This is a genomic window from Neorhizobium sp. SHOUNA12A (genome assembly GCF_023006505.1).
GTDB lineage: Bacteria > Pseudomonadota > Alphaproteobacteria > Rhizobiales > Rhizobiaceae > Neorhizobium.
In genome coordinates this window covers 1-103,820 of the sequence record NZ_JALBGV010000013.1, presented here as the reverse complement: position 1 = coordinate 103,820, position 103,820 = coordinate 1, and the positions used below count along the sequence as shown (strand labels likewise).

The 103,820-nt window shown below is 61.3% G+C and carries 109 protein-coding genes and 5 tRNA genes; 30 read left to right on the top strand and 84 right to left on the bottom strand.

The window, feature by feature from the left end; genetic code table 11:
- The 7 genes from MOV63_RS08995 to MOV63_RS08965 form a co-directional block, all read right to left on the bottom strand.
- The coding region (locus MOV63_RS08995) for a biotin/lipoyl-containing protein (protein ID WP_247033351.1) at positions 1-285 on the bottom strand (285 nt) is incomplete at its 3' end.
- A gap of 15 nt (positions 286-300) precedes the next feature.
- Positions 301-1,695 carry a pyruvate dehydrogenase complex E1 component subunit beta gene (locus MOV63_RS08990; RefSeq protein ID WP_247033350.1) on the bottom strand — a complete coding sequence of 465 codons (1,395 nt, stop codon included), beginning with the start codon at positions 1,693-1,695 and terminating at the stop codon, positions 301-303.
- Positions 1,696-1,713: 18 nt separating this feature from the next.
- Positions 1,714-2,784, bottom strand: a complete 1,071-nt coding sequence (pdhA, locus tag MOV63_RS08985; protein WP_038542635.1) for a pyruvate dehydrogenase (acetyl-transferring) E1 component subunit alpha — start codon at positions 2,782-2,784, stop codon at positions 1,714-1,716.
- 194 nt (positions 2,785-2,978) lie between these two features.
- Positions 2,979-3,296, bottom strand: a complete 318-nt coding sequence (locus tag MOV63_RS08980) for a septum formation initiator family protein (RefSeq protein WP_038542632.1) — start codon at positions 3,294-3,296, stop codon at positions 2,979-2,981.
- Between the two features lie 163 nt (positions 3,297-3,459).
- The gene (eno, locus tag MOV63_RS08975; RefSeq protein WP_038542630.1) at positions 3,460-4,734 is read right to left on the bottom strand and encodes a phosphopyruvate hydratase; all 1,275 of its coding nucleotides are present in this window, start codon (positions 4,732-4,734) and stop codon (positions 3,460-3,462) included.
- A gap of 110 nt (positions 4,735-4,844) precedes the next feature.
- A complete protein-coding gene (gene kdsA, locus MOV63_RS08970; protein ID WP_247033349.1) occupies positions 4,845-5,693 on the bottom strand; it encodes a 3-deoxy-8-phosphooctulonate synthase in 849 nt (282 codons plus the stop codon).
- Positions 5,694-5,696: 3 nt separating this feature from the next.
- Positions 5,697-6,569, bottom strand: coding sequence for a VOC family protein (locus tag MOV63_RS08965; protein ID WP_247033348.1), 873 nt, complete (start codon positions 6,567-6,569; stop codon positions 5,697-5,699).
- A gap of 200 nt (positions 6,570-6,769) precedes the next feature.
- On the opposite strand from MOV63_RS08965, the gene lexA reads away from it, so the two are divergent.
- Entirely contained in the window at positions 6,770-7,489 is a 720-nt protein-coding gene (lexA, locus tag MOV63_RS08960) for a transcriptional repressor LexA (protein WP_038542624.1), read from the top strand.
- Here lexA and MOV63_RS08955 read toward each other — a convergent pair.
- A complete protein-coding gene (locus MOV63_RS08955; RefSeq protein ID WP_247033347.1) occupies positions 7,470-9,977 on the bottom strand; it encodes a ComEC/Rec2 family competence protein in 2,508 nt (835 codons plus the stop codon). The genes lexA and MOV63_RS08955 overlap by 20 nt on opposite strands.
- A 288-nt stretch (positions 9,978-10,265) precedes the next feature.
- Between MOV63_RS08955 and gltA the strand changes: the two genes are divergently transcribed.
- Positions 10,266-11,555, top strand: coding sequence for a citrate synthase (gene gltA, locus MOV63_RS08950; RefSeq protein ID WP_038542622.1), 1,290 nt, complete (start codon positions 10,266-10,268; stop codon positions 11,553-11,555).
- Positions 11,556-11,585: 30 nt separating this feature from the next.
- Here gltA and lpxB read toward each other — a convergent pair whose 3' ends face one another.
- From lpxB to MOV63_RS08880, 14 genes are all read right to left on the bottom strand, one after another.
- Positions 11,586-12,764, bottom strand: coding sequence for a lipid-A-disaccharide synthase (gene lpxB, locus MOV63_RS08945; protein ID WP_247033346.1), 1,179 nt, complete (start codon positions 12,762-12,764; stop codon positions 11,586-11,588).
- Positions 12,764-13,645: an LpxI family protein gene (locus MOV63_RS08940; RefSeq protein ID WP_247033344.1), complete on the bottom strand. Its 882-nt coding sequence runs from the start codon at positions 13,643-13,645 to the stop codon at positions 12,764-12,766. The genes lpxB and MOV63_RS08940 overlap by 1 nt, the downstream gene beginning before the upstream one ends.
- Before the next feature lie 6 nt (positions 13,646-13,651).
- Complete coding sequence (gene lpxA / locus MOV63_RS08935; RefSeq protein ID WP_038542615.1) at positions 13,652-14,467, bottom strand: acyl-ACP--UDP-N-acetylglucosamine O-acyltransferase; 816 nt, start codon at positions 14,465-14,467, stop codon at positions 13,652-13,654.
- Positions 14,464-14,931, bottom strand: a complete 468-nt coding sequence (fabZ, locus tag MOV63_RS08930) for a 3-hydroxyacyl-ACP dehydratase FabZ (RefSeq protein ID WP_038542613.1) — start codon at positions 14,929-14,931, stop codon at positions 14,464-14,466. Before fabZ ends, lpxA begins: the two co-directional genes overlap by 4 nt.
- The gene (gene lpxD, locus MOV63_RS08925) at positions 14,924-15,991 is read right to left on the bottom strand and encodes a UDP-3-O-(3-hydroxymyristoyl)glucosamine N-acyltransferase (protein ID WP_247033343.1); all 1,068 of its coding nucleotides are present in this window, start codon (positions 15,989-15,991) and stop codon (positions 14,924-14,926) included. The genes fabZ and lpxD overlap by 8 nt, the downstream gene beginning before the upstream one ends.
- A 51-nt stretch (positions 15,992-16,042) precedes the next feature.
- The gene (gene bamA / locus MOV63_RS08920) at positions 16,043-18,406 is read right to left on the bottom strand and encodes an outer membrane protein assembly factor BamA (RefSeq protein WP_247033342.1); all 2,364 of its coding nucleotides are present in this window, start codon (positions 18,404-18,406) and stop codon (positions 16,043-16,045) included.
- Positions 18,407-18,603: 197 nt separating this feature from the next.
- Positions 18,604-19,725, bottom strand: a complete 1,122-nt coding sequence (rseP, locus tag MOV63_RS08915; RefSeq protein ID WP_038542608.1) for an RIP metalloprotease RseP — start codon at positions 19,723-19,725, stop codon at positions 18,604-18,606.
- Positions 19,726-19,764: 39 nt separating this feature from the next.
- Positions 19,765-20,598: a phosphatidate cytidylyltransferase gene (locus MOV63_RS08910; RefSeq protein WP_247033341.1), complete on the bottom strand. Its 834-nt coding sequence runs from the start codon at positions 20,596-20,598 to the stop codon at positions 19,765-19,767.
- Positions 20,598-21,341 (bottom strand): isoprenyl transferase, encoded by a 744-nt coding sequence (locus MOV63_RS08905; protein WP_038542604.1) that lies wholly within the window; start codon positions 21,339-21,341, stop codon positions 20,598-20,600. The genes MOV63_RS08910 and MOV63_RS08905 overlap by 1 nt, the downstream gene beginning before the upstream one ends.
- A gap of 53 nt (positions 21,342-21,394) precedes the next feature.
- Positions 21,395-21,952: a ribosome recycling factor gene (frr, locus tag MOV63_RS08900; protein ID WP_038542602.1), complete on the bottom strand. Its 558-nt coding sequence runs from the start codon at positions 21,950-21,952 to the stop codon at positions 21,395-21,397.
- A 45-nt stretch (positions 21,953-21,997) separates the two neighbouring features.
- Positions 21,998-22,720 carry a UMP kinase gene (pyrH, locus tag MOV63_RS08895; protein WP_038542600.1) on the bottom strand — a complete coding sequence of 241 codons (723 nt, stop codon included), beginning with the start codon at positions 22,718-22,720 and terminating at the stop codon, positions 21,998-22,000.
- Between the two features lie 116 nt (positions 22,721-22,836).
- Complete coding sequence (gene tsf, locus MOV63_RS08890) at positions 22,837-23,763, bottom strand: translation elongation factor Ts (protein ID WP_247033340.1); 927 nt, start codon at positions 23,761-23,763, stop codon at positions 22,837-22,839.
- A gap of 235 nt (positions 23,764-23,998) precedes the next feature.
- Positions 23,999-24,772 carry a 30S ribosomal protein S2 gene (gene rpsB, locus MOV63_RS08885; protein WP_007758342.1) on the bottom strand — a complete coding sequence of 258 codons (774 nt, stop codon included), beginning with the start codon at positions 24,770-24,772 and terminating at the stop codon, positions 23,999-24,001.
- 213 nt (positions 24,773-24,985) lie between these two features.
- Positions 24,986-25,831 (bottom strand): cell envelope integrity EipB family protein, encoded by an 846-nt coding sequence (locus MOV63_RS08880; protein WP_247033339.1) that lies wholly within the window; start codon positions 25,829-25,831, stop codon positions 24,986-24,988.
- A gap of 110 nt (positions 25,832-25,941) precedes the next feature.
- On the opposite strand from MOV63_RS08880, the gene MOV63_RS08875 reads away from it, so the two are divergent.
- The 4 genes from MOV63_RS08875 to MOV63_RS08860 are packed head-to-tail and all read left to right on the top strand — an operon-like array spanning position 25,942 to position 28,827.
- Positions 25,942-26,412, top strand: a complete 471-nt coding sequence (locus tag MOV63_RS08875; RefSeq protein WP_038542594.1) for a RidA family protein — start codon at positions 25,942-25,944, stop codon at positions 26,410-26,412.
- The gene (locus tag MOV63_RS08870; RefSeq protein ID WP_247033338.1) at positions 26,409-27,146 is read left to right on the top strand and encodes a glycerophosphodiester phosphodiesterase; all 738 of its coding nucleotides are present in this window, start codon (positions 26,409-26,411) and stop codon (positions 27,144-27,146) included. The genes MOV63_RS08875 and MOV63_RS08870 overlap by 4 nt, the downstream gene beginning before the upstream one ends.
- Positions 27,147-27,154: 8 nt before the next feature.
- Positions 27,155-28,351 carry a GNAT family N-acetyltransferase gene (locus tag MOV63_RS08865; RefSeq protein ID WP_247033337.1) on the top strand — a complete coding sequence of 399 codons (1,197 nt, stop codon included), beginning with the start codon at positions 27,155-27,157 and terminating at the stop codon, positions 28,349-28,351.
- A gap of 44 nt (positions 28,352-28,395) precedes the next feature.
- A complete protein-coding gene (locus tag MOV63_RS08860; protein WP_038586332.1) occupies positions 28,396-28,827 on the top strand; it encodes an HIT family protein in 432 nt (143 codons plus the stop codon).
- Positions 28,828-28,830: 3 nt separating this feature from the next.
- On the opposite strand, the gene MOV63_RS08855 is transcribed toward MOV63_RS08860, so the two are convergent.
- The 8 genes from MOV63_RS08855 to MOV63_RS08820 form a co-directional block, all read right to left on the bottom strand.
- A complete protein-coding gene (locus tag MOV63_RS08855) occupies positions 28,831-29,169 on the bottom strand; it encodes an AzlD domain-containing protein (protein ID WP_247033335.1) in 339 nt (112 codons plus the stop codon).
- A complete protein-coding gene (locus MOV63_RS08850; protein ID WP_247033334.1) occupies positions 29,166-29,915 on the bottom strand; it encodes an AzlC family ABC transporter permease in 750 nt (249 codons plus the stop codon). The genes MOV63_RS08855 and MOV63_RS08850 overlap by 4 nt, the downstream gene beginning before the upstream one ends.
- Positions 29,916-30,004: 89 nt before the next feature.
- Positions 30,005-32,536 (bottom strand): ATP-dependent Clp protease ATP-binding subunit ClpA, encoded by a 2,532-nt coding sequence (gene clpA / locus MOV63_RS08845; RefSeq protein ID WP_038542581.1) that lies wholly within the window; start codon positions 32,534-32,536, stop codon positions 30,005-30,007.
- A 10-nt stretch (positions 32,537-32,546) separates the two neighbouring features.
- Complete coding sequence (gene clpS, locus MOV63_RS08840) at positions 32,547-32,900, bottom strand: ATP-dependent Clp protease adapter ClpS (RefSeq protein WP_007758328.1); 354 nt, start codon at positions 32,898-32,900, stop codon at positions 32,547-32,549.
- Between the two features lie 256 nt (positions 32,901-33,156).
- Positions 33,157-33,507 carry a phasin family protein gene (locus MOV63_RS08835; RefSeq protein ID WP_247033332.1) on the bottom strand — a complete coding sequence of 117 codons (351 nt, stop codon included), beginning with the start codon at positions 33,505-33,507 and terminating at the stop codon, positions 33,157-33,159.
- A gap of 277 nt (positions 33,508-33,784) precedes the next feature.
- Positions 33,785-33,988, bottom strand: a complete 204-nt coding sequence (locus tag MOV63_RS08830) for a DUF3126 family protein (RefSeq protein WP_038542569.1) — start codon at positions 33,986-33,988, stop codon at positions 33,785-33,787.
- 166 nt (positions 33,989-34,154) lie between these two features.
- On the bottom strand, positions 34,155-34,976 hold the full coding sequence (gene cysE, locus MOV63_RS08825; protein WP_038542567.1) for a serine O-acetyltransferase: 822 nt from the start codon (positions 34,974-34,976) through the stop codon (positions 34,155-34,157).
- A gap of 116 nt (positions 34,977-35,092) precedes the next feature.
- Positions 35,093-35,881 carry an alpha/beta fold hydrolase gene (locus MOV63_RS08820; protein ID WP_247033331.1) on the bottom strand — a complete coding sequence of 263 codons (789 nt, stop codon included), beginning with the start codon at positions 35,879-35,881 and terminating at the stop codon, positions 35,093-35,095.
- 172 nt (positions 35,882-36,053) lie between these two features.
- Here MOV63_RS08820 and MOV63_RS08815 point away from each other — a divergent pair, with 172 nt between their 5' ends.
- Together MOV63_RS08815 and MOV63_RS08810 are read left to right on the top strand one after the other, a co-directional pair.
- On the top strand, positions 36,054-36,299 hold the full coding sequence (locus tag MOV63_RS08815; protein ID WP_007758304.1) for a zinc-finger domain-containing protein: 246 nt from the start codon (positions 36,054-36,056) through the stop codon (positions 36,297-36,299).
- A gap of 13 nt (positions 36,300-36,312) precedes the next feature.
- Positions 36,313-37,476 carry an FAD-dependent monooxygenase gene (locus MOV63_RS08810; RefSeq protein WP_247033330.1) on the top strand — a complete coding sequence of 388 codons (1,164 nt, stop codon included), beginning with the start codon at positions 36,313-36,315 and terminating at the stop codon, positions 37,474-37,476.
- Here the strand turns inward: MOV63_RS08810 and MOV63_RS08805 are convergent, their stop codons facing one another.
- The gene (locus tag MOV63_RS08805) at positions 37,477-38,667 is read right to left on the bottom strand and encodes a cystathionine beta-lyase (protein ID WP_247033329.1); all 1,191 of its coding nucleotides are present in this window, start codon (positions 38,665-38,667) and stop codon (positions 37,477-37,479) included.
- Between the two features lie 364 nt (positions 38,668-39,031).
- On the opposite strand from MOV63_RS08805, the gene MOV63_RS08800 reads away from it, so the two are divergent.
- The 4 genes from MOV63_RS08800 (at position 39,032) to MOV63_RS08785 (ending at position 43,367) form a co-directional block, all read left to right on the top strand.
- Positions 39,032-40,057 carry an amino acid ABC transporter substrate-binding protein gene (locus MOV63_RS08800; RefSeq protein ID WP_038542559.1) on the top strand — a complete coding sequence of 342 codons (1,026 nt, stop codon included), beginning with the start codon at positions 39,032-39,034 and terminating at the stop codon, positions 40,055-40,057.
- Between the two features lie 132 nt (positions 40,058-40,189).
- Positions 40,190-41,383, top strand: a complete 1,194-nt coding sequence (locus tag MOV63_RS08795) for an amino acid ABC transporter permease (RefSeq protein WP_247033328.1) — start codon at positions 40,190-40,192, stop codon at positions 41,381-41,383.
- Positions 41,384-41,423: 40 nt separating this feature from the next.
- On the top strand, positions 41,424-42,545 hold the full coding sequence (locus tag MOV63_RS08790; protein ID WP_405029310.1) for an amino acid ABC transporter permease: 1,122 nt from the start codon (positions 41,424-41,426) through the stop codon (positions 42,543-42,545).
- 48 nt (positions 42,546-42,593) lie between these two features.
- Positions 42,594-43,367, top strand: coding sequence for an amino acid ABC transporter ATP-binding protein (locus MOV63_RS08785; protein WP_038542553.1), 774 nt, complete (start codon positions 42,594-42,596; stop codon positions 43,365-43,367).
- Positions 43,368-43,416: 49 nt separating this feature from the next.
- Here MOV63_RS08785 and MOV63_RS08780 read toward each other — a convergent pair whose 3' ends face one another.
- A complete protein-coding gene (locus MOV63_RS08780) occupies positions 43,417-44,073 on the bottom strand; it encodes a hypothetical protein (protein WP_247033326.1) in 657 nt (218 codons plus the stop codon).
- A gap of 332 nt (positions 44,074-44,405) precedes the next feature.
- On the opposite strand from MOV63_RS08780, the gene MOV63_RS08775 reads away from it, so the two are divergent.
- Positions 44,406-44,708: a hypothetical protein gene (locus tag MOV63_RS08775; protein ID WP_247033325.1), complete on the top strand. Its 303-nt coding sequence runs from the start codon at positions 44,406-44,408 to the stop codon at positions 44,706-44,708.
- A 65-nt stretch (positions 44,709-44,773) separates the two neighbouring features.
- Here MOV63_RS08775 and MOV63_RS08770 read toward each other — a convergent pair.
- The 5 genes from MOV63_RS08770 to MOV63_RS08750 form a co-directional block, all read right to left on the bottom strand.
- Positions 44,774-44,850, bottom strand: a tRNA-Arg gene (locus tag MOV63_RS08770).
- A 42-nt stretch (positions 44,851-44,892) separates the two neighbouring features.
- Positions 44,893-45,198, bottom strand: coding sequence for an ETC complex I subunit (locus MOV63_RS08765; protein ID WP_038542496.1), 306 nt, complete (start codon positions 45,196-45,198; stop codon positions 44,893-44,895).
- Positions 45,199-45,249: 51 nt separating this feature from the next.
- Positions 45,250-45,326: transfer RNA gene (locus tag MOV63_RS08760), tRNA-Pro, on the bottom strand.
- 90 nt (positions 45,327-45,416) lie between these two features.
- Positions 45,417-45,893, bottom strand: a complete 477-nt coding sequence (locus MOV63_RS08755; RefSeq protein ID WP_247033324.1) for a DUF192 domain-containing protein — start codon at positions 45,891-45,893, stop codon at positions 45,417-45,419.
- The gene (locus MOV63_RS08750) at positions 45,893-46,471 is read right to left on the bottom strand and encodes a cold-shock protein (protein ID WP_037084473.1); all 579 of its coding nucleotides are present in this window, start codon (positions 46,469-46,471) and stop codon (positions 45,893-45,895) included. Before MOV63_RS08750 ends, MOV63_RS08755 begins: the two co-directional genes overlap by 1 nt.
- Before the next feature lie 224 nt (positions 46,472-46,695).
- On the opposite strand from MOV63_RS08750, the gene gloA reads away from it, so the two are divergent.
- The 4 genes from gloA to MOV63_RS08730 all read left to right on the top strand — a co-directional run bounded on the left by gloA (position 46,696) and on the right by MOV63_RS08730 (position 48,290).
- Complete coding sequence (gene gloA / locus MOV63_RS08745; protein ID WP_247033322.1) at positions 46,696-47,136, top strand: lactoylglutathione lyase; 441 nt, start codon at positions 46,696-46,698, stop codon at positions 47,134-47,136.
- Between the two features lie 219 nt (positions 47,137-47,355).
- A complete protein-coding gene (locus MOV63_RS08740; RefSeq protein ID WP_247033321.1) occupies positions 47,356-47,859 on the top strand; it encodes a hypothetical protein in 504 nt (167 codons plus the stop codon).
- A gap of 121 nt (positions 47,860-47,980) precedes the next feature.
- Positions 47,981-48,055 (top strand) — tRNA-Glu (locus tag MOV63_RS08735).
- 160 nt (positions 48,056-48,215) lie between these two features.
- A tRNA-Glu gene (locus tag MOV63_RS08730) sits at positions 48,216-48,290 on the top strand.
- A gap of 52 nt (positions 48,291-48,342) precedes the next feature.
- On the opposite strand, the gene recJ is transcribed toward MOV63_RS08730, so the two are convergent.
- The 5 genes from recJ to MOV63_RS08705 form a co-directional block, all read right to left on the bottom strand.
- Positions 48,343-50,175, bottom strand: coding sequence for a single-stranded-DNA-specific exonuclease RecJ (gene recJ / locus MOV63_RS08725; protein ID WP_247033320.1), 1,833 nt, complete (start codon positions 50,173-50,175; stop codon positions 48,343-48,345).
- A gap of 88 nt (positions 50,176-50,263) precedes the next feature.
- Positions 50,264-50,470, bottom strand: coding sequence for a hypothetical protein (locus MOV63_RS08720; RefSeq protein ID WP_157885115.1), 207 nt, complete (start codon positions 50,468-50,470; stop codon positions 50,264-50,266).
- A gap of 205 nt (positions 50,471-50,675) precedes the next feature.
- Positions 50,676-51,998 (bottom strand): homoserine dehydrogenase, encoded by a 1,323-nt coding sequence (locus tag MOV63_RS08715; protein WP_038542484.1) that lies wholly within the window; start codon positions 51,996-51,998, stop codon positions 50,676-50,678.
- A gap of 63 nt (positions 51,999-52,061) precedes the next feature.
- A complete protein-coding gene (locus MOV63_RS08710; RefSeq protein WP_038542482.1) occupies positions 52,062-53,279 on the bottom strand; it encodes an LL-diaminopimelate aminotransferase in 1,218 nt (405 codons plus the stop codon).
- A gap of 162 nt (positions 53,280-53,441) precedes the next feature.
- Entirely contained in the window at positions 53,442-53,843 is a 402-nt protein-coding gene (locus MOV63_RS08705) for a hypothetical protein (RefSeq protein ID WP_038542480.1), read from the bottom strand.
- Positions 53,844-53,966: 123 nt separating this feature from the next.
- Here MOV63_RS08705 and MOV63_RS08700 point away from each other — a divergent pair, with 123 nt between their 5' ends.
- Both MOV63_RS08700 and sfsA read left to right on the top strand, forming a co-directional pair.
- On the top strand, positions 53,967-55,826 hold the full coding sequence (locus MOV63_RS08700; RefSeq protein WP_247033319.1) for an alpha/beta hydrolase: 1,860 nt from the start codon (positions 53,967-53,969) through the stop codon (positions 55,824-55,826).
- Positions 55,827-55,837: 11 nt separating this feature from the next.
- Positions 55,838-56,566, top strand: a complete 729-nt coding sequence (sfsA, locus tag MOV63_RS08695; protein WP_247033318.1) for a DNA/RNA nuclease SfsA — start codon at positions 55,838-55,840, stop codon at positions 56,564-56,566.
- On the opposite strand, the gene MOV63_RS08690 is transcribed toward sfsA, so the two are convergent.
- Complete coding sequence (locus MOV63_RS08690) at positions 56,542-56,823, bottom strand: type II toxin-antitoxin system RelE/ParE family toxin (RefSeq protein ID WP_247033317.1); 282 nt, start codon at positions 56,821-56,823, stop codon at positions 56,542-56,544. The genes sfsA and MOV63_RS08690 overlap by 25 nt on opposite strands.
- On the bottom strand, positions 56,813-57,061 hold the full coding sequence (locus MOV63_RS08685; RefSeq protein ID WP_247033315.1) for a type II toxin-antitoxin system Phd/YefM family antitoxin: 249 nt from the start codon (positions 57,059-57,061) through the stop codon (positions 56,813-56,815). The genes MOV63_RS08690 and MOV63_RS08685 overlap by 11 nt, the downstream gene beginning before the upstream one ends.
- 175 nt (positions 57,062-57,236) lie before the next feature.
- Between MOV63_RS08685 and map the strand changes: the two genes are divergently transcribed.
- The gene (gene map / locus MOV63_RS08680) at positions 57,237-58,073 is read left to right on the top strand and encodes a type I methionyl aminopeptidase (protein ID WP_038542469.1); all 837 of its coding nucleotides are present in this window, start codon (positions 57,237-57,239) and stop codon (positions 58,071-58,073) included.
- 3 nt (positions 58,074-58,076) lie between these two features.
- Complete coding sequence (gene radC, locus MOV63_RS08675) at positions 58,077-58,880, top strand: DNA repair protein RadC (protein ID WP_038586259.1); 804 nt, start codon at positions 58,077-58,079, stop codon at positions 58,878-58,880.
- On the opposite strand, the gene MOV63_RS08670 is transcribed toward radC, so the two are convergent.
- From MOV63_RS08670 to MOV63_RS08635, 8 genes are all read right to left on the bottom strand, one after another.
- On the bottom strand, positions 58,873-59,325 hold the full coding sequence (locus MOV63_RS08670) for a hypothetical protein (RefSeq protein WP_051899695.1): 453 nt from the start codon (positions 59,323-59,325) through the stop codon (positions 58,873-58,875). The two genes, radC and MOV63_RS08670, sit on opposite strands and share 8 nt — an antisense overlap.
- Positions 59,326-59,461: 136 nt before the next feature.
- Entirely contained in the window at positions 59,462-61,273 is a 1,812-nt protein-coding gene (locus MOV63_RS08665; RefSeq protein WP_247033354.1) for an ABC transporter ATP-binding protein, read from the bottom strand.
- A 26-nt stretch (positions 61,274-61,299) separates the two neighbouring features.
- A complete protein-coding gene (locus MOV63_RS08660) occupies positions 61,300-62,064 on the bottom strand; it encodes a DUF1028 domain-containing protein (protein WP_247033314.1) in 765 nt (254 codons plus the stop codon).
- A gap of 3 nt (positions 62,065-62,067) precedes the next feature.
- Positions 62,068-63,852: a gamma-glutamyltransferase family protein gene (locus tag MOV63_RS08655; protein ID WP_247033313.1), complete on the bottom strand. Its 1,785-nt coding sequence runs from the start codon at positions 63,850-63,852 to the stop codon at positions 62,068-62,070.
- Between the two features lie 37 nt (positions 63,853-63,889).
- Entirely contained in the window at positions 63,890-64,765 is an 876-nt protein-coding gene (locus tag MOV63_RS08650) for an ABC transporter permease (protein WP_247033312.1), read from the bottom strand.
- Positions 64,762-65,709 carry an ABC transporter permease gene (locus tag MOV63_RS08645; protein WP_247033311.1) on the bottom strand — a complete coding sequence of 316 codons (948 nt, stop codon included), beginning with the start codon at positions 65,707-65,709 and terminating at the stop codon, positions 64,762-64,764. Before MOV63_RS08645 ends, MOV63_RS08650 begins: the two co-directional genes overlap by 4 nt.
- An 84-nt stretch (positions 65,710-65,793) precedes the next feature.
- Positions 65,794-67,299, bottom strand: coding sequence for an ABC transporter substrate-binding protein (locus MOV63_RS08640; protein WP_038549106.1), 1,506 nt, complete (start codon positions 67,297-67,299; stop codon positions 65,794-65,796).
- A gap of 89 nt (positions 67,300-67,388) precedes the next feature.
- Positions 67,389-68,129: a FadR/GntR family transcriptional regulator gene (locus MOV63_RS08635; RefSeq protein WP_247033310.1), complete on the bottom strand. Its 741-nt coding sequence runs from the start codon at positions 68,127-68,129 to the stop codon at positions 67,389-67,391.
- A gap of 217 nt (positions 68,130-68,346) precedes the next feature.
- Here MOV63_RS08635 and sthA point away from each other — a divergent pair, with 217 nt between their 5' ends.
- Positions 68,347-69,834: a Si-specific NAD(P)(+) transhydrogenase gene (gene sthA, locus MOV63_RS08630; RefSeq protein ID WP_038542454.1), complete on the top strand. Its 1,488-nt coding sequence runs from the start codon at positions 68,347-68,349 to the stop codon at positions 69,832-69,834.
- A gap of 100 nt (positions 69,835-69,934) precedes the next feature.
- Here the strand turns inward: sthA and rpsD are convergent, their stop codons facing one another.
- Positions 69,935-70,552: a 30S ribosomal protein S4 gene (gene rpsD, locus MOV63_RS08625; RefSeq protein ID WP_038542451.1), complete on the bottom strand. Its 618-nt coding sequence runs from the start codon at positions 70,550-70,552 to the stop codon at positions 69,935-69,937.
- A 298-nt stretch (positions 70,553-70,850) separates the two neighbouring features.
- Here rpsD and MOV63_RS08620 point away from each other — a divergent pair, with 298 nt between their 5' ends.
- The gene (locus MOV63_RS08620; RefSeq protein ID WP_038542449.1) at positions 70,851-71,096 is read left to right on the top strand and encodes a DUF982 domain-containing protein; all 246 of its coding nucleotides are present in this window, start codon (positions 70,851-70,853) and stop codon (positions 71,094-71,096) included.
- Between the two features lie 4 nt (positions 71,097-71,100).
- On the opposite strand, the gene MOV63_RS08615 is transcribed toward MOV63_RS08620, so the two are convergent.
- The 12 genes from MOV63_RS08615 to MOV63_RS08565 all read right to left on the bottom strand — a co-directional run bounded on the left by MOV63_RS08615 (position 71,101) and on the right by MOV63_RS08565 (position 80,393).
- Positions 71,101-72,615: an ATP-binding protein gene (locus MOV63_RS08615; protein ID WP_247033308.1), complete on the bottom strand. Its 1,515-nt coding sequence runs from the start codon at positions 72,613-72,615 to the stop codon at positions 71,101-71,103.
- Positions 72,616-72,735: 120 nt separating this feature from the next.
- Complete coding sequence (locus tag MOV63_RS08610; protein WP_247033307.1) at positions 72,736-73,143, bottom strand: VOC family protein; 408 nt, start codon at positions 73,141-73,143, stop codon at positions 72,736-72,738.
- A 12-nt stretch (positions 73,144-73,155) separates the two neighbouring features.
- Complete coding sequence (locus MOV63_RS08605) at positions 73,156-73,788, bottom strand: LysE family translocator (RefSeq protein WP_247033306.1); 633 nt, start codon at positions 73,786-73,788, stop codon at positions 73,156-73,158.
- Between the two features lie 10 nt (positions 73,789-73,798).
- Positions 73,799-74,170 (bottom strand): GFA family protein, encoded by a 372-nt coding sequence (locus MOV63_RS08600; RefSeq protein ID WP_247033305.1) that lies wholly within the window; start codon positions 74,168-74,170, stop codon positions 73,799-73,801.
- A 23-nt stretch (positions 74,171-74,193) separates the two neighbouring features.
- Positions 74,194-74,832: a LysE family translocator gene (locus tag MOV63_RS08595; RefSeq protein ID WP_247033304.1), complete on the bottom strand. Its 639-nt coding sequence runs from the start codon at positions 74,830-74,832 to the stop codon at positions 74,194-74,196.
- A 63-nt stretch (positions 74,833-74,895) separates the two neighbouring features.
- Positions 74,896-75,366, bottom strand: coding sequence for a GNAT family N-acetyltransferase (locus MOV63_RS08590; protein WP_247033303.1), 471 nt, complete (start codon positions 75,364-75,366; stop codon positions 74,896-74,898).
- 57 nt (positions 75,367-75,423) lie between these two features.
- Positions 75,424-75,660 carry a DUF1127 domain-containing protein gene (locus tag MOV63_RS08585; protein WP_247033301.1) on the bottom strand — a complete coding sequence of 79 codons (237 nt, stop codon included), beginning with the start codon at positions 75,658-75,660 and terminating at the stop codon, positions 75,424-75,426.
- Positions 75,661-76,044: 384 nt separating this feature from the next.
- Positions 76,045-76,842, bottom strand: a complete 798-nt coding sequence (gene murI, locus MOV63_RS08580) for a glutamate racemase (protein WP_247033300.1) — start codon at positions 76,840-76,842, stop codon at positions 76,045-76,047.
- Positions 76,826-77,677, bottom strand: a complete 852-nt coding sequence (locus tag MOV63_RS08575; RefSeq protein ID WP_247033299.1) for an RNA methyltransferase — start codon at positions 77,675-77,677, stop codon at positions 76,826-76,828. Before MOV63_RS08575 ends, murI begins: the two co-directional genes overlap by 17 nt.
- 60 nt (positions 77,678-77,737) lie before the next feature.
- Positions 77,738-79,729: an FUSC family protein gene (locus MOV63_RS08570; RefSeq protein ID WP_247033298.1), complete on the bottom strand. Its 1,992-nt coding sequence runs from the start codon at positions 79,727-79,729 to the stop codon at positions 77,738-77,740.
- Positions 79,729-79,860, bottom strand: a complete 132-nt coding sequence (locus MOV63_RS32575; protein ID WP_258719148.1) for a hypothetical protein — start codon at positions 79,858-79,860, stop codon at positions 79,729-79,731. The genes MOV63_RS08570 and MOV63_RS32575 overlap by 1 nt, the downstream gene beginning before the upstream one ends.
- Before the next feature lie 2 nt (positions 79,861-79,862).
- Positions 79,863-80,393, bottom strand: a complete 531-nt coding sequence (locus tag MOV63_RS08565; protein WP_247033297.1) for a hypothetical protein — start codon at positions 80,391-80,393, stop codon at positions 79,863-79,865.
- Between the two features lie 227 nt (positions 80,394-80,620).
- Here MOV63_RS08565 and MOV63_RS08560 point away from each other — a divergent pair, with 227 nt between their 5' ends.
- The 3 genes from MOV63_RS08560 (at position 80,621) to MOV63_RS08550 (ending at position 83,067) form a co-directional block, all read left to right on the top strand.
- Positions 80,621-81,835 (top strand): NADP-dependent isocitrate dehydrogenase, encoded by a 1,215-nt coding sequence (locus MOV63_RS08560; protein ID WP_038542422.1) that lies wholly within the window; start codon positions 80,621-80,623, stop codon positions 81,833-81,835.
- Positions 81,836-81,907: 72 nt separating this feature from the next.
- A complete protein-coding gene (locus MOV63_RS08555) occupies positions 81,908-82,369 on the top strand; it encodes a GNAT family N-acetyltransferase (RefSeq protein WP_038542420.1) in 462 nt (153 codons plus the stop codon).
- 68 nt (positions 82,370-82,437) lie between these two features.
- Complete coding sequence (locus MOV63_RS08550) at positions 82,438-83,067, top strand: glutathione S-transferase family protein (protein WP_247033296.1); 630 nt, start codon at positions 82,438-82,440, stop codon at positions 83,065-83,067.
- A 10-nt stretch (positions 83,068-83,077) separates the two neighbouring features.
- Here MOV63_RS08550 and MOV63_RS08545 read toward each other — a convergent pair whose 3' ends face one another.
- The 4 genes from MOV63_RS08545 to MOV63_RS08530 form a co-directional block, all read right to left on the bottom strand.
- On the bottom strand, positions 83,078-83,968 hold the full coding sequence (locus MOV63_RS08545; protein ID WP_247033295.1) for a cell wall hydrolase: 891 nt from the start codon (positions 83,966-83,968) through the stop codon (positions 83,078-83,080).
- A 338-nt stretch (positions 83,969-84,306) separates the two neighbouring features.
- Positions 84,307-85,929: an ABC-F family ATP-binding cassette domain-containing protein gene (locus MOV63_RS08540; protein ID WP_247033293.1), complete on the bottom strand. Its 1,623-nt coding sequence runs from the start codon at positions 85,927-85,929 to the stop codon at positions 84,307-84,309.
- A gap of 83 nt (positions 85,930-86,012) precedes the next feature.
- Positions 86,013-87,509 carry a trigger factor gene (tig, locus tag MOV63_RS08535; protein ID WP_247033292.1) on the bottom strand — a complete coding sequence of 499 codons (1,497 nt, stop codon included), beginning with the start codon at positions 87,507-87,509 and terminating at the stop codon, positions 86,013-86,015.
- 162 nt (positions 87,510-87,671) lie between these two features.
- A tRNA-Leu gene (locus MOV63_RS08530) sits at positions 87,672-87,756 on the bottom strand.
- Between the two features lie 730 nt (positions 87,757-88,486).
- On the opposite strand from MOV63_RS08530, the gene MOV63_RS08525 reads away from it, so the two are divergent.
- From MOV63_RS08525 to trmFO, 3 genes are all read left to right on the top strand, one after another.
- Complete coding sequence (locus tag MOV63_RS08525) at positions 88,487-88,633, top strand: DUF1127 domain-containing protein (RefSeq protein ID WP_065814416.1); 147 nt, start codon at positions 88,487-88,489, stop codon at positions 88,631-88,633.
- A gap of 251 nt (positions 88,634-88,884) precedes the next feature.
- A complete protein-coding gene (locus tag MOV63_RS08520; protein ID WP_007762204.1) occupies positions 88,885-89,028 on the top strand; it encodes a DUF1127 domain-containing protein in 144 nt (47 codons plus the stop codon).
- Between the two features lie 147 nt (positions 89,029-89,175).
- The gene (gene trmFO, locus MOV63_RS08515) at positions 89,176-90,600 is read left to right on the top strand and encodes a methylenetetrahydrofolate--tRNA-(uracil(54)-C(5))-methyltransferase (FADH(2)-oxidizing) TrmFO (RefSeq protein WP_247033291.1); all 1,425 of its coding nucleotides are present in this window, start codon (positions 89,176-89,178) and stop codon (positions 90,598-90,600) included.
- Here the strand turns inward: trmFO and MOV63_RS08510 are convergent.
- The 4 genes from MOV63_RS08510 to yajC form a co-directional block, all read right to left on the bottom strand.
- Positions 90,578-91,030, bottom strand: a complete 453-nt coding sequence (locus MOV63_RS08510; protein ID WP_051900094.1) for a hypothetical protein — start codon at positions 91,028-91,030, stop codon at positions 90,578-90,580. The two genes, trmFO and MOV63_RS08510, sit on opposite strands and share 23 nt — an antisense overlap.
- A 119-nt stretch (positions 91,031-91,149) precedes the next feature.
- Positions 91,150-92,004, bottom strand: coding sequence for a phytoene/squalene synthase family protein (locus MOV63_RS08505; RefSeq protein ID WP_247033290.1), 855 nt, complete (start codon positions 92,002-92,004; stop codon positions 91,150-91,152).
- Positions 92,005-92,007: 3 nt separating this feature from the next.
- Complete coding sequence (locus MOV63_RS08500) at positions 92,008-92,394, bottom strand: Mth938-like domain-containing protein (protein ID WP_038542407.1); 387 nt, start codon at positions 92,392-92,394, stop codon at positions 92,008-92,010.
- A 102-nt stretch (positions 92,395-92,496) separates the two neighbouring features.
- A complete protein-coding gene (gene yajC, locus MOV63_RS08495) occupies positions 92,497-92,865 on the bottom strand; it encodes a preprotein translocase subunit YajC (protein WP_038542405.1) in 369 nt (122 codons plus the stop codon).
- Positions 92,866-93,061: 196 nt separating this feature from the next.
- Between yajC and MOV63_RS08490 the strand changes: the two genes are divergently transcribed.
- Positions 93,062-93,934, top strand: a complete 873-nt coding sequence (locus MOV63_RS08490) for an ATP-binding protein (protein ID WP_247033289.1) — start codon at positions 93,062-93,064, stop codon at positions 93,932-93,934.
- Between the two features lie 73 nt (positions 93,935-94,007).
- On the opposite strand, the gene MOV63_RS08485 is transcribed toward MOV63_RS08490, so the two are convergent.
- The 11 genes from MOV63_RS08485 to MOV63_RS08435 form a co-directional block, all read right to left on the bottom strand.
- Positions 94,008-95,627, bottom strand: a complete 1,620-nt coding sequence (locus tag MOV63_RS08485) for a peptidoglycan DD-metalloendopeptidase family protein (RefSeq protein ID WP_247033288.1) — start codon at positions 95,625-95,627, stop codon at positions 94,008-94,010.
- 148 nt (positions 95,628-95,775) lie between these two features.
- Entirely contained in the window at positions 95,776-96,414 is a 639-nt protein-coding gene (locus MOV63_RS08480) for a protein-L-isoaspartate(D-aspartate) O-methyltransferase (protein WP_405029309.1), read from the bottom strand.
- Positions 96,415-96,422: 8 nt separating this feature from the next.
- The gene (gene surE / locus MOV63_RS08475) at positions 96,423-97,193 is read right to left on the bottom strand and encodes a 5'/3'-nucleotidase SurE (RefSeq protein WP_247033287.1); all 771 of its coding nucleotides are present in this window, start codon (positions 97,191-97,193) and stop codon (positions 96,423-96,425) included.
- Entirely contained in the window at positions 97,193-98,476 is a 1,284-nt protein-coding gene (serS, locus tag MOV63_RS08470; protein ID WP_247033285.1) for a serine--tRNA ligase, read from the bottom strand. The genes surE and serS overlap by 1 nt, the downstream gene beginning before the upstream one ends.
- Positions 98,477-98,531: 55 nt before the next feature.
- On the bottom strand, positions 98,532-99,356 hold the full coding sequence (tatC, locus tag MOV63_RS08465) for a twin-arginine translocase subunit TatC (RefSeq protein ID WP_038542392.1): 825 nt from the start codon (positions 99,354-99,356) through the stop codon (positions 98,532-98,534).
- Positions 99,353-100,057, bottom strand: a complete 705-nt coding sequence (gene tatB, locus MOV63_RS08460) for a Sec-independent protein translocase protein TatB (protein ID WP_247033284.1) — start codon at positions 100,055-100,057, stop codon at positions 99,353-99,355. The genes tatC and tatB overlap by 4 nt, the downstream gene beginning before the upstream one ends.
- Positions 100,058-100,090: 33 nt before the next feature.
- A complete protein-coding gene (locus MOV63_RS08455; protein WP_038542389.1) occupies positions 100,091-100,315 on the bottom strand; it encodes a twin-arginine translocase TatA/TatE family subunit in 225 nt (74 codons plus the stop codon).
- A gap of 359 nt (positions 100,316-100,674) precedes the next feature.
- Positions 100,675-101,319, bottom strand: coding sequence for an SMC-Scp complex subunit ScpB (gene scpB / locus MOV63_RS08450; protein ID WP_247033352.1), 645 nt, complete (start codon positions 101,317-101,319; stop codon positions 100,675-100,677).
- 55 nt (positions 101,320-101,374) lie between these two features.
- Positions 101,375-102,238 (bottom strand): ScpA family protein, encoded by an 864-nt coding sequence (locus MOV63_RS08445; protein ID WP_247033283.1) that lies wholly within the window; start codon positions 102,236-102,238, stop codon positions 101,375-101,377.
- Positions 102,239-102,265: 27 nt separating this feature from the next.
- Entirely contained in the window at positions 102,266-103,282 is a 1,017-nt protein-coding gene (gene nagZ / locus MOV63_RS08440) for a beta-N-acetylhexosaminidase (protein ID WP_247033282.1), read from the bottom strand.
- A gap of 78 nt (positions 103,283-103,360) precedes the next feature.
- Positions 103,361-103,820: SPOR domain-containing protein (locus tag MOV63_RS08435; protein WP_247033281.1), on the bottom strand; the 460-nt coding region annotated here is incomplete at its 5' end.

The window sequence follows — 103,820 nt, the reverse complement described above, 5'->3', positions numbered from 1 at the left end:
CGGGGCAGCGCCACCGCCGGCGGCGGCAGCCGAGACATCCTCGCCATCGGCGGCGAGGATGGCGATCAGCGCGTTGACCTTGACGCCCTCGGTGCCGGCCGCGACGACGAGCTTGGCAACGGTGCCCTCATCGACGGATTCGACTTCCATGGTCGCCTTGTCGGTCTCGATCTCGGCGAGCACGTCGCCGGACTTGACCTTGTCGCCTTCCTTGACGAGCCACTTGGAAAGATTGCCCTCTTCCATGGTCGGAGACAGGGCAGGCATGGTGATGTTGATTGGCATCGAAACATCCTCCCCTTATTTGTAGCAGACGGTTTTCACCGCCTGGACGACTTCGCCGACATTCGGCAGCGCCAGCTTTTCGAGATTGGCCGCATAAGGCATCGGAACGTCCTTGCCGGCGATCGTCAGGATCGGCGCATCGAGATAATCGAAGGCCTGCTGCATGACGCGGGTGGCGATTTCGGTGCCGACCGACGACTGCGGATAGCCTTCCTCGACGGTGACCAGGCGGCCGGTCTTCTTGACCGATTCGATGACAGTCGGCAGATCCATCGGACGGATGGTGCGAAGGTCGATCAGTTCGACATCGATGCCTTCCTTTTCCAGCTCGGCGATTGCCTTGAGGGAATAGGTCATGCCGATGCCGAAGGACACGATGGTAACGTCCTTGCCCTTTTTGTGGATGCGGGCCTTGCCGATCGGCAGGACGAAATCGTCGAGCTTCGGCACCTCGAACTGGTGGCCGTAGAGGATTTCGTTTTCGAGGAAGATAACCGGGTTCGGATCGCGGATGGCCGCTTTCAGGAGACCCTTGGCGTCGGCTGCGGTATACGGCATGACGACCTTGAGGCCCGGAATCTGGCTATACCATGCAGCATAATCTTGGCTGTGCTGGGCGCCGACGCGGGCGGCGGCACCGTTCGGGCCGCGGAACACGATCGGCGCACCCATTTGGCCGCCGGACATGTAGAGCGTCTTGGCGGCCGAGTTGATGATCTGGTCGATCGCCTGCATGGCGAAGTTGAAGGTCATGAACTCGACGATCGGCTTCAGGCCCGCCATCGCGGCACCCACGCCGACGCCGGCAAAGCCGTGTTCGGTGATGGGCGTATCGACCACGCGGCGAGCGCCGAATTCCTGCAGCAGGCCTTGGGTGATCTTATAGGCGCCCTGGTATTCGGCGACTTCCTCACCCATGACGAAGACGTTCTCGTCGCGGCGCATTTCCTCGGCCATCGCGTCGCGCAGTGCTTCGCGAACGGTGGTCATGACCATTTCGGTACCGGCCGGGATATCCGGATCGGCAGCGGCCTCGACCTTCGGCTGGGCCGGGACCGGGGCGGATGCCGAACCGGTCGCGGTCGGCTTTTCTTCCTGTTCGACCTGCGGAGCCGCCTTCGGCGCCTCCTTGGCAGGAGCCGCGGAGCCGATCGAATCAGCGCTCTCGCCGTCCTGCAGGAGCACGGCGATCTTGGTGTTGACCTTGACGTTTTCGGTGCCGGCCTCGACCAGCAGCTTGCCGATCACGCCTTCATCGACGGCTTCCACTTCCATGGTCGCCTTGTCGGTCTCGATTTCGGCAATCACGTCGCCGGAGGTGACCTTGTCACCCTCTTTTTTCAGCCACTTGCTGAGCGTGCCTTCCTCCATGGTCGGAGAAAGGGCGGGCATCAGGATATCGATTGGCATTGGGTTCCCTCCCCGCGATCAGAGCAGAATGTCGGTGTAGAGCTCGGACGGATCCGGCTCCGGATCGGCCTGGGCGAAATCGGCGCTATCCGAAACGACGTCGCGGATATCCTTGTCGATCGCCTTCAGCTCGTCTTCGGTCGCCCAGCCCTTTTCGATGAGGCGCAGGCGCACCTGCTCGATCGGGTCGTGCTCCGAGCGCATCTTCTGCACTTCGTCCTTGGAGCGATATTTCGCAGGGTCGGACATGGAGTGGCCGCGATAACGGTAGGTGAGCATTTCGAGAATGATCGGGCCCTTGCCGGAGCGGCAGTGCTCGAGCGCCTCGTCGCCGGCGGCCTTCACGGCACGAACGTCCATGCCGTCGACCTGGATGCCGGGGATGCCGAAGCCGGAACCACGCAGCGAGTAGTTCGACTGCGCCGTCGCACGGGCCGTCGAGGTGCCCATCGCATAACGGTTGTTCTCGACGATATAGACGATCGGCAGCTTCCAGAGGGCCGCCATGTTGAAGCTCTCGTAGACCTGGCCCTGGTTGGCCGCGCCATCGCCGAAATAGGCGACCGAGACGCTGTCGTTACCACGATACCTGTTGGCGAAGGCGAGACCGGTTCCGAGCGAAACCTGGGCGCCGACGATGCCGTGGCCGCCGTAGAAATGCTTTTCCTTGGAGAACATGTGCATCGAGCCGCCCTTCCCCCTGGAATAGCCGCCCTTGCGTCCGGTCAGCTCCGCCATGACGCCACGCGCGCTCATGCCGGTTGCCAGCATATGCCCATGGTCGCGATAGGCGGTGATAACCTGGTCACCCTCCTGCTGCGCCATCTGCATGCCGACGACGACAGCTTCCTGGCCGATATAGAGGTGACAGAAACCACCGATGAAGCCCATGCCGTAGAGCTGGCCGGCCTTTTCCTCGAAACGGCGGATCATCAGCATCTCACGATAGGCGTGAAGATCCTGATCCTTGCCGAAATCCGGGGTGTTCTTGCCCGTAAACTCCTTGGCGGAGGATTTCGAGGCTGATTTGATTGCAGACTTTGCCGCTGGTTTGCGGCCGGATACAGACGCGGTTTTTGTCGGCGCCATTCATCCCTCCCTTTGAGTTCTGCGTTGAGAGCGAGATTACGCTCTGACGTATATCGCCAGATTCCCACTCTGGTTTCGGGGCGTACCATAGGCAAGAAAAGCTGCCCCAGCAATGCCATAAACGCATGGCTCACATTCCGTGCAACACTATGAAAAGGTTACAGAAATATGAAATTAACTGGATTTCGGTTAATTTAGAAGTAGTTGTTGAAGATGACGATTTCGTCGCCGCGCGAGACGTTCAGCTGATAACGGGCGATCTCGTCAAGCATATCCTTGTCAAGCGAACCATCGCTCATCAGCTGAACCTGCCGCTCCAGCGTCTCGCGCCGAGCGGTCAACTTTGCGAGCTCGCCTGCACGCGCCTGCCGCTGACGTTCGAATTCCTCCGTGGCGATCAGGCCGAGATCGCCGTGGATGGAATGATAGCCGAAGTAGCAAAGAAACGCGACTGTGATGGCGGGAAGAACAAAACGGCCGAATTTTCTTTTCTTATGATGCTTTGTCCACATACCGCTCTAACGCCTTGCCACGCTTACGGGATCTCAAATCGATCCGAAACAGAGCTTCAAATTCGCAGAACTTGCTTAAGCAATCGTTGACCAGAATCGAGTCCGAAAAAAGCCCGCGTCTTTCGGCGCGGGCTTCCATGAAAATGTCGAACCTGGGAGGCTGTCAGGCCTTCAGGACGCTGCGACCGGCATAAACAGCCTGCGGACCAAGCATTTCCTCGATGCGGATAAGCTGGTTGTACTTGGCAAGCCGGTCGGAACGCGACAGCGAGCCGGTCTTGATCTGTCCGCAATTGGTGGCGACGGCGAGATCCGCGATCGTCGAATCTTCGGTTTCACCCGAGCGGTGCGACATGACGGCGGTGTAGGCCGCCTTGTGGGCCGTCTCGACGGCATCGAGCGTTTCCGACAGCGAGCCGATCTGATTGACCTTGACCAGGATCGAATTGGCGACGCCCTGCCTGATGCCGTCGCGCAGGCGCGACGAGTTGGTGACGAACAGGTCGTCGCCGACGAGCTGGCACTTGGCGCCGATCTTGTCGGTCAGGTACTTCCAGCCGGCCCAATCGTCTTCAGCCATGCCGTCTTCGATCGAAATGATCGGATATTTGGCAGCAAGCTCGGCGAGGTAATCGGCCATGGCTTCCGGCTCCAGCGTGCGGCCCTCGCCTTCCATCTCGTACTTGCCGTTCTTGAAGAATTCGGTCGAGGCGCAGTCGAGCGCCAGGCAGACGTCGTCGCCAGGGGTATAGCCGGCCTTCTCGACCGACTTCATGATGAAATCGAGGGCTTCCGGCGCGCTCTTCAGGCCCGGTGCGAAACCGCCTTCGTCGCCGACATTGGTGTTGTGGCCCTGGGCCGCCAGTTCCTTCCGGAGAACATGGAAGATTTCCGAGCCCATGCGCACGGCGTCCTTCAGCGTGTCGGCGCCGACCGGCATGATCATGAATTCCTGGAAGTCGATCGGGTTGTCGGCATGAGCGCCGCCGTTGATGATGTTCATCATCGGAACCGGCAGGACATGCGCGTTCGGACCGCCGACATAACGGTAGAGCGGCAGGCCGGATGTTTCGGCGGCAGCCTTTGCGACGGCGAGCGAGACGCCGAGGATGGCATTGGCGCCGAGGCGCGACTTGTTCGGCGTGCCGTCGAGCGCGATCATCGTCTTGTCGATATGGATCTGGCTCTCGGCATCAAAACCGCCGATCGCATCGAAGATCTCGGTATTGACGGCTTCGACCGCCTTTTCGACGCCCTTGCCGTGGTAGCGCTTGCCGCCGTCGCGCAGTTCGACGGCTTCATGAGCGCCGGTGGACGCGCCCGACGGAACGGCCGCACGGCCCATCGAACCGTCTTCCAGATAGACATCCACCTCAACGGTAGGATTGCCGCGGCTGTCGAGAATTTCGCGGGCGATGATATCGGTGATGGCGGTCAAGGGTCTCTCCCTGGGTTTGGACTTGACGTCACGAGGTCACTGAAAATGTCTCATAATCAATGACACGAAAATTACAATCGAAGCAGTTTGCGCGCTTTTTGTGGGCGTGCTCACGCCGCCTTGGCGACGGCGTCGAGGGCAAGCAGCTTTTCGAGGAGCTGCGGCATGTCCTTCAGATGCACCATGTTCGGGCCGTCCGAGGGAGCATTATCGGGGTCCTGATGGGTTTCCACGAAGACGCCGGCGACACCGACAGCCACGGCTGCGCGCGCCAGCACCGGCACCATGGTGCGGTCGCCGCCGGTCGAAGCGCCCTGCCCGCCCGGCTGCTGCACCGAATGCGTCGCATCAAAAATCACCGGCGCGCCCATTGACGCCATGATCGGCAGCGAGCGCATATCGGAGACCAACGTATTATAGCCGAAGGACGCGCCGCGCTCGCAAAGCAGCACATTCGGATTGCCGCTCTGGGTGAACTTCGCAAGCACGTTCTTCATGTCCCAAGGCGCCAGGAACTGGCCCTTCTTGACGTTGATGACGCGGCCGGTTTTGGCGGCTGCGACAAGCAGGTCGGTCTGGCGGCAGAGGAAGGCCGGGATCTGCAGGACGTCGACTGTCTCAGCCACGACGGCGCACTGCTCTTCCGTGTGAATGTCGGTCAGAACCGGGAAACCGAACTCCTTCTTGAGGTCGGCAAAGATTTCCATGGCTGTTTCGAGCCCGATGCCGCGCTTGCCGGAAATCGACGTACGGTTGGCCTTGTCGTAGGAGGACTTGTAGACGAGGCCGATGCCGAGCTTGCTGCAGAGTTCCCTCAACGCGCTTGCCATCATGAAGGCGTGGTCGCGGCTTTCCATCTGGCAGGGACCGGCGATCAGCGACAGTTTTGCGTTCTGCGCGAAAACCACCTTGCCGCCTCCTTCGCCGACGGAGACGCTGGAGTTTGCGGTAACTTCCATGATCTATTCCTCGAAGCCGAACAAAACACCCTGGCCGGGCGCCGCCGAGACGAGAACGCGGCCCTCCCGGCGGACGAATGCGACGTCATTAGCAGCAAGGGTGATCTCTGTCACGGCAAGATCGGCGGTTTTGAAGATGACCGCCCGGCCGCGCAGTCCTTCGACCCCCGGGGTTGGCTGAAGCGCAAATTCCGCCTCGAGCTCCCGATCCTGCAGGATCCGGATACGGGCATTGGCCGCGGCAAACTGGAGTGGCGCAGCCTCCGGAACGGCCTTGGTCAGCAGAACCTGTTCGACCAGCGGAGCGAAATCGGCAGGTGTCGGGGCCGACAGGATGATTTCGCTCAGGCCAGTGACGGTATTGGCATGCCGCTCCAACCCGCTGCGATCGGCGGGCAGAGGGTTGATGCGCTGGCAGGAAAACAGGAAGAATTCAGGCGCGCGGTCATCGCCGGCAAATGCCAGCCGGAAGCTCGCCTGCGTCTCGGAACCGTCAGCCAGGGTCATGCCGCGGGAAAATTCCAGCACGTCTCCTGCCGAGACGCCGCGCATCTTGAAACGCGCATGATCGGCCATCGCGTCCCGGGTCGCGACAACGAGAGCGGAAAAGCCCTGCCGGTTGGACGTCTTGCGGAAGGCGAGATCGCGGGCGGTGAAAACGTTGCCGCGCTTTGCCGCAACACCCGCATGGCGTCGGTTGGCAAGAGCCAGCGGCTCCAGGTAGGTCCCATCCGAGAAGAACACGCAAGCATTGGCGGTGCCGAAAGGATGAAAAGCATCCGGCGCAACTGTAAAACCGAGCTCCGTGAGCCGGGAACGCGCAGCGGTAAGTCCCGCCACCGGCAGCACGAGATGATCGATCGGTCTTGCGTTCACGCGAGGGCCCCCTGAATTGGAATCGCAAAGCTACTTTGGCAGCGGGCTGGCGCCGCGCAAGTGGTGTGACACCAGATATCTGGCACGCATCTATGAAGAAAAAATCATCATACTTCACAGAAATTTAGGGACTTGCGGAACACATATGGAACATATAGTGTCCGTTCTGGATTTGTTTCCGACTCTGAGGGTGCCAAAAGATGCTCACGCGCAAACAACAGGAATTGCTTCTGTTCATTCACGAACGCATGAAGGAATCCGGTATCCCGCCGTCATTCGACGAAATGAAGGACGCGCTCGACCTTGCTTCCAAGTCCGGAATCCATCGTCTGATCACGGCGCTCGAGGAGCGCGGCTTCATCCGCCGCCTGCCGAACCGGGCCCGCGCGCTGGAAGTCATCAAGCTCCCGGAAGCCTATTCGCCGAGCATTCAGCCGCGGCGCGGTTTTTCGCCCAGCGTCATTGAGGGCAGCCTCGGCAAACCGCAGCCGGCCGCAGCACCTCAGAAGCTCGCGGCCAATGACGGCTCGTCGAACGCCACGACCGTTCCCGTCATGGGCCGCATCGCCGCCGGCGTGCCGATCTCGGCGATCCAGAACAACACGCATGACATCTCCGTGCCGGCCGAGATGCTCGGCTCCGGCGAGCATTATGCGCTGGAGGTCAAGGGCGATTCGATGATCGAGGCCGGCATTCTCGACGGCGACACCGTGATCATCCGCAACGGCACGACAGCCAATCCCGGCGACATCATCGTGGCGCTGGTGGACGATGAAGAAGCGACGCTGAAGCGTTTTCGCCGCCGCGGCGCCTCGATCGCGCTCGAAGCCGCCAACCCCGCCTACGAGACCCGCATTTTCGGGCCTGACCGGGTGAAGATCCAGGGCAAGCTCGTCGGCCTCATCCGCCGTTATCACTGATCAGCTGCCGGAGCGGTTCCGGCAACGCGTTGTCGAAACTCTGGCTTCGCCAATCGTAGTGGCGGTGCCTAGTCCAGGGCCGGTCCTCGGCCGTCATTGCGGCACGGACCTCCCAGCGTCGCATGTCGCCCGTGCCGTTCAGCGAAATCTCCAGCGCGCCGGTCTTTCTAAGCGTCGCGCCATTGATCATCAGTCCGCCGGACCGGCATCGGTCGAAACGTGCCCGCGGGGCGATGACAAGATCGGCGGCGTCGCAGGCAGCGCCGGCATAACGGCCGTCTTCTACGGCCGCGATGATGGCATTGCCCGTGCTTGCGGCGCACCAGGCCTTAGGCTCGCAGGTGAAGCGGTCGGAAGTCACCTGGCTTATTCGCGACCTCACGGTTTCGAGTTCCACCGAGGTCAACTCACGGCGCTTATCGTTTTTTGCGCCTGCTGGTTTGCGGTCGGGCGGCTTGTCCCTGGCCGGCGACATGTCCGGTTTGGTCGGGTCGCCGAGCAGAAGCGCCCTCTTCCACTGGTCGTAGATGAAATCAGGCGGGCGGGCGCGGTTGGTGGAAACCTGTTCCCCGTTTACGAGCGCCACCATTGTCCCGTCTTCCGAGACCAATATATCCGCCAGAGGCGTCGATCGCTCATGCCAGGAAAGCAGCAGAGCGGTCACCATCAGCGGCGGACCGATCAGCCTTAGCTTCGTCCTGAGCAGGGTCAGCAGCAGGAAGCCTGCCGTTGAGACCGTCAGGAACCATGGATGCTGGCGGCCTATCCCGACATCGCCACCCCAGGCAGCCACGTGCCTAGCAATAACGATCACCGCTTCCAAGCCGAGGCCCATGAGCTTCATGAAGGGAGCATCAAGGCCGAAGGGCATCAGCAGCATGCCGACCAGACCGGCCGGCATCACCACGAAGGAGATGATCGGCATGGCTGCGAGGTTTGCGGCGAGGCCATAGGTGGCGATGCGATGGAAATGCTCGACCGAAAACATCGCGGTCGAAACGCCGCCGATCAGCGAGGTGACGAAGACGCCGGCTGCGAAATTCCACGATGCCAGGATCGGCATCACTACGCGGTGACGGAACGGCAGAGGCTGAGGATCGCGGCCCTCGGCCCTCTGTTTCCAGAGCGCGTAACCGGCGACCAGGGCAACGGTGGCAGCAAACGACATCTGGAAGCTCGGGCCGAGCATTTCCGAGGGCGACATGGCGATGATGACGAGCGCGGACAACGCCACATTGTGCAGGCTGATAGACGGTCGGTCGAAGAGGACGGCAACCAGCATGATTGCCATCATGATGTAGGCCCGCTCGGCCGAAACGCCGAAACCGGAGATCAGGTAATAGGCGGTGACCATTATCAGGGCGCCGAGTGCGGCGATCTTCTTCACCGGATAGGCGTGGCCGAAGCCCATAAAGACCGCGAGCACGGTCCGCACGCCGACGAAGAAGATACCGGCGGCGAGCGCCATGTTCAGTCCGGAAATGGCGACGATATGGGCTAATCCCGAAAGCCGTAAAGCTTCGGTCGTTCCCTTGGAGATCGCCCGGCGTTCGTCCGTCACGATTGCCGCGGCAAAGGCGCCGGAATCTCCCGGCACGGTCTCGCGGATACGGGTGGCGATTGCGCTGCGGAGATCGAAAAGCCGGCTTTCGATGTCGGCAATCCAGCTCCGGGTCGACGGACCGGCAGCCTGTTTTTTCGGCGCTCCATAGAAAAATCCGACCGCGCCGATGCCATCGAAATAGGAGGAGAAGGCAAAGTCGTTGAGGCCAGGCAGTGCAGGTCCGGAGGGTGGTGAAAGGCGCGCGCGGCCGCTGATCGTCTCGCCGATCTGGGCGGGCTCATGTCGAGACCTTGCAAGCAGCGATACACGCTCCGGCGGGCGCCTGACTTCCGGATTGGATGTCCGGTCGATAAGGACGACATAACGCCAACGGCCCTGGGCATCGATCTCCCTGCGCTCGACCACGCCGGCAAGCTCGGTTGTCACCGGCGTATCGAGAACGACGGTGGACCGCCGCCACGTCTCGAACTGTGCCAGCATCATGCCGCCCAGAAAGAGCGCGACACCGAGCGGCAAGAGATGGATCGTGCCGGAGCGGTGGCGCGAGACGATGACGAAGATCGTACATACGCAGAAAACGAGAAAAAACGGCCAGAAAGCGGGGTTCTGGGGCAGTGAGAACCAGCAGACGGCCCCTGCCCCGACGACGACCGGCAGGAAAAGGAAGCCATGGCCATAAACCGTCTCCTCCTCCAGCATAACCGGGAGACGGCGTCGCAGCCGATCGAGGCGCCGGCTCGCGGAGCGGAGAAAGCCACCGTCCAGCGTATGGACCGGCGGGCGGCGCTCGATCGCGGGGAAAAGCTCGGCCAGATTTCGGAGCTTGCCCGAGTCGGGAGCGCTTGTGTTTATGCGGGGGTCCGGTGGCCGGGATATCAGTTTCCCTGCCTCGGCATGCGTCGGAAATGCATTTTCCTCCGGCATGAAACGCTCTGTCCGCCCCACCGCCAGACATGCGGCAATACAACCTGCGCGTTTCTTCTTCGGTCGTCAACTGGCGGTTAAATATCGGGAATTCCGAGCCACCGAAAGGGCATGCAACAGGAAGTTGGACATCCAAGCAAAAGCTGTTGCTCAATAATTTTTCGCGCTGCACAAAATGCCGTCACGACAGCTTGGCATCAGCTTTAGGATCATATAGCTAAACTGGTGGACGCTTAATTCTTGTGGCGCTTTTAGGGCGCCATGCCGCCAAAAGGTTGGAGGATCAGCATGACGGAAACAAGCGCAAATCTGGTAATCGGTGACAGACAAGTCGATCTGCCGGTCAAGTCGGGGACGATCGGTCCCGATGTGGTCGATATCGGCGCTCTCTACAAGCACACCGGCACCTTCACCTACGACCCCGGCTTCACCTCGACGGCGTCTTGCGAATCCAAGATCACCTATATCGATGGCGACGCCGGCATCCTGCTGCATCGCGGTTATCCGATCGAACAGCTCGCCGAGCATGGCGACTTCCTGGAAACCTGCTACCTGCTGCTTTACGGGGAACTGCCGACCGCTGCCCAGAAGAAGGACTTCGACTATCGCGTGACCCATCACACGATGGTGCATGAGCAGATGAGCCGCTTCTTCACCGGCTTCCGCCGCGACGCCCATCCGATGGCCGTCATGTGCGGCTGTGTCGGGGCGCTGTCTGCCTTCTATCACGACTCCACCGACATCACCGATCCGCACCAGCGCATGGTCGCTTCACTGCGCATGATCGCCAAGATGCCGACGCTTGCCGCGATGGCCTACAAATACCATATCGGCCAGCCCTTCGTTTATCCGCAGAACAACCTGGACTATGCGTCGAACTTCCTGCGCATGTGCTTTGCGGTTCCGTGCGAAGAGTATGTGGTCAATCCGGTGCTGTCGCGCGCCATGGACCGCATCTTCATCCTGCATGCCGACCATGAGCAGAACGCTTCGACCTCGACGGTCCGCCTCGCCGGTTCCTCGGGCGCCAACCCGTTCGCCTGCATCGCGGCCGGCATTGCCTGCCTCTGGGGCCCGGCCCATGGCGGCGCCAACGAAGCTGCGCTCAACATGCTGACGGAAATCGGCACGGTCGACAAGATCCCGGAATATATCGCCCGCGCCAAGGACAAGAACGATCCGTTCCGCCTGATGGGCTTCGGTCACCGCGTCTACAAGAACTACGATCCGCGCGCCAAGATCATGCAGAAGACCACGCATGAAGTGCTCGGCGAACTCGGCCACAAGGACGATCCGCTGCTGCAGGTCGCGATGGAACTGGAACGCATCGCGCTCACCGACGAGTATTTCATCGAGAAGAAGCTCTACCCGAATATCGACTTCTATTCGGGCATCACGCTGAAGGCGATGGGCTTCCCCACCACCATGTTCACCGTGCTCTTCGCTCTCGCCCGCACCGTCGGCTGGATCGCCCAGTGGGCCGAAATGATCGAAGATCCGCAACAGCGCATCGGCCGCCCGCGTCAGCTCTATACCGGCGAAGCGCAGCGCGACTACATCCCGGTTTCCAAGCGTTAATCCGCAAGCGACACCCAACAAAAAACCCGGTCAGAAATGGCCGGGTTTTTTGGTGTCCAGAACCTGGAGAACGATGCCGGCGGCCGCTTCGCCCGGCGGCACGGGCACCTGCAGGCGCTCCCACGTAAGATCGAAACCTTCGATCATGGCGCGACGCTGCATCGTGTCGGAGGACAGGCGCTCGGCCCAGCGGCACAGGCTTGCCGGCCGCACCACCTCGTTGACGTATTCCGGCACGACGACATAGTCGGCGATCAGGTTCGGAAGGGCGCCGGACCAGGTCTTGATGCGTTTTGCCAGCATGGTGATCAGCCAGTCGGTCTTGTAGGCCGAGACCAGTGGAATCCCGGCAAGACCGAGTTCCAGGATAACCGTACCCGAGGCTGCAAGCGCTGCATCGGCTTCGGCGAATGCCGCCCATTTGCCGTCCGTATCAGCCGTGATCTCCGGCTTGACCTCGAAACCGGCAACGATCTCGCGCACCAGTTTTTCCTGGCGGGCAACCGTCGGCAGCAGGAAACGGGTCGGTCCGTTGCGGGCGACGAACTGGCGGGCCGCCTCGCCGAAGACCGGCAGAAGCGCCTTGATCTCCGCCGACCGGGAGCCCGGCAACAGCATGATCGTCCTCTGTTCGCCCTGCGCCTTTACGGGGCGTTCGGCACGGATACCGCGGACCTTGAGGAGCGACGGATCGGCGGTCAGGCGGTGACCGACGAATGTTGTTTCGGGTCCGCCGAGACGCTTCATGGCCTCGGGCTCGAACGGCAGCACAGCCAGGACATGATCGACATAGGCGAGCATCGCCTTGGCGCGGTATTCCTTCCATGCCCAGACGCTCGGGCAGACGTAGTCGACGATCGGCAGGTCCGGCAGAGCGGCCCGCACCTTCTTGGCGACGCGATGGGTGAAATCGGGACTGTCGATGATGATCAGCACATCCGGCTTTGCAGCCACAATGGCCGCCGCCGTCTGATTGATCCGCTTGATCAGGTTCGGCAGGCGGGCGATCACCTGGGTGATCCCCATGATCGACAGCTCCGAAAAATCGAAGAGCGGATTGAGGCCCTGCGCTTCGAGCGCCTCGCCGCCGACGCCGATGAGTTCGACCTCGCCGCCACAAGCTGCCTTCAAGGCCGCAATCAGATCGCCGCCGAGGAGATCGCCGGATACTTCGCCGGCGATGACGCCAACCTTCAAGGTCTTGACCATCACAATCCTCCTTGCGGCAGACCGGGATCGATACCGCAGACGAAGATACCGGCAGCATCAGCCGCGGCAATCGTCTTCGCTTCTTCCAGCACAAGTGCGCGTCCCGCCTCCACCGCGATGCCTGCCAGCCCGGCGCGGATGACATTCTCGACGGTCGACGGGCCGATCGTCGGCAGGTCGGCGCGCATATCCTGCTGCGGTTTGCAGAGCTTGACGAGGACGCCCTTGCGGCGGGCCGAAATACGGCCTTCGGCGCGCAATGCCGCCACCCGTTCGAGCATCCGGTCCGTGCCCTCGACGCCCTCAAGCGCCACGACACGTCCGCCGACGCTGACGGCGCCCTGGCCGATATCGAGTTCGCCGAGACGCTTGGCGGCTTCGGACGCACGATCGATGTCGCGGCGATCATCATCGGATGGCGTATGAGCACCGAGCGGTCCGGTCTTGGCGAGCAGGCCGGGGACGATGTCGTGGGCGCCCAGCACCTCGCAGCCCATCGCCTCGATGAGCTTGATGACCATCTGGAGCACTGAATCGTCACCGCCGGACAGCAGCGTGCGAACCACGGAGGGGACTTTCAGAATGGTGCGGAAGGTCGGGTGGATGTCACGCCAGTCAGGCCTTCGCGCCACGCCTCCCGACAGGATGACGCGGGTGACGCCCTTGTCGCGAAACAGGCGCTCGATTGCGGCAAGATCGCCGACGCCGACGGAAACCGCCTCGAAACCATCAAAGCTGTGATCGGATTCATTGGCGAGCGCGAGAATGAGCGGCGCTTCACCGGCCTGCTGCGCGGCTTTTGCTACATAGAGGGGTAAAAAGCCCTTCCCGGCGATGATCGCCAGCCGGCCCTTCGGCGCGAGGCTCGGGAGGCCGGCCATCGCGGGTCAGCCCTTGCCGCGGAACGTCGAGGAAATGGCGCGATCACTATCGGCCGCGATAAAATCAAGGATTTCCATCGCTTCCTTGCAATCGGCGTAGTCGTTACGGATCGCCGCTGCGTTGGCGCGGATATTGCTCTCGCCCTCGAAAATCTGCTTGAAGGCGCGGCGGACGACATGGATGGTCGCCCGTTCAATGCCGGCGCGGGTCATGCCGACCACGTTGAGACCACCGAGCACGCCGGGATTGCCGTTCAGCATGCCATACGGGATGACGTCGTAATTGACGGCCGTTAGCCCACCGATGAAAGCCTGGCGGCCGATGCGGGTGAACTGATGCACGGCGCAGCCGCCACCGAGGATCGCCCGATCAGCCACATGGACATGGCCCGCGAGCATGACATTGTTCGACATGATGATGTCGTTGCCGAGCTGACAGTCATGCGCCACGTGCGAATTGGCGAGGAACAGGCAGTTGTTGCCAACGACGGTCTTGCCACCGCCGCCGACCGTGCCGCAATTCATCGTCACGCCTTCGCGCATGGTACAATTATCGCCAACCGTCAGCGTCGAATCCTCGCCAGCCTCATGAAGACTCTGGGAGACGCCGCCGATGATCGCCATCGGGAAAATTCGGCAGTTGCGGCCGATCTCGGTACGGCCGCTTACCACAGCATGCGAAACCAGCTCGACGCCATCCTTCAGCACCACACGCGGACCGACATGCGAAAACGGGCCGACGACGACATTCTCGCCGATGACGGCACCGTCCTCGACCAAAGCTAACGGATGGATGCGTGCGCTAGCTGCAATGCTTTTCATTCTTCTTCCTTGCGCCGGATCATCGCGCCGATATCGGCTTCGGCAACAAGTACGCCGTCTACCTTCGCGTCACAATGGAATTTCCAGATATTGCCGCGCTGTTTCTGCTTGGTGACATGGAACTCGACCCGGTCGCCCGGCACGACCGGCTTGCGGAAGCGGGCATTGTCGATGGTCATGAAGTAGACGAGATTGCCACCCTCGCCTTCCTTCCTGGCGCAGATTGCGCCGGCGGTCTGCGCCATGCCTTCAATCAGCAGCACGCCCGGCATGATCGGCCGCTCCGGGAAATGCCCGGTGAAATGCGGCTCGTTGGCGGTGACGTTCTTGATGCCGATCGCGGAATTATCGCCATCGATCTCGACGATCTTATCGACCAGGAGAAAAGGATAGCGGTGCGGCAGCAGCTTCATGATTTCCTGAATATCGGCCGCGCCGAGCACCGGCTTGGTCTCATCAGTCATTCTTCTTCTCTCCTCTGCGTTTCGCCCGCTCGTCCGAACGCATCAAGACTTCCGCGGTATCGCGGAGGAAATCCGGCATCGGGCGGGCGGGAATGCCGCCATAACGCGCCCCGGCGGGAATATCCCCCACCACACCGCTCATCGCGGCGATCTGCACGCCGTCTCCAATCGAGATGTGTCCATTAATACCGGATGCGCCACCGATCAATACTCCGTCGCCGATCCGCGTCGAACCGGCAATACCTGCGCCGCTCGCAATGCCGCAATGGCGGCCGATGCGGACGTTGTGGGCGATCTGAACCTGATTGTCGATCTTGGTGCCTTCGCCGATGACCGTATCATCCATGGCGCCGCGATCGACGGTCGTGTTGGCGCCGATCTCGACATTGTCCTGGATGATGACGCGGCCGATCTGAACGATTTTCAGCATGCCTCTCGGACCCGGAGCAAAACCGAAGCCATCCTGGCCGATGCGAACGCCATTATGGATGATCACGCCATTGCCGATGAGAGCTGCAACGACGCTCGCAGCCGCGGCGATCGTGCAATCCCGGCCGATCTTGACGTCGGCGCCGATGACGCTGCCGGCGCCGATGCGGCTGCCGGTGCCGATTTCCGCCCGCGCGCCGATCACGGCCATGGGCTCGACTTCGACGCCGGGTTCAAGCCTGGCGGTTGGATCCACGAAAGCGGCCGGCGAAATGCCGGGCGGAAACGAGGTGATCGGGGATGGTCGCATCGCGATCGGATGCAGGATAGCACCCGCCTGCGCAAACGCCGTGTGCGGGGTCTTGGTCAGCACAACCGGGATATGGGCCGGGATGATGGAACGGATCGCCGTGTCACAAATAATCGCGGAAGCCTTGCAGCTTTCCAGTTCGCGACGGCTTTTCCGGGACAGGATATAACAGATCTCGCCTTCGCCGGCCCGCGCAACCGGCGCAACGGAACGGATCAGCCGATCTCCGGCGCTGCCATCAAGCAATTCGGCCCCAAGAAGGGCGGCCAACTCGCGCAGGCTCACGCCATCATGGGGCGGAAAGAATTCATTGTGGTCCATAAAGCTAAAGCTCCAGAACAGATTTCCGCCCGCAATCGCGAGCGGAGATGATCAGAACTGGTTCGCCATGCTGAACCGGAATTCCTGGGTTTCGTCGAAGTCTTCCTTCATGACGGGATGCGCGTAGTCGAAGCGGATGTTGCCGAACGGCGACGCCCACATGATACCCGCACCGACCGAAGCACGCCAGTTCATGCTGGTGCCCTGCGCGGTGCTGGTGCCGAGCGGAACATCGTTGCCGTAAAGTGTACCGGCATCGGCAAAGACAGCAGCACGCAGACCGAAGTCTTCCGGAACAGCCGGCATCGGCATCGTCATTTCGGCAGAGGCCGTAAAGTAGGTCGTGCCGCCGAGCGCGTCGCCGTGATCAGTCGTACGCGGACCGATACCGTCGTTCTCGAAGCCGCGGACCTGACGACCGCCGATCGTGAACTGGTCGAAGACATGCAGATTGTCGCCGGTGGAAACCACATGGCCGGCGCCGACTGCGATGGAGCCGATCAGGTCAGCTTCTGTCGACAGAAGCTGGAAGTAACGGGCACGACCTGAAATCTTGTAGAAGTCGGAGTCGCCACCGAGACCTGCATATTCATGCGTGATCGTCGCGTAGATGCCTTCGCGCGGCAGCGTCTGGCTGTCGAGCGTATTGTAGGTCAGCGTCTGCGAAATCGACGATTGAACGAACTTGCCGTTGTCGATCATCGAGATGTAAGGCGACGAAAGATTGTCGTCTACGGTGCCAGGAACGCCGTCAGCGCCGAAGGCACCGTCGTTGGAGTATTCGATTTCCTTGTAGGTGTAGCGGAACGTCGTCGCCAGATCTTCGGTGATCGGCGCCGTAACGCGCAGGGTGACGCCCTGCTCGTTGTAATCGTAATAGCTGTTCGACGAGGTCTTGCTCTTGAAGAGGTCGAAACCGGCCGCCAGACGATAACCGAGGAAGTAGGGCTCGGTGAACGAAAGATTGTAGCTGCGCGCTTCGTCAAGACCACCGCCGACTGCGACGCGGATGAACTGGCCACGGCCGAGGAAGTTCTTTTCTTCGATCGAAGCTTCGAGCAGGAAGCCGTCGCCGCCAGCGGAGTAACCGGCACCGATACCGAACGAACCGGTCGGCTGGTCTTCGACATCGACAACGATGACGACGCGATCGGGCGACGAGCCCTGCGAAGTCGAGATGTTGACTGAGGTGAAGTAACCGAGCGCTTCAAGGCGACGCTTGGCGCGCGAGATCATTTCCTGGTTGAAGGCGTCGCCTTCGCTGAAATCGAATTCGCGGCGGATAACATAGTCACGCGTGCGGGTGTTGCCACGGATCTCGATACGCTCGACATAGGCGCGCTCGCCCTGATCGACCAGGTAGGAAACACCGACCGTGTGGTTTTGCATATTACGGTCGCCGCGCGGCGTGACGCGGGCGAACGGATAACCGGCCGCGGCGACGCGCTTGGAGATCGCTTCCATGGTCTTCTGGATTTCGCGGGCGTCGTAGACGTTGCCGGCACGGGTCTTAACCAGACCTTCGAGGTCCTGGCTGCTGATCCCCTGGACGGTGGATTCGACCGAGACGTTGCCGTATTCGTAACGCTGGCCTTCCTCGACCGTGAAGCTGATATTGTATTTGTTGCCCGATGCGTCGAGCACAGCTTCCGACGAGATGACGCGGAAGTCCGGATAACCATGATTGTAATAGAACTGGCGCAGCGCCTCTTCGTCGGCGCGCAGTTTATCCTCGCTGTAGACGTCCTTGCGGGTCAGGAAGGACAGCGGACCGGATTCCTTGGTGATGATCACCGACTTCAGGCGACCATCGCCATAAGCCTGATTGCCGACGAAATTGATGTCGGCGATCTTGGTGCGGTCGCCTTCGTTGATGACGAAGGCGAGGTTTACGCGTCCCTGGCCGACGTCGGCGGTCTGGGTGGTGATCTGGACGTCGCTGCGGCCGATTGCACGATAGGCTTCGCGCAGACGCTGGATATCCGCATCGATCAGGGCCTGATTATACGGGCCGAGCGGCTGGGTCTGCACCACGGCCTGGAGCTTCTCGTCGGTGATCTTGCGGTTGCCGTTGAACACGACCTGATTGATGAGCTGATTTTCGCTCACCGACACGACGAGCGTGCTGCCGGAAACACTGATTTTGACATCCGAGAAATAGCCGGTCGAATAGAGCTTGCGGACCGATTCATCGATGTCGTTGTTGGAGAAGTTGACACCCGGACGGATGGTCAGGTTGGAACGAACGGCCTCCTCGCCAGCGCGCTGTGCGCCGCGGACCTGAACGTTCCGGATAACCGCCGCTTCGGCAGAAAGTGCGGAAGCAAGTACCAGTACACCTGCGCCCGATGCAACAACACTAGCAGACAGCGCAAACGCCGACACTGCGTTCAAAAACTTTGAACCAGCCTTCATTTCAATTCTTACCTTTTCCCGTTGTCCCTCGGCGGGTGGTGCCCGACTCCGGCCACGTGTGTCGTTTTACCTTCTTTTGACCTACAAGCAAGGCATCGCGTTAATTTCTGTTTACTTACTTCCCTTGCGTGACCCAATGGCCACGCAACTGTTGGAAACATGGTGAATAAACGGTTTCTTTTACGATTTGAAGGACATCAGCCGATCAGATTGCTGATGTCGTTGAAGGTCGCGAACACCATCAAGCTCAAAACCATCGCAAGCCCGATACGAAAGGCGATCTCCTGCGCTCCCGCGCCAAGCGGCCGGCCACGGATGGCCTCGATTGCGTAGAAGACGAGATGGCCGCCGTCCAGAACTGGCACAGGCATGAGGTTCAAAAGCCCGATCGAGACCGAAAGAACGGCTGCCAGCTGGACCACTGCTGCAAAGCCGAGCGACGCCATCTGCCCCGATGCCTGGGCGACCCTGACCGGCCCGCCGAGCTGGTCGGCCTTCATCCGGCCGGTCACCAGATTTCCGATATAGCGGAAGGTGCCGGTGACGATATGGCCGGTCTCGGTGACGCCTTCGGCAACGGCCTGCAGCGGCGTGAACGTCTCGATGCGGAAATTGCCGCGCTGTTCGTTGGTGACGATGCCGATCAGGCCGAGCTCGACCTTGTTGCCGAACTGGTCGGTGACCTCGGAGCGCTTCGGCACCATTGGCAGATCGAGATCCTGGCCGTTGCGCTCGACCGTCACGATGATCGGGGTCTCCGGCCTGATGCTGACATAACGCCGCACGTCGTCGAAAGTCCGGATGCGCGACCCGTCAAGAGCCACGAGCCGATCGCCGGGCTGCACGCCAGCGGCAAGGGCGGCGCTATTCGGCTGAACCTCGGCAACCACCGGATCGGCGACCACCTTGCCATAGACGCTGAAGAGGACGGCGAAAATCGCGATTGCCAGAATGAAATTGGCGATCGGGCCGGCCGCAACGGTAGCGGCCCTCTTCCAAAGCTTGGCGCCTGCGAGCGTCCTCGCCTTGTCTTCCTCGCTCATGCCCGCAAGGCCGCTCGCATCCGGCATGCTCGCGGCATCCTCGTCGCCAAAGAATTTGACGTAGCCGCCAAGCGGGATCGCCGAGATCTTCCAGCGGGTGCCGTGACTATCGGTGAAGCCTATGAGTTCCGGGCCGAAGCCGACCGAGAAGGCGGTTACCCGGATGCCGCACCAGCGCCCGACGAGATAGTGTCCCATCTCGTGCACAAAGACGAGCAGGGACAAGACCAGCACGAAGGGGATGATGTAGCCGGTGAAGAAGCTGAGGATGGCCATCAAAGTTTCCGTTTCAACATTGTAGCGGCCGCCCAGTCCTCAAAAGCCGAAGAGAAAGCCTGCAACCGATATATCAAGATGGCCCGTCGTGGCCGCATAAACAAGCGTCAGCAGGAACGCTCCGAAACAGGCGAAAACGAGGCCGTCGACGCGGTCCATGACGCCGCCATGCCCCGGGATGAGGTGGCTGGAATCCTTCACCCCAAACCGGCGCTTGATGAACGATTCGAACAGGTCGCCTATCTGGCTTGCGACCGAGAGCAGAAATGCGATCGCCACCGTCCAGATCGACAGCCGGGAAAACACGCCGAGCGTCAGGGCCGAGCTCGCAATCACGCCCGACACTGTGCCGCCGATCGCGCCCGACCAGGTCTTGCCGGGAGAAATCCGCGGCGCCAGTTTTGGCCCCTGCAGGGCACGACCGACAAAATAGGCGAGAATGTCGGTCGCCCAGACGACCGCGAAAATGAAAAGCGTCGCGACCAACCCCGCCTGGTCCTCGGCGCGGATCGCGGCGAGCGAGATACCGCTCAAGCCTGCGTAAAAGATGCCACCCGGCAGCCACCAGCTACCCTTGCGCAGCAGCACGAAAAGAATGGCGGTGATCATCGCGCCGCCGAGAATCGGCACAGAGAGTTCGCCTTCGTCAGCGACGAGATCAATGGCGATCAGAACAATGGAGAGCCAGCCAAAGGCGTTGGCACGAAAATCACGCTCGGCGGCCCGCGTGATCGTCGACCATTCGTAATAGATCAGCACCGCCATGACGGCCGCCACGACGCGGAATGTCAGGCCGCCATACCAGGTGGCCGTCAGCACCACGACCGCCAGAACCAATGCGGATGCAATGCGGCGCTTCAGTTCAGCGCTCATCAACCGCCCACCGCTATCGTCTTGTCCGATAGGCCACCGAAGCGGCGGTCGCGCGAGGCATAGATCTTCAGGGCGTCGAGGAAGAGCTTCCGATCGAAATCCGGCCAGTAGTCCGGCAGGAAGACAAGTTCGGAATAAGCCGCCTGCCACAGCAGAAAATTCGAAAGCCGTTCCTCGCCGCTGGTGCGGATGATGAGATCCGGGTCGGGAATGCCGGCGGTGTCCAGCTTTGCGCTGATCTTGTCCGGGTCGATCTCGGATGCCTTGAGGATGCCGGCCTCGACGTCGCGCGCGAGCATCGCGACGGCGCGGGCGATCTCATCGCGGGCACCGTAGTTGAAGGCGATGATCAGTGTCAGCGACGTATTGAACTTTGTGGTTTCCTCGGCTTCAAGAAGAAGCGGGAGGATGTCGCTGCGCAGTTTTTCGCGCTCGCCGATCACCCGGATGCGGATGTTCTCGCGGTGCAGTTCGGCCAGATCCTGGCGGATGAAGCGCCGGAGGAGACCGAGGAGATCCCTCACCTCGGTTTCAGGCCTGCTCCAGTTTTCCGAAGAAAACGCAAAGAGCGTCAGATATTTGACGCCCGCATCGCCGGCAGCCCGTACCGTTTCGCGAACCGCTTCGACGCCCTTGCTGTGTCCGACCGTACGAGGAAGCCCGCGCTTGTTGGCCCAGCGTCCATTACCATCCATGATGATGGCAACGTGTTGAGGGATGATTGCAAGCTCGGGGTTCACCATATTCTATGCGGCTCCTTTGGCCGCCGGGAATATGGCGGCAAACCAGGCCTAAATTAGACCTGCATGATTTCCTTTTCCTTGTCGCCAAGCAAGCGGTCGACTTCGGAAATCGTATCATCCGTCATCTTCTGCACTTTTTCCGACTGCGAGCGACTTTCGTCCTGGCCGATGTCGCCGTCCTTTTCGGCCTTTTTCAGGCCGTCCATGCCATCGCGGCGAACGTGACGTACAGCAACCTTCGCCTTTTCCGCATAATCATGCGCGACCTTGACCAGCGACTTGCGGCGCTCTTCATTAAGCTCGGGGAGCGGAATGCGCAGGCTCTGGCCATCGACGATCGGGTTGAGGCCGAGGTTTGATTCGCGGATCGCCCGGTCGACGGCGCCGACCATCGATTTGTCCCAGATGGACACGCCGAGCATGCGCGCTTCCGGCACGGTGATGTTGGCCACCTGGTTGAGCGGCACGCGCGAACCATAGGCTTCGACCATCACCGGATCGAGAATATTGGCCGAGGCGCGGCCGGTGCGCAGCGAGGCGATATCGCTTTTGAAGGCGTTGATCGCGCCTTCCATGCGGCGCTTGATGTCGTTGAGGTCGATTCCACTCATCCGTCTACTCCCGTATGTTGTCTGGGCGGCCAGCGATGCCGCGCCTCAATTGTCCGCTACGATGGTCTTGCGGCCGCCGCCGGTCAAGATTTGGGCGAAGCCGCCCTTCTCATGGATCGAAAAAACGATGATCGGGATGGAATTTTCGCGGGCGAGCGCCACCGCCGCCACGTCCATCACCGCCAGACCCTTTTCGAGCACTTCGCCGTGCGTCAGCGTCTCGAAGCGGGTCGCCGTCGGGTCCTTCTTGGGATCGGCCGAATAGATGCCGTCCACCTGGGTGCCCTTGAAGATCGCCTCCGCACCGATTTCGGCCGCGCGCAGGGCGGCCGCCGAATCGGTCGTGAAGAACGGATTGCCGGTGCCGCCGGCGAAGATCACCACCCTGCCCTGCGCCATGTGATGCAACGCCTGGCGCTGCGAAAAGCTCTCGCAGATCTCCGGCATCGAGATCGCCGACAGAACCACGGTGTCAACGTTCAGCTTGCGCAGCGAGGTGGCTAGCGCCAGCGCGTTGATCACGGTGCCGAGCATCCCCATGTGGTCGCCGGTCACCCGGTCGCCACCCTTGGACGCGACCGCGACGCCGCGAAAGATATTACCGCCGCCGACGACCACGCCGACATCGACGCCCATGGCGCGCGCTTCGGCGATATCGGAGGCGACCCGATCGGCAACTGCGACATCGATGCCGAAACCCTGGCTGCCCATCAGAGCTTCACCGGAGGCCTTGAGCAAGACACGCTTGTAGAGGGGCTGAGGCGACATGGGGGGCTCCTTGAAATCGAAATGCGGGCAGAGGGGGCAAACGGGTTGCGGATACACGAAGGGCACCGGCTTGTCACCGGTGCCCTTGCGCTTTCGACAGCTTTAGCTAACGAATATCAGCCTTTGGCGACTGCCGCGACTTCAGCGGCAAAATCCGTTTCTTCCTTTTCGACGCCTTCGCCGAGCAGAAGACGGGCCATGCCGACGACTTCGATCGAGGCGCCGGCGAGCTTTTCAGCGTCCTTGACGGCCTGGCCAACGGTCACTTCCGGGTTGACGACGAAGGCCTGCGACAGAAGGGCAACTTCTTCGAAGAACTTGCGCATGCGGCCGTCGACCATCTTTTCGATGATGGCTTCCGGCTTGCCGGAAGCGCGCGACTGCTCGATGAAGACGTTGCGCTCGCGCTCAGCCACAGCCGCATCGACCTCTTCGGCGCGGATGGCGAGCGGGTTGGTGGCAGCAATGTGCATGGCGACCTGACGGCCGATCGAGCTCAGGACTTCCTTGTCGCCGACCGACTTCAGGGCGACCAGAACGCCGAGCTTGCCGATGCCGTCGCCAGCAGCGTTATGGACATAGGTCGCAACGACGCCGTGCTCGACCTGCAAAAGGGCGGCGCGACGCAGCGTCATGTTCTCGCCGATCGTGGCGATCGCGTCCTTGATGGTGTCGGCAACCGGCTTGCCGGAAGCCGGATAGGTGGCAGCCGAGATTGCTTCGACGGAACCGTCGGTCGTCAGGGCGACGCTTGCAACGCCGCGGACGAGGTCCTGGAAGGCATCGTTGCGGGCAACGAAGTCGGTTTCCGAGTTGAGTTCGATGACGACAGCCCTGTGGCCGGCGCTGGCGATGCCGATCAGGCCTTCAGCCGCGGTGCGGCCGGACTTCTTGTCGGCCTTGGAAATGCCCTTGGCACGCAGCCAGTCGATCGCCGCTTCGATGTCGCCGTTCGTTTCGGTCAGCGCCTTCTTGCAGTCCATCATGCCTGCGCCAGATTTTTCGCGCAGTTCCTTTACCAGTGCAGCGGTGATTTCAGCCATTGTTTTGCCTCTTGTCGGTTCAAGTGCTTCTCGCCGGAAAAACGTCGGCGGACTCAAAAGTTTTGGGACGAATGTACCCGGAAGTGTGACAGCGTGATGAAGACATCACGAAAGCGATCGCCTCGACGACCAAGCGGTGGCGGCTCGCCTTGAAACGACCAAGGCCAGGGATCGGTATCTCTGGCCTCGATCGAATTTCAGAAAGGAGGAGCGGTCAAGCCGCTCCATCCGGGCTTTAAGCTTCTGCTTCTGCTTCGCCTTCGAGCGCCGGCTCGATCGGAGCTTCTGCAGAGGCACCGATGTCGCGGCCCGAAGCGCCCTGCTGGCGAGCGATGCCATCGATGGCAGCGCGGGCGATCAGGTCGGTGTAGAGAGCGATGGCGCGCGAGGCGTCGTCATTGCCCGGGATCGGGTAGTCGATGAGGTCCGGATCGCAGTTCGAATCGATGATAGCAACGACCGGGATGCCCAGGCGCTTGGCTTCGTCGATAGCGATCTTTTCCTTGTTGGTGTCGATGATGAACATCAGGTCCGGAGTGCCGCCCATGTCGCGGATACCGCCGAGAGCCTTGTCCAGCTTTTCGCGTTCGCGCTCGAGGTTCAGGCGTTCCTTCTTGGAATAGCCGGACTGTTCCGAATTCAGGATTTCGTCGAGCTTGCGCAGGCGCTGGATCGAGTTCGAAATGGTCTTCCAGTTGGTCATCATGCCGCCGAGCCAGCGGGAGTTGACGTAATACTGGGCCGAACGCTTGGCCGAGTCGGCAATCAGTTCAGACGCCTGGCGCTTGGTGCCGACGAACAGAACGCGGCCGCCGCGGGCGACGGTGTCGGACACGACCTGAAGGGCGCGCGACAGCATCGGGACGGTCTGGGCCAGGTCGATGATGTGGATGTTGTTACGGTCGCCGAAGATATACGGCTTCATCTTCGGGTTCCAGCGATGAGTCTGGTGGCCGAAGTGAACGCCTGCTTCGAGAAGCTGGCGCATAGAGAAATCGGGCAATGCCATGCCTTGTTATCCTTTTCCGGTTGAACCTCCGCAAGGCGAACAGCACCCTCTTCGAGAATGCCACCGGGCGGAACAGTCCGGATTTCTCCCGGACAATCCCATGCCTTACGTGTGGAATGCGGCTGGCCATACATTCGATTTGCCGCAAAAGCAAGTGCTTTGCTGGAAATTGCCTCAGCGGGCCAGCCAGGATCGGCAATTGACAGAGGACGGCTATTTCGCCGGCGCGGGGCACGGATCCTGCGGCTTCAGGAGCTCCAGCTTGACCAGGCTGCCGGACAGCACGAAGTCGCCGTAATCCATGGTGAGATCGCGGGTGATGCCGTTTTCGTAGAGCTTGAACGACATATTGTAGACGGGGGTGGGATCGCCGGCGGCATTTTCGTTGAAATAGGCGATCGTCACCGGCCAATAGGCCGTCTTTGCGAACTCGCCCGCCTTGTCGGCATCCACATCGTCCTTCTGCACCGTCTGCGACTTGCCGATCACCGTCGTCGTCAGGAGCGCCTGGTCGCCGTTTTCCGAACCGTCGAAGACCCGCGCCTCGAAGAAGTTCTTACCCTGCTTGGCATTCGCGATGACGTCCAGCATATGGCTGGTCGGGAAATCGCTCGCCGGCAGGTCGATCTCGCGGCCGTCGGGCTGGGTAATTGCCACCTTGACACCCTTGTCGGCGATCGACGCATCGCCGGTCAGCTGCTTGTCGAGCTGCTCGTCGGTGAAGGACTTGGTCTCGAAATGGAACTGGTTTGCGGCCATGTCCTCGAAGGTCGTGGTCTGCTGGTCGCTGAGGCGCGTCTCCTCGCCCGTGTCGATCTTGGTGACCAGCCGGAAATTGGTGGAAAAACCGGTGCAGGCCGAGCCGGTGAACTCATAGACCATGCGGCCGAACATGCCTTCGATGCCCGAACGTTCAGAGGCATTCTTGAGCTTCAGGTCGTAAATGGCGCGATGCGGGACGAGCAGCCGGGCGGCACCGTCGGTCGTCGCGTCCGCGGAGGTGGCAGCCGCAAGGCTCAGACCGCCGGCAAGGATCACCCCGAGGCTCATTCGCAACATTCACATTCTCCTGTTGGACTCAGTCGGGGATGTTATAAGAACGCCATCTGACCAAGCTAAGGCCTTGATGCAGGATTTTTGAAGAATTTACAACAAAACGGGAGTCGAAAATGACCGAAGCCATCGAAGGCCGCCTGAAGGAACTGGGGATCGAACTCCCCGTCGCGGCCGCACCCGCCGCCAATTACGTGCCCTACGTGATTACCGGCAACCTGCTGTTCATCTCCGGCCAGCTGCCGAATGAAAACGGCAAGGTGGCCGTCACCGGCCTTGTCGGCGCGGGTGTCGACGTGCCGGCAGCGAGCCGTGCGGCCGAACTCTGCGCCATCAATATCCTCGCCCAGGCGAAGGCGGCATTGGGCGGCGATCTCGGCCGGATCAAGCGGGTGGTCAAGCTTTCGAGCTTTGTCGCCTCGGCGCCCGGCTTCTTCGAACAGCATATCGTCACCAACGGCGCATCGAACCTGATCGCCAACGTTCTCGGCGACGCCGGCAAGCATGCGCGGGCGGCCGTCGGCATGGCGGCGCTGCCGTTCAACGCCTCCGTCGAAATCGAAGCCATTATCGAGATCGAAGCATGACCGACGCCACCTGGATCAAGGACCTTCCGGTCGCCCATCGCGGTTATCACGATATGAACCACCAAGTCTGGGAAAACACCCTGTCGGCGTTTTCCCGCGCTGTGGAGGCCGGCTTTGCGATCGAATGCGACGTACAGCTTGCCGCCGACAGCGTGCCGGTGATCTTCCACGATCACGATCTCGAACGGCTCTGCGGCATCAAGGGCGATATCCGCGAAAAGACCTCAGCCGAACTCGGCATGCTTTCGGTCGGGGCCACGAAGGACAAGGTGCCGACGCTGAAGCAGATGCTTGCCCTCGTCGCCGGCAAGGTGCCTCTGGTGATCGAGGTCAAGGGACGCGAAGGCGACGGCGACGACGACGGGTTCGCCGAGGCGGTGCTCGAGGTCCTCGAAGGTTATCAGGGCAAGGTGGCGCTGATGAGCTTCGACTACCACATCCTGCGCGACCTAAAAAATGCCGGTTCGCCCTACCCGCTCGGCCTCACCGCCATGGGCGACAAGCCGGAGGAATTCTTCGAGCACGACGAGGCCATGCAGCTCGGCCTCGACTTCATTTCCTACCACTACCCCCACCTGCCGAACACGTTCATCACAGCCCAGAGGGCGACCGGAATTCCGGTCATTACCTGGACCGTAAGGGATGCAAACGGCCGCGAACATACCTATAAATATGCTGACCAGATGACCTTCGAAGGTTTTGATCCGCGGGAGGTTTCCTCCCCCTCCGTGTAAAGCAGAGTATGACCGGCAATCTCACCATCCGCATCGAAAAATCCTTCTGCGCGATCAGCCCGGCAAGCTGGTCGCGCCTTTCGGGCACTTCCAAGTCCTCCTCTTCGGAAACGCCCTACAATCCGTTCCTGTCGCACGCCTTTCTCTCGGCGCTGGAGGAATCGGGCTCCGCTACCGCCAAGACCGGCTGGCTCGGCCATCATCTTCTCCTCGAAGACGACAAGGGCACGCTGATCGGCGCGGTTCCTGGTTATCTGAAAAGCCATAGCCAGGGCGAATACGTCTTCGACCACGGCTGGGCCGACGCGTTTGAGCGCGCCGGCGGGCGTTATTATCCGAAACTGCAGTGCACCGTGCCGTTCACGCCGGCGAGCGGGCCGCGCCTGCTCGTCTGCGAAGGTTACGACCGGGCTTCGACCGAACTGACGCTGGCGGCCGGTCTCCAGGAGGTGACACGCCAGCTCGGCATCTCTTCCGCACATGTGACCTTCGTCGCGGAAGACCAGGTCGCTGCTTTCGAAGAGGCCGACTACCTGCACCGCACCGACAAGCAGTTCCATTTCATCAACGAAGGTTACGAGAACCACGACGCCTTCCTCGAAACGCTCGCCTCGCGCAAACGCAAGGCGCTGAAGAAGGAACGGCGCTCGGCCCTGGAAAACGGTATTTCGATCGACTGGCTGACCGGCAAGGACCTCACCGAGGACATCTGGGACCAGTTCTTCGAATTCTACATGGACACCGGCGGTCGCAAATGGGGCCGGCCTTACCTGACGCGAAAATTCTATTCGCTGATCGGCGAGCGTATGCCCGAGGACGTCCTGCTGGTGATGGCCAAACGCGAGGGAAAATACGTCGCCGGCGCGATCAATTTCATCGGCGGGGACGCGCTTTACGGCCGCCACTGGGGTTGTGTCGAGGACCATCCCTTCCTGCATTTCGAGGTCTGTTACCACCAGGCGATCGATTTCGCGCTCGCTAAGGGCCTGAAGCGCGTCGAAGCGGGCGCGCAAGGGGAACACAAGCTGGCGCGCGGTTACCTGCCTGTCACCACGCATTCGATGCACTATATCGCCCATGCGGGGCTGAGGCGCGCGATCGCCGACTATCTGGAACACGAGCGCGAAGACGTGGAGCAGATGACGGAATATCTTGCCGAGCACAGCCCGTTCCGCAAGGGCGAACGCCAGCAGGAACAGGATTAGGGCCCGGAAAGATCGGGCCGGCAAAACTAGGAGAGGACATCGCGATGAGCGGACAGGCTTACGACAGCAACAACATCTTCGGAAAAATCCTGCGCGGCGAGATCCCGTGCCATAGGGTCTATGAGGATGCCGATACGCTCGCTTTCATGGATGTCATGCCGCAGTCGCCCGGTCACCTGCTGGTGCTCCCGAAAGCCCCGTCGCGCAATATTCTCGATGCCGATCCTGCCGTGCTTTCGAAGGTCATCCCGGTGGTGCAGAAGCTCGCCAGAGCTGCCAGGCAAGCCTTCGAGGCGGACGGCATCACGGTCATCCAGTTCAACGAACCGGCCGCCGGACAGACCGTCTACCACCTGCATTTCCACGTCGTCCCGCGCTACGAGGGACAGCCGTTGAAACCCCATTCGGGCCAGATGGAAAACAATGAAGTACTCGCGGCGAATGCCGAGAAGATCATCGGCGAATTGGGCAATTAAGCTTCAGAAACCGACCCACCAGAGACCAGCGACAAGCAGCGTCATCGGCACAGCAACGCCGATCCAGACCTTGCGACCGGTCGCCAGGAAGATGGCGAAACCGATGCCGGCCGCCGCCAGCCGCAGCCAGAGCGGCGAACCGGCGAGCGTGCCGTTCGGGAAAACGATCAGTTTTGCGGTGACGGCCATGACCAGCGCGGTCGCCACCGCCCTTACCCAATAAAGCGCTTCGGAGTCTTCGTTCAGCCGGTTGCCGGTAAAAACCCCGAGCCAGCGCCAGATATCGGTCGCCAGGAAACCGGCGATCGCAATGACGATAAAGGTCCAGTATTCGGCAATCATCGCCTGGTCTCCTGCCCGGCACGCTTTTTCTTGCGGCGCGCCCTGTCGATCAGATAGGCGGCCGTGCCGCCGCCAAGGCCAGCGCACAGCACATCGAATTGCGGGGTCACCAGCGCCAGCGTCGGGCCGAGGATCACCCCCATGACGAAAGCTATCTGCACCACCGGCTGGCGCGCGCTCGCCCAGATGGAGGCGTTGAAATAGACGGGCGTCAGGAAGAAGAGTATGCCCGCGACGGCCGGCGGAAAGGCCGAAACGATATCGTAGAAGACCGCAACGACCAGTGTGCCGGTCAACGTCAGCGTCACGCCGAAACCGGCGAAATAGATCGCCCGGTGCTCGCGCGGCACGTTGCGAAGCGTGGTGATCGCGAAGACCCAGGACGTGATGGCGATGAAATGCGACAGGATCAGCAGCAGCCAGATCGGCGTGCGCCTTGTTCGCATCTCCGGGACGACCGAGGCGACCATCGGCGTCATGCGGATCGAGGAGAGCGTCACCGCGAGAAAACAGGCGGCAATATTGGCGCCGCTCGCCATTGTCCCGATCAGGATGACCTGCGCCGGCAGCGCCCAGATCGCCAGCGACATGAACACCGCCTCGCCACGCGTCAGGCCCGATTCGAGCGCAAAGGCGCTGAAGCCGACGATCGAGGTTAGAAGAATGAGGGCCGGAAGCGAAAGCAGGCCCCGCATGCCGGTAAAAAACCAGGATAGGGCGCTGCGATCGTCACTGTCTGGAGACATAAGTATTCCGGCGGGTATGGGAAACGGTCAGTCATGAAAACAGCGATGCCGGGACAAGCCCGGCATCGCCAAAATTCCATCCGAAGGAGTTATTTGCTCTTCGGCACGCGCGGCACCGTGGTGCCCTTGCGGGGCGGCGTCTTGGGCGCGTCATCTGAAGCGATCACGTCCGCATCGACCATGGCGCGAGCCCTGGCCGGGCCGCCGTCCTTGTCCTTCTGCGCCGACTTCTTCGGCGCCTTGGCCTTGACGACCTTGGTTTCGGCTTCCTCGGCGGCCTCTTCCACCTCGGCCTCCGGCTTCGGCTTCACAGGGGTCGCCTCGGAGATCGAGTCGAGGATGAGCTTGTCCTTGCCATCCTCGCCCTTGCCCACAGTGACGCGGACCACACCACCCTTACGCAGCTTGCCGAACAGGATCTCGTTGGCGAGCGGCTTCTTGATGTATTCCTGGATGACGCGTGAGAGCGGGCGGGCACCCATCTTCTCGTCGTAACCCTTTTCCGCCAGCCAGGCGATTGCATCCTGATGCAGGTCGAAGGTGACGTTGCGTTCCGAGAGCTGCGTCTCGAGCTGCATGACGAACTTCTGAACGACCTGATGGATGACCTCGGTCGGCAGCGGTGCGAACTGGATGATCGCATCGAGGCGGTTGCGGAATTCCGGTGTGAACAGGCGGTTGATCGCCTCTTCGTCCTCGCCGGTGCGCTTGGACGAACCGAAGCCGATGGCGGCCTTGGCCATTTCCGACGCGCCCGCATTGGTCGTCATGATCAGGATGACGTTGCGGAAATCGATCTTCTTGCCGTTGTGGTCGGTCAATGAACCATGGTCCATGACCTGCAGCAGGATATTGTAGATATCCGGATGCGCCTTCTCGATTTCGTCGAGCAGGACCACCGAGTGCGGATGCTGATCGACCCCATCGGTCAAAAGACCGCCCTGGTCGAAACCGACATAACCGGGAGGTGCGCCGAGCAGCCGCGAGACCGTGTGGCGTTCCATATATTCCGACATGTCGAAGCGCAGCATCTCGACGCCGAGCGAGGCGGCAAGCTGTTTGGCGACCTCCGTCTTGCCGACGCCAGTCGGGCCGGAAAAGACGTAGGAGCCGATCGGCTTGTTCGGTTCGCGAAGGCCGGCGCGAGCCAGCTTGATCGCGGTCGACAGTGCCTCGATCGCCGCATCCTGGCCATAGACGACCGAACGCAGTTCCTTTTCCAGGTTTGCGAGAACCATCTCGTCATCCTTGGAGACGGTCTTGGCCGGGATCCGCGCCATCGTGGCGATTGTAACTTCGATCTCCTTCTCGGTGATCAGCTTGCGGCGCTTGGAAGCGGGCAAGAGCATCTGGGCCGCACCGGTCTCGTCGATCACGTCGATCGCCTTGTCCGGAAGCTTGCGGTCGGAAATGTAGCGGGCCGAAAGCTCGACAGCCGCCTTGATCGCGTCGTTGGTGTAACGCAGCTTGTGGTATTCCTCGAAATAGGGCTTCAGGCCCTTCATGATTTCGATCGCATCGTCGATCGACGGTTCATTGACGTCGATCTTCTGGAAGCGGCGAACCAGAGCCCGGTCCTTTTCGAAGAACTGGCGGTATTCCTTATAGGTGGTCGAACCGATGCAGCGGATCGCGCCCGAAGACAGCGCCGGCTTCAACAGGTTCGAGGCATCCATCGCGCCGCCGGAAGTGGCACCGGCGCCGATGACGGTGTGGATCTCGTCGATGAACAGGACCGCGCCCGGATACTCTTCAAGTTCCTTGACGACCTGCTTCAGGCGCTCTTCGAAGTCACCGCGATAACGGGTGCCGGCGAGCAGCGTACCCATGTCGAGCGAGAAGATGGTGGCGTCGGCGAGAGCCTCCGGCACCTTGCCTTCGATGATCCGCTTGGCGAGGCCTTCGGCAATCGCCGTCTTGCCGACGCCCGGATCACCCACGTAGAGCGGGTTGTTCTTGGAACGGCGGCACAGGACCTGGATCGTCCGGTTGACTTCGGCATGGCGACCGATCAGCGGATCGATGCGGCCGTCGCGGGCCTTTTCGTTCAGGTTGACGCAATAGGCCTTGAGGGCATCCTGCGGTTTCTTGGCCGAACCTTCCTCCTGATCGCGGGCGGAGGGCTTGGCTTCCGACTCGCTGTCCTCGGCGCCGCGCGGCGTGCGGGTCTGGGAGGTGCCAGCACGCTTGCCGATGCCGTGAGAAATATAGTTGACCGCGTCATAGCGGGTCATTTCCTGCTCCTGCAGGAAGAAGGCCGCATGGCTTTCCCGTTCCGCGAAGATCGCGACGAGAACGTTGGCGCCGGTCACTTCCTCGCGGCCCGAAGACTGGACGTGGATGACGGCGCGCTGGATGACGCGCTGGAAGCCGGAGGTCGGCTTGGAATCCTCGTCATAACCGGTGATCAGGTTGGCAAGTTCATTATCGACATAGTCGGCGACGGTCTTGCGCAGGGTTTCCAAATTGACGTTACAAGCGCCCATGACCGCGGCTGCATCGGCATCGTCGATCAACGCCAAAAGCAGGTGCTCGAGCGTGGCATATTCGTGATGCCGCTCGTTGGCAAAGGTCAGTGCCTGATGCAGCGCCTTTTCTAGACTAGGCGAAAATGTTGGCACGTCGGGTTCCTCACTTCTTTTCCATGACACATTGCAGCGGATGCTGGTGTTGCCGGGCGAAGTCCATGACCTGGGACACTTTGGTTTCCGCTACTTCGTATGTAAATATTCCGCATTCCCCCACGCCGTGATTGTGGACGTGGAGCATGATACGCGTCGCTGCCTCCCTGTCCTTCTGAAAGAAACGTTCCAGAATGTGGATGACGAACTCCATCGGCGTATAATCGTCATTCAGCAGCAGTACGCGGTAGAGATTTGGCTTCTTTGTTTTCGGCTTCGTACGCGTGATGACCGAGGTACCGCGATTTGCGTTGTCTCCGTCGCCACCCTTTTCAGCTTGCATCAAGATCGGCAGTGCGATCATCTTCATTCATTCCCCAGTCATCCGGCGGGTTCGTCCGAATGGCCGAACGGCCGGACTTTAGTCTTCCTAACTTAGTTCATTGAACGCGGATTTTAAGCCCCCTTTGCGGCCACGCAATCACTATTCCGCTAAAGAGATGATGGAACATGCCGAAAGTCGGATATTTCCGCATTGGCATGAATCAAAAAGGCCGGCAGCGCTGAACGCCGCCGGCCTTCTATGATGAAAGCGTCGCTTGGAGGGGCCGCTATGCGCGTTACGCGGCGTTTGCGGTGACCACGGCGGTCGACTTGGCGACCGGCGCTTCGTAGGGCTTGTAGGCTGTCTTTGCGAGACCGGCATACATGTCGGTAATCTTGGTCGACTCGGCAATGAAGCTTTCATAAGCCGATTTCACGTATTTGGTCTGGAGCTCGAAGGCCGCCTCGACGCTGCGGGTGGAGGCAAGCTCTTCCATGAAACCCGTCATATCCTGGAAGGACTTCTTGGAATAGTCGGTCGCTTCGGTAGCGATCGCCTGATAACCCTTGGCGATCTCGGAATAGCTCTTCAGCATTCCGTCCATCGCTTCCTTGCTCTTCTTGTTGGCCTCATCGAAATTGAACATCGCCTGTCCCTTTGTTCTATTCGTATTTGCTGATTGAAAGCGGCCTACGGATAAAAGTCAAGGCTGATTTGTGCGGCGCAAAATCACCTTTGGTTGCAATCGGCTCTATGCAAATGCATGGATCGATTCAGGCTTCTGATTTTGCGAAGATATATCAGCACATAGCACACCGCCGCGCAAAAACGCCGCAGCCATTTTCTTTCCACCCGGCGGTGCCCTCCGCACGAATCAAAAAGCGGGCCTGTGAGCCCGCCCTGAGGTGTCGCGGTCGGTTCGATTAGAGATCGACGTCGAGAATTGCCATGGAAAAATTGTAAGAGCGGTCGCCATCCTCGTCATCGATGTAGACGACGCCGAGAAACTCGTCACCGAGGTAAACTTCGGCCGAGTCGTCTTTGCGCGGACGCGCCTTGACGATCGCCTGCGGATTGATAACGCGCTTGAAATAGGCGTCGAGCTTCTTGATTTCGTCCGGTTTCACGTCTCTCTCCGTCAGCGGTTCTCGGTTGCGGCGCTTTTGGCATGGGACAAAGGCGAAAGTAAAGCCGCCAGAAATAGCCTTTGCCGCTCTTTCCCCGATGTTCAGTGGCTCACGATATTCCGTGAGCCGTCGATGTCGGGCGCGCGGCAAGGCGAACGCAGACGAATCAGTCGTCAGCCCCGAGAATCTGGTCCATCAGGCGCGACGGTTCCGAACACCCGGCACTCCCGACCACCTTTGCCGGCACGCCGGCGACGGTCGACTTCGGCGGAACGGCCTTCAGGACCACCGAGCCCGCGGCGACGCGGGAGCACGACCCGACCTCGATATTGCCGAGGATCTTGGCGCCGGCACCGATGAGGACGCCGTTGGCAATCTTCGGATGGCGGTCGGCGCCTTCCTTGCCGGTGCCGCCGAGCGTCACGCCGTGCAGGATCGAGACGTTATCGCCGATCACGGCCGTCTCCCCGACCACCAGGCCGGTGGCGTGATCGAGGAAAATGCCCTTGCCGATGCGGGCTGCCGGGTTGATGTCCGTCTGGAAGACGCTGGAGGAGCGGCTCTGCAGATAGAGCGCAAAATCGCGGCGGCCGCGGTTGAACAGCCAATGCGCCAGCCGGTGGGTCTGGATCGCGTGGAAACCCTTGAAATAGAGCACCGGCTCCATGAACCGCAGGCAGGCAGGATCGCGGTCGTAGACGGCCTGGATATCGACACGCAGGATCGCGCCCCATTCCGGCCAGTCGGCCAACATTTCCATGAAGGTCTGGCGCAGGAGGACGTCCGGAATATCCGCATGAGCGAGGCGCTCGCAGATGCGGTGCACGACGCATTCCTCAAGCGAGCGATGGTTGAGCACGGCAGAATACAGAAATGCGGCGAGCAGCGGGTCCTGCTCGGTCGCTGCGCGCGCCTCCTGGCGCAACGTATCCCAGATGGGATCCATCGTCGCGACCGGCTCCTGGCGGATTTCAGTTCTCGCGGCCATCGCCGTCTCCTCGTTTGCCGTACGGCAGAGCTTCGTACGGCCAGTATATAGAATAAGTTTACGCCGAGACCAATGGGCGCAAAATCGCATTCCGTTGATCGTAAGAATGAAGAAACCTACGGCCTTGCGGAGAGTTCCGCGTAAAAGTCCAGAACCGCCTTCTTGAACACCCGGTCGCCGACTGCGAGCATATGGTCGCGGCCGGGGATATCGAGGGAAATCGCATGCGGCATCAAAGCGGCGAGCTCCTGCGCGGAACCGGCGATGTCGTCCTTGGTTCCGACCCCGATCAGTGTCGGCGCGTCGATACGGCCCATGTCGGCGCGGGTCACCAGATCCCTCGAGCCGCGAATACAGGCGGCCAAAGCCTCCCTGTCGCTCTTCGTCTGATCGGCGAAGGCGCGGAACATGCGACCGCGGGCATGGCTGACATCATCGAGCGAAGGGGCGAGCAAGGCGTCTGCGATCGGGTCCCAATCCCCTACCCCGTCGGTCATGCCGATGCCGAGACCTCCGAGGACCAGGGAACGTATCCGATGCGGATGCGCAAGTGCCGAAAAGACCGAGATGCGGGCGCCCATCGAATAACCGAAGACATGCGCTTCCGGGATCCTCAAGTGGTCGAGGAGTGCCATCGAATCCTCGGCCATCACCCATGGCCGATAGGCTTCCGGATCGAGCGGCTTGTCGCTTGCCCCGTGCCCGCGATTGTCCATGGCGATTACCCGGTAACCCGCGTCGCCGAGCGTCTTCAGCCAGCCCGGATGTACCCAGTTGACCAGCGCGCTCGAGGCAAACCCATGGATGAGCAGCACCGGATCGCCCGACGGATCGCCTTCGTCGAAATAGGCAAGATCGAGACCCTCATGGGAAAACGTGGAGAAGGCAGGCGCGTTGAGATTCATCGGGGCAGTCCTCATTGACGCCGGGAACATAAGGGATGAACCGCGGCGTTTGAACCCGTGCCCGACACGAAATCGACGCGCCTGCGGCGGTTTTCCCACTACACAATCGCCAAGCGGACGGCTAATGTCCGGCGCAAATCAGACGCGCCGCATTCAAGTATCGGAGATCATCATGGCCGGGCACAGCATTCCCCATTTCCAGAACGACGGCGGGCATCGCCTGATCCAGATCGGCGTCAAGGAATTCATGTGCACCGGCGCTTCGGTTCCCTTCGACCATCCGCATATCTTCATCGACATGGGCGACGACAACGAGAAGGTCTGCTCCTACTGCTCGACCCTCTACCGCTACAATCCGTCGCTGAAGGCCGAACAGACCGACCCGCCGGGCTGCGTCTTCCACGTCAAGGCCGCCTGATCGGCATTCCGACATGCCCATTGAAAGAGTAGCGATCATCGGCGCCGGCATGGCCGGGCTGACGGCCGCGCTCGCCTTCGCCCGCCACAGGGTAGCCTGCGACATTTTCGAGGAAGCGCCCGCCCTGATCGAGGTCGGCGCCGGCCTGCAGATATCGCCGAACGCTTCGCGCGTGCTCTCCGAACTCGGCGTTTTGCCCGCACTCGAAGCCGTCTGGACCGAGCCGGAGCGGATTGGGCTCGTCTCGGGGACATCGCTCAGACCGCTTGCGCATGTGCCGGCCGGGCGTTTTGCCCGCGAGCGCTGGGGTGCGCCCTATGGGGTCCTGCATCGCGCCACGCTTCAACAGGCATTGCTTGCCGCGGTCGAACAGAACCCGCTCTGCAGCATCCATCTCGACACGCCGGTCCGCGAGGACCCGCACGCGACGCTGACGGCGATGACCGGCAGGACCTATCCCCTGATCGTCGGCGCCGACGGCGTCTGGTCCAATCTGCGCGCCGGCATACCAGACAGCCCGGAGCCCGATTTTTCGCGCGATATTGCCTGGCGCTTCACAATCCCCGCCAGCGCCAGACCCGATTGGCTGCACGCGGGCCAGGTCACCGCCTTTCTCGGGCCGTCGACCCATGTGGTTGCCTATCCGCTCAAGGAGATCGACGGGTTCAACATCGTCGCCATCGCCTCCGGCATCAGCCCCGGCAAGACGTGGGATGCGCAAGCCAGCGATGCACAGCGGCGCATGCTACTCGGCCAGTTCCATCGCTGGGACCGGCGTATCGTTCAACTGATCGAAAGGGCCGAACAGCCGACCTTCTGGCCACTCTACCAAGTCGGCGCCGGCCGCTGGCACAACGGTCGCGACATGGTGCTGATCGGCGATGCGGCGCATGCGATGATGCCGTTTGCGGCCCAGGGCGCGTCGATGGCGATCGAGGACGCGTTCGTGCTGGCAAATCGTGTGGCCGGTCCCCTGCCCCTTGCGCAGGCTTTGGCTGATTTCGAGAGCGAACGCGCGCGGCGGATCGCCAAGGTTCGCGCCCGCGGCCTGTTCAACCGTTTCGCCTATCACGCCCGCGGCCCGATCCGGCTCGGCCGCGATATCGTCCTGTCGCTGCGTCCGCCGCAATCGCTCGCGGCGGATTTCGACTGGCTTTACGGCTTCAAGGCGCGGTGATCAGATCTCGGCCGCGGCCGCGAAACCGATTTCCAGGTCCTTCTTCAGGTCCGCTACGTCTTCGAGGCCGATCTGCAGGCGAATGACCGGACCTTCCGGCGGCGCTTTGCGGATGGTGCGGTCCGACAGATTGACCGGCACGGCGAGGCTCTCGTAACCGCCCCAGGAATAACCGAGGCCAAAGAAGGACAGCGCGTCCAGGAAAGCGTGCGCCTTGGCTTTCGCCTTGTCGCCCTGCGCCTTCAGCACGAAAGAGAAGACACCGCTGGCGCCCTTGAAATCTCGCTTCCAGATCGCGTGGCCGGGGAAGCTCGGCAGCGCCGGGTGCAGGACGCGCGCGACGTCGTCGCGGCTCTCCAGCCATGTGGCGATATCGAGCGCGCTCTTCTGATGATGTTCGAGACGCACGCCCATGGTGCGCAGGCCGCGCAGGATCTGGTAGGAATCATCCGGTGCGCCGCAGATCCCGAGCGCAATGCGGGCTTCCTCGAGCTTGGGCCAGTGCCTGGCGTTGGCCGAAACCGAGCCCATGATGATGTCCGAATGGCCGGACGGATATTTCGTCGTCGCATGGATCGACACGTCGACGCCGAAATCGAGCGGCCGGAAATAAAGCGGCGTTGCCCAGGTATTGTCCATGGTGACGACGCAATCGTGCCGGTGAGCCACGTCGGCGATCGCCCTGATATCCTGCATCTCCATGGTGTTGGAGCCCGGAGCTTCGGTATGGATCAGCCTGGTGTTCGGCTTAATTAGGGCTTCGATGCCGGCGCCGATTTCCGGATCGTAATACTCGATTGTGACGCCGAGACGCTTCAGCATCGTATTGCAGAAATTACGGCACGGCGTGTAGACGGAATCGACGATCAGGGCGTGGTCGCCGGCCGAGAGATAGGCGAGAAACGGCACCGAAATCGCTGCCAGTCCCGAGGGAACAAGAATGGTGCCGGCCGAGCCCTCCAGCTCGTCGAAGGCCGCGCAGAGCGCATCCGTCGTCGGCGTGCTGCGAGTGCCGTAGGTGTATTTCTGGGCCCGCTTCTCCATCGTCGCAGCGTCGGGAAACAACACGGTCGAAGCGTGGACGACCGGCGGATTGACAAAACCGTGGTAGTCGGACGGATCGTTGCCCATATGGGCGAGACGCGTATTGGGGCCAGCGCCGGTGAACAGGGACTCGTTCGTCTTTTTCATGTCGGGGAGAGCTTTCTTTGGCAATGGAGGCACAAAGTTTTGCCGCCGCAACAGGGCTCGGTCAACCCCGCGACAGGCGCTTAAATCAGATACATCAGGCAACCTTCCATCTCACGGAAAACGCACCTCTTTTGATCATACGTTGCCTAAACTTTAGGTAACTGAGCGTTTTCTGAGCCGGGTTAACGAATTTACCTCATTTCAGACGCAATTCGAAATGGCGACACTTGACCCTGCGTTGTTTTGCGAATGAGATAGCAACGCCTGCACCGGGAGGGTTAGCGGGCGGCCGGCCGTATTCGAAAAGACAGGGGAGCGGTTGGTGCCATCAAGTCACAGAAAACCACAGATAAAGGTTGGGAAAATGAAAAAGACGCTTCTGTCAGCCGCGATTGGCGCAGCGGTCCTTGGCTTCGCATCGGCGGCATCGGCCGCCACGCTGGATACCGTCAAGTCCAAGGGTTTCGTTCAGTGCGTCGTCAACACCGGTCTCGCCGGCTTTGCCGCACCGGACGCATCGGGCAACTGGTCCGGTTTCGACGTTGACTACTGCAAAGCCGTTGCTGCTGCCATTTTTAATGACGCAACGAAGACCAAATACACCCCGACCACCTCGCAGACCCGCTTCACGGCACTGCAGTCGGGCGAAGGCGACGTCCTGTTCCGCAACACGACCTGGACGATCAACCGCGATACCGCGCTCGGCTTCAACTTCCGTACCGTCAACTATTACGACGGTCAGGGCTTCATGGTACCGAAGAGCCTCAACGTGAAGTCGGCTCTGGAACTCTCCGGCGCTGCCGTCTGCGTTCAGTCCGGCACCACCACCGAGCTTAACCTCGCCGACTTTTTCAAGGCCAACAAGCTCGAATACAAGCCGGTCGTTTACGAAAAGCTGCCGGAAGTGAACCAGGCCTATCAGGAAGGCCGTTGCGACGTTTACACGACCGACCAGTCCGGCCTCTATTCGCTGCGCCTGTCGCTTTCGAACCCGGATGAGCACATCATTCTGCCGGAAATCATTTCCAAGGAGCCGCTTGGCCCGGCCGTTCGCCAGGGCGACGACCAGTGGTTCGACATCATTTCGTGGACGCATTACGCACTGGTGCAGGCTGAAGAGTTCGGCATCACCAAGGCCAATGTCGATGACATCCGCAAGTCCTCCACCAACCCGGACGTCCGCCGCTTCCTCGGCGTCGAAAAGGATACCAAGATCGGTACCGACCTCGGCCTGACCAACGACTGGGCCTACAACATCATCAAGGCCGTCGGCAATTACGGCGAAGTGTTCGAGCGCAACATCGGCCAGAACACTCCCCTCAAGATCCAGCGCGGCCTGAACGCGCTCTGGACCAAGGGCGGCCTGCAATACGCTCCGCCGGTTCGTTAATCGGCCAAACCAAGACGGGATAAGGCGGCTCAGCCGCCTTATCCCCGGCATAAAAAGAAAAACGCATAAAAAGAAAAAGACCTCTAAAAAGAAAAAGACCTCAAAAACGAGGTCACAGGGGAAAAGGCCAGCATGACAGATCACGCTGCAATTGCGCCTTCCGAAGCGCGAACTCTCAGATCCTATATCTACGACCCAAAGATCCGGGCTATTTTTTTCCAGATCCTCACGCTCGTCATCGTCGTCGGCGTCGGCTGGTCGATTTTCGACAATACCGTCGCCAACCTTGCGCGCTCCGGTACCGCTTCCGGATATCAGTTCCTCAAAGGCCGCGCCGGTTTCGACATCGGCGCTTCGCTTATCGACTATTCGAGCGATTCGACCTACGGGCGGGCCATCCTCGTCGGTTTTCTCAATACGATCCTGGTGGCATTCTTCGGTATCATCACCGCCACGACCATCGGCTTCATCATCGGCATCGGCCGTCTTTCGAAGAACTGGCTGATCGCAAAGCTCTGCACCGTCTATGTGGAAGTTTTCCGCAACATTCCGGTGCTGCTGATCATCTTCTTCTGGTACAAGGGCGTGCTTTCGTCCCTGCCGCAGGTTCGGGACTCGGTCAAACTGCCGCTCGGCATGGTGCTCAACAACCGGGGGCTCGCCTTCCCGAGGCCCGTCTGGGGTGACGCCGCATGGGTGATCCCCATTGCGCTGCTGGTCGCTATCGTTGCGACTTTCTTCGTCGCGCGCTGGGCAAAACGGCGGCAGATGCGCACCGGCAAGCAGTTCCACACGATCTGGACGGCGATCGGGCTGATCGTCGGCCTGCCGGTCCTCGTCTTCCTTGCCGCCGGCGCTCCGCTGACCTTCGATTTCCCGATCGCAGGCCGCTTCAACCTCTCCGGTGGATCGGTGATCGCCCCGGAATTCGTGGCCCTCTATCTGGCCCTGTCCTTCTATACGGCCTCGTTCATCGCCGAGACGATCCGCGCCGGCATCCGGGCCGTGGCCAAAGGGCAGAGCGAAGCGGCCGCGGCACTCGGCCTGCAGCCTAGCACCACGACCCGCCTCGTTGTCGTACCGCAGGCAATGCGGGTGATCATCCCACCGCTGACCAGTCAATATCTCAACCTGACGAAAAACTCGTCGCTCGGCATTGCCGTGGGCTTTCCGGAACTGGTCGCAACCGGCGGCACGACGATGAACCAGACCGGACAGGCGATCGAAGTCGTGTCGATCTGGCTCGCCGTCTATCTCAGCATCAGTATCACGACCTCGCTGTTCATGAACTGGTTCAACTCCAAAATGGCCCTGGTGGAGAGGTAAGATCATGAACACGAAAAATCTTGCCTATGTCCGCCCGGAAATGATCGCCCCCGCACCCGCTCCGCTTAGCACCAGGAGTGCCTCTGGCTGGATCCGCATCAATCTCCTGGCCACGCCGAAAGACGCCGCGCTGACGATCCTTGCGGTTGCGCTTCTGGTCTGGCTCCTGCCGGGCATGATCAACTGGCTGTTCGTCCAGGCGGCCTGGTTCGGGACGGACCGTTCGTTCTGCACGACCGCCGTGCAGGGCGGCATCAAGCCGAACGGCTGGAGCGGCGCCTGCTGGGCGTTCGTCGGCGATCGTTTCCAGCAATTCATGTTCGGGCGTTATCCGCTGGACGAACGCTGGCGGCCGATGCTGGTGGCGATCCTGTTCATCGCCCTTCTCGTGCCGATCCTGATGCCGAAGCTGCCTCGCAAGGGCCTGAACGCGCTGCTGCTCTTCGTCGGCCTGCCGATCGTCGCATTCTTCCTGCTGCATGGCGGCGTGTTCGGGCTCCAGAAGGTCGAAACCCCGCTGTGGGGCGGCCTGATGGTGACGCTGATCCTGTCCTTCGTCGGCATTGCCGTCTCCCTCCCCGTCGGCATTCTGCTGGCGCTCGGACGACGCTCGACGATGCCGGTGATCCGGGTCATCTGCGTCACCTTCATCGAGGTCATCCGCGGCGTGCCGCTGATCACGGTGCTGTTCATGGCGAACGTGATGCTGCCGCTCTTCCTGCCGACCGGCTGGACGATCGACAATTTCCTGCGCGCACTGGTGGGCGTGGCGATCTTCGCCTCCGCCTACATGGCTGAAGTCGTTCGCGGCGGCCTGCAGGCAATTCCGAAAGGACAGTTCGAAGGCGCCGATTCGCTCGGCCTCAGCTACTGGCAGAAGATCCGGCTGATCATCATGCCGCAGGCGCTGAAACTGGTCATTCCGGGCATCGTCAACACCTTCATTGGCCTCTTCAAGGATACGTCGCTGGTATCGATCATCGGCATGTTCGATCTTCTCGGGATCGTGCAGTTGAACTTCACCGACACGACCTGGATCAGCCCGGTCACACCGATCACCGGCCTCATCTTCGCAGGCTTCATCTTCTGGCTGTTCTGCTTCGGCATGTCGCGCTACTCCGCCTTCATGGAGCGGCACCTCGACACCAACCTGAAGCGATAGCTGGCCTGAAGCTGTGCCTAGCCACAAACGATAACTAAGGGGATATAAATGGCAGACGCCCAACCCAAAAAAATGACCGTCTCGGCTACCGACGTTGCCGTCGAAATCATCGGCATGAACAAGTGGTACGGCGATTTCCACGTGCTGCGCGACATCAACCTGAAGGTGATGAAGGGCGAGCGCATCGTCATTGCCGGCCCGTCCGGCTCCGGCAAGTCGACGATGATCCGCTGCATCAATCGCCTTGAGGAACACCAGGCCGGCAACATCATCGTCGACGGCATCGAGCTCACCAACGACCTGAAGAAGATCGACGAAGTGCGCCGCGAAGTCGGCATGGTGTTCCAGCACTTCAACCTCTTCCCGCACCTGACGATCCTGGAAAACTGCACGCTGGCGCCGATCTGGGTCCGCAAGATGCCGAAGAAGCAGGCGGAAGAGATCGCCATGCATTATCTCGCCCGCGTCAAGATCCCGGAACAGGCCAACAAATATCCGGGCCAGCTCTCTGGTGGCCAGCAGCAGCGCGTGGCGATCGCCCGCTCGCTGTGCATGAAACCGAAGATCATGCTGTTCGACGAGCCGACCTCGGCACTCGATCCGGAAATGGTCAAGGAAGTGCTGGATACGATGGTGAGCCTTGCCGAAGAGGGCATGACCATGCTGTGCGTCACCCACGAAATGGGCTTTGCCCGTCAGGTCGCCCACCGGGTGATTTTTATGGACCAGGGCCAGATCGTCGAACAGAACTCACCGGCCGAATTCTTCGACAATCCGCAGCACGAGCGCACGAAACTCTTCCTCAGCCAGATCCTGCACTGACCCGGCTTGGAGATGCAATCATGGGGCGCTTCGGCGCCCCGTTTTCGTTTCACCAGCGGAAGGAATAACGGGCGTTGACGCTTGCAACCGGATCGGGCGCGTCCGACGTCCGGTCCAGCGCGCCGCTGAGGGTCATGTATCGGCCGAGCGTCTTTTCGACGGCGACACCTGCCCCGACCGTGCGAAAACCGTTACTGCCGCTTGCCCGCCCGACCAGCGCCGTGCGGCTTGGGCTGTGCAGCAGACTAACCGACTGGCTGGCATCGACGCCGCGCCATTCTCCCGACGCCCCGTCATAACGCATGCCGTAGCTGCTGCGCCTCTCGATATCGATCGTCGGGGTCGCGATCTCCTTTTCGTAATAATTCATGGTGATCCCGGCGCTGCCGGTATTGCCGTCGAGATCGACGCCGATGCCGCGGTTCAGCTGATAGGCGGGCGTCTGGATCTTTTGCGCCGTGAAATTGCTCCAGAACTTGATCGGCGTGTCGACCGGCGTACCACTCGTCGTCGTATCGACACCCATCGAGATGCCGGCCTCGGTTTCGAGCCGAGTCGGCAGCTTCAGGCCGAGCTTGACGGAATAGCTGGTGTCGGAGTTGCGGATCGGCTTCCAGATCAGCGGCTTATCCTCCGCAAACCCCGGACCGGCCGTCAAAAAACACGCAAGCGCAAGAACCGCGCCGGCAGACAATATCCTGTTCATATCAAATCCCCACTCGAAGGCTCAAAAACAATGCAAGGGGTCCGGGCAGTCGGAACTGCCCGAATGAAAACCATTTCAATGTGTTGAAGGCGTTTGCCGAGGCCTGTGGCCGCAAGATCGCCGGTCTGCCTTCCGCGCGCCTGACGCTACGGAACTGACATCACCCATAATACGAAACAATGCGGCCATTCCGAATCCGCAATGCGGCAAGAATAGGATTTCGTGAGCCCGGCCATTTTGGCGGCAGCTGCGGACTGCCTTTCAAGGAGCTTAGGAACAAATCGCCCGACATCGCGTTCCCCGCGGCATCGTATCAAGCGGAGAGCGAACAGATGAACCTCAAGCTCGCAATGGGCGTGGCGCTTAGCCTGATCTTCACGCCGATGGTGGCAGAAGCCCGGTCGAATTTGCAGCTCTACGGAGCAGTGCCCGTGGAAAGCAGCCCTCAACTTATGCAGGCGTACAACAGGGCGCTGGCGCGATGCCTTCCGGAAGCCGGTCTGGCAGAGGCAGGAGCAATAGCCGAGGTCAGTCTGCCCGCGGTGCGGTTGCGGGGTTGTCTGTATCGCAAAGGGTTCTTTTACCGAGGCGTCTATGCCTACCCGGTGGGTGTGTCTGTTTATTATGTCAGGTAGTCGCGCGGATCAGTCTCCGGCTGCGAAACATGACAGAAAATCCAACGATTTCAGCAATAAAGCGATGGCGACCCCTGCAGGACTCGAACCTGCGACCTGCTGCTTAGAAGGCAGCTGCTCTATCCAGTTGAGCTAAGGGGCCGATCTCGGCAGCAGCGCTCGAGAAAGCCCGAGCGGCTAAAAATCAATGCGTCCAGGGCTGGGTGCGGCTGAAGCGGAAATTGTCGGTGTAGGAAACGATCTGGCGATTCGGATCCTTCGGCTGGATGACGCGGTATTCGATGCCTTCGCGCTTGGCATAGGCTTCGGCCTGTTCCTGGCTTTCGAAGGTCAGGCGAAGCTGCTGTTTCATGTCGCCCGAAGAGGTGTAGCCAAGGATCGGATCGATGCGGCGCGGCTGTTCCTGGTCGAATTCCAGTACCCAGAGATGGGTCTTGGCCTTGCCGGACTGCATGGCGGTCTTTGCGGGACGATAGATCTTGGCGGCCATTCCTGTAACGCTCCATGGAATGGAACGGATAAGGAGCCTCACCCAAAAGCATGGTCGGAGTGGAGAGATTCGAACTCCCGACCCTCTGGTCCCAAACCAGATGCGCTACCAGGCTGCGCTACACTCCGTTCCTACGGTGGTTGCGAGATACACGGTTCCCCCTTGTGTCGCAACTGCAAAATGGACCCTTGGCCATTCTGAAGCCAAGAGTTTGAAAATTACCACTGATTGCCGATGCGTTTGCTGATCACCTTGTCGCCCACCTTTATCCCGAGCGCCTTCGAGCGGCCGGCATTGAGCTCCAGCACGAATTTCACCGGCCCGTGCGAATCGATGATGTCGCGCGCATAGGGCACGGCGTTCTCGCGGATATGCGAGATCGTGCCGTCGCCCTGGATGAACAGCATGTCGAGGGGAAGGATGGTGTTCTCCATCCACATGGAGACCGGTCGCGGCGTGCCGAAATCGAACAGCATTCCGGCATCCGGCGCCATCACCTTGCGGTACATCAGTCCGCGCTCGCGCTGCGCATCGGTGAAAGCGAGTTCGATCGTGAACTTGTAGGTCTGGCCGGCGGCGGTCTTGATCGACAGCTCGTCGCGCGGGAAGGTCACGTCCTGCGCAACCGCACCGCCTGCCAAGATAAGAAAAAGCGCCGCAAGGGCGCTTTTGAATGCTGGAAACGAGATACGCATCAGTGCGACCGGCTCACGGGATTTGGATTGTCGGGATGGATTTCCGCCGCCATCAGACCCTTGTCACCGGGCCCGAAACGCACCAGCACGACCTGACCCGGACGCAGCTCGGTGAGGCCGAAGCGGCGCAGCGTTTCCATATGCACGAAGATGTCTTCCGTCCCCTCGCCGCGCGTCAGGAAGCCGAAACCCTTGGTGCGGTTGAACCACTTCACCAGAGCCCGTTCAAGGCCGCTGGTCGCGGTCACCTGCACGTGGGTGCGCACCGGTGGAAGATCCGAGGGGTGGACCGCGGTGGACTGATCCATCGAGAGGATGCGGAACGCCTGATAGCCACGATCCCGCTTCTGGATCATCGCGACGATGCGCGTACCTTCCAGAATGGTCTGATATCCGTCTCGACGAAGGCAGGTGACGTGCAGAAGCACATCCTGCATGCCATTGTCGGGAACGATGAAGCCGAACCCCTTCGCCACATCGAACCATTTGACGACGCCGGTGATTTCGATCAGCTCGACCGGCTCGCCCGGAAGCTCTTCGAAACTGCCAACGTCTTTCGATGACATTCTGTCTGCCATATCCTGTCGGCCCCTCGATTACGCGTTACGACGTGACGATCAACTGATTCTCAGAGGATAGATTAACATCTTGCTAACCATTTAGCGCAAGTCCCTGCCTTGGCTTTATCCACCTTCATCTCTATCTAGAGTGGCTTGCTCGAGGCTGGCGTCTGCGCCATATCCAACGCGCACCCACATAAGGGGTTCATCGGCGATTGGCCTTGTCGGAGGGAGACACCATAATGCGTTATCTTCATACCATGGTCCGGGTGAAAGACCTGGACGCCTCGCTTCATTTCTATACGACGGTCTTCGGCCTCAAGGAAGTTCGTCGCAGCGACAACGAGAAGGGCCGCTTCACGCTGGTCTTTCTTGCGGCCCCCGACGATCTCAGCGACGCCAAGGACGTTCTCGCTCCCTGCGTCGAGCTGACCTACAATTGGGACACCGAGAATTATACCGGCGGTCGCAACTTCGGTCACCTCGCCTATGAGGTCGATAACATCTACGATTTCTGCCAGCATCTTTCGGACAACGGCATCATCATCAATCGTCCGCCGCGCGAAGGCCGGATGGCTTTTATCCGCTCGCCGGACGGCATTTCGATCGAACTCCTCCAGAAAGGCGACAACCTGCCTGTCGCCGAACCCTGGGCTTCTGCACCGAATATCGGCAGCTGGTAGGATTTTTCAACGCGGCGGCCTCTTTTTATGCAACCGCCGCGTTCCTTCCCCCAACCTTGCCCCAGGCTAACCTCGTCACGGCCCGCCTGCCCCGGCCGGCTTGCCCATGCCGCGCTTCCGCGAGATGCTCCAGCACGATGATTCGCGACATGACGTGCGCGAGACGAGCTGACGGGGCACATCTTGCCGAAAACGCCTTTCCCTTGTTCGAATGTCCGCATGACGCTGGCGATCGCCTGTCTTTCCGCGCTGATGCTCGGCGGCTGCACCACCACGAAAAAGACGGCTGACGCCACGACGCCCGCGCCGCGCACCACGGTACCGGCGAGCGCCAGGGGCATCCTTGCCAAGGGCGGCGGCACCGCCGCTAACCGTTATGTCGATCCGGCGATTGCCAAGGGCTCGACGCAGCAGGCCCAGACACCGGCGGCGTCTGCTGTGCCCACTGCGGAAAATACGTTCCCGCCGGCGCCTGCACAGCCTCAGCAAGCCTCGATCGCCGGCCTTGCGACGCAGCCGACCGGCGTGCGCGCCGATAGCGGCACGATCTTTTCATCAAACCCGCCGATGGCCGCTGCCACACCATCCGGCGATGGTCCGGTTCCAGCCAACCTGCCGAGGCGGAATTTCAACGCCACCACCGCCAGTGTCTACAGCACGCCGCAGGCCACGCACGCTGCAGCCTGCGGGGCCGACGCCCAGGGCAATCCTTTAAGCTGCTGATTCAGCGCATTTTTCACGTGAGTGGGCAGCAGCAAAAAGGCCGTCATTTTTTTGTAAAAAAGATGGCTTTGGCGCTTGCGGGAAAGAAATCCCCTCTCTATAAGAGCGCCACGAAGCGCAGGCGCCCTTCGTCTATCGGTTAGGACACCAGATTTTCATTCTGGGAAGAGGGGTTCGACTCCCCTAGGGCGTGCCACTTCCACCTCCCCCAATCTTTTGTTTTCATTCCCATATCCGGCTTTCGAACGTCGTTTTGCAGCGGCGCAATTTTTTGCATTCGCAAGCGACTGAAAATGCAATTTTGCGCTTGCGGGATAGAAACGCCCTGACTATAAGGGCGCCACCACGAAGCGCACGCGCCCTTCGTCTATCGGTTAGGACACCAGATTTTCATTCTGGGAAGAGGGGTTCGACTCCCCTAGGGCGTGCCACTTCTTCTCTGCGCCAAAGCGGATCCCATCCCAAAAAAATCGACCCGCTTTCTTACGGCGCCTTCACGGCGTCGAGCAGGCGGAGCTGCATGCGGCGCGTGCCCTGCCATTGGTCGGCGCTGAGGCAGCCGGCGGCGTGGATCTGCGCGCCCCGGGAATTGAGCAGCATATTGCCGAGCGGCGTTTCGGCGGCCCGGAAGGCTATCCCTTCGAGCCGGGAGCCGTCGGCCGCCTCCAGCGTCACCTTGATATGCGCGGTCCCGACTAGGCGGGCATCCTTCAGCCGGTGCGCGGGGATGGCAAAGACAGGCTGTGAATGGCCCGAACCATAAGGGCCGGCCTGTTCGAGCTGGTCGAAAAGTTCGAGCGTCGCACCGGAAGCCGAAAGCGCACCGTCGATCTTCAGCACATGATTGGCGACCAGCGCCGGCACGCCCTCGCCCGCCATCTCCTCGAAGAAGGCCCGCAGGCGGCCGAGATTGCTGCGCTCGACCGTCAGCCCCGCCGCCATGGCATGGCCGCCACCCTTGACGAGCAAACCTGAATCCACCGCCGCTCGGACCATGCGGCCCATGTCGAAACCGTTGATCGAGCGGCCGGACCCGGTGCCCCTGCCAGATGGATCGAAAGCGATCGCGAAGGCTGGCCGCTTGAATTTTTCCTTCAGCCGCGCCGCGATCAGCCCGACGATGCCGGGATGCCATTTGTCACGCGCCGTGACGATGACGTTTGCTCCCTCGCCGTTGCCGTATTCGGCCAGCACTTCGGCTTCCGCCTCGGCAAGCATGGCGGCTTCCATGGCTTGGCGCTCGCGGTTGAGTTCGTCCAGCCGAGCGGCGATCACCTCGGCTTCGATCGGGTCTTCCAGCGTCAGCAGTCGGCTGCCGAGTGCCGCATCGCCGATGCGTCCGCCGGCATTGATGCGCGGGCCGATCAGGAAGCCGAAATGATAGGGCGTCACCGGGCCGCCAAGCCCCGCCTTGCGGAACAGCGCCGAAAGCCCGGCATTGCCCATATGGCGGGCGGCAAGCAGGCCCTTGACCACGTAGGCGCGATTGAGACCCTTCAGCGGCACCACGTCGCAGACGGTCGCCAGCGCGACGATGTCGAGCCAGGCGAGCAGGTCGAGCGATCCGGCGCGCGGATCGCCGATTTGCCGCATGTGGCGCGCAGCGGCGACCAGTACCAGGAAGACAACGCCGGCGGCGCAGAGATGGCCCTGGCCGGAGAGGTCGTCCTCGCGGTTCGGGTTGACGAGCGCCAGGCATGGCGGCAGCTCGTGGCCGAGTTGGTGGTGGTCGATGACCACGACGTCGCAGCCCTCGTCACGCGCCGCGGCAAGCGCGTCATGGCTGGTGGAGCCGCAATCGACGGTAACGATGAGGCTGGCGCCGTTGGCGATCAACTGGCGGATCGCCGTCGGGTTGGGGCCGTAGCCTTCGAAGATGCGGTCAGGAATATAGATTTCCGCCTCGACGCCGAAATGGCGGAGGAACCGATAAAGCAAGGCCGAAGAGGATGCGCCGTCGACGTCGTAATCGCCGAAGATCGCCACCTTCTCCTGCCGGGCGATCGCGGCGGCGAGCCTCAGCACCGCCTTTTCGCAATCGGTGAGCGTATAAGGATCCGGCATCAGCGAGCGGATGGTCGGGTCGAGGAAGGCGGGAGCATCGTCGAGCATAACGCCGCGGCCGGCGAGCACCCGGGCGACGAGATCGGGTATGCCATGGATCTGGGCAATCGCCAGCGCCCGGTTCTGGGCCGCCTGATCGAGGCGCGACACCCAGCGCTGGTCGCCCGCGGAGCGTTCGACGCCGAGAAATGCGCGCGGGACGGGATCAACCGTTTCCACTGTCGACGAAAGCGCGGAGAAAATTCTGGTCATGGAGCGCTTCTAGCGTATCGCGGGAGCAAGAGGAATCGATTTGACGGGATCACCGGGCGGATCGGGCCATCTTTCGGAAACCGGCCGATCACAGCATCGACCAGATGAATGCCGAGCCGCTGATACCGGCCGCGGCGGCGAAGAACACCAGCAGGAAAGCGAAACTGCGCCGTCCTGCAAACTCGTCTCCGCCCGGCTGATCGTTGGCGTGGATGCGATGGGTGGGCGGCGAGCCATGTGGTTTGGGGCAGGCTCCACCGAGCCGCAGCCGGTATCCCTTGTTCCGCGTGTTCAAGTTTCGCGTCTTCACGGCCCGCGTATTCATGGCGATCGCGCAAGTGCCTCCTCGACGGTGATTGCCATTGGCAATTTACGTCTAGAGGCCTCCGAGCGGCCAGTCCGAGAGCCTTTGCGGCCCTTGTTTTCGAAGATGTTCTCGAAAAGTTCCGGCGTTACCCACAGGAAACAGCAGCGCCGGCTTTTCGAAGCGATCCGCTTTCTTAAAAAGCCTTGGGCCGCTCGATGCGAATCACCTGGGGCTCTCCGACGAGGTAGCTCTCGGCCTTGATGGCATCGACCGCCTTGCGGACCGAATCCTCGGTGGTCGCGTGGGTGACGAGGATGATCGTCTTCGGCGTGTCGGTCGCCGCATCCGGCTTGGATCGCTGCATGATCGATTCCAGCGAGATGCCGTTCTCCGCCATACGGGCGGCGATGCTGGCAAAGACGCCGGTGCGGTCGGCGACCGTCAGACGGATGAAATAGCCGCCCTCATGGCTCTGCATGCGGGCGCGCTTGTAGGGCGCAAGCGAGGCGGCCGGAGTGCCGAGCACCGGAACGCGCTGGGCGCCGGGGCTGCTCTTGGCGATGTCGGCTATATCGCCGAGGACAGCGGACGCGGTCGCGTTGCCACCGGCGCCGGGGCCAACCATCAACAGTTCGCCGAGGATATCGGATTCGATCGCCACCGCATTCGTCACGCCGTCGACCTGGGCGATGACCGAGTCATGCGGCACCATGGTCGGATGAACGCGCTGCTCGATGCCGCTGTCGGTCAATTGGGCAACGCCGAGCAGCTTGATGCGGTAGCCGAGATCGGCTGCCGCGTGGATGTCCTCGATCGAGATATTGCTGATGCCCTCGAGATAGATCTCGTCGGCAGCGATCTGCGTGCCGAAGGCGAGCGTCGTCAGGATTGCGAGCTTGTGGGCCGTGTCGTTGCCCTCGATGTCGAAGGCCGGATCAGCCTCTGCGTAACCAAGCCGCTGGGCTTCCTTGAGGCAATCGGCAAACGACAGGCCTTCCTTCTCCATCCGCGTCAGGATGTAGTTGCAGGTGCCGTTCATGATGCCGTAGACGCGCGAGACCGTGTTGCCGGTCAGGGATTCACGAAGCGCCTTGATGACCGGGATGCCGCCAGCAACGGCCGCTTCGAAATTGAGGAGAACGCTCTTTTCTTCGGCGATCTTTGCAAGCTCGACACCGGACGCGGCAAGCAGCGCCTTGTTGGCCGTCACCACATGGAGACCACGGGTCAGCGCCGCCCGCACGGAATCGGCGGCGGCACCCGAAGCACCGCCCATCAGTTCCACGAAGACGTCGATATCGGCCTCGTTGGCCATTTTTTCCGGCGTGTCGAACCAGGCAATGCCGGAAATATCGATGCCGCGGTCGCGCGACCTGTCGCGTGCCGTGACCGCCGTGATCTCGATCGCACGGCCGCACGTCGTTGCCAATTCATTCGCGCGGGTCTGGATGATCCGGACGAGCGAGGCACCCACAGTGCCGAGACCCGCAATGCCGACTTTGAGGGCGTCTGCCATGCTATTCTTCCTGATTGCCTGGGAGGTGGCGGCCCACGCGGGCCGCCGGAAATGCTGGTCCGATCAGCGGCGCGTGTTGAGCGAGATGACGTTGTGCATCGTCTCGTCGGCCGTCGACAGGAACTTCTTGATGTTGCGGGCCGCCTGACGGATGCGGTGTTCGTTCTCGACCAGCGCCAGACGAACATAGTCGTCGCCCATCTCGCCGAAACCGATGCCCGGTGCAACCGCGACGTCCGCCTTCTCGACCAGCAGCTTGGAGAATTCGAGGCTGCCGAGGTGGCGGAACTTTTCCGGGATCTTGGCCCAGGCGAACATGGTGGCTGCCGGCGGCGGCACTTCGAAACCGGCCTTGCCGAAAGAGTCGACCATCACGTCGCGGCGGCGCTTGTAAACGTTGCGGACTTCGGCGATGTCGGAGCCATCGCCGTTGAGGGCATGGGTCGCGGCCACCTGGATCGGCGTGAAGGCGCCGTAGTCGAGGTAGGACTTGACGCGGGTCAGCGCCGAGATCAGCCGTTCGTTGCCGACCGCAAAGCCGATGCGCCAGCCGGGCATGGAAAAGGTCTTCGACATCGAGGTGAACTCGACGGCGATATCCATCGCGCCGGGCACCTGCAGCACGGACGGTGGCGGTTCGCCGTCGAAATAGATCTCCGAATAGGCAAGGTCCGACAGCACGATGATGTCGTGCTTCTTCGCGAAGCTCACCACTTCCTTATAGAAGTCCAGCGAGGCGACATGCGCCGTCGGGTTGGACGGATAGTTGAGGATCAGCGCCAGCGGCTTCGGGATCGAATGTTTTACCGCGCGTTCGAGCGGCGGAAAGAAGCTGTCATCCGGCTCGACCGACATCGAGCGGATAACGCCGCCGGCCATCAGGAAGCCGAAGGCGTGGATCGGATAGGTCGGGTTGGGGCAGAGGATGACGTCGCCCGGTGCTGTGATCGCCTGCGCCATATTGGCGAAGCCTTCCTTGGAGCCAAGCGTCGCAACGACCTGGGTATCCGGGTTGAGCTTCACGCCGAAACGGCGGGCATAATAGGCAGCCTGGGCACGGCGAAGGCCGGGAATACCCTTGGATGACGAATAACGGTGGGTGCGCGGGTCCTGGACCACTTCGCACAGCTTGTCGACGATCGCCTTCGGGGTCGGAAGGTCGGGATTGCCCATGCCGAGATCGATAATGTCCGCGCCACCCGCTCGCGCGCTGGCCTTCAAACGGTTAACCTGTTCGAAGACGTATGGCGGCAGGCGTCGGACTTTATGAAACTCTTCCATCTTTCTCCCCGTGGAAGGCGCGCAGCGTCAGACGCGACGCGCCGGTGTCGCATGATTGGCGATTTTTTGCTTTGCGACCAAAAGCGCCGAAACGCAAGTGCTAATTGCCGATATCGGCTGGCCCGGATGACTTGGTTTGCCCGGACGACTTGGCGATATGGGCTACTTGGCGATATGCGCCAATGCGTCCTTGCCGTGCTCAGCGGCAAGCTTGCGGTATTCGGCGACCCGGCGCTGATATTCGGCTTCGGAGATCGAACCGGATCTGCGCAGGCGGGCGAGCGATGCAAGGCGCGGCTCGCTCTTGTTGTAATCCTCGTCCTCGATCTGCTCGGCCGCAGCGCGCAGCGTCGGATCGAAGCTCGGATAGACGCCGGTGTTCTGCTTGGTGACCGGACCGGGTGGCGGCGCGTTCTTGCTTTGGACGACGACGGCCGGCGGTGCGGTGTTCGGAATACCGTCATCCAGAGCAAAGGTGCTGCTGTTGCAGCCGGCCAGCAGAGAGAGCGCGCCAAGACCGATGAAAAGCGGTAAGCTGCCGACCCGATGCCTCAGTTTTTCCATTTCCGTAACCCAGTTTCCGTCATCGGCCAAATGCACCTGAAGGCGCCGATCGCTGGCACTTGTATTCGCTTTCAGGCACAATGTACAAACGAAAACAACTAACAAACTGTGGGGAGGCCGTGCGTGGCGGAAAAGACCGAGGATAACGGGCGGGCCGGACAGGAATTTCCGGGATTCGACCCCAAATCGGTCGAGGCCTATGTGGTCAAGGACCCGCAGGCGCTCGCCATGAACTTCGCCAGGGCGCTCGAAAACCTGGGCAAGGCGGCATCGGAATGGCTCGGCCCCCGCGAACGCGGCGAGGTCGGCGATTCGGTCGCGGACCCGGTGACAGACCTCGTGAAGACCCTTTCCAAGGTCACGGAATACTGGATTTCGGATCCGAAGCGGACGCTCGAGGCGCAGACCCTGCTGTTCTCCAGCTATATCGGTATCTGGACACGCACTCTCAATCAGTTTTCGGGCCAATTCTCTGGCCAGCCAGTCGCCCCCGAAGCCGACACCCTGCCGAAAGACAAACGTTTCGCCGACGATGACTGGATGAAGAACCCTTTCTTCGCCCTCCTCCGGCAGCTCTACCTCGTTACCGCCTCCTGGGCGGACAAGCTGGTCAACGAAGCCGAAGGGCTCGACGAGCACACCCGCCACAAGGCTGCCTTCTACGTGAAGCAGGTGACGGCCGCCCTTTCGCCGGCCAATTTCGCTCTCACCAATCCGGAGGTGTATCGCGAGACGGTCGCCAGCAACGGTGCCAACCTGGTGGCCGGCATGAAGATGTTCGCAGAGGACATCGCGGCCGGAGGTGGCGACCTGAGACTGCGCCATACCGACGCGACCAAGTTCGCGATCGGCCGCAACATGGCGCTGACGCCGGGCAAGGTGATCGCCCAGAGCGAGGTCTGCGAGGTCATCCAGTACGAACCCTCGACGGAAACGGTGCTGAAGCGCCCTCTCCTCATCTGCCCGCCGTGGATCAACAAGTTCTACATTCTCGACCTCAACCCTCAGAAGAGCTTCATCAAGTGGTGCGTCGACCAGGGCCATACGGTCTTCGTGATCTCCTGGGTCAATCCGGATGAACGCCATGCGAAGAAGGACTGGGAATCCTACATGCGCGAAGGGATCGACTTCGCGCTGACCACGGTCGAGAAGGCTACCGGCGAACGCCAGGTCAATGCGATCGGTTATTGCGTCGGCGGAACGCTGCTTGCCGCAACGCTTGCTTATCACGCACAGAAGAAGAACAGCCGCATCGCATCGGCGACCTTCCTCACCACCCAGGTGGATTTCACCCATGCGGGCGATCTCAAGGTGTTCGTCGACGAGGAACAGATCGCGGCGATGGAAAAGCAGATGAATGCGGTCGGCTATCTCGACGGTTCGAAGATGGCCACCGCCTTCAACATGCTGCGCGCCTCGGAACTGATCTGGCCCTACGTCGTCAGCAACTACCTCAAGGGCAAGGAACCGATGCCCTTCGACCTGCTCTACTGGAATTCCGACAGCACACGGATGGCGGCTGCCAACCACGCCTATTACCTGCGCAACTGCTATCTCGACAACACGCTCAGCAAGGGCGAGATGAAGCTCGCCGGCAAGACGATCTCGCTCAAGGACATCAAGATTCCGGTCTACAATCTCGCCACCCGGGAAGACCATATCGCGCCGCCGAAATCGGTCTTCCTCGGCTCCTCGCTGTTCGGCGGACCAGTGGATTTCGTGCTGACCGGTTCGGGCCATATCGCCGGCGTCGTCAACCCGCCCGACAAGCAGAAATACCAGTACTGGACCGGCGGCAAGGCCGAGGGCCAATACGAAGACTGGCTTACAGGTGCCGAGGAAAACAAGGGATCCTGGTGGCCGCACTGGCATGCCTGGGTCGAGGCAAAGGACGACGAGCGCATGCCGGCCCGCAAGCCCGGCGGCAAGGCGCTCAATGCGATTGCCGATGCGCCCGGCACCTACGTGCTCGAACGCGTCTGATCCTTATCCCGATGCGTTTCGATCCGCCGCTGGTGCCTGCGACACTCCTGCAACGCTACAAGCGTTTCCTGTTCGACGCCGTGCTGGAGGACGGCACGCCGTTTACCGGCTCCTGCCCCAATACCGGCTCGATGCGAGGGCTGACGACGCCAGGCTCGAAGATCTGGGTGTCGCTGCATGACAGCCCCACCCGCAAATACCGGCACATGTTCGAGATGGTCGAGGTGGACGGCGAGCGCGTTGGCATCAATACCGGCCTGCCAAACCGGCTCACCGAAGAAGCGATCCACGCCGGGCTGATCCCGAGCCTTGCCGGTTACGAGACGATCCTGCGCGAACAGCGCTACGGCCGCAATTCGCGCATCGACTTCCTGCTTCTGGGCAGCGATCTGCCGAATGCCTATGTGGAGGTCAAGAACGTCCACTTCTGCCGTGAGCCGGGGCTGGCGGAATTCCCCGACACCGTTACCAAGCGCGGTGCCAAACACCTGGAAGAACTGGGCGACATGGCGGAGGCTGGTCACCGGGCGGTGATGATTTATCTCATCCAGCGGCACGACTGTTCGCGTTTCCGTATCTGCGGAGATCTCGATCCATTCTATGCGCTCGCCTTCGAGCGCGCCAAGTCCCGCGGCGTTGAGGCTTATGCCGTCGATTGCCACGTTTCGCCGGAGGAAATCGCGCCGTCGGGGCTGATCCCGATCGAAGATCTCGGCTATCGTTTTTCGGCCGCTTTGTAGACCGCATCTCGATCCCGTCTGCCGACGGCGACTACCAAGACGATCAGTTGCGTATCGCGAACTTCATAGACGAGGCGATAGCCGATGGAGCGCAGCTTAATTTTGTAGCGGTCCTTGGATCCATGAAGCTGGGCGGCAGCGACGCGCGGATTTTCGAGGCGTTCGGCCAATTTCTTCTTGAACTGCTCGCGGATATTCGAGTCGAGTTTGCGCCATTCCTTCAGCGCAACATCCAGAAACGCGAGCTCATAGCTCATCCAGCGTTACCTTGATGACGGCCTCGCCTGCCCGGCTGTCGGCAAGCGCATTAAGCTCAAAGTCTTCCAACCGGTCCATCATCGCTTCGTAAGCCTTTGCAGGCACGCAGTAGAAGGCGGGCTCATTGCGATTGAGGATGGCGACAGGAGCTCCGTCTCCTGCTGCGACGGTACCCATGGGGTTGCGCTTCAGCTCGGACACGCTGGCGGTAACTTCGGCGAGGACGATGCTGACCATGGTGGCTCCAATGCTCCAATTCGCACCTTGTATAGACCCATAAGAAGCACTTTAAAAGGCTCGTTTCAAATCTACTCGTTCGGATTGTCGGGAAGAAAAGCGCTGAAATCTCCGATCGCCATGGACGAACCGGGGCCGGCTGCTTTATGAACGGAGAGATTGCGAGAGAAGAACCATGGTCAACTATATCGAGGCGGTTTCCGCCCCCCTCAAAAACACGGGCGCGATCCGGCTCTATACCGCGGACGACTTTGCCGGCATGCGCAAGGCCTGCCTGCTGACGGCGCGCTGCCTCGACGAGCTGGCGGCGATCGTGCAGCCCGGCGTCACCACCAATGCCATCGATCGCTTCGTTTTCGAATTCGGCATGGACCATGGTGCGTTGCCGGCGACGCTGAATTATCGCGGTTACACGAAATCCTCCTGCACCTCGATCAATCACGTCGTCTGCCACGGCATTCCGGATGACAAGCCTTTGCGGGAAGGCGATATCGTCAATATCGACGTCACCTATATCCTCGACGGCTGGCACGGGGATTCGAGCCGCATGTATCCGGTGGGCCAAATCAAGCGCGCCTCCGAGCGCCTGCTCGAAGTCACCTACGAATGCCTGATGCGCGGCATCGAGGCAGTCCGTCCCGGCGCCCGCACCGGGGCGATCGGAGAAGCGATCCAGACCTATGCGGAAGCGGAGCGCTGCTCGGTGGTGCGCGATTTCTGCGGCCATGGCGTCGGCCGGCTTTTCCACGACTCGCCGAACATCCTCCATTACGGTCGCGCCGACGAAGGTCCGGAAATGAAGGAAGGGATGATCTTCACCATCGAGCCGATGATCAATCTCGGCAAGCCGCATGTGAAGGTGCTTTCCGACGGCTGGACCGCGGTCACCCGCGACCGGTCGCTGTCGGCGCAATACGAACACGCGATCGGCGTCACCGCCACCGGCTGCGAGATTTTCACGCTCTCGCCGGGGGGCTTCGACCGGCCCGGCCTGCCGCCGCTTTCGAGGTAACGGATGGCCAACCGCTCCGCTCCTCCGCCGGACGAACAGGCGTCCTTCGTCGAGGACGAGCGCGGCTTTTTCGCCGAACAGCTGACAAAGCCAAAAGCCATCAAGAAGCCGGCACTTGCCGAGGACGACGAGCCGGCGGCGCATTACCATGGCCACCGCGAACGCCTCAAAACCAAATATCGCGAACATGGCGATACGGGGCTTGCGGACTACGAGATCCTCGAACTCCTGCTGTTCCGATCGATTCCCCGCCGGGATACCAAACCGCTTGCCAAGGCGCTGATCGCCCGCTTTGGAACGCTTGCCGGAGTTCTCGGCGCGCCGCTCGGATTGCTGCAGGAGATTAAGGGCGTCGGAGAGGCGGTGGCGCTCGACCTGAAGCTCGTTGCGACCGTCGGGCAGCGGATGCTGAAAAGCGAACTGCGCGGCAAGCAGGTCCTGTCGTCCTGGTCTTCCGTGATCGACTATTGCCATGCGGTCATGGCCTACGAGCCCCGCGAACAGTTCCGCATCCTTTTTCTCGACAAGCGCAACGCGCTGATCGCCGACGAGGTGCAGGGCCACGGTACCGTTGATCACACCCCGGTCTATCCGCGCGAAGTCGTGCGCCGGGCGCTCGAACTGTCAGCGACTGCGATCATCCTCGTCCACAACCACCCGAGCGGCGACCCCACTCCTTCCCGTGCCGATATCGACATGACCAAGACGATCGTCGACACCGCGAAACCCTTGGGTATCACGGTGCACGACCACATCATCATCGGCAAGGACGGCCATGTCAGCCTGAAGGGGCTGAGGCTTATTTAGAGCTATTGATGGCGTTGCTTTTCACGACAAAGAGCATAATCCAAAGATAAATTCCCAAGTTCACAAGTAATAGTATCAGGCGCATTTCAAAGGCGGAATCTATCCCATCAATCAGCGTCCGGTTTCCAGTCAACGTACTAACGATACGATGCTCGTGCACGTAAAGACGGAAAAGGAGGAATGCCAAGGCAGCATTTCCAAAGACTGCAAGCCATACCAGCTTGGTTTTATGTGTAGCCGCAAGCGCTCTCAGATCCAGCGATTGAGCTATCGCCAAAAAAAAACCAAAAGCAACGGCGAAAACAAGAACGACGATTTGGTTGCCAGAATCCCAAAAATTCTGGGCATACGCCAAGGCCAGTTCCGGCTCTTTAGGGTCCAAGGCCTGGCTCACTTTAGTAATTCCGCCTTCAGGTTCGATATGCAGCAGATCATACAAGCCCATTTAAGCATCCCCGCGCTATTCGAGTATTAAAACAGGCAAGCAACCAAAAGTCGATTTCCATCTATCTACAATCTTAACGATACGGCGAGATAAATCTTAAACTCGCCCGTCTGCAGTTACAATCCGGCCGAGTTGATCACCCCACCTGCACCATGTGGCCTTCGGAAACCTCGCGGTACTGGCGGGCCGGCGGCTGGAAACCCACCGGACGGACTGGGCTCTTCAATTCGTCATTGGAAATGCCACGACGGATGCCGCGGCGGGCCGGGTCCGGCACCGGAACGGCGGCCATCAGCTTTTTCGTATAGGGATGCTGAGGATTGTCGAAGACCGCCGCGCGCGGGCCGATCTCGACGATTTCGCCGAGATACATGACCGCCACCCGATGGCTGACACGCTCGACCACCGCCATGTCGTGGCTGATGAACAGGAAGGCGAGATTGAGGCTCTGCTGCAGGTCGAGGAGCAGGTTGCAGACCTGCGCCTTGATCGACACGTCGAGCGCCGAGACGCTTTCGTCGGCGACGATCACCTTCGGATCGAGCGACAGGGCGCGGGCAATGGCGATGCGCTGGCGCTGACCGCCCGAGAACTCATGCGGATAACGGCCTACCATGTCGGATGAGAGACCGACCTTGCGGAGCAGGTCGGCGGTCTTTTCCTTGGCCTCCTTGGCGTTGCCGAGCTTGTGCTTGACGAAGGGTTCGGAGATTGCGGCGCCGACCGTCATGCGCGGGTTGAGCGACGAGAACGGATCCTGGAAGATCATCTGGATGGTCTTGCGCATGTCGCGCAGGCCGGTCTGATCGAGGCGCAAGACATCATAGCCGTCGAGCGCCACGTCGCCGCTGGTGGGCTCGATCAGTCGCATGATCGAGCGGCCGGTCGTCGACTTGCCACAGCCGGATTCACCGACCAGCGACAAGGTCTCGCCCTGGAAGAGATCGAAGGAAATATTCTCGACCGCATGGACGGAACCCGTCTGCGTCGCGAATAGGCCGGAACGGACGGCAAAGCGGGTGACGAGGTTCTTCACCGCCAGAACCGGAGTTTTCCGGGTGTCGACCGTGCCGGCGACTTCCTTCGGCTCGGCGGTCTCGCCGGTGGTGATGTCGACGACCGGGAAACGGGTCGGCCACTTGCGGTCCTGCATCGAACCCAGCCGCGGCACGGCGGAGAGAAGCGCCCGCGTATACGCGTGCTTGCCGCGATGAAAGATCTCCTCGGTCGGGCCGCTTTCGACCGCCTCGCCGCGATACATGACGATGGTGCGGTCGGCGATCTCGGCAACGACGCCCATGTCATGGGTGATGAAGAGCACCGACATGCCCTCCTCTTCCTGCAGCACCTTGATTAGGTCGAGGATCTGTCCCTGGATGGTGACATCGAGCGCGGTGGTCGGCTCGTCGGCGATCAGCAGCCTCGGCTTCGACGCCAGTGCCATGGCGATCATCACACGCTGGCGCATGCCGCCGGAGAACTGGTGGGGATAATCGTCGAACCGGGCACCTGCGTTCGGGATGCGGACCTTTTCGAGCAGCCGCACGGTTTCGGCGCGCGCTTGAGCTTTCGTCAGTCCCTTGTGGCGCGTCAGCACTTCCGAGATCTGCCGCCCGATCGTGAAGATCGGATTGAGCGAAGTCATCGGCTCCTGGACGATCATCGAGGCGTCGTTGCCGCGCACGCCCCGCATCTCCTTTTCGGAGATCGACAGGAGATCCCGGCCGGAGAGCAGGATGCTGCCCTCGATCCTGCTCGTGTTGGCCGCAAGCAGCCGCATGATCGACAGCGAAGTGACGCTCTTGCCGGAGCCGCTTTCCCCGACGATCGCGACCGTCTCGCCCGGATGCACATCGAAGGAGACGTCGCGGACGACGCTTTTCCATTCGCCGTCGACGAGGAAGGATGTCGTCAGGTTCCTGACGGAAAGAACAGGTGTCTCGGTCATTGGGGCTTCCGTCTTCAGGGCTTCCGTCATTGGGGCTTCCACGGGGTGGCAAAGGAGGCCGAGGCGCAGCCTTCCGCCTCGCGGGCGGCTTCGAGTTCGGCGATCTTCTGGTCGATGACCCGGCGGTCGATCATGCCGTGCGGGTTTTCGCGGGTCGGCATGGTTTCTGCGACATGCAGGAAACGCTCCTGCGCCACCGCGTAGAGCCGGCGGAGTTCGCCGAGCGGATCGGCGTGGTCGTCGGCATTGATGCGCAGCCACGGGTAATCCTGGTCGCGATAGAGGACCATGGCGGCAGACTGCTTGCCGCGCTTGTCGCCGCCGGCGGCCTCGCCTGCATCCATGGCGGCGAGCAGGCGTGCGGCAAGCGGCGCCCCTTCGACCGTCTTTTGCCTGTAGACCCTAAGCGTCTCGGCGATCACCTGCGGCCCGGCCAGCATGTTGCCGGCGACGGAGACGTTGTCGTCGACCAGATGGCCGGCCCAGTCGACGCAGATCTCGCCGGTATACGCGGCGTTGCGGCCATGGGCGTCGATCAGGTGGAACTGGCGCTGGCGGCGGCCATCATCGCGCGCCGTCAGCACCTCGACGATCTCCTGCGGGCTCCTGCCATCTTCCAGAAGCTTCAGTCCATCCGTGCCATAGAGCGGGCTGACGAAGGCCTGGGTGGCAACGGCGCCTACCCTGCCCTTGATATGCGGCACTGCGGCGCCGACCGCGAAGAAGCGGCTGGCGACGGCGATGCCGAAATGACCCGTCGCGGGGTCGCGTGCGACGATCGACCAGGTCATGGCTTATCTCCCGACCGCGTAAGCCTGCATCAAGCGCGGCGTTGCAGCTGCCCGCAACAATCCGTCCGCGTCGCGGCGTGCGGCGGTCAGCCGGCCGACGCTCCAGGGATCGGCAACGGTGATCTGGTGGCCGCGGCTGCGCAACTCGGCGAGCACGTCGGTACCGATATTGCTCTCCACCATGATGTGTCCCGGCTGGCTGGTGCGCGGATAGAAGGAGCCGGGAAAATGCGTGGTGTGGAACAGCGGCATGTCGATCGCCGCCTGCAGGTTCGGCTTGTGGTGGACGTATCGCAGGAAGAACGGCAACTGCCATTGATCCTGCTGGTCGCCTCCGGGCGTGCCGAACACCAAAGTCGGACGGCCCTCATGCAGGGCCAGCGACGGAGTGAGCGTCGTGCGCGGACGTTTTCCCGGTTCCAGCGAGGTCGGCAGGCCGGGTTTCAGCCAGAACATCTGGGCGCGGGAGTTCAGGGCAAAACCGAGGCCCGGCACGATCGGCGAGGACTGCAGCCAGCCGCCCGACGGCGTGGTCGAGACCATGTTGCCCCAGCGGTCGATGACGTCGATATGGACCGTGTCGCCGCGCTTCTCCGTGAGATGCGACATGGTCGGCTCGTAGACCGCGCCCTTGCCGCTCACTTCCGCCAGCATGCCCATGGTGAGGTCAAACTGGTGGTCGTAGCCGGGCACGCGGCCTGGCCGCAGCTCCAGCGAGGCTTCCTTGCCGATCAGCTTGCGGCGCTCGGCATTGTAGCCTTCCGACAGCAGGTATTCGGTCGGGATCTGCGCGAAATCCGGGTCGCCGTAATAAACTTCGCGGTCGGCGAAGGCGAGCTTCATGGCCTCGACGACAATATGCACGAAATCCGGTCCGGCCGGATCCATCGCCGAGAGGTCAAAGCCCTTCAGCAGCGCCAGCGACTGCAGAAGCACAGGCCCCTGCCCCCAGGCCGGCGTCTTGGCGACGGTCCAGTCGTGATAGTCATAGGTCTGCGGCGCCTCGACGGTCGCCCGCCAGTTGGCCATATCGTCGGCGGTCAGCACGCCCTTGTGGCGGGCGCCGCTCGCATCCATGACTTCGGCCGTCGAGACATAACGGTCGATCGCCTCGGCGACAAAGCCGCGATAGAAAGCGTCCCGAGCGGCCTCGATCTGGTTTTCGCGGCCGGTCTTGGCTTCAGCCTCGGCGATGAGACGCTTCCAGGTCTCGGCAAGCACCGGGTTTTTGAAGTTGCTCTGCGCTTCGGGAGCCACGCCGCCCGGAAGCCAGGTAGCGTAGGATGTCGGCCACTCGGTCTCGAAGAAGCTCGCCAGCCCCTTGATGGTGGCGGAAACGCGGGCAAGCATCGGGTGGCCGTGCTCGGCGTAATAGATCGCCGGCTCGAGCACGTCGCGGACGCTCATCGTGCCGTAGTCGCGCAGCATCAGCATCCAGCCGTCGAAGGCGCCGGGGATGACGGTCGCGAGCAGGCCGTCGCCGGGGATCAGCTTCAGGCCTTCCGACGCGTAATGCTCGATGGTGGCGTCAGCCGGCGCCGGCCCCTGGGCGCAGATGACTTCGACCTTGTCCTTTTTCTTCGAATAGAAGACGGCTGGCATGTCGCCGCCCGGGCCGCAGAGATGCGGCTCGACGATCTGCAGCACGAAGCCGGTTGCAACGGCCGCATCGAAGGCATTGCCGCCCTTTTCGAGGATCGCCATGCCGACGGCCGAAGCGATCCAGTGGGTCGAGGTGACGACCCCGAACGTGCCGAGGATTTCCGGCCGTGTGGTGAATTCAGTCATGGGTATAGGTCCTTTCACATCACGCTTCGCGCGGTCATCATGCTTCGCGGGGATCCAGCGCATCGCGCAGGCCATCGCCCAGGAGATTGAAACCAATAACGACGAGGAAGATCGCCGCACCCGGCCACATCGCCATCCAGGGCGCCTGGCTCAGGAAGTTCTTGGCGACGTTCAGCATCGAGCCCCAGGACGGGGATGGCGGCTGCTGGCCGAGGCCGAGGAAGGAAAGGCTCGCCTCGGCGATGATCGCGGTTGCGATCGTCAGCGTCGCCTGGACGATGATCGGGGCAAAGACGTTGGGCAGGATGTAGCGGGTCATGATTTCAAAGTGGTTCAGGCCAACGGCACGTGCGCCTTCGACATAGTCCTCGGTCTTGACCGCCAGGACCTGACCGCGAGTCAGCCGCACGAAGATCGGCATGGCGGACAGGCCGATGGCGATCATCGCATTCATCAGGCTCGGGCCCAAAAATGCCGCAAGCGCGATCGCCATGATCAGGAAGGGCATGGCGAGCAGCGCTTCGGTGATGCGCGAGATTACCATGTCCACCCAGCCGCCGAAATAACCGGAGACGAGGCCGAAGGGCACACCGATGCCGACCGCTATCGCAACCGAGAATACGCCGGCCATCAGCGATGCCCGGGCGCCCCAGATCATGCGGGAAAGAATGTCGCGGCCGAGATCGTCGGTGCCGAGCCAGTGCAAGGCGGAAGGCGCCTTGCGGATCGCCGTCCAGCTTGTCGCGACGGGATCGATGATCGGCAGGATCGGCGCGCTGGCCGCGAGGATTGCGAAGAACAGGACGAAGACGGCGCCGACAAGCGCGCTTCGGTTCTTCTTCATCTTGCGCCAGGCGCGGCTCTTGTCGCGCTTGGCTGCCGCAACCGGCGGCGCTTGGTCGATCGTGGTCATAGGGTGGCCCTCAGACGCGGATTGAGCAGGACATAAAGAACGTCGGCGATGAGGTTCATCAAGATGAAGCCGACTGCCGTGCACAGCACGACGCCCTGCACCACCGCGTAATCGCGATTAAAGACGGCATCGACGATCAGCTTGCCGAAGCCCGGAATGGTGAAGATCTGTTCGGTCAGCACCGCGCCGGCGAGCAGTTCACCGAACAGCAGCGCCGACAGCGTCACGACCGGCAGAAGCGCATTGCGGAAACTGTGGCTGAGCACCACTTCGCGCGGCGACAGGCCCTTGGCGCGGGCGGTGCGGATATAGTCGGCGCTGAGTACGCCGATCATCGCCGAGCGGGTATGGCGCATCAGCGTCGCGGCCAGCGCATTGCCGAGCACGAAGGCCGGCATGACCATGGTCTGCAGGGACCGGACGGGATCGACGAAGATCGACTCGAAGCCGGAGGCCGGCAGCCAGCCGAGCTGCACCGAGATCAACAGGATGAGCATGATACCCAGCCAGAAGTTCGGGATCGACAGGCCCGTCAGCGCTAGCACATTGGCGACGTAGTCGATGAAGGTGTTCTTCTTGACCGCTGCCAGGATGCCGATCGGAATGCCGATCAGCATGGCGAAGAACATCGCCATCACGGCAAGCTGGATCGTCACCGGCAGCTTCTGGAGGATCAGTTCCAGGACCGGCTGGTTGGTGCGCAGCGAGATGCCGAAGTCGCCGGTCAGCACACCTCCGAGCCAATAGAAATATTGCACCACGACCGGATCGTTCAGGCGGTATTTGTCGCGCAGGAATTCGATGACCGCAGGGTCGCGCTCCTCGCCGGCCATCGCCAGGATGGGATCGCCGGGCAACAATTTCTGCAGCGAAAAGACAAAAATGGAGATGATCAGCAAGGTCGGGATGGCGACCAGCAGACGCTTTCCGATGTAGACAGGCATGACGCCGTCCCCCGTTGAGCAACATTGTTACGAAGCGATGCGGAAAAGTGCCGCACGGGTCCACTCCCATGCGGCACGGGAGGCTTAGCCCTTCTTGACGCCTTGCAGGCGGATCATGCCGTCAGGATTGGGCACGAAACCCGTGACGTTCTTCTTGTAAGCCCAGATCCACGACTGATGACCGAGATAGATGACCGGCATGTCTTCGTTGAGGATCACGCCCGCAGCATCGTATTTCTGCTTGCGGACCGCGTCGTCGGTCGAGGCGCGCGCTTCATTGAGCAGCTTGTCGACGTCCGGGTTGCAGTATTTCACGTCGTTGATGCCGCCCTTGCAGGTGATGAACTGATGGATATTGCCATCCGGATCGACACGGCCGGACCAGTCGGAGCGGCTGAGCTGAAAATTGCCGCGGGTCTGCTCTTCGAGCAGCGTCGCGAACTCGGTCGATTTCAGGCTGACGTCAAAGCCGGCTTCGGCGACCATCGACTGCAGGATCTGCATCATCTGCTGGGCGACCGGGTTGTTGGGGATCTGCAATTCGACGGGCACGCGATCGAAGCCGGCGGCCTTGATCAGGGCCTTGGCCTTGGCGACGTCGCGGGCCGGAACCGGGATGGCCTTGTTGAACCACGGGCTATTCGGCGGGAAAGGCTGATTGCCGCCAACGGCGGTGCCTTCATAAACGATCTGATTCATGGCGTCGCGGTCGATCGCCAGCGAGAAGGCCTGGCGCAGGCGCTTGTCCTTGCCGAACGGATTGTCGGCACGCGCGCCGTTGGCGATATTGGCGTAGAGCGCCATGTACCCGATGTTGACGGTCGCATCGTATTTCAGGCCCGAATTGCCCTTGACGGCGGTAACGTCGGTCGGAGCCAGACGCTCGATGAAGTCGAGGTCACCCGACTGCAGGTTGGCAAGGCGCACGGTCGTATCCGGGATCGGCAGGTATGTGACCTTGTCGACGAAGATCTTGTCCTTGTTCCAGTAATCCTTGAATTTTTCGAGCACGATGCGGTCCTGCTGGACGCGCTCGACAAACTTGAACGGACCGGCGCAGACAGGCTTGGAGCCGAAATTGGCGCCGAGCGCCTTGGCGGCGGTCGGCGAGACGATCATGCCGGCGCGGTCGGAGAGCTGGGCGAGCAGCGTCACGTCTGGTGCCTTCAGCGTGAACTTGACTTCCAGCGGACCAGATGCCTCGACCTTGGCGACGGACGTCAGTTCGCTCTTGCGGCGAGATTCCGGCAGGGTCATATTACGTTCGATGGTGGCAACCACGGCGGCGGCATCGAGCGGGGTGTCGTCATGGAACTTGACGCCCTCGCGGATCTTCATCGTCAGTTCCTTGCCGTCGGCGGACCATTTCCACTCGGTGGCGAGTTGGGGAACGATCTTCAGGTCGGGCGAAACGTCGACCAGCTTGTCGCACAGGGCGGTATAGACGATACGGCCGACGAAGGTGCGGGACTGGGCCGGATCGAGAACGTCGGCATCGTCCTGCAGCCCGATGCGCAAATCGACCGCAAGCGCCGGAAAGGCGAAAAGCGCGCCGGCCAGCAGCGCGGTCGTAAGCTTGGTAAGTCGCATCATGATGAACATTCCTCTCTTGTTTTTAGGTTCCTGTTTTTAGTCTTGGCCGGTTTCCGGCTTCTGGTGGTGGGCCGCATGGCGGCCATTCAGCTTGCTTCGCTGAGCGATCCCTGTTCCACGGAGCCAAAGGACGTCGCGCGGATGAGCCGCTCCTGAAGCATCAGCAGGTGTTCGCGCATCGCCTCCCCTGCCCGTACCGGATCACGTTCGGCGATCGCCTCGATGATGGTCTTGTGCTGCGCAAACGAGATGTTGACCGCGTCGCCGCTCGAACGGGCGCGCTCGCGGATCGCCCGCCATGCCTCGTCCTGGCGGACACGATTGATGACGTCGAAGATCGACAGGAAAAGCTGGTTGCCGGCGCTCTGGGCGATCAACCGGTGCAGCGTTCCATCCCACAGTTCGCGGGCGTCGGCATCGCTGCTCTCGATGATCTTCAAGGCGATCTCTTGCATCTTGACGATATCCGCCGGCTTGGCACGCATGGCCGCCAGCTGGGCGAGCTGCGGTTCGATCCTCAGACGGACTTCCATGATCTCCATGAAGTCCGTGCCGGCGACGATTGCGCCCACGTGGTTGCTCCACTCACTCGGCCTTTCGCCGATAAAGGTGCCTGAGCCCTGACGGCGCCAGATGAGGCCTTCGGATTCGAGCACCTCGAGTGCACGTCGCACCGCGCGCCGGCTAATGCCGAGCATATCGGTCAAAGCCCGTTCGGTCGGCAGGCGGCCCTCAGAACCGAATTCCCCCGCCCTTAAAAGCTCCCTCAGGCGATCCAGCGCATAGCTCGAATTGTCATGAGCCTCGCCGGCTTTATCCTGTACCATTTATCGTACCAATTTCTGATTGGTCCGAATGGACGGCATTTCCTGACCTCCGTCAAGTTAATTTTTCGGCAATTCTTGCAGTGCACAAAATTGATGCATACAGATTGAAATCAAGGCTTGGACGGGCCGCAATCAAAACTTTAGAATAGGCGGCTACAAAGGGATTCGTGAGTGCTGCCGCATTGCGGCAGCCGTCAGATTCGGAGCGGAGCATCCCATGAACCAATACGACCTCATCGTCGTCGGCAGCGGACCGGCCGGTCGCCGCGCGGCCATCCAGGCAGCCAAGCTCGACAAGAAGGTTCTGGTCGTCGAACAGGGCAAGAGGGTCGGAGGCGTATCGGTCCATACGGGCACGATCCCGTCGAAGACGCTGCGCGAAACGGCGCTCAACCTGTCCGGCTGGCGCGAGCGCGGTTTCTACGGCAAGGCCTATCGGGTCAAGCAGGAGATCAGTGCGGAGGACCTGCGTCGTCGCCTGCTGATCACACTCGACCACGAGGTCGAGGTGCTGGAACATCAGTTCGCCCGAAACCGCGTCCAGAGCATCCGTGGCAAGGCGACTTTCGTCACGCCCGACACGATGGCAATCGCCAAGGACGACGGCGACGTCATGCACGTCATGGGCAAGTCGATCCTGCTTGCGGTCGGCACCAAGCCTTTCCGCCCCGACTACATGCCCTTCGACGGCAAGACGGTTCTCGACAGCGACGAACTGCTCGAAATCGAGCAGCTTCCCCGGTCTATGGTGGTCATCGGCGCCGGCGTCATCGGCATAGAATATGCGACCATCTTCAGCGCGCTGGACACGGCGGTCACCGTCATCGACCCCAAGTCGACGATGCTCGACTTCATCGACAAGGAAATCGTCGAAGACTTCACCTACCAGTTGCGCGACCGCAACATGAAGCTGCTGCTCGGCCAGAAGGCGGACAAGGTGGAACGGCTGCCGGACGGCAAGGTTATGGTGCACGTGGACAGCGGCCGCCAGATCATTACCGACATGGTGCTGTTCGCCGCCGGCCGCATGGGCGCCACCGACACGCTGAACCTCGCCGCGGCCGGCCTCGAGGCCGACAGCCGCGGCCGCCTCAAGGTCAATCCCGAGACCTTCGAGACCTCCGTTCCCAACATCTATGCCGCCGGCGATGTCGTCGGCTTTCCGAGCCTCGCCTCGACCTCGATGGAACAAGGCCGCGTCGCGGCGCGCGTCGCCGTCGGCGCGATTGCCAAGGAACCGCAGAAATATTTCCCCTACGGCATCTATGCCGTGCCGGAAATCTCCACCTGCGGCCTCACCGAAGAGGAAATGAAGGAGCGCGGCATTCCCTACGAATGCGGCATCGCCCGCTTCCGCGAGACCTCGCGCGGCCATATCATGGGCCTCGATACCGGCCTCCTGAAGCTGATCTTCTCGCTGAAGACCCGCCGCCTGCTCGGCGTCCACATCGTCGGCGAAGGGGCGACTGAACTCGTCCACATCGGCCAGGCAGTCCTGAACCTCAAGGGCACCGTCGAATATTTCGTCGAGAACACGTTCAACTACCCGACGCTCGCCGAAGCCTACAAGATCGCCGGCCTCGACGCCTGGAACCGCATGGGCGAAGGCCCGAAGGAAGCACCGGTCGCAACCTCCCAGTCCACGGACACGACCGCGACCACCACGGAACCTGCCAGCGAGAAGAAAAAATCCGCCTCCAAGTGAGGCGGTAATTCTCGCCAAGCCGTCCGATCAAACGAAAAAAAGCCGCCCCGAAAGGCGGCTTTTTCTTTGGTGTCGCGGAACCGCCCCGAAGGGCAATTCATCAACGCGAGTAGAATTCGACGACCAGCTGCGGTTCCATGATAACGGCGTAAGGAACGTCGCTCAGGCCCGGAACGCGGGCGAAGGTGGCAACCATCTTGTTGTGGTCGGCTTCGATATAGTCCGGAACGTCGCGTTCAGCGAGCGAAACGGCTTCGAGAACCGTAACCATCTGCTTCGACTTCTGGCGGACTTCGATGACGTCGCCGGCCTTGCAACGGTAGGAACCGATGTTGACGCGAACGCCGTTGACGGTGACGTGGCCATGGTTGACGAACTGGCGGGCAGCAAAGACCGTCGGAACGAACTTGGCGCGGTAGACGATCGCGTCGAGGCGCGATTCGAGCAGACCGATCAGGTTTTCCGAAGTGTCGCCCTTGCGGCGGTTGGCTTCGTCATAGATCGAGCGGAACTGCTTTTCGCGCAGGTCGCCGTAATAGCCCTTGAGCTTCTGCTTGGCGCGCAGCTGCACGCCGAAGTCGGAAAGCTTGCCCTTGCGGCGCTGGCCGTGCTGGCCCGGGCCGTATTCGCGGCGGTTCACCGGGGACTTCGGACGACCCCAGATGTTTTCGCCCATACGGCGGTCGATCTTGTATTTGGACGATTCGCGCTTGCTCATCGTATTTCCTTATCAAACGGTTACACCGACTTGCTGCCAAGCCGGATCAAGGAAACACGCCCTCCTCTGAGCCCTGATTTAAGAGCTCTGACAGGTCTCTCACGAAAGCGTTCGGAGAAAACCACGGGACATGTCAGTGAAACACCGGGTCTTTCGGCCCGGCGTTGGCGCGGTGTTTAGGCGGATGTCACAGGAATGTCAACTGCACCGGTCTCTTAACCTTTCGGCAAGGCTGTCCGCAGGCTTTTTTGACGGAACAGGGGGTTCGTACCATCTTAAGGAAAGGAGGTGTCGTGTCATGAAATCGAAACTCTGGAACAGCCCGATCAGGATCGAGAATCCCGAAACCGGCATGGTCCGCACCGTCAAGACGGTACGCGAGGCAAAAACAGTCCTCGACCGCTTCTGGCCGGACTATCACGGCAGTCAGCATCATCTGGCGGAACAGGTTTGCGACGAAGCACTGAAGGGAAAGTCGAGGCCCTCGGAAGCCCGGCGCGCCTTTATCGCCGCAGCGGTGGAAGCGCATTTTCACATCCACTGACCACCTATTCGGCAGCGGCCCTCGCCTCGCCCTCATCCGGCGCATCGGCACTGCCGGGCGCGGTCTCCGCCTGCAGATCCGGGAAGGCAACGATGCGCTTGCCCGAAAAGTCCGCATGCACGACGATCAGGCCCTGTTCCTCGAAATAACCGAGCAGGCGGCGGGCGCGACGCGCCGAATGGGTGCCGTAGGCGCGGGCGATCCGCGCGTCCGAGGGACACGGCTCCCCTGATATCGCCGCCTTCGCCATCAGCAGGAAAACGCCCTGCAGGTCATCCGAAACGCCGGATGACAGCGACAGCGCTGTCCCCCAGGCCTCGCCGGAAGCGGTTTCCACGTCGACGCCGGAACGGGTGATTGCCGTGCGGCGGCGGAATTCACCGAGCGAGAGCGGCGGACCCTGCAGGCGCCGCATCCGGGCACGTACCAGAAAATCCTGATATAGGACGGAATCCGTCCGGTAGGCGGATTGCGGATCGTCGAGAATTTCGGACAGGACGGCGGACAACCGTTCTTCGCGCTCTTCGGCGGACAATTCCGGCTGGGCGACACGCGGCTCCTGCGGCGGCGCCACCGCTGATGGTGTCGAGCGCGACAGTTCGGCCAGGATATCCGTTGTCGGCCGCGGCGCAGGCGGGGCACGGCGGACCATCGGCCGGGTGAATTCTTCCGGATCCGGCGTGAAGATCAGGTCCTCGACGTCCTGCGGCGCATCCGGCAGCGGCATCAGCTTGGGGCTCGAAGAGCGCGCCGAGGTCTCGACCGTGCCGATGACGATCGGCAACGGCCGGCGCGACAGGGCCGGGCCGAGGGCGACGAAATTGCCACGCTTCAGATCACGGAACATTTCCGCCTGGCGGCGATCCATGCCGAGTAGATCGGCGGCGCGGGCCATGTCGATATCGAGGAAGGTGCGGCCCATCAGGAAGTTCGAGGCTTCGGCCGCGACGTTCTTGGCGAGCTTTGCCAGCCGCTGGGTGGCGATGACGCCGGCAAGGCCGCGTTTTCGGCCACGGCACATCAGGTTGGTCATGGCGCCGAGTGAAAGCTTTCTAGCGTCTTCCGACACATCGCCGCCGACCGACGGCGCAAACATCTGCGCTTCGTCGACCACGACCAGAACCGGATACCAGTATTCGCGATCGGCATCGAACATGCCGTTGAGGAAGGCGGCGGCGGCGCGCATCTGCTCTTCAAGATCGAGGCCCTCGAGCGTCAGGACGCAGGAGACGCGATTCTTGCGGATACGGTTGGCGATGCCGGCAAGCTCGGCCTCGCTGCGCTCGCCATCGACCACCACATGGCCGAATTTTTCAGATAAAGTGACGAAATCGCCTTCCGGATCGATCACCACCTGCTGCACCCAGGGCGCGGACTGTTCCAGAAGGCGACGCAGGAGATGTGACTTGCCGGAGCCGGAATTTCCCTGCACGAGCAGACGGGTCGCCAGAAGCTCCTCGATATCGAGCTTGGCCGGATCGCCCCCGGACACAATTCCCATATCGATGCCGACCTGCAATGCACTTACCCCGTAAACTGTCTCTTCGCGGTGACCGTTGGAAGCCGCGACTCCGGAACTCTAACAGAGATCGGGATTCGTTTCGCCGGGCAAGATCGAAAATGCACAGGCCTTTAGGAACTACTCGAAATTGAGCTGCCAGGAGATGCCGAAACGATCCTGAAGCCAGCAGAATTTCCGGCTGAACCCGTAATTGTCGGTGGGCATCAGGAACATCCCGCCCTCGCTCAGAGCTTCGGCCAGCCGCGTGAGCTCCTCTTTGGCCCCGCATTCCACAAAAAAGGAAAAGGACGGCGTGAAATCGAAGACATGCTTTACCGGGCTGTCGATGCAGACCACCTGCTGGCCCGCGACCTCGAAGGTGGCGCGAAACACGCTGCCTTCCGGCCCCGCCTCGCCCGGGCCGTAACGCCTGATGTCGTTGATCCTGCCTGCCGGCAGCACTGACGTATAGAAGGTGATCGCCTCCTCGCAGGTGCCGCCCTGGAACATCAGGAAGGGCCGGACGGATTTCACTGGACCAGACATCGGGTTCTTCCTTTACGAAGCGGCCCTTCGATAGAGCGCCAGAGACCCCGCGAGCGCCAGAAGCGCGCCGCCGCAGAGCCGGTCAAGCCAGAGCGCGCCTTTCTTCTTCAACAGATGCACCGCCCGCGAGCCGAGCAGCGCATAGGCGAACATAACCGCGAAATCGATCAACGCAAAGACGAGCGCCAGGATCGCATATTGCGGAAACTGCGGCGCATCCGGCACGATGAACTGCGGCAGGAAAGCCGAGAAGAACAGGTATCCCTTGGGATTGGTAACCGCGACGAGGAAGCTCTTCAGGAAGATTGACGTTGCGGAACCCGAACCGGCCGCGGCATCGCCTGCCGTTACGTTAAGCGAGCCTTTCGAGCGCAGAAGCATCAGGCCGAGAAACGCGAGATAACCGGCACCCAGCCATTTGACGACCGAGAACCAGAATTCTGAGGCTGCCAGCAGAGCGCCGAGGCCGAGAGCCACTGCGCCGATCAGCACGAAATCGGAGATCATCGCACCGGCCATGCCAGGCAGCGCACGGCGCAGACCAAAACGCGAGCCGTTGGTGAGCGCCAGGAGAACGGTCGGCCCGGGTGTGGCGATGCCAATGAACGCGACGATCGCAAAGGCGAGCAGGGAAACGTTACTCATCGCTTTTCTCCTACCAGAGGTGCCGGCCGTCGATGACCGTGTGCGGCCAGTCTTCCGCGTCGAAATCGTCGAACAGCCGGGCGTTCACAGCGATACGCCGGGTCTTGCCGTCCCAGGTGCCGTCCGGCTGGAAATCCGGGCTGTCGCTATAGGTGGTGCAGCCGCACGTGCCGCAGAAATGATGTGCCACCATTTTGGTGTTCCACCGGTAGACTTTGTCATTGGCCGTATCGGCAGTGACCTTCACCTGCTTCGGGTCGTAATAGGCATGCAGCGCGCCGCGTCTGGAGCAGTAAGTGCAGGTGCAACGGGTGAGTGCCTGCGGCAGTTCACCCTTGATCTCGAAAACGGTCTCGCCGCAGTGGCAACGCCCGGTAATCATCAGCTGTTCCTCCTTGACGACGCTCAGACGGCTGCGCGCTTGAAGCCGACCGACAGCAGGCCGGCGCCGATCATCAAAGAGCCGCCGGTGCGGTTGACGATCCGCTGGACCTTCGGCTTGCGGATCGTGTTGCGGGCCATCGAGGCCAGCAGGCCGTAGAGCGTGGCATTCAGGGTTGCGAGCACCAGGAAGGTCACTTCGAAGACCACCATCTGGAAGAACAGGGGCTGGCTGAGGTCTAGGAACTGCGGCAGGAAGGCCACGAAGAAGACAATGCTCTTCGGGTTCAGCGCGGTGACCACATAGGTGTGCAGGAAAATCTTGAACGGCTTTACCGACGTCACTTCGGCCTCGCTGAGATCGGCGGCCCGTTCGGAAACCGGCGCGCGCCAGAGCTTGATGCCGAGATAGATGAGGTAAGCGGCACCCACCCATTTCAGCACGGTGAAGAGCGCAGCAGAGGTCGCAAGCAGTGCGCCGAGCCCAAGCATGGAAGCGGTCATCGCCGTGAAATCACCCAGCGCCGTACCCGCGACGGTCGCCGATGCCACCTTGCGGCCATGGCTCAGCGCGTAAGAAATGACGAGCAGGATCGTCGGTCCCGGAATGGCCAGGAGAACCGACGAAGCGGCGACGAAAGCGAGCCAGTGTTCAAGCGACATGCGAATGCTCCTCCATGGAATAGAGGGAGCAAGCCACCGATTTTTTCAGTTTGCAAGTGGTGTTTATTCAGTCGTCATGCGCCAGCGATAGAGCACGTCCGGCTCCTTTTCTTCGTTGGCCGCGCCATCGGTCTGCCTGATCTCTACAAAGCCGCGCGCTCCGTAGAAACGGCGGGCTGCGGCATTGCGCTGGAAGGTCCAGAGAAAAAGCTGCGGATGGGCTCCCATTGCGATGTCCAGCAGCCGGGAACCGATCCCCTGCCCCTGCACGCCCGGCAGGATATAGAGCTGGTCGACCCAATCCTTGCGAAAAGCGATAACGCCGAGCAAGGTGCCGTCCCTTTCGGCGCCCCAGATGTCGCAGGTCGCGAAGAGATGCCCTCTCCAGTATCCGCGATCTTCCTCAGGCGTGTGAAGCTGAGCCAGCCAGGGCAGCCGCTCCTTGAAGGAGATACGGTGAACGCTCGCAGCGGCCGCCATATCGTCACGGCAAAGCTTGCGGAAGACGACCGTCATTCTTTCAGCTCCAGCCATAGAATCCTCCACGAGAGGCCCCGGCGGAAGTCCCGCCGGGGACCCATCTCAGTCCTTTCACAGCCGGATGTCCCAAAGGGTGAACCGGACATTTCGGCGGTCGTCCTCGAGTTCGGGGAAACCGACATCGCGGCGCATCCGGTTGGAAAGATCAGAGATCTGGTTCCGTTCTTGACGACGCCTCCAGGCTGCTAGGAGCAGTGCGCCAGCAGTCTTCCAGACGCCATGCTCGCGGCAGAGTTCATGAACCGCAGCCGAAAGGGTATCAGCAACCATAAATTGTGATTCACGCATGATTTTCCGTCCCGGCGCATGTTGCGACCAGGTCCTCTGAGATGAAGAAAGACGTGCGGATGCGGACGAGGAAACACGGTAAATCGCGTCGTCAGCCGGTCACGTCAGATCAATGGGAAAAGTGCCAAAAGCGGCGGAAATCCAGCCTTATACAGCCTGGAAACACATGCCGGCCGGCATCGATGTGCGAGACACCGAGGCCACAATAGCCGTTCCGCCAGAAAGGCGCATATACATGGTAATGGACTTCATTTCACGCCTCCTGTGTTCGATTTGCGGAATGGATAAATAATACACGAGATCGTCCGATGAGCAAGCGCACAATCGCGAATTGCAGTCATCACGGAAAAACCGTGGCAAATAAGCCACATTGCTCGTTGGCGCTCAGGCCCTCAGCCCAAAACCCTGCATCAGACGGCGGGTGGCGAAGTCGGGATTGCCGGAGGTGAAGACGGCGAAGTCGTAATTATCCGGATGTTCTGCGCCCTCGACCAGCGGCACTTTTCGGCGTGCCTGCCTGGCGATCGCCTCGGCCGGGTCGAGCCAGTCGACCGGCCAGGGGGCAAGCCTGCGGAATACATTGGCCATGAAGGGGTAGTGGGTGCAGGCGAGCACGACGATATCGGTTTTCCGACCGTCCTTCTCGACGAAGCAGGGCGCAATCTCGGCCAGCACCGCCTCGTCGGAAATCGTCTCGCCCCGAATATACGCTTCCGCCATGCGGGCGAGGTTCTGCGAGCCGACAAGACGCACGTGACACTGGGTGGCGAAGGATTGGATAAGGTCGCGGGTATAGGCGCGCTTGACGGTGCCCGGCGTCGCGAGAACCGAGACGAGGCCTGACCGGGTGCGTTCGGCCGCCGGCTTGACCGCCGGCACGGTGCCGACGAAGGTCATCTTCGGAAAAGTCTCGCGCAGCTCGGCGCCGACCAGCGTGAAAGCGGTATTGCAGGAGATGACGCAGACTTCGGGATCGTATTCATCGAGGAGTTTTGCAAAGAGCGCGATCACCCTCTCGCGCAGGGCCGGCTCCTCCCAGTCGCCGTAGGGAAAACCGGCGTCGTCGGCGACATAGATGAAGCCGCGTTCCGGGATCAGCACGCGCGCCTCGCGCAGCACCGTCAGCCCGCCGATGCCCGAATCGAACATCAGCACCGGTTTCGATTCATTCGTCTGCGTCATTCCCCGTCTTCTCCCCAGATACCCCTTTGGGCAGATCCGCCTTTTCAGGCTTCGGCCCGTCCTTTTTCGACCATCCGCGGGGAAAACGGTCGAGCGAGTTGATGACGCCCCGGAACACGCTGATCTCCTGTTCCGTAAAACCCCGCCGCGAGATGACGGCCCGGAGGTTGTCGATCATTCTTGGCTTTTTCGCGGGCGGATGGAAATAATTGCGGGCGTCCAACGCCTCTTCCAGGTGCTCGAACAGGCCAATGACCTGTTCCTTGGTGGAAGGGCGCTGCTCGATCGGCAGGAAGACCGTCTCGGTAAGATCTTCCATGCCCGATTTCATCCATTCATAGGACATCAGCAGCACGGCCTGAGCGATGTTGAGCGAGGCGAAAGCGGGATTGACCGGAAAGGTGACGATCTCGTCGGCGAGCGCCACCTCCTCATTGGTGAGGCCCCAGCGTTCGCGGCCGAACAGAATGCCGGTCTTCTCGCCTGCCTTGAATTTGGTGCGCAGGGTCTCGGCCGCAGTCACAGGCGAGCGCACCGGCTTAAAGCCATAACGCTCGCGCGCCGTCGTCGCATAAACGAAATTGAGATCGGCAATCGCTTCTTCCAGCGTTTCGAACACCTTGGTACCGTCGATGACGTGGTCGGCCTTGGAGGCGGCGGAGCGAGCCTTTTCGCTCGGCCAACCGTCGCGCGGTTTGACGAGGCGTAGTTCCGCGAGGCCGAAATTGGCCATGGCGCGCGCCACCATGCCGATATTCTCGCCGAGCTGCGGCTCGACCAGGATGACCGCCGGTCCTTCGGCTATGAGTTCGCGCTCGCTGTTGGTGCCTGACATGTCTGTTTCCGTATCCAAATCCAAGGCCGGAATACCGGTGACCGGGGCAATCGGCAAGCCTTATGCGGCTGCGGGATAAAGCCTGCCCAGCATGGTGCCGATCATTTCGACGCCAACGCGACTGCCGTGCTTGAAGATCGGCAGGTGGCGGCTGCCGCCGCGGCTCAGCTTACGCTTCACCACGAAACATTCCGATCCACGCGCGGAGAGCGCGTCGATATTGCCCAACGTATCCTCAAGTGCCGTCAGCACAGGGCCTTCCGGCTTGTGTCCCGCCTGGACCGCGTTGCGGGCGAAGATCCGCGCCCAATAGGTGGCACCAAGGAAGATGCCGAGCGTCTGGCGAACCTGGCCCGGACGACTGACGACCGACCAGGTGGTGCCAAGCGGACGCGCGGCGAGCGTGACCTCGCGATATGAGGCATCGAGCTTGTGAGAGAGCGCGATGATCTCAAAACCACTTCGGCCCTCCCTGACTGCGGAAAGAAGCTCGCGAAGGCCATCGAACCAGCGCCCCAACGCGAGATCGAGGGTCGAGCGTGTTGAAGCCGGGAAAACGAGGAAGGCGACGATCGTTCCCGCTAGAGCGCCGATCAGCGTTTCCTCGATCCTGAGCTGCAGGAGGTCGAGGGTCAGCACGCCGGTCATGCCATAGATCAGGCAGAGCAAGATCGAGATGAAGAAGGTCATCGCCGCATAGGAGATCTGCAAGCAATAGAAGCCGAGGAAGATGCAGAGCACTGCGATCGGTGCGGATACCAGCGGATAACCGCCGATCAGCGTTGCCAAGACGAGCCCGGCCGCGATGCCGAGCAGCGTGCCGATCGAACGCTGAAGGGCTCTGATCGCCGCGTCACCGCGCGACTTGGTGTTTGTGAAGATCAGGAAGGCGGTCAGCACAGCCCAGAACCAGCGGTCGCGCGACAACATCAGGCCAAAGGTCATCGCCAGGCTCGACGCAATCGTGATCTGCACCGCGGATCGCATCACCGGGTTCTTGAGTGAGAAATCGATCTTTGCCCGGGCCGGCGCGGCAACTGCGTCGTCGATGGCCCGGAAACGGTCCCGCCGCCCCTCCTCGATGGCTTCCGTCAAAGCCACCCTCGCCGTCTGCAGCCAGATCAGGGCGCGGGCGTTCTCCGCCACCCGGTCGTCGCCGGCGACCGCCGGGCTGGCTGCGATCTTCTCGGCCATATCCCCGTCGTCCTCGATCAGGGCGTGAACGAGCAGGAAGGGCGGCAGCGCCTCGAAGGAGAGCACGATCACACTTTCCGCAGCGAGATGCACGTCGAAGATCTTCATCGTGAGAGACGTGAGCGGTTCGTCTTCCGGATCGATCGTGCCGTCGGCCGTGCGGGGAAGGAACCCCTCGGCCATCAGCACGACGTCCTTCAACCGCTCCTCGAGCTGCCGCAATTCGCGCCGATCCCCATCCGAGATGATCCCGCCGCTCGACAGAACCGCGAGCTTCATCAGGATATCGCCCACCCTGCCCTGGATCGCCACTAGCGACCGAAGAAGGTCGCGCCGCCAATCGTCCGGCAGGAGATAGGTGCGGACCAGATGGCCGATGACGACCGCGATCACCGGACCGATGGCCCCCAAAGGAAGATCGGAAAGGTTCGGCTTGAGATAGGCGCCCATGAAATAGGACGTAAACGCGAACATGCCGACTGCAAATCCGCGCGGCCCGTAGACACGCCCGACCGTAGCGCCGGCGATGACCACCAGGAACATCGGATCGGAGATGTAGCGATAGTCTTCCAGTGCCGCGGCGAGCCCGACACAGAGCAAGCTGACGGCGCCGCCGATCAGCCGCGTCTTCAACTGGTCCGACGGCAGCCGGTCGCGGACAGCGACGCCTCCTTCGATCGAGAGGATGATCGCAAGCCCGTAGGCGATCATCGGCAGCGCCAGACCAGCCATGTGAATGAGCGCTAGGCAGGCCACCGCGCCAATCACGGTCAGCGTCACCCGTCCTGCCATGCGCAGGCGCGACAGCGCCGGGTCGTTGGCGAGCAGCCAGTCTCGGATCTTTGCGGCAACCGTCATCAACCACCCCAGGCGGGTGCCGGCACCCGCTCCTGGCCGGCGAATATATCGCGTTGATAAAGTTTGGCGATACCGTGCATGGGGCTGAGGGCCACGATCGACAGATCGGCGGGCTGCCAGACTACCGGCACGGTTACTCGCCCTTGGCGATCGAATGCATCTCTTCGATCACCGAATCCCGCTCGCCGTCGGCGACGCGGTGGATGTCGTCGATGACAGGCTTGCCGGCTTCCTGGATGACGTCGAAATGCAGTTCGTTGACACTGTCCTTCACCGCGGCCTCATCGACGCAGGTCCACATCTTGAAGGTCACGGTAACGTCGGTTATGCCGTTGGCGCCCGGTGCCGAGGTGGTCTTGATTTCCTTCAACGGACAGCCGTCCTGCGACGAGGTGACCACATCGTAGCCGAAGGGATCGCCCGGCTGGTTGTTCTCCGTGTCATAGGCCGGGTGTTTGGCGGCTTCCGCATAGGCGCTCTGGAACTTCTTGCTGAACAGGCGCGACAACGGATCCGCATCGAAGATGTATTTCCATTCGCTGTCGACGGTGTTCCAGTTGTCCTCGGTGATCTTCATCACCTCTTTCACCGGATCGGTAACATCAGCCGCCGAAGCGAAGGTCGAGATGAATGAAAAGGCAAGGGCAAGCGGCAAGGTCCGCATAACATCAAATCCGGCTGTTGGAGAGCGATTTGGCCGGACATTAATCAGGCTTTGTGGTTTGGCAAGGGCAATCGTCCACAGGTCCGGACGCACCGCGATTTCTCGCGCGAAAAGCCGCATATGATGGCCTCAATGCCTTTGCGTTCCGGCCCGGCGATGTTATAGCGCACCCACTGGTGTCCACCCGTCGGGACCTTGAGGTCCCTTCTATGTCCAAGAGGAATTCCATGCAAAAGATCAAGGTAGCCAACCCGGTCGTCGATCTCGACGGCGACGAGATGACCCGCATCATCTGGCAGCTCATCAAGGACAAGCTGGTCCTTCCCTATCTCGATCTCGACATCGAATATTACGACCTCTCGGTCGAGAACCGCGACGCCACCAACGACCAGGTGACCATCGACGCCGCCAACGCCATCAAGAAGCACGGCGTCGGCATCAAGTGCGCGACGATTACGCCGGACGAAGCCCGCGTCAAGGAATTCAATCTCAAGGAAATGTGGAAGAGCCCGAATGGCACGATCCGCAACATCTTGGGCGGAGTCATCTTCCGCGAGCCGATCATCTGCAAGAACGTGCCGCGCCTGGTTCCGGGCTGGACCAAGCCGATCGTCGTCGGCCGTCACGCTTTCGGCGACCAATACAAGGCAACCGACTTCAAGTTCCCGGGCAAGGGCACGCTGTCGATCAAGTTCGTCGGCGAAGACGGCCAGGTGATCGAGAAGGAAGTGTTCAAGGCTCCGGGCGCCGGCGTGGCCATGGCGATGTACAACCTCGACGAATCGATCCGCGATTTCGCCCGCGCTTCGCTGAACTACGGCCTGATGCGCAAGTGGCCGGTCTATCTGTCGACCAAGAACACCATCCTCAAGGCCTATGACGGCCGCTTCAAGGATATCTTCGAGGAAGTCTTCAACGCTGAATTCAAGGAACAGTTCGACGCGCTGAAGATCACCTACGAACACCGCCTGATCGACGACATGGTCGCAGCGGCGCTGAAATGGTCCGGCGGCTACGTCTGGGCCTGCAAGAACTATGACGGCGACGTCCAGTCCGACATCGTTGCCCAGGGCTTCGGCTCGCTCGGCCTGATGACCTCGGTTCTGCTTTCGCCCGATGGCCGCACCGTCGAAGCGGAAGCTGCCCACGGCACCGTCACCCGTCATTACCGCCAGCACCAGAAGGGACAGGAGACCTCGACGAACTCGATCGCCTCGATCTTCGCCTGGACCCGTGGCCTCGCACATCGCGCCAAGCTCGACGACAATGCTGCCCTTGCAAAGTTCGCCGCCACGCTCGAAACCGTCTGCGTCGACACCGTCGAAGCCGGCTACATGACCAAGGACCTGGCGCTGCTCATCGGTCCGGATCAGCCGTGGCTCTCGACCACCGCCTTCCTCGACAAGGTGGACGAAAATCTCAAGGTGGCCATGGCTGCCTAAGTCCGAAAAATCGGCTAATCATTCGACGGCGGGGAGCAATCTCCGCCGTTTTCTTTTGTGAGGAAGTTTGCCATGACCGCCACGACGACACCTGCGATCATCCGTCCGCTCGAGCCAGCCGACCGCACCGCCTGGGAACCGCTCTGGGAAGCCTATCTGCGCTTCTACGAGACCGTGTTGCCGAAAGAGATGTACGATCTCACCTGGAGCCGGCTTCACGATCCCGCCGAGCCGATGCATGCTCTCGGCGCATTCGACGAGACCGGCAAGATGATCGCCATCGCGCATGTCATCTTCCACCGATCCTGCTGGCTGCCTGAATCGACGTGTTATCTGCAGGACCTCTATGTCAAGAATACCCTGCGCGGCCGCGGAACCGGCGCAGCCCTGATTGAAGCGGTGGCAGATCTCGCGCGGGCAAACGGAGCCGGGCGGCTCTACTGGCTGACTCAGGAGAGCAATGCAGCCGCGCGGCGGCTCTACGACCGCATCGCCCAAAACTCCGGCTTCATCCAGTACCGGAAGGCGCTCTAATTCGCCCTGGCACCTTGATTGATAAGCAAGCTGCACCAAAACATAGACGTCACTGCCCGGAGGACCACATGTCAGATGAACTTGTGCTCTACACAAATCCGATGTCACGCGGCCGGATTGCCCGCTGGATGCTGGAGGAAGTCGGCATCCCCTATCGTACCGAAATCCTGCATTTCGGCACGACGATGAAGGGCGACGCCTACAGAAGCGTCAACCCGATGGGCAAGGTGCCGAGCATCGCGCACGGCAAGACTGTCGTCACCGAATGCGCGGCGATCTGCGCCTATCTGGCGGATGTCTTTCCGCAGGCGGGTCTTGCGCCCGCCCCCGCCAAGCGAGCCGACTATTACCGCTGGATGTTCTTTGCGGCCGGTCCACTGGAAGCAGCCGTCAGCAACCACGTGCTCGGCTTCGAGGTGCCGAAGGAACGCGAGCGGATGGTCGGTTACGGCACCTATCAGGATGTCATGGATACGCTGGAAGCGGCCATTCGGGCGAACGCCTATATCGCCGGTGACACGTTCAGCGCCGCGGATGTCTATGTCGGCTCGCAGCTCGGCTATGGACTGCGGTTCGGCACGATCGAAAAACGCGCAGCATTCGAACAGTATTTCGGACGGCTTGCGCTACGCGAGGCTTATCAGCAGGCCAACGACAAGGACAACGCCGCGGCTGCCGAGCTGCAGAACGCGGGATAGACTTCAGGGATCAGCGGTCGATACCGCCCGGCGATCGCTTGGGCGACGGAGTGGGTATCGGCTTTGCGTTGCCGGCGTCGAAACGCAGCATCCATTCATTGCTCATGGAGCTGGCAAGGATCACCGGCCCGACAGGAGGCTTTACGGATTGCGTGCCAGTCGGCTGGATGCTGGCCGAACGGACAGCCAAGGGATCCGGCCGCTCGATCGGAACCGGGACGTTCGTCGCTACCATCGGATCCGCGCCGGTCGACGGAATGGACGCAACGTCGAATTCCTTAGCCTGGATCAGGCTGAACGGGTCGGGATTGCTCTGCACGAGTGCGAGCACGTATTCGTCTGCTGGTTTCGGCGGCGGCGTCTGCAGCTCCCCGTCCCTGTCGCGCTTCTCGTAGAAGGCGTTGCCGCCGGCAACCGTCACATAATGCATGTTCTGATAGGGGAAGCGTAAGCCGGCCGTGTGAAAGAACATGGCGTCCCTGACTTCCGGGTTCCGCTCGCCGCGAATGATCGCATCGACCGCCGCATCGAGTTCCGGAACCGTTTCGTCGTTGATCGGTCGCGTCAGGACACCCGGCGCAAACTGCTTTTCCTGAGCAACGATGCCGCAAATGCTGGGCGGATAGGCATCCGAAGTCAGCCTGTTCATGATCACGGTGCCGACCGCCATCAACCCTTCACGGCTCGACCGCTGCGACTCGAAATACATTGCCCGCTTCATGCAGTCACGATCGGCCGGCGTGTAGTGATAGACCTGTTTCCTGGAGACCGGTGCAGGCTTCACGGTCGTGCTCGCGGGTGAGATGGATGACGTCGTCTGCGCCGACGTGCATGCCGATAGAAGCATCATTCCAACCAGGCCTACTGCCGGCCGGAGAAGGGCCTTATCGCTCGCCGTCATTGAATATCCCCCCTGCGGTATAATTCCAGAAATCGCTACGGCGCGAAAAGGGATACCTCAAAAATTGATTCAGATCAAACGCCATAAGAGACAATCAAAACTGGGAGGAAAATCGTTCCGGTTGCAGGCCGGCCTAGCGGCAAGCCCCTTCGAACCGAGGCCCTGCCAGACGTGCCGGAACGACGTCTTACGACGGTCTTCCTAATGGAAAGTTGACTTCCCACCCTTCCGTTCACGGAGATTCGGCGTAGAGCAGTTCTGGAACCAAAAGCATCCGGAGCTGGAATCCAAAGCCAGAAGCGATAGGGGCCGACGCCGCTCCGCCTCTATCGGCTTCCCTAGCTCCGCAGCCCCGGCGCCTCGTAACCGGTGCGTTCCACATATTCCGTATAACCGCCGTCATAACGGTGGATGCCATCGGGCGTCAGTTCGAGCACGCGATTCGACAGTTCGGCGAGGAAATGCCGGTCGTGGCTGACGAACAGCATCGTGCCTTCGTATTCCGACAGCGCCTTGATCAGCATTTCCTTGGTGTCGAGGTCCAGGTGGTTGGTCGGCTCGTCGAGGACGAGGAAGTTCGGCGGGTCGAACAGCATGGCGGCCATCACCAGGCGCGCCTTCTCTCCGCCGGACAACACCCGGCATTTCTTCTCGACATCGTCGCCTGAAAAGCCGAAGCAGCCGGAAAGTGCCCGCAGCGACCCCTGCCCCGCGCGCGGAAACTGTTCTTCCAGCCATTCGAAGACGGTCAGGTCGCCGTCGAGGAGATCCATGGCGTGCTGGGCGAAATAGCCCATCTTGACGCTGGCGCCGATCGAGACGCTGCCTTCGTCCGGCTCGGTCGAACCCGTCACCAGCTTCAGCAGCGTCGACTTGCCGGCGCCGTTGATGCCCATGATGCACCAGCGCTCGCGCCGCTTCACCATGAAGTCGAGGCCTTCGTAGATCGAGCGGCTACCGTATCGCTTGGCGACATTCCTGATGTTGACCACGTCTTCACCGGAACGAGGCGCCGGCTGGAATTCGAAGGCGACCGCCTGACGGCGTTTTGGCGGCTCTACACGCTCGATCTTGTCGAGCTTCTTGACCCGGCTCTGCACCTGGGCTGCATGACTGGCGCGCGCCTTGAAGCGCTCGATGAACTTGATCTCCTTGGCAAGCATCGCCTGCTGGCGCTCGAACTGCGCCTGCTGCTGCTTTTCGTTCTGGGCCCGCTGCTGCTCGTAGAAGCCGTAGTCGCCGGAATAGGTAGTGAGCGATCCGCCGTCGATCTCGATGATCTTGGTGACGATTCGGTTCATGAATTCGCGGTCATGCGAGGTCATCAGCAGCGCGCCGTCGTACCCCTTGAGAAACTGTTCGAGCCAGATCAGGCTTTCGAGGTCGAGATGGTTGCTCGGTTCGTCGAGCAGCATGACGTCCGGGCGCATCAGCAGGATGCGGGCGAGCGCCACGCGCATCTTCCAGCCGCCGGACAGCTTGCCGACATCGCCGTCCATCATCTCCTGGGTGAAGCTCAGGCCGGCAAGCACTTCGCGGGCGCGACCTTCGAGGCCGTAGCCGTCGAGTTCCTCGTAGCGCGCCTGCACCTCGCCGTAGCGCTCGATGATTTGGTCCATCTCGTCCAAGCGGTCCGGATCGACCATCGCCGATTCGAGTTCGTGCAATTCGGCGGCGACGATACTCACCGGACCGGCGCCGTCCATCACCTCGGTGACGGCGCTACGATCGGCCATCTCGCCGACATCCTGGTTGAAATAACCGATCGTGACATTCTTCTCGACGCTGACCTGCCCCTCGTCCGGCGCCTCCGAACCGGTGATCATCCGGAAGAGCGTCGTCTTGCCGGCGCCGTTCGGCCCGACGAGGCCAATCTTCTCGCCACGGTTCAGCGCCGCGGCCGCCTCGATGAAGAGGATGCGATGGCTGTTCGATTTGCTGATATTTTCAATGCGGATCATGGGCGGGCGGGCTCGAAAGGTTTCATCACAACAAAAAGCCGGGTCGTCGCCGACCCGGCTTTTCTAATCAATCAATGCGAAGGTTATTCGGCGCTGTCTTCAGCGGCCTTCTTCTTCGGAGCAGCCTTCTTCTTCGGAGCGGCTTCTTCGCCTTCGGCGGCTTCATCGGCAGCCTCGGCCTTGGCAGCAGCCTTCTTCGGGGCGGCCTTCTTCTTGGCCGGCTTTTCAGCGCTTTCCGAGCCTTCCTCGTCTTCAGCCATCAGCTCCTCCTTGGTCACGACCTTGTCGGTGACCTTGATCTCGGAGAGCAGCTTGTCGACGACCTTCTCTTCGAAGATCGGCGCGCGCAAGGAGGCGGAAGCGCCGGGGGTGTTGCGGAAGAAGTCGAGGATTTCCTTCTGCTGGCCCGGGAACTGCTGGAGCTGCGCATAAAGGGCGCGCTGCATTTCTTCCTCGGTCACTTCGACGCCGGCCTGTTCGCCGATTTCGGAGAGGACGAGGCCGAGACGAACGCGACGCTCAGCCAGCTTGCGGTATTCGACGCGCGCGTCTTCCTCGGTCGTTTCTTCGTCTTCGAAGGTCTTGCCGGACTGCTGCAGGTCGGTGTTGATCTGGCGCCAGATGTTGTCGAACTCGGCGTCGACGAGGCCCTGCGGGGTGTCGAACTGGTACATGCCGTCGAGCTGGTCGAGGATCTGACGCTTGACCTTCTGGCGGGTGACGTTGCCGTACTGGCTTTCGATCTGGCCGCGGACGATCTCCTTCAGGCGGTCGACGGATTCGATGCCGAGCTTGGAGGCGAGTTCGTCGTTGATCTCGAGAGCGGCCGGAGCGGCGACTTCCTTGACGGTGACGTCGAAGGTGGCTTCCTTGCCAGCGAGGTTCGCAGCCGGATATTCGGCCGGGAAGGTCACGGTGATGGTCTTGTCTTCACCGGCCTTGACGCCGACGAGTTGGTCTTCGAAGCCTGGGATAAAGCGGCCGGAGCCGAGAACCAGTTCGGCATCTTCGGCGGTACCGCCGTCGAAGGCAACGCCATCGACCTTGCCGAGATAGTTCATGGTAACGCGGTCGCCATCGGCGGCCTTGCCACTCTTGGTTTCGAAGGTACGGGCGCTCTCGGCGATCTTCTCGATCTGCTCGTTGACTTCGTCTTCGGTGACTTCGACGACTTCACGAACGACGGAAAGGCCGTCGGTCGGCTGCAGCTCGATGTCCGGGATGACTTCGTAGGAGAGCGTGAATTCGAAATCGACCTCGGCGTTCAAGATCTTTTCGGCTTCGTTCTCATCCTCGGTCATGGCGACCGACGGCTGGGTCGCCGACTTCTCGCCGCGGTCGGTGAGGATCTCGGTCGGGCGTTCGCGGACGATCTCGTTGACGAGATCCGCCATGATCGACTTGCCGTACATCTTTTTCAGATGGGCGATCGGCACCTTGCCCGGACGGAAACCGTTGATGCGGACCTTGTCCTTGGCGTCGGCGAGGCGCACGTTCAGCTGCGCTTCCATATCCCGCTTGGGGATTACGACCTTGATTTCGCGCTTCAGCCCTTCAGCGAGCGTTTCGGTAACCTGCATTTTCATACCTTCATATCGTGGCGGCGGTGCTCAGACAGCCGTTGGTTTCAATGAGCACATCGCCGGAACTTTGAGAGACCGGCCGCGGCTTCAAGGAGCGCCGATCCTTTAGCCAGAACCGGCTCGGACCGCACTCCTGGCGGTTTTGATGCGGGGCGGTTCTGGTGCGGGTAGAGAGACTTGAACTCCCACGCCTTGCGGCACCAGAACCTAAATCTGGCGTGTCTACCAATTTCACCATACCCGCGCCCCAGCCGCGTCGAAAATCCTCGTCGCACAAGGCCTTCCGGAGCGCGCGTCTCTATATCACCCGTTTCGGCGCACGCAAAGGGAAAATGACGCTTTTTTGGCAGCTCCGAGAAACCGCGGTGGATAGGCGAATTTGCTCCCGCCGCACCCCGGTCGAACCAGCGATTATCGGGATATTTAACTTTTTATTAAATTCTAATGTGTACATTGGAATCAACGGCGATGTGAGCCATGCAATAACCGCATGCCATCCATACGTATATTGCACTGCACAATTTCGCTGCAATCTCATATTGTGCAAATACAGAGATTGATTGAAGGTTTCGGTCTCTCTGGTTTGGACGGCTTGGCGCCCGCCCTGAACGATGCAGATGCCCTCGGGGAGTTTCCCGTGACAGGAATTCGAGCCGCGCACTCCTCCTCCCAGCGCGGGCTTGATGGGACTGGCGATCCTCCTCCTCCCAAGTCGCCAGTCGTTACAAATGACGCCCACCGGACCTCCTCCCCCGGTGGGCGTTATTTTTTTGTCCTGCAGCATGCGATCTGCCTAAAACTCGCGCATCATTTCCTCACTTGTGCATGGTAAACGATCTCGTAATGCGCCAGATGCATAGGTGGCATTCCGAATAGGCGCTGTTACTTTTTGCAGCGCAACATATATTGGTGCTCATGAGATTGAAGTCAGCGCCGAACGGGCTGCTGGCAAGGGCCTAGAAAGGGACAAGATCATGAACATCGCACAGAAGCTCACCACCTGGCGCAAGTACCGCGAAACCGTCAATGAGCTCGGCCGCATGAGCGACCGCGAACTCAGCGACCTCGGCATCGGCCGCGCCGACATCCGCCGCGTTGCGCGGACTGCCGTCGGCTTCTAAGCCTCGCGCAGACATCGCTGAACCGTCCAAAAAGCGCTTCCTTCGGGAGGCGCTTTTTCTTTTTGTTCATAGAAATTTAATGCTTCAAATGCCTGCCCATTTTTCAGACTGAGCCGCAAATTTCAGCTATCCATTGCACATTTGCATGGCAGTCGCACATTTTTTGCACTGCACATTCTTATTATGCGGATGTATAAGACCCTCATCGCTGATGACGACAGAGCATCAGGAAAAATCTTGAGGAAACAACCATGAACCCGATCCGTATCGCCAAGAACTGGATCAGCTACCGCCGCACGATGAATGAGCTTGGAAATCTTTCGAGCCAGGCCCTCAGCGACATCGGTCTGACCCGCTACGACATCCGCCACATCGCGGCTCGCTCTTTCCGCTAATCCGCTTCTCGCAGGCGGACCCGCACGGCTCGAGGCCTTGCGGCGAGGATCGAGCGGTCCGAGAGGACATCCAAGGACGTATCAAAGGCACCTTTTCGGGTGCCTTTTTGATTCCGGTCCGGCAAATGGCGTGATAATGAGCCGGCCATGAGCAACATTTCTTCCTCCCCCACCTCTCCTGCCGCCATCCATGTCGTCGGCGGCGGCCTTGCAGGCTCCGAAGCCGCCTGGCAGATCGCCTCGGCCGGCGTGCCGGTGATTCTTCATGAGATGCGCGGCGTGCGCGGCACCGATGCCCACAAGACAGACGGACTTGCCGAGCTCGTCTGCTCGAATTCCTTCCGCTCCGACGATGCGACTGCGAATGCCGTCGGCGTCATCCATGCGGAGATGCGGCTTGCCGGTTCACTGATCATGGCATGTGCCGACAGGCACCAAGTACCGGCCGGCGGGGCGCTTGCCGTCGATCGCGACGGATTTTCCGACGCGGTCACCGAAGCGATCGAAAAACACCCGCTCATCACCGTCGTGCGCGAGGAGATCCAGGGCCTGCCGCCAAAGGAATGGGATCTGGCGATCATTGCCACCGGCCCCCTCACCTCGCCGGCGCTTGCAGCGGCGATCCAGGCGGAGACAGGCGAGGACCAGCTCGCCTTCTTCGATGCCATCGCACCGATCGTGCACCGCGATTCTATCGACATGGACATCTGCTGGTACCAGTCGCGCTACGACAAAGTCGGGCCCGGCGGTACCGGCAAGGACTATATCAACTGCCCGATGGACGAGGCTCAGTACAATGCCTTCGTGGATGCGCTGATCGCCGGCGACTCGATCGGTTTCAAGGAATGGGAGGGCACGCCCTATTTCGACGGCTGCCTGCCGATCGAGGTGATGGCCGAACGCGGCCGCGAAACGCTGCGTCATGGGCCGATGAAGCCGATGGGTCTCACCAATGCCCATAACCCGACGGTCAAGGCCTATGCGGTCGTGCAGCTCCGGCAGGACAATGCGCTCGGCACGCTCTACAACATGGTCGGCTTCCAGACGAAGCTGAAATACGGCGCCCAGGCGGACATTTTCCGGATGATTCCCGGCCTGCAGAATGCCGAATTTGCAAGGCTCGGCGGCCTGCACCGCAACACCTACATCCACTCGCCTGTTCTTCTCGACAGGAGCCTGACGCTGAAAAGTCGGCCGGGCCTGCGATTCGCCGGCCAGATCACCGGCTGCGAGGGGTATGTGGAAAGTGCGGCGATCGGACTTCTTGCCGGCCGGTTCGCGGCTGCCGAACGCAAGGGCGAAACGCTCCCCGCACCGCCTGCGACGACCGCTCTAGGTTCGCTGCTCGGTCATATAACCGGTGGGCATCTGGTTTCGGACGACGAGCCGGGCAAGCGCTCGTTCCAGCCGATGAACGTCAATTTCGGGCTGTTTCCTGATCTGGAGCCGGGCTCCATCGTCAAGCCGGAAGGGGTCAAGCGCTTCCGCGGTAAGGACAAGACGGTGATGAAGCGGCAACTGCTCGCCGTCCGGGCGCTCCGGGATTGCGCTAGTTGGCTTGATCGGGGCTGATATCCCCAGTCGACGGCTTCGGCTTTTCTTCCAGATCGCGATCGGCAACGCTGACATAGTTGTCGAGCAGCCAGAGGGCGACCTCGGCCGCCTCCTTTTCCGTGGAAAACAGGTAGGTGCCGTTCTGGGTCGACGCGTCCAGGAATTCGACGGTGAAACCCTTGGCGTTTGGCAAAGGGGTGACGCGAACTCTGCCCGGCTCGATCAAAAAGCAGGCGTAATGGTTGCGGTGGCTGCGCATGAAACCGGCCTTGTTGTCGTGCAGGCGTACGAAGATCGCTTCGCCATTGGCCGTCACATGCAGGCTGCGGATCGCTTCATTGGGAAAGGCGCGGCCGAATTCGAGAATGGCCATGCCTGTATCGTGCAGGTTGCCGTCCTTGTCCCGGTCCTTGCCCGACATCCGCGTGATGTAATAGGCGAGCGCCATGAGGAGCACGAAGATGATGGACCAGACGACAACGGGGCTCACACCGCTTCTCCTTATGATGGCGCCGGATTTCTAGTCTCGTCCCTTAGCGCGCGAGCCTTGCGCGAATTTGACGTCCATCAAAAGCGCCTGGTGACCGAGGCCTTCAAGAGCCGCAATTGCCGCCGCCACTGCGGAAGTTGCAGCGCCGTATCGAACACCGAGGCACCGGCGCGCGCCGCGCGGCGCAGCACTGGTTCGGCAAGCGCTACCGGCAGATAGGCCGGAAAGACGGCGGACGGGACGGTTCCCGACTTTCTGGCCTTGGCCAGATGTTCCAATCCAAGGCCCGCAAAGGCCTCGATCGCGACGGAAATGCGCGACCTATCCTCGCCGCGCAGGAATGTATCACGGTCGAGCCCGGTCGCCGAGAGGATATCGAGCGGCAGATAAAGTTGATGACGGCGTCGATGGATGGGCATCAGCAGCAGGAAACCGGCGATCGACTGGGCGACACCCGCATGTCCTGCCGCCTCGGCAGATTTTGCCGCATCGGCGGGAGAGAGGATCAGGCTCGCGAGCTGGATGACCGCCGAAGCGGTCTCGCCGGCATATCCTTCAAATGCATTCCGATCGGTCAACGGATCGTCGTAGAGATCGAATATGCGCGCCTCGATCATGTCGACGAGCGTCTGGCGCGGCAGGCGATAGGTCTCGATCGCCTCAAGCAGGCCGGCGGCGATGGGGTTGCCGGTGCTGTCGCCATGAGCGCTGCCTTCGAGGAGGTCGCGCCACCATTGCAGGCGGATTTCGCCGGGAAGCGGTTCACGCACCACGTCGCGGACACGGGCGATCTCGGCATTGAAGGCATAAAGGGCTGCAAGTGCGCCGCGCTTGTCTTCCGGCGACAGAAGGCAGGCGAGATAACGGTCGCGGTCCGTATCCCTGAGCGTTGCAAGGCAGATGTCGCCGTTCTGTCTGGCTGGATCGGCCATCTGTCAGACGGCGATCAGAGCTGCGGCGACGGCGCGCGATTCGGCGAGCATGATGTTGAACGTGCGCACCGCGGCACCGGTGCTCATTGGATCGGAGGCGATGCCTTTGGCTTTCAACGCCGCCTTCACATCCGCCGGAATGGGCTTGAGGTTGGCGCCCATGCCGACGAGCAACACTTCGATCTCGTTTGATTCGGCGAGCACCTTCATTAGGGAAGCAACCGTCAGCGGTTCACCTTCCTGCAGTTCCCAGCCGTGGATACCCGAGGGAAGGCAGAGCAGCGAGCCGCGATGCGACATGTCTGCAAAACGGAAACCGCCATTGCCGTAAGCGTCGATCGGAGCACGACCGGGAAAATGGGCGTCGCGAATTTCGATGCCTTTCGCCATGGGTCGCATGCTTTCTCGAAAAGGTTACGAGCCGGATGATGGCCCGGCTCTTTGGATCCAAGGCCCTGCAGCAGACAGGGCCTTTGGCATCGGCGATAACGTTCAGGAAGCCGTTCCGGTCTTCGCCGGTTCGGTCTTGACCGGCTCGCCCTTGACGCGGACTTCGGCAATATAGGCGCGCATGGCGCGGATCTTCACGCCTTCGGCGATTTCGACTTCCACTTCGGCGTCGTCGATAACCTTGGTCACCTTGCCGGTGATGCCGCCGCCGAGAACGACCTGGTCGCCGCGGCGGACGTTGGACAGCGTTTCCTGGCGCTTCTTGGCAGTGGCGCGCTGCGGACGGATCAGAAAGAAATACCAGACCACCATCAGAGGCGCGAAGAGGAAGAGCATCTCAAGGCCGGAGCCGAACGCGGAAGCTCCCGGTGCTGCGGCTGGGGCCTGGGCGAATGCTTCGGTAATGAACATCGAAAACTCCTAAGATTACCGGAGGCCCCGGGCCCCCGTTTCAAGCCGCCGGAATATAGTTGCGATAGGCCGGAATGCAACAGAAACACGCCGGCCGGCGTACCGAATTCGCGGCTCTCAGGCTTTTGATGCACCAACGAGCATGTTACCGCAGCGAAAAGGCTCAAAAACTGGCCGATACGACCGGAGAAACACCATGAGCGACGACTTCAACACCCTGATCCTGACCGAGATCCGCAGGCTTGCGGATGCGCTGGAACGGCTTGCCGGCCCTCCGCCCGCCGTCAACGACTGGAACGCCGCCGACTGCTTCGTCTGGGTACCGGTAAACCAGCGCCTGCAGCCGGTGCCGCGTCCGAACCGGGTCGCCTTGACGCTGATCCGCGGCGTCGACCACGTGCGTGACATTCTTCATGAAAACACCCTGCGATTTGCGGAAGGTTTTGCCGCTAACAACGTGCTGCTATGGGGCGCCCGTGGCATGGGCAAATCGTCGCTGGTGAAGGCGGTCCACGAGGACGTGCGCGCAGCGACCGGGATCCCGCTGAAACTTGTCGAGGTGCATCGCGAAGACATCGCCTCGCTCCCAGCCCTGCTCGATATCCTCAAGGCTTCCGGCCAGCGCGTCATCGCTTTCTGCGACGACCTCTCCTTCGACCACGACGACACCGCCTACAAGTCGCTGAAGGCGGCACTCGACGGCGGCATCGAAGGCCGGCCGGACAATGTCCTGTTCTATGCGACCTCCAACCGCCGCCATCTCCTGCCGCGCCACATGATGGAGAACGAGCAGTCGACGGCGATCAATCCGTCCGAGGCAGTCGAAGAAAAGGTGTCGCTGTCGGATCGTTTCGGCCTGTGGCTCGGTTTCCACAAATGCAGCCAGGACGACTACCTGAAGATGATCGACGGTTATGCCGAACATTTCGAGCTCGGCCTCGGCCAGGAGACCCTGCATCACGAGGCGCTCGAATGGGCGACCACTCGCGGCGGGCGCTCGGGCCGTGTCGCCTGGCAATATATCCAGGATCTTGCCGGGCGGCTGCGGAAACCGCTTTCCCGAGATTGAAACCTGAAAAAGCACTGAGAACGCAAAAAGCCCGGCACTGCCGGGCTTTTCTCCGTCCCCTGAAACGCACTACTTATTCAAGGAAGGTAATCGGGTTGACCGGGGTCGCGTCCTTGCGGACTTCGAAGTGGACCTGCGGGCGCTTGGCGTCGCCGCTCATGCCGGAGGCGGCAACCGTCTGGCCGCGGGTGATCTTCTGTCCGCGTGTGACGTTGATGCTGCCGGCGTGGCCGTAAACGGTGACCTTGCCATCGTCATGACGGACGAGAACCGTGTTGCCGAGCTGCTTCAGGCCGTTGCCGGCATAGATGACCACGCCGTTTTCGGCAGCCTTGATCGGGGTGCCTTCCGGAACCGAGATGTCGATGCCGTCATTGCGGTTGCCGTCGACGTTCTGGCCGTAGCCGGCGATGACCGCACCATTGACCGGCCAGCGATACTTGCCGATGCCGGTGGACTGCGGTGCCACGGAGGCGGTGTCCGACTTCTTCTCGACGTCGGCGACGGAGGCGCCATCGACCGCGGCCTTGGCAGCGGCAGGCGCCACAGCAACCTGAGCGACCTGGGCCGTGGCAGGAGCAGCCGGCTTCGGTGCCGCGGCTGCGGCCTTTTCGACCGGCTTCTGCGGAATGGACGCGGTCTTGACCGGATCGGCGACAGGAGCCGCAACGCCGTTGGCGACCTTGAGCGTTTGCCCTATCCGGACGCCGCCGGAGGTCAGGTTGTTGGCCGCTTTCAGCTGATCGATCGGCGTGCCGGTCTCGCGGGCGATCTTGTTGATCGTGTCGCCCGGCTTGACCACATAGGTACCACCACCCGGCTTGCCGCCCGGAGGCGTCAGCTTGGCGGGTTCGGCCATTGCCTTGTCGCGTGCCGGGGTCGGCAGAACGGCGAGTTTCTGCTCGGGCTCGCGGGCTGGTGCTGGAGCCTTGTTCTGGAGGTCGATCGTGCCGGCGGCGTTCTTCGCAGAATTCTGCGCCGTGCCGAAGGTCGGGATAAGGACTGACTGGCCGGGAGCGACGGCGCCGCCATTGGCCTTCAGGATTTCCTTTTCCGGAACGCCGTAACGCTTGGAAAGCGTCGAGACCGTTTCACCCGGCCTCAGCGTCACCTTAGGCGCGTTGACCGTGGACCAGCCGGACATCGGCTTGGCGGTCGTGCCGGTAACGACATTGTCGGCCTTCAGCGTCGATGAAGACGGAGCGACGAGCGTGTGGGCGGCCGATTGACGGCCGGGGAACGGTTGAGCGAGCGCTTCCTGGCGGTTCGCCGGATCACGGGCCATCGGTGCGGTGTTACGCTGCGCCGTGGCGCCTGTCGGGGCCGCGAGTTCGGAGCGCTGGACGGCGACGGGAGCGGATGCGGTGCGCGCCGGCGAGGTATAACCGCCGGAATTACCGGGATACGGTTGAGCCATGGCGGTGTTGCGCGAGCCGTAGTCGTTCCGCGGAATTGGCGGCAACGCCTGAGCCTGGCCGGATCCAAGATCGGCCTGCGGCGTCGGTGCTTGGCCATAGGCCCCGCCCCCCTGCCGTTGCGGAATGGACGCCGTCGTTATGTTGTCGGATTTCGAAAAGAGCCCCGAGAAACGCGTCGCGTCCGAACTGCACCCTGTCGCTGCGCTGGCAAGCAGTGCCGCGACAGCAAATTTGATTACGGATTTTCCGAATTTCGGAGAACTCTTCATACGCATGACTCGCCTACAGATACGCCACCATCGTGAGAGTCATTAAAGCGCGTTAGTCTTACTGCACTGTTAAAGGGCAGGCATTGTCTTAAAATTTTAGAGAAATTGATAACCATGACCGCCAAAAGGCCGGCATGGCATGGAACCAACCCGGCTAAAGCGCTGCAGCGATATGCGGAACGATCGGCAGAAAAGGCACCGGGAACAGGTCTTCACGCTCGAATCGGCTGCCGGTTTTGGTCAGGCGCACCATCATGCAGACCTCACCATCCACCAGCGGAGCGAGCATGGAACCGCCGTGCGTGAGTTGCTCGGCATAGAATCGCGGCAGTGACGGAAAGGCGGCCGTGACAAAAATGCGGTCGAACGTGCCCTCGCCCGGCATGCCGTTGCCGCCGTCCGCCTGGCGCACGACGATATTGCGCAGCCCCAGCGCATCCATGCGGCCCTGGGCGGCGGTAACCAGGGTGCGGTAGCGCTCGACGGTCAGCACCCGCTCGGCGATCCGGGCCATAACGGCGGCGGTGAAGCCGCTGCCCGTGCCGATTTCGAGCACCCTGTGCCCAGGCTTGACCTGGAGGCGATGCAGCAACCGGACGGCGAGATCGGCGCCTTCCATGAAGGATCCGCAATCGATCGGCACCGTGCGGCTGGAATAGGCATCTTCGGCAAGCGGCGGCGGCACAAACTGCGACCGCTGCGTCTGTTCAACAGCGGTCAGCAGATCGAGGTCGGAAATGCCTTCCGACCTGAGGCGCAGCACGAGCGCCGCAAAACCTTCTTTTTCGACCATGCCCGATTTCAATCGGCAGCTCCGAATCCCAGTGCTTTCGCGACACGATCCTGAACCGAATGATCGGTCAGGTCCAGTTTCAGCGGTGTCACGGAAATCTTGTTTTCCTTGAGCGCCTGAATATCGGTGCCCTCGCGGAAATGCCCTTTCCGTTCGCCGAATCGCAGCCAGTAATAGGGCAGACCGCGGCCGTCGTTGCGGGCGTCGATCGTCAGGCCGAAATCGAGCTTGCCCTGCGACGTCACCTCGACGCCCTGCACCTCGCTTGGCTCGCAGTTCGGGAAGTTGAGATTGAGGAAGGTGCCGTCGGGCAGGTCCACGTCGATCAGTTTGCGAATGAGGTCCGGTGCATAGGATTCGGCGACTTCCCAAGGCGCAAAACGACCGTTCTCGCGACGCACTGCCTGGCTCAGCGAAAACGAGCGCACGCCCTGGAGCGTGCCTTCGATCGCGCCGGCAATGGTGCCGGAATAGGTAACGTCATCGGCCATGTTGGCGCCGTCGTTGACGCCGGAAAGCACCAGATCCGGCTTCTCGGGCAGGATCTCGCGGATGCCCATGATGACGCAATCGGTCGGCGTGCCGCGCAACGCAAAGTGCTTGTCGCCAACCTTGCGCAGACGGAGCGGCTCGGAAAGCGTCAGCGAATGGGCAAGACCGCTCTGGTCGGTCTCCGGCGCAACGATCCAGACGTCGTCCGAAAGTTTCCGGGCTATCCGCTCGAGAACGGCGAGGCCCTCGGCGTGAATGCCGTCGTCGTTGGTCAGAAGTATCCGCATCAGGCCGCCCGCTCGATCTTGGTCAGGCCACCCATATACGGCAGGAGCGCGTCCGGAATTGTGACCGAACCGTCCTCGTTCAGGTAATTTTCCATGACCGCGATCAGGCAGCGGCCGACCGCGACACCAGAGCCGTTCAGCGTGTGAACGAACTTCAGCGCCTTGTCATCCTTGGACCTGTAGCGCGCATTCATGCGGCGGCCCTGAAAATCGCCGCAGACGGAGCAGGACGAGATTTCGCGGTAGGTATCCTGACCCGGCAGCCAGACCTCGATGTCATAAGTCTTGCGTGCGCCAAAACCCATATCGCCGGTGCAGAGCGTCATGGTGCGGAAATGCAGGCCGAGGCGCTTCAGCATATTCTCGGCGCATTCGGTCATTCGCTCGTGCTCGGCGATCGACGTTTCCTGATCGGTAATCGACACCAGTTCGCACTTCCAGAACTGGTGCTGGCGCAGCATTCCGCGCGTATCGCGGCCGGCGGAACCGGCTTCCGAGCGGAAAGATGGCGTCAGCGCCGTGAAGCGCAGCGGCAGCTTTTCCTGTTCCAGGATTTCCCCGGAAACGAGGTTGGTGAGCGTCACTTCAGCCGTCGGGATCAGGTAGCGGCCATCCGTCGTCTTGAAGAGGTCTTCCTCGAACTTCGGCAGCTGGCCGGTGCCATACATGGCGTCGCCCTTCACCATCAGCGGCGAGGAGACTTCCGTATAACCATGCTCGGTCGTGTGCATGTCGATCATGAACTGGCCAAGAGCCCGTTCGAGCCTGGCGAGCTGGCCGGTGAGCACGGTGAAGCGCGAGCCTGAGAGTTTCGTGGCCCGCTCGAAATCCATCATTTCGAGCGCTTCGCCGATCTCGTAGTGTTCCTTGGCCGCATGGTTCCAGCGCGGCTTTTCGCCGATGACGTGCCTGACCACGTTATCGTGCTCGTCCTTGCCGACGGGTACGTCGTCAAACGGGATGTTCGGGATACGCGACAGGGCGTCTTCGAGCGCCGCGACGGCCTCGCGCTCTTCCTGCTCGGCAACCGGCATCGTGTCCTTGATGACGGCGACCTCTGCCTTCAGCTTTTCGGCAAGCTCGGAATTCTTCTGCCCGAGCGCAATGCCGATCTCCTTGGAAGCGGCGTTGCGGCGGGACTGCATGTCCTGAAGCTTCTGGATGACGGAACGACGCGTGTCGTCCAGCGCCAGGAGGGTTGCCGCCATGGGCTCTGCGCCACGCTTGTTCAGCGCTGCATCCAAAGCCCCTTCGTTTTCACGGATCCACTTGATATCGAGCATCTTGCCTTGCCTTTAGAGCGGAACGCCGCGGACTCGCAAGGCAGGCCGGAAGGCTTCAGGCCTTGTCCGTCTCCGCAACATCCGAAGATTCCTGCTCCGAAAGCTTTTCCTCGGCACGTTTGCGCTCGACGAGTCGTGCGGCGTAGATGGAAATCTCGTAGAGAAGGATGGTCGGCAGTGCAAGACCGATCTGGGACATCGGATCAGGTGGCGTCAGCACGGCGGCAACGATGAAGGCAAGCACGATCGCGTATTTGCGTTTCTGCCGCAGCCAGTCGCTGGTGAGAATGCCGACGCGGGCCAGCAGCGTGGTAATCACCGGAAGCTGGAACACCAGTCCAAAGGACAGGACCAACGTCATGATCAGGCTCAGATATTCCGAGACCCGCGGCAGAAGTGAAATGCCGACTTCGCCCTCGGTCGGTGCCTGCTGCATGGCAAGGAAGAACCACATGACCATGGGAGTGAAGAAGAAATAGACCAGAGCGCCGCCCATCAGGAAGAGGATCGGCGAAGCGATCAGGAACGGCAGGAAAGCCGCCCGTTCGTTCTTGTAGAGACCCGGTGCCACGAACTTGTAGATCTGCGAGGCGATCACCGGGAAGGCAATCACCAGCGCGCCGAACATCGCCACCTTCACCTGCGTGAAGAAGAATTCCTGCGGCGCGGTATAGATCAGTTCGGACTTGGCAAGATCGAGGTGGGCCCAGAGAACCGCCCACTTATAAGGGACCACGAGCAGATTGAAGAGCTGCTTGGCGAAGAAAAAGCAAACGACGAAGGCGACGAAAAACGCGCCGATCGACCAGATCAGCCTCGTGCGCAGCTCCATCAGATGCTCGATGAGCGGCTGCGGCTTGTCTTCGATGTCACCGCTCATGCGTCGTCCTTCGGAGTATCGGCCTTCTTCGGCGTGCGCTTACGGGCCGGAGCCTTGACGACCGCCTCTTCCACAGCCTGGGTCACGGGCGCCGGCTTGGGCGCCGCGCGGCTGCGCTTCGGTTTTTCGGCAAGAGCGGCCGGGGCCGCAGGAGCTTCAGCGGCCTCGGGAACCGGCTTTGCCTTGGCGGCAGTCTTGCGGACCGGCTTTGGTTTTTCGGCAACAGCTGCCACAGCCTCCGCCGCGGCCGGCACGGACTGTGCCGGAGCGGTGGTAACCGGCGGCACTGTCAGCGACGGGAAATTTGCCGGGATCTCGGGAGCCGCATCGACGGACGACGTGCCCTCGACAGCCTGCTGAGCCTCGGCATCGGTCTGGCTTACCCCCGCCGTCGGCAGTTGCGTCGCCTTCTGCAGGTCGGCGCGGATTTCCTGCCCCATCTGCCGGAGCGGGTTGATCGCGTCCCTGAGCGCATTCGTCGGGTTCAGCCGCTGCGCATCCGAAATCGTCTTGCGCACGTCGTCGAGTTCCGACTCCTTCAGCGCTTCATCAAATTGCGCGCGAAAATCGCCGGCCATCTTGCGCAGATTGGTCGTCATCTTGCCAAAAGCCCTGAGCATGGGCGGCAAATCCTTGGGACCAACCACGACGATCAGCACGATCGCTATGACAAGAAGCTCGGTCCAGCCGATATCAAACATTCAATGAGGCTCCTGGAACCCGCCACTCGGACATTACGACCGGTTGGTTTCCTTGGCCTCTTCAGCCTTGAGATCAACGGTCTTCGTCGTGGTCGTCGCGCCGTTCGCCTCAGGGGCGTCCTCGTCGCTCATGCCCTTCTTGAAGCTCTTGATGCCCTTGGCGAAATCGCCCATCAGTTCCGGAATCTTGCCGCGTCCGAAGAGAACGAGCACGATGACCAGAACGATCAGCCAATGCCACACACTGAAAGAACCCATAAGTCCAACTCCATTAGTACCGTTTCATCGATGTAAGCTTTTTATGATGCTTTTTCAAACACCAAAATGTCCTCGGACGGCACCGCTATCGACACGTCGTTTACCGTGGCTGGCAAACCGCCGGCATGGGCCGGTTCCAAAGCTCCGGGAACACACACGCCAGGTACTCAATACCGCCAAGGAACGGTCGCAGCCCGGGCTTGGCGGGGCAATCACCGGTCAAATGCACACGCTGCTGCACTTCGCCGGAGAGCGCATGCGGGTGTTTCTGCGTATGGTGCGACAGACCGACGCGCTCCGGGCCGAACCCTCTCCGATAGCTTGCACCCGCTGAGCCAAGCCTTCAGAGAAAGATGGGTTCATTCCTCTGCTTCACCGCCCGGCGTCAACAGGCCGAGTTCCTCAAGGTCGAGTTGCGTGATCGGGTCCTCGTCCTCGGAAAGATCATCGACATTGAGCGGGATGGGTATCGCAAAGCCCGGCGGGATGCGACCGGAAAGCAGGCCGGCGCCCTTCAATTCTTCGAGACCAGGCAAATCACGCAGTTCCTCGAGGCCGAAATGATCGAGGAAATCAGGTGTCGTGGCGAGCGTGACCGGCCGCCCCGGAGTGCGGCGACGGCCGCGGAAGCGAACCCAGCCCGCTTCCATCAGCACGTCGAGCGTTCCCCTGGAGGTCTGGACGCCACGGATCTCTTCGATCTCGGCACGGGTGACCGGCTGGTGATAAGCGATGATGGCCAGAACCTCGAGCGCCGCACGCGACAGCTTCTTCGTCTCGTTATCGTCCTTGTGAATGACGAAGGAGAGATCGGCAGCAGTACGGAAGGCCCAGCGGTCGCCGGTCCGGATCAGATTGACGCCGCGCGGCGCATAAACCTCCACCAGCCGCCGCATGACGGCATTCACATTGGTGCCGCGCGGCAGCCGTTCGGCCAGAAACGCTTCCGAGACCGGTTCGGACGAGGCGAAGACCAGTGCTTCTGCGATCCGCTCAACCTCCATCAATGAAAAAGATGAGGGCTCGGCCTCCTCTTCGTCAGCGATCGGCAGATCGTCGTCATCCTGCGGCGTCAACAACGCCTCCCGTGACGGGTTGCGGCGAAGCCGGCTGATGCGGCCCAGGGCCCTTGCGCAAATAGATCGGCTGGAAGGCACCGTCCTGTCGGATTTCGAGCTTGCCTTCGCGCACCAGTTCCAGCGAAGCGGCAAAGGCGCTGGCGGTCGCCGTGACGCGATCCTCCGGCGGCAGATAGGGCAAAAGATAGTGCTGCAGCGCCGTCCAGTCAGCGACCTCGCCAAGCATGCGGGTCAAGAGTTCGCGGGCGTCGACCAGCGACCAGACCTTGCGCCTTTCGATCGTCACCTGGGTGACGGCGGTGCGCTGGCGCAGGTTGGCATAGGCCGCAAGCAGGTCATAAAGCGTCGCATCATAGGCAGATTCGACATTGTGCGGGATATGTTCCGGCGCTCCGCGGGCAAACACGTCGCGGCCAAGACGGTTGCGGTTGACCAACCGGGTCGCGGCCTCCCGCATCGCCTCCAGCCGCTTCAGGCGGAAGGCGAGCGTCGCAGCGAGTTCTTCACCGCTCGGGCCGTCGTCGCCCTTGACCTGCTGCGGGATCAGAAGTTTGGACTTCAGGTAGGCAAGCCAGGCGGCCATGACCAGGTAATCGGCGGCGAGCTCGATGCGAACCCGACGGGCGCTGTCGATGAACAGGAGGTATTGCTCTGCGAGCGCCAGCACCGAGATGCGGGCGAGATCGACTTTTTGGGTACGGGCAAGGTGAAGCAGCAGGTCGAGCGGACCCTCAAAGCCGCCGACGTCGATCACCAGCGCCGGATCGTCGGTCGCGCGGTTGGCGCCGGCATCCTGCCAGAGCTTGTCCATCGGAATGGCGTCCTGCGATGTATTTATGGCCATTCCCAAACCTTGTCCTGTCGACAGCCGTCAGGAGACGGCGAGAAGACTGTGGAATTCCGCGCGGATCGCCTCCTCGCTCAAGCCGTCGCCCACGCCGAAGGCTGTCTCCACCGCCCTTGCCCGCCGTAGCGCTTCGCCGCCAAGCGGTATCGCTTCCTTCACGACGGCCTTCATTTCGTCCATCACGCCGTTGCAATGCAAGACAATATCGCATCCGCCCCCAACGATTCTCGCCGCACGTTCGCCGATCGTGCCCTTCAGCGCGTTCATCGATGTATCATCGGACATCAGTAGCCCGTCGAAGCCGATATGACCGCGGATGATCTCGTCGATCACCTTGCGGGAAATGGTCGCCGGCTCGTCCGGGTCGATGGCGGTGAAGACGATATGGGCGCTCATCGCCATCAACTCGTTCTTCATGGCGACGAAGGGCAGGAAGTCATGCGCTTCGAGTCCGGCGCGCGAGACGGTGACCACCGGCAGTTCGTGATGGCTGTCGGCCATGCCGCGGCCATGGCCCGGGATGTGCTTCATCACCGGCAGCATGCCGCCCGCCTTGAGGCCGTCAGCAGCAGCCTGCCCCATTTCGGCGACCGTCTTCGGATCGAATCCATAGGCGCGATCGCCGATGACGTTGCTCGCCCCTTCGATCGGCACGTCGAGCACCGGCAGGCAATCGACGTTGATGCCGAATTTCATCAGGTCGAAGGCATGCAGGCGCGACATCAGCCAGGTTGCCCTCAGCCCTTTGCCGCGATCCTGCCTGTAGAGTTCGCCAAGCACCGCAGCGGATGGATAACGCTCAATCATCGGCGGACGGATGCGCTGAACGCGCCCTCCCTCCTGGTCGATCAGCACCGGCGCATCCGGGCGGCCGATGGCATCGCGCATAGATGCGACGAGATCGGCGATCTGCGCCGGTTCGACGCAATTGCGGGCAAAGAGGATGAAGCCCCAGGGCCGTTCATCCCGGTAAAGCGCCACTTCGTCGGCGGTGAGGGTCGGGCCGCTGGAGCCCAGGATCATTGCTTTTGATTCGCTCATGGCTCGATCTTAGATCATTGCTGGACCAACGAAAAACGGGGCGCCAGGCGCCCCGTCCGATTTCTTCGCTTTCAATCCTTACCGGCCGACCAGGCAGGTTCCGCCAGCTGCGCGATACCGTTCGCAGAGCGCCACAGCCTCATTCTTGCCGCCGGCCAGAATACGGACGCGGTAGAATGTGCCCTTGCCGGCGATCTCGGCGGGTTTGATATCGACGCCCCGGCCACCGATGACGCTGCCGAACTTGGCCGACAGGCTCTGATAGGACTTCTGGGCTTCCGCCTGCGACGGCAGCGAGGCGATCTGGATCACGTAGTCCCCCGGTCCCAGCGAAGCGACCTGGTTCGATGCGGACGCCGGAGCGGCTGCTGTCTGCTGGCCGGGAGCGCGGACATTGCCCTGATCCGTGACGGCAGCGACCACGTTGACCGGCTGCTCAGCCGGGCGTGCGATCGGTACCGGAGCCTTCGATGTCGGTGCAGAGGCCTGAACCGGAGCGACGGGTGCCGGAGCCTGTGCGGCGGCCGGAGACGGAGCC

Bases quoted from the DNA above. Each gene is read 5' to 3' on its own strand.
- MOV63_RS08990 (WP_247033350.1), bottom strand. From the start codon at position 1,695: ATGCCAATCGATATCCTGATGCCCGCCCTTTCTCCGACCATGGAGGAA.
- pdhA (WP_038542635.1), bottom strand. From the start codon at position 2,784: ATGGCGCCGACAAAAACCGCGTCTGTATCCGGCCGCAAACCAGCGGCA.
- MOV63_RS08980 (WP_038542632.1), bottom strand. From the start codon at position 3,296: ATGTGGACAAAGCATCATAAGAAAAGAAAATTCGGCCGTTTTGTTCTT.
- kdsA (WP_247033349.1), bottom strand. From the start codon at position 5,693: ATGGAAGTTACCGCAAACTCCAGCGTCTCCGTCGGCGAAGGAGGCGGC.
- lexA (WP_038542624.1), top strand. From the start codon at position 6,770: ATGCTCACGCGCAAACAACAGGAATTGCTTCTGTTCATTCACGAACGC.
- MOV63_RS08955 (WP_247033347.1), bottom strand. From the start codon at position 9,977: ATGCCGGAGGAAAATGCATTTCCGACGCATGCCGAGGCAGGGAAACTG.
- gltA (WP_038542622.1), top strand. From the start codon at position 10,266: ATGACGGAAACAAGCGCAAATCTGGTAATCGGTGACAGACAAGTCGAT.
- lpxB (WP_247033346.1), bottom strand. From the start codon at position 12,764: ATGGTCAAGACCTTGAAGGTTGGCGTCATCGCCGGCGAAGTATCCGGC.
- MOV63_RS08940 (WP_247033344.1), bottom strand. From the start codon at position 13,645: ATGGCCGGCCTCCCGAGCCTCGCGCCGAAGGGCCGGCTGGCGATCATC.
- lpxA (WP_038542615.1), bottom strand. From the start codon at position 14,467: ATGAAAAGCATTGCAGCTAGCGCACGCATCCATCCGTTAGCTTTGGTC.
- fabZ (WP_038542613.1), bottom strand. From the start codon at position 14,931: ATGACTGATGAGACCAAGCCGGTGCTCGGCGCGGCCGATATTCAGGAA.
- lpxD (WP_247033343.1), bottom strand. From the start codon at position 15,991: ATGGACCACAATGAATTCTTTCCGCCCCATGATGGCGTGAGCCTGCGC.
- bamA (WP_247033342.1), bottom strand. From the start codon at position 18,406: ATGAAGGCTGGTTCAAAGTTTTTGAACGCAGTGTCGGCGTTTGCGCTG.
- rseP (WP_038542608.1), bottom strand. From the start codon at position 19,725: ATGGCCATCCTCAGCTTCTTCACCGGCTACATCATCCCCTTCGTGCTG.
- MOV63_RS08910 (WP_247033341.1), bottom strand. From the start codon at position 20,598: ATGAGCGCTGAACTGAAGCGCCGCATTGCATCCGCATTGGTTCTGGCG.
- MOV63_RS08905 (WP_038542604.1), bottom strand. From the start codon at position 21,341: ATGGTGAACCCCGAGCTTGCAATCATCCCTCAACACGTTGCCATCATC.
- frr (WP_038542602.1), bottom strand. From the start codon at position 21,952: ATGAGTGGAATCGACCTCAACGACATCAAGCGCCGCATGGAAGGCGCG.
- pyrH (WP_038542600.1), bottom strand. From the start codon at position 22,720: ATGTCGCCTCAGCCCCTCTACAAGCGTGTCTTGCTCAAGGCCTCCGGT.
- tsf (WP_247033340.1), bottom strand. From the start codon at position 23,763: ATGGCTGAAATCACCGCTGCACTGGTAAAGGAACTGCGCGAAAAATCT.
- rpsB (WP_007758342.1), bottom strand. From the start codon at position 24,772: ATGGCATTGCCCGATTTCTCTATGCGCCAGCTTCTCGAAGCAGGCGTT.
- MOV63_RS08880 (WP_247033339.1), bottom strand. From the start codon at position 25,831: ATGTTGCGAATGAGCCTCGGGGTGATCCTTGCCGGCGGTCTGAGCCTT.
- MOV63_RS08875 (WP_038542594.1), top strand. From the start codon at position 25,942: ATGACCGAAGCCATCGAAGGCCGCCTGAAGGAACTGGGGATCGAACTC.
- MOV63_RS08870 (WP_247033338.1), top strand. From the start codon at position 26,409: ATGACCGACGCCACCTGGATCAAGGACCTTCCGGTCGCCCATCGCGGT.
- MOV63_RS08865 (WP_247033337.1), top strand. From the start codon at position 27,155: ATGACCGGCAATCTCACCATCCGCATCGAAAAATCCTTCTGCGCGATC.
- MOV63_RS08860 (WP_038586332.1), top strand. From the start codon at position 28,396: ATGAGCGGACAGGCTTACGACAGCAACAACATCTTCGGAAAAATCCTG.
- MOV63_RS08855 (WP_247033335.1), bottom strand. From the start codon at position 29,169: ATGATTGCCGAATACTGGACCTTTATCGTCATTGCGATCGCCGGTTTC.
- MOV63_RS08850 (WP_247033334.1), bottom strand. From the start codon at position 29,915: ATGTCTCCAGACAGTGACGATCGCAGCGCCCTATCCTGGTTTTTTACC.
- clpS (WP_007758328.1), bottom strand. From the start codon at position 32,900: ATGATCGCACTGCCGATCTTGATGCAAGCTGAAAAGGGTGGCGACGGA.
- MOV63_RS08835 (WP_247033332.1), bottom strand. From the start codon at position 33,507: ATGTTCAATTTCGATGAGGCCAACAAGAAGAGCAAGGAAGCGATGGAC.
- cysE (WP_038542567.1), bottom strand. From the start codon at position 34,976: ATGGCCGCGAGAACTGAAATCCGCCAGGAGCCGGTCGCGACGATGGAT.
- MOV63_RS08820 (WP_247033331.1), bottom strand. From the start codon at position 35,881: ATGAATCTCAACGCGCCTGCCTTCTCCACGTTTTCCCATGAGGGTCTC.
- MOV63_RS08815 (WP_007758304.1), top strand. From the start codon at position 36,054: ATGGCCGGGCACAGCATTCCCCATTTCCAGAACGACGGCGGGCATCGC.
- MOV63_RS08810 (WP_247033330.1), top strand. From the start codon at position 36,313: ATGCCCATTGAAAGAGTAGCGATCATCGGCGCCGGCATGGCCGGGCTG.
- MOV63_RS08805 (WP_247033329.1), bottom strand. From the start codon at position 38,667: ATGAAAAAGACGAACGAGTCCCTGTTCACCGGCGCTGGCCCCAATACG.
- MOV63_RS08800 (WP_038542559.1), top strand. From the start codon at position 39,032: ATGAAAAAGACGCTTCTGTCAGCCGCGATTGGCGCAGCGGTCCTTGGC.
- MOV63_RS08795 (WP_247033328.1), top strand. From the start codon at position 40,190: ATGACAGATCACGCTGCAATTGCGCCTTCCGAAGCGCGAACTCTCAGA.
- MOV63_RS08790 (WP_405029310.1), top strand. From the start codon at position 41,424: ATGATCGCCCCCGCACCCGCTCCGCTTAGCACCAGGAGTGCCTCTGGC.
- MOV63_RS08785 (WP_038542553.1), top strand. From the start codon at position 42,594: ATGGCAGACGCCCAACCCAAAAAAATGACCGTCTCGGCTACCGACGTT.
- MOV63_RS08780 (WP_247033326.1), bottom strand. From the start codon at position 44,073: ATGAACAGGATATTGTCTGCCGGCGCGGTTCTTGCGCTTGCGTGTTTT.
- MOV63_RS08775 (WP_247033325.1), top strand. From the start codon at position 44,406: ATGAACCTCAAGCTCGCAATGGGCGTGGCGCTTAGCCTGATCTTCACG.
- MOV63_RS08765 (WP_038542496.1), bottom strand. From the start codon at position 45,198: ATGGCCGCCAAGATCTATCGTCCCGCAAAGACCGCCATGCAGTCCGGC.
- MOV63_RS08755 (WP_247033324.1), bottom strand. From the start codon at position 45,893: ATGCGTATCTCGTTTCCAGCATTCAAAAGCGCCCTTGCGGCGCTTTTT.
- MOV63_RS08750 (WP_037084473.1), bottom strand. From the start codon at position 46,471: ATGGCAGACAGAATGTCATCGAAAGACGTTGGCAGTTTCGAAGAGCTT.
- gloA (WP_247033322.1), top strand. From the start codon at position 46,696: ATGCGTTATCTTCATACCATGGTCCGGGTGAAAGACCTGGACGCCTCG.
- MOV63_RS08740 (WP_247033321.1), top strand. From the start codon at position 47,356: ATGACGCTGGCGATCGCCTGTCTTTCCGCGCTGATGCTCGGCGGCTGC.
- recJ (WP_247033320.1), bottom strand. From the start codon at position 50,175: ATGACCAGAATTTTCTCCGCGCTTTCGTCGACAGTGGAAACGGTTGAT.
- MOV63_RS08715 (WP_038542484.1), bottom strand. From the start codon at position 51,998: ATGGCAGACGCCCTCAAAGTCGGCATTGCGGGTCTCGGCACTGTGGGT.
- MOV63_RS08710 (WP_038542482.1), bottom strand. From the start codon at position 53,279: ATGGAAGAGTTTCATAAAGTCCGACGCCTGCCGCCATACGTCTTCGAA.
- MOV63_RS08705 (WP_038542480.1), bottom strand. From the start codon at position 53,843: ATGGAAAAACTGAGGCATCGGGTCGGCAGCTTACCGCTTTTCATCGGT.
- sfsA (WP_247033318.1), top strand. From the start codon at position 55,838: ATGCGTTTCGATCCGCCGCTGGTGCCTGCGACACTCCTGCAACGCTAC.
- MOV63_RS08690 (WP_247033317.1), bottom strand. From the start codon at position 56,823: ATGAGCTATGAGCTCGCGTTTCTGGATGTTGCGCTGAAGGAATGGCGC.
- MOV63_RS08685 (WP_247033315.1), bottom strand. From the start codon at position 57,061: ATGGTCAGCATCGTCCTCGCCGAAGTTACCGCCAGCGTGTCCGAGCTG.
- map (WP_038542469.1), top strand. From the start codon at position 57,237: ATGGTCAACTATATCGAGGCGGTTTCCGCCCCCCTCAAAAACACGGGC.
- radC (WP_038586259.1), top strand. From the start codon at position 58,077: ATGGCCAACCGCTCCGCTCCTCCGCCGGACGAACAGGCGTCCTTCGTC.
- MOV63_RS08670 (WP_051899695.1), bottom strand. From the start codon at position 59,325: ATGGGCTTGTATGATCTGCTGCATATCGAACCTGAAGGCGGAATTACT.
- MOV63_RS08665 (WP_247033354.1), bottom strand. From the start codon at position 61,273: ATGACCGAGACACCTGTTCTTTCCGTCAGGAACCTGACGACATCCTTC.
- MOV63_RS08660 (WP_247033314.1), bottom strand. From the start codon at position 62,064: ATGACCTGGTCGATCGTCGCACGCGACCCCGCGACGGGTCATTTCGGC.
- MOV63_RS08655 (WP_247033313.1), bottom strand. From the start codon at position 63,852: ATGACTGAATTCACCACACGGCCGGAAATCCTCGGCACGTTCGGGGTC.
- MOV63_RS08650 (WP_247033312.1), bottom strand. From the start codon at position 64,765: ATGACCACGATCGACCAAGCGCCGCCGGTTGCGGCAGCCAAGCGCGAC.
- MOV63_RS08645 (WP_247033311.1), bottom strand. From the start codon at position 65,709: ATGCCTGTCTACATCGGAAAGCGTCTGCTGGTCGCCATCCCGACCTTG.
- MOV63_RS08640 (WP_038549106.1), bottom strand. From the start codon at position 67,299: ATGCGACTTACCAAGCTTACGACCGCGCTGCTGGCCGGCGCGCTTTTC.
- MOV63_RS08635 (WP_247033310.1), bottom strand. From the start codon at position 68,129: ATGGTACAGGATAAAGCCGGCGAGGCTCATGACAATTCGAGCTATGCG.
- sthA (WP_038542454.1), top strand. From the start codon at position 68,347: ATGAACCAATACGACCTCATCGTCGTCGGCAGCGGACCGGCCGGTCGC.
- rpsD (WP_038542451.1), bottom strand. From the start codon at position 70,552: ATGAGCAAGCGCGAATCGTCCAAATACAAGATCGACCGCCGTATGGGC.
- MOV63_RS08620 (WP_038542449.1), top strand. From the start codon at position 70,851: ATGAAATCGAAACTCTGGAACAGCCCGATCAGGATCGAGAATCCCGAA.
- MOV63_RS08610 (WP_247033307.1), bottom strand. From the start codon at position 73,143: ATGTCTGGTCCAGTGAAATCCGTCCGGCCCTTCCTGATGTTCCAGGGC.
- MOV63_RS08605 (WP_247033306.1), bottom strand. From the start codon at position 73,788: ATGAGTAACGTTTCCCTGCTCGCCTTTGCGATCGTCGCGTTCATTGGC.
- MOV63_RS08600 (WP_247033305.1), bottom strand. From the start codon at position 74,170: ATGATTACCGGGCGTTGCCACTGCGGCGAGACCGTTTTCGAGATCAAG.
- MOV63_RS08595 (WP_247033304.1), bottom strand. From the start codon at position 74,832: ATGTCGCTTGAACACTGGCTCGCTTTCGTCGCCGCTTCGTCGGTTCTC.
- MOV63_RS08590 (WP_247033303.1), bottom strand. From the start codon at position 75,366: ATGGCTGGAGCTGAAAGAATGACGGTCGTCTTCCGCAAGCTTTGCCGT.
- MOV63_RS08585 (WP_247033301.1), bottom strand. From the start codon at position 75,660: ATGCGTGAATCACAATTTATGGTTGCTGATACCCTTTCGGCTGCGGTT.
- murI (WP_247033300.1), bottom strand. From the start codon at position 76,842: ATGACGCAGACGAATGAATCGAAACCGGTGCTGATGTTCGATTCGGGC.
- MOV63_RS08575 (WP_247033299.1), bottom strand. From the start codon at position 77,677: ATGTCAGGCACCAACAGCGAGCGCGAACTCATAGCCGAAGGACCGGCG.
- MOV63_RS08570 (WP_247033298.1), bottom strand. From the start codon at position 79,729: ATGACGGTTGCCGCAAAGATCCGAGACTGGCTGCTCGCCAACGACCCG.
- MOV63_RS08565 (WP_247033297.1), bottom strand. From the start codon at position 80,393: ATGCGGACCTTGCCGCTTGCCCTTGCCTTTTCATTCATCTCGACCTTC.
- MOV63_RS08560 (WP_038542422.1), top strand. From the start codon at position 80,621: ATGCAAAAGATCAAGGTAGCCAACCCGGTCGTCGATCTCGACGGCGAC.
- MOV63_RS08555 (WP_038542420.1), top strand. From the start codon at position 81,908: ATGACCGCCACGACGACACCTGCGATCATCCGTCCGCTCGAGCCAGCC.
- MOV63_RS08550 (WP_247033296.1), top strand. From the start codon at position 82,438: ATGTCAGATGAACTTGTGCTCTACACAAATCCGATGTCACGCGGCCGG.
- MOV63_RS08545 (WP_247033295.1), bottom strand. From the start codon at position 83,968: ATGACGGCGAGCGATAAGGCCCTTCTCCGGCCGGCAGTAGGCCTGGTT.
- MOV63_RS08540 (WP_247033293.1), bottom strand. From the start codon at position 85,929: ATGATCCGCATTGAAAATATCAGCAAATCGAACAGCCATCGCATCCTC.
- tig (WP_247033292.1), bottom strand. From the start codon at position 87,509: ATGCAGGTTACCGAAACGCTCGCTGAAGGGCTGAAGCGCGAAATCAAG.
- MOV63_RS08525 (WP_065814416.1), top strand. From the start codon at position 88,487: ATGAACATCGCACAGAAGCTCACCACCTGGCGCAAGTACCGCGAAACC.
- MOV63_RS08520 (WP_007762204.1), top strand. From the start codon at position 88,885: ATGAACCCGATCCGTATCGCCAAGAACTGGATCAGCTACCGCCGCACG.
- trmFO (WP_247033291.1), top strand. From the start codon at position 89,176: ATGAGCAACATTTCTTCCTCCCCCACCTCTCCTGCCGCCATCCATGTC.
- MOV63_RS08510 (WP_051900094.1), bottom strand. From the start codon at position 91,030: ATGGCGCTCGCCTATTACATCACGCGGATGTCGGGCAAGGACCGGGAC.
- MOV63_RS08505 (WP_247033290.1), bottom strand. From the start codon at position 92,004: ATGGCCGATCCAGCCAGACAGAACGGCGACATCTGCCTTGCAACGCTC.
- MOV63_RS08500 (WP_038542407.1), bottom strand. From the start codon at position 92,394: ATGGCGAAAGGCATCGAAATTCGCGACGCCCATTTTCCCGGTCGTGCT.
- yajC (WP_038542405.1), bottom strand. From the start codon at position 92,865: ATGTTCATTACCGAAGCATTCGCCCAGGCCCCAGCCGCAGCACCGGGA.
- MOV63_RS08490 (WP_247033289.1), top strand. From the start codon at position 93,062: ATGAGCGACGACTTCAACACCCTGATCCTGACCGAGATCCGCAGGCTT.
- MOV63_RS08485 (WP_247033288.1), bottom strand. From the start codon at position 95,627: ATGCGTATGAAGAGTTCTCCGAAATTCGGAAAATCCGTAATCAAATTT.
- MOV63_RS08480 (WP_405029309.1), bottom strand. From the start codon at position 96,414: ATGGTCGAAAAAGAAGGTTTTGCGGCGCTCGTGCTGCGCCTCAGGTCG.
- surE (WP_247033287.1), bottom strand. From the start codon at position 97,193: ATGCGGATACTTCTGACCAACGACGACGGCATTCACGCCGAGGGCCTC.
- serS (WP_247033285.1), bottom strand. From the start codon at position 98,476: ATGCTCGATATCAAGTGGATCCGTGAAAACGAAGGGGCTTTGGATGCA.
- tatC (WP_038542392.1), bottom strand. From the start codon at position 99,356: ATGAGCGGTGACATCGAAGACAAGCCGCAGCCGCTCATCGAGCATCTG.
- tatB (WP_247033284.1), bottom strand. From the start codon at position 100,057: ATGTTTGATATCGGCTGGACCGAGCTTCTTGTCATAGCGATCGTGCTG.
- MOV63_RS08455 (WP_038542389.1), bottom strand. From the start codon at position 100,315: ATGGGTTCTTTCAGTGTGTGGCATTGGCTGATCGTTCTGGTCATCGTG.
- scpB (WP_247033352.1), bottom strand. From the start codon at position 101,319: ATGGAGGTTGAGCGGATCGCAGAAGCACTGGTCTTCGCCTCGTCCGAA.
- MOV63_RS08445 (WP_247033283.1), bottom strand. From the start codon at position 102,238: ATGGCCATAAATACATCGCAGGACGCCATTCCGATGGACAAGCTCTGG.
- nagZ (WP_247033282.1), bottom strand. From the start codon at position 103,282: ATGAGCGAATCAAAAGCAATGATCCTGGGCTCCAGCGGCCCGACCCTC.